The organism is Bacillus sp. SIMBA_026 (assembly GCF_046535335.1).
GTDB lineage: Bacteria > Bacillota > Bacilli > Bacillales > Bacillaceae > Bacillus > Bacillus velezensis.
Window position 1 is genome coordinate 1,092,908 of the sequence record NZ_JAWRWX010000001.1, and the last position, 115,343, is coordinate 1,208,250.

The 115,343-nt window shown below is 46.2% G+C and carries 103 protein-coding genes, 1 tRNA gene, 1 other RNA gene, 1 pseudogene and 1 riboswitch (2 of these 107 running past the window's edge); of the genes and pseudogenes, 34 read left to right on the forward strand and 72 right to left on the reverse strand.

The window, feature by feature from the left end; translation table 11 throughout:
* From SB847_RS05025 to SB847_RS05050, 6 genes are all read right to left on the reverse strand, one after another.
* On the reverse strand, positions 1-6,538 hold the 5' portion of the coding sequence (locus SB847_RS05025; protein WP_410561927.1) for an amino acid adenylation domain-containing protein. Its footprint begins 1,112 nt before the window's first position; only the first 6,538 of its 7,650 coding nucleotides appear in the window; it begins with the start codon at positions 6,536-6,538; its stop codon lies beyond the left edge, outside the window.
* Between the two features lie 15 nt (positions 6,539-6,553).
* Positions 6,554-14,251 (reverse strand): amino acid adenylation domain-containing protein, encoded by a 7,698-nt coding sequence (locus SB847_RS05030; RefSeq protein ID WP_410577424.1) that lies wholly within the window; start codon positions 14,249-14,251, stop codon positions 6,554-6,556.
* A 25-nt stretch (positions 14,252-14,276) separates the two neighbouring features.
* On the reverse strand, positions 14,277-21,935 hold the full coding sequence (locus tag SB847_RS05035; RefSeq protein WP_410577426.1) for an amino acid adenylation domain-containing protein: 7,659 nt from the start codon (positions 21,933-21,935) through the stop codon (positions 14,277-14,279).
* A 480-nt stretch (positions 21,936-22,415) separates the two neighbouring features.
* Positions 22,416-23,891: a D-alanyl-D-alanine carboxypeptidase/D-alanyl-D-alanine endopeptidase gene (dacB, locus tag SB847_RS05040; RefSeq protein ID WP_410561919.1), complete on the reverse strand. Its 1,476-nt coding sequence runs from the start codon at positions 23,889-23,891 to the stop codon at positions 22,416-22,418.
* Positions 23,892-23,908: 17 nt separating this feature from the next.
* Positions 23,909-24,877 carry an aldose 1-epimerase gene (locus SB847_RS05045; protein WP_410561916.1) on the reverse strand — a complete coding sequence of 323 codons (969 nt, stop codon included), beginning with the start codon at positions 24,875-24,877 and terminating at the stop codon, positions 23,909-23,911.
* Positions 24,878-24,992: 115 nt separating this feature from the next.
* A complete protein-coding gene (locus tag SB847_RS05050) occupies positions 24,993-26,381 on the reverse strand; it encodes an MATE family efflux transporter (protein WP_410561913.1) in 1,389 nt (462 codons plus the stop codon).
* A 228-nt stretch (positions 26,382-26,609) separates the two neighbouring features.
* On the opposite strand from SB847_RS05050, the gene SB847_RS05055 reads away from it, so the two are divergent.
* Positions 26,610-27,152 carry an IseA DL-endopeptidase inhibitor family protein gene (locus tag SB847_RS05055; protein ID WP_410561911.1) on the forward strand — a complete coding sequence of 181 codons (543 nt, stop codon included), beginning with the start codon at positions 26,610-26,612 and terminating at the stop codon, positions 27,150-27,152.
* Positions 27,153-27,299: 147 nt separating this feature from the next.
* Here SB847_RS05055 and SB847_RS05060 read toward each other — a convergent pair.
* The 3 genes from SB847_RS05060 to SB847_RS05070 form a co-directional block, all read right to left on the reverse strand.
* Positions 27,300-27,372 (reverse strand) — tRNA-Arg (locus SB847_RS05060).
* A gap of 42 nt (positions 27,373-27,414) precedes the next feature.
* Positions 27,415-27,960 carry a site-specific integrase gene (locus tag SB847_RS05065; RefSeq protein ID WP_003153850.1) on the reverse strand — a complete coding sequence of 182 codons (546 nt, stop codon included), beginning with the start codon at positions 27,958-27,960 and terminating at the stop codon, positions 27,415-27,417.
* A 314-nt stretch (positions 27,961-28,274) separates the two neighbouring features.
* Positions 28,275-28,505, reverse strand: a complete 231-nt coding sequence (locus tag SB847_RS05070; RefSeq protein ID WP_003153848.1) for an excisionase family DNA-binding protein — start codon at positions 28,503-28,505, stop codon at positions 28,275-28,277.
* A gap of 243 nt (positions 28,506-28,748) precedes the next feature.
* Between SB847_RS05070 and ggt the strand changes: the two genes are divergently transcribed.
* A complete protein-coding gene (ggt, locus tag SB847_RS05075; RefSeq protein ID WP_326156394.1) occupies positions 28,749-30,515 on the forward strand; it encodes a gamma-glutamyltransferase in 1,767 nt (588 codons plus the stop codon).
* Between the two features lie 46 nt (positions 30,516-30,561).
* Here ggt and SB847_RS05080 read toward each other — a convergent pair whose 3' ends face one another.
* The 4 genes and pseudogenes from SB847_RS05080 to SB847_RS05095 form a co-directional block, all read right to left on the reverse strand.
* Entirely contained in the window at positions 30,562-31,737 is a 1,176-nt protein-coding gene (locus SB847_RS05080; protein ID WP_044802248.1) for an MFS transporter, read from the reverse strand.
* A 143-nt stretch (positions 31,738-31,880) separates the two neighbouring features.
* Positions 31,881-32,183: an ArsR/SmtB family transcription factor gene (locus tag SB847_RS05085; protein ID WP_410561905.1), complete on the reverse strand. Its 303-nt coding sequence runs from the start codon at positions 32,181-32,183 to the stop codon at positions 31,881-31,883.
* A 46-nt stretch (positions 32,184-32,229) separates the two neighbouring features.
* Positions 32,230-32,460, reverse strand: a pseudogene (locus SB847_RS05090) (His/Gly/Thr/Pro-type tRNA ligase C-terminal domain-containing protein); the annotation flags it as partial.
* A 51-nt stretch (positions 32,461-32,511) separates the two neighbouring features.
* On the reverse strand, positions 32,512-33,378 hold the full coding sequence (locus tag SB847_RS05095; RefSeq protein ID WP_410577428.1) for a LysR family transcriptional regulator: 867 nt from the start codon (positions 33,376-33,378) through the stop codon (positions 32,512-32,514).
* A 118-nt stretch (positions 33,379-33,496) separates the two neighbouring features.
* Between SB847_RS05095 and SB847_RS05100 the strand changes: the two genes are divergently transcribed.
* Positions 33,497-34,477, forward strand: a complete 981-nt coding sequence (locus tag SB847_RS05100) for a zinc-binding dehydrogenase (RefSeq protein ID WP_032873479.1) — start codon at positions 33,497-33,499, stop codon at positions 34,475-34,477.
* A gap of 332 nt (positions 34,478-34,809) precedes the next feature.
* Here SB847_RS05100 and gltD read toward each other — a convergent pair whose 3' ends face one another.
* Together gltD and gltB are read right to left on the reverse strand one after the other, a co-directional pair.
* Complete coding sequence (gltD, locus tag SB847_RS05105; RefSeq protein WP_003153838.1) at positions 34,810-36,291, reverse strand: glutamate synthase small subunit; 1,482 nt, start codon at positions 36,289-36,291, stop codon at positions 34,810-34,812.
* Positions 36,292-36,307: 16 nt separating this feature from the next.
* A complete protein-coding gene (gene gltB / locus SB847_RS05110; protein ID WP_410577431.1) occupies positions 36,308-40,867 on the reverse strand; it encodes a glutamate synthase large subunit in 4,560 nt (1,519 codons plus the stop codon).
* A gap of 145 nt (positions 40,868-41,012) precedes the next feature.
* Here gltB and gltC point away from each other — a divergent pair, with 145 nt between their 5' ends.
* Positions 41,013-41,915, forward strand: a complete 903-nt coding sequence (gltC, locus tag SB847_RS05115; RefSeq protein ID WP_003153836.1) for a glutamate biosynthesis transcriptional regulator GltC — start codon at positions 41,013-41,015, stop codon at positions 41,913-41,915.
* A gap of 60 nt (positions 41,916-41,975) precedes the next feature.
* Here the strand turns inward: gltC and proB are convergent, their stop codons facing one another.
* The 4 genes from proB to SB847_RS05135 form a co-directional block, all read right to left on the reverse strand.
* Positions 41,976-43,094 carry a glutamate 5-kinase gene (proB, locus tag SB847_RS05120; RefSeq protein ID WP_007611899.1) on the reverse strand — a complete coding sequence of 373 codons (1,119 nt, stop codon included), beginning with the start codon at positions 43,092-43,094 and terminating at the stop codon, positions 41,976-41,978.
* A gap of 24 nt (positions 43,095-43,118) precedes the next feature.
* The gene (proC, locus tag SB847_RS05125) at positions 43,119-43,967 is read right to left on the reverse strand and encodes a pyrroline-5-carboxylate reductase (RefSeq protein ID WP_014418088.1); all 849 of its coding nucleotides are present in this window, start codon (positions 43,965-43,967) and stop codon (positions 43,119-43,121) included.
* A 185-nt stretch (positions 43,968-44,152) separates the two neighbouring features.
* Positions 44,153-44,521 carry a replication termination protein gene (rtp, locus tag SB847_RS05130; protein ID WP_003153833.1) on the reverse strand — a complete coding sequence of 123 codons (369 nt, stop codon included), beginning with the start codon at positions 44,519-44,521 and terminating at the stop codon, positions 44,153-44,155.
* A gap of 285 nt (positions 44,522-44,806) precedes the next feature.
* Complete coding sequence (locus tag SB847_RS05135; protein WP_007407344.1) at positions 44,807-45,523, reverse strand: 3-ketoacyl-ACP reductase; 717 nt, start codon at positions 45,521-45,523, stop codon at positions 44,807-44,809.
* Positions 45,524-45,652: 129 nt separating this feature from the next.
* Here SB847_RS05135 and SB847_RS05140 point away from each other — a divergent pair, with 129 nt between their 5' ends.
* Together SB847_RS05140 and SB847_RS05145 are read left to right on the forward strand one after the other, a co-directional pair.
* Positions 45,653-45,958 (forward strand): DUF948 domain-containing protein, encoded by a 306-nt coding sequence (locus SB847_RS05140; RefSeq protein WP_105937637.1) that lies wholly within the window; start codon positions 45,653-45,655, stop codon positions 45,956-45,958.
* 65 nt (positions 45,959-46,023) lie between these two features.
* Positions 46,024-46,785, forward strand: a complete 762-nt coding sequence (locus tag SB847_RS05145) for a hypothetical protein (protein ID WP_410561884.1) — start codon at positions 46,024-46,026, stop codon at positions 46,783-46,785.
* Between the two features lie 31 nt (positions 46,786-46,816).
* On the opposite strand, the gene SB847_RS05150 is transcribed toward SB847_RS05145, so the two are convergent.
* The 3 genes from SB847_RS05150 to SB847_RS05160 are packed head-to-tail and all read right to left on the reverse strand — an operon-like array spanning position 46,817 to position 50,473.
* A complete protein-coding gene (locus SB847_RS05150) occupies positions 46,817-48,064 on the reverse strand; it encodes an RbtT/DalT/CsbX family MFS transporter (RefSeq protein WP_410561882.1) in 1,248 nt (415 codons plus the stop codon).
* A 47-nt stretch (positions 48,065-48,111) separates the two neighbouring features.
* A complete protein-coding gene (locus tag SB847_RS05155) occupies positions 48,112-49,578 on the reverse strand; it encodes an FGGY-family carbohydrate kinase (RefSeq protein ID WP_410561879.1) in 1,467 nt (488 codons plus the stop codon).
* Entirely contained in the window at positions 49,571-50,473 is a 903-nt protein-coding gene (locus SB847_RS05160) for an NAD(P)-dependent oxidoreductase (RefSeq protein WP_410577433.1), read from the reverse strand. The genes SB847_RS05155 and SB847_RS05160 overlap by 8 nt, the downstream gene beginning before the upstream one ends.
* A 121-nt stretch (positions 50,474-50,594) precedes the next feature.
* Positions 50,595-50,687, reverse strand: a riboswitch (SAM riboswitch).
* A gap of 147 nt (positions 50,688-50,834) precedes the next feature.
* Between SB847_RS05160 and SB847_RS05165 the strand changes: the two genes are divergently transcribed.
* Entirely contained in the window at positions 50,835-52,898 is a 2,064-nt protein-coding gene (locus SB847_RS05165) for a molybdopterin oxidoreductase family protein (RefSeq protein WP_410561873.1), read from the forward strand.
* 132 nt (positions 52,899-53,030) lie between these two features.
* Positions 53,031-53,258, forward strand: a complete 228-nt coding sequence (locus SB847_RS05170) for a hypothetical protein (protein ID WP_410577435.1) — start codon at positions 53,031-53,033, stop codon at positions 53,256-53,258.
* A 43-nt stretch (positions 53,259-53,301) separates the two neighbouring features.
* On the opposite strand, the gene SB847_RS05175 is transcribed toward SB847_RS05170, so the two are convergent.
* Complete coding sequence (locus SB847_RS05175; RefSeq protein ID WP_410561871.1) at positions 53,302-53,526, reverse strand: hypothetical protein; 225 nt, start codon at positions 53,524-53,526, stop codon at positions 53,302-53,304.
* A gap of 199 nt (positions 53,527-53,725) precedes the next feature.
* Between SB847_RS05175 and SB847_RS05180 the strand changes: the two genes are divergently transcribed.
* The gene (locus SB847_RS05180; RefSeq protein WP_032873455.1) at positions 53,726-54,304 is read left to right on the forward strand and encodes a MarR family winged helix-turn-helix transcriptional regulator; all 579 of its coding nucleotides are present in this window, start codon (positions 53,726-53,728) and stop codon (positions 54,302-54,304) included.
* Complete coding sequence (locus SB847_RS05185) at positions 54,297-54,578, forward strand: hypothetical protein (protein WP_032873454.1); 282 nt, start codon at positions 54,297-54,299, stop codon at positions 54,576-54,578. The genes SB847_RS05180 and SB847_RS05185 overlap by 8 nt, the downstream gene beginning before the upstream one ends.
* A 38-nt stretch (positions 54,579-54,616) precedes the next feature.
* Here SB847_RS05185 and SB847_RS05190 read toward each other — a convergent pair whose 3' ends face one another.
* The 6 genes from SB847_RS05190 to SB847_RS05215 form a co-directional block, all read right to left on the reverse strand.
* Positions 54,617-55,081, reverse strand: a complete 465-nt coding sequence (locus tag SB847_RS05190) for an SMI1/KNR4 family protein (RefSeq protein WP_039251204.1) — start codon at positions 55,079-55,081, stop codon at positions 54,617-54,619.
* Positions 55,082-55,094: 13 nt separating this feature from the next.
* The gene (locus SB847_RS05195; RefSeq protein ID WP_410561866.1) at positions 55,095-56,894 is read right to left on the reverse strand and encodes a T7SS effector LXG polymorphic toxin; all 1,800 of its coding nucleotides are present in this window, start codon (positions 56,892-56,894) and stop codon (positions 55,095-55,097) included.
* Positions 56,895-57,223: 329 nt separating this feature from the next.
* Positions 57,224-57,556 carry a chaperone CsaA gene (csaA, locus tag SB847_RS05200; protein ID WP_007611940.1) on the reverse strand — a complete coding sequence of 111 codons (333 nt, stop codon included), beginning with the start codon at positions 57,554-57,556 and terminating at the stop codon, positions 57,224-57,226.
* A gap of 68 nt (positions 57,557-57,624) precedes the next feature.
* Positions 57,625-58,335, reverse strand: a complete 711-nt coding sequence (locus SB847_RS05205; protein ID WP_038458401.1) for an AraC family transcriptional regulator — start codon at positions 58,333-58,335, stop codon at positions 57,625-57,627.
* A 51-nt stretch (positions 58,336-58,386) separates the two neighbouring features.
* Positions 58,387-58,953, reverse strand: a complete 567-nt coding sequence (locus SB847_RS05210) for a TetR/AcrR family transcriptional regulator (protein WP_410561861.1) — start codon at positions 58,951-58,953, stop codon at positions 58,387-58,389.
* A complete protein-coding gene (locus SB847_RS05215) occupies positions 58,953-59,672 on the reverse strand; it encodes an MBL fold metallo-hydrolase (RefSeq protein ID WP_032873441.1) in 720 nt (239 codons plus the stop codon). The genes SB847_RS05210 and SB847_RS05215 overlap by 1 nt, the downstream gene beginning before the upstream one ends.
* Positions 59,673-59,896: 224 nt before the next feature.
* On the opposite strand from SB847_RS05215, the gene SB847_RS05220 reads away from it, so the two are divergent.
* Complete coding sequence (locus tag SB847_RS05220; protein ID WP_032866232.1) at positions 59,897-60,418, forward strand: CcdC protein domain-containing protein; 522 nt, start codon at positions 59,897-59,899, stop codon at positions 60,416-60,418.
* Positions 60,419-60,446: 28 nt separating this feature from the next.
* Here SB847_RS05220 and czrA read toward each other — a convergent pair whose 3' ends face one another.
* Positions 60,447-60,779, reverse strand: coding sequence for a Zn(II)-responsive metalloregulatory transcriptional repressor CzrA (gene czrA / locus SB847_RS05225; RefSeq protein WP_007407993.1), 333 nt, complete (start codon positions 60,777-60,779; stop codon positions 60,447-60,449).
* Between the two features lie 191 nt (positions 60,780-60,970).
* Here czrA and SB847_RS05230 point away from each other — a divergent pair, with 191 nt between their 5' ends.
* Positions 60,971-61,636 carry a lysozyme family protein gene (locus SB847_RS05230; protein ID WP_003153802.1) on the forward strand — a complete coding sequence of 222 codons (666 nt, stop codon included), beginning with the start codon at positions 60,971-60,973 and terminating at the stop codon, positions 61,634-61,636.
* Between the two features lie 67 nt (positions 61,637-61,703).
* Here the strand turns inward: SB847_RS05230 and SB847_RS05235 are convergent, their stop codons facing one another.
* Both SB847_RS05235 and SB847_RS05240 read right to left on the reverse strand, forming a co-directional pair.
* Positions 61,704-62,240, reverse strand: coding sequence for a DUF420 domain-containing protein (locus SB847_RS05235; RefSeq protein WP_003153801.1), 537 nt, complete (start codon positions 62,238-62,240; stop codon positions 61,704-61,706).
* Positions 62,241-62,384: 144 nt separating this feature from the next.
* Positions 62,385-63,167: a VLRF1 family aeRF1-type release factor gene (locus SB847_RS05240; RefSeq protein WP_007611947.1), complete on the reverse strand. Its 783-nt coding sequence runs from the start codon at positions 63,165-63,167 to the stop codon at positions 62,385-62,387.
* A gap of 187 nt (positions 63,168-63,354) precedes the next feature.
* On the opposite strand from SB847_RS05240, the gene SB847_RS05245 reads away from it, so the two are divergent.
* Positions 63,355-63,858, forward strand: coding sequence for a GNAT family protein (locus tag SB847_RS05245; RefSeq protein WP_007611949.1), 504 nt, complete (start codon positions 63,355-63,357; stop codon positions 63,856-63,858).
* A 64-nt stretch (positions 63,859-63,922) separates the two neighbouring features.
* Positions 63,923-64,900, forward strand: a complete 978-nt coding sequence (locus SB847_RS05250) for a S66 family peptidase (protein ID WP_044802229.1) — start codon at positions 63,923-63,925, stop codon at positions 64,898-64,900.
* Positions 64,901-64,931: 31 nt separating this feature from the next.
* Here the strand turns inward: SB847_RS05250 and SB847_RS05255 are convergent, their stop codons facing one another.
* The 7 genes from SB847_RS05255 to gerPC all read right to left on the reverse strand — a co-directional run bounded on the left by SB847_RS05255 (position 64,932) and on the right by gerPC (position 70,605).
* Positions 64,932-65,324 (reverse strand): hypothetical protein, encoded by a 393-nt coding sequence (locus tag SB847_RS05255; RefSeq protein ID WP_044802228.1) that lies wholly within the window; start codon positions 65,322-65,324, stop codon positions 64,932-64,934.
* A gap of 162 nt (positions 65,325-65,486) precedes the next feature.
* Positions 65,487-66,356: a 3D domain-containing protein gene (locus tag SB847_RS05260; RefSeq protein WP_007407985.1), complete on the reverse strand. Its 870-nt coding sequence runs from the start codon at positions 66,354-66,356 to the stop codon at positions 65,487-65,489.
* Positions 66,357-66,591: 235 nt separating this feature from the next.
* A complete protein-coding gene (recQ, locus tag SB847_RS05265) occupies positions 66,592-68,370 on the reverse strand; it encodes a DNA helicase RecQ (protein ID WP_003153793.1) in 1,779 nt (592 codons plus the stop codon).
* 107 nt (positions 68,371-68,477) lie between these two features.
* A non-coding RNA gene (gene ssrS, locus SB847_RS05270) (6S RNA) lies at positions 68,478-68,663 on the reverse strand.
* A gap of 215 nt (positions 68,664-68,878) precedes the next feature.
* Positions 68,879-69,505, reverse strand: a complete 627-nt coding sequence (locus SB847_RS05275) for an FMN-dependent NADH-azoreductase (protein WP_285979358.1) — start codon at positions 69,503-69,505, stop codon at positions 68,879-68,881.
* A 144-nt stretch (positions 69,506-69,649) separates the two neighbouring features.
* Complete coding sequence (locus tag SB847_RS05280; protein ID WP_015417624.1) at positions 69,650-70,141, reverse strand: TraR/DksA family transcriptional regulator; 492 nt, start codon at positions 70,139-70,141, stop codon at positions 69,650-69,652.
* A gap of 83 nt (positions 70,142-70,224) precedes the next feature.
* Positions 70,225-70,605 (reverse strand): spore germination protein GerPC, encoded by a 381-nt coding sequence (gene gerPC / locus SB847_RS05285; RefSeq protein ID WP_105937626.1) that lies wholly within the window; start codon positions 70,603-70,605, stop codon positions 70,225-70,227.
* Positions 70,606-70,697: 92 nt separating this feature from the next.
* Here gerPC and SB847_RS05290 point away from each other — a divergent pair, with 92 nt between their 5' ends.
* Positions 70,698-70,931, forward strand: a complete 234-nt coding sequence (locus SB847_RS05290; protein ID WP_014418113.1) for a hypothetical protein — start codon at positions 70,698-70,700, stop codon at positions 70,929-70,931.
* Here SB847_RS05290 and SB847_RS05295 read toward each other — a convergent pair.
* Positions 70,918-71,400 (reverse strand): Hsp20/alpha crystallin family protein, encoded by a 483-nt coding sequence (locus tag SB847_RS05295; RefSeq protein WP_003153787.1) that lies wholly within the window; start codon positions 71,398-71,400, stop codon positions 70,918-70,920. The genes SB847_RS05290 and SB847_RS05295 overlap by 14 nt on opposite strands.
* A gap of 70 nt (positions 71,401-71,470) precedes the next feature.
* Between SB847_RS05295 and SB847_RS05300 the strand changes: the two genes are divergently transcribed.
* On the forward strand, positions 71,471-71,743 hold the full coding sequence (locus tag SB847_RS05300; protein ID WP_014418114.1) for a hypothetical protein: 273 nt from the start codon (positions 71,471-71,473) through the stop codon (positions 71,741-71,743).
* Complete coding sequence (locus tag SB847_RS05305) at positions 71,740-71,973, forward strand: hypothetical protein (RefSeq protein ID WP_003153785.1); 234 nt, start codon at positions 71,740-71,742, stop codon at positions 71,971-71,973. The genes SB847_RS05300 and SB847_RS05305 overlap by 4 nt, the downstream gene beginning before the upstream one ends.
* A gap of 44 nt (positions 71,974-72,017) precedes the next feature.
* On the opposite strand, the gene SB847_RS05310 is transcribed toward SB847_RS05305, so the two are convergent.
* From SB847_RS05310 to SB847_RS05320, 3 genes are all read right to left on the reverse strand, one after another.
* Positions 72,018-72,362 (reverse strand): PH domain-containing protein, encoded by a 345-nt coding sequence (locus tag SB847_RS05310; protein ID WP_003153783.1) that lies wholly within the window; start codon positions 72,360-72,362, stop codon positions 72,018-72,020.
* Positions 72,363-72,654: 292 nt separating this feature from the next.
* A complete protein-coding gene (locus tag SB847_RS05315; protein WP_003153781.1) occupies positions 72,655-72,795 on the reverse strand; it encodes a DUF4025 domain-containing protein in 141 nt (46 codons plus the stop codon).
* A gap of 65 nt (positions 72,796-72,860) precedes the next feature.
* A complete protein-coding gene (locus tag SB847_RS05320; RefSeq protein WP_044802223.1) occupies positions 72,861-73,064 on the reverse strand; it encodes a DUF6501 family protein in 204 nt (67 codons plus the stop codon).
* A gap of 183 nt (positions 73,065-73,247) precedes the next feature.
* On the opposite strand from SB847_RS05320, the gene SB847_RS05325 reads away from it, so the two are divergent.
* The 3 genes from SB847_RS05325 to SB847_RS05335 all read left to right on the forward strand — a co-directional run bounded on the left by SB847_RS05325 (position 73,248) and on the right by SB847_RS05335 (position 77,557).
* Entirely contained in the window at positions 73,248-74,735 is a 1,488-nt protein-coding gene (locus SB847_RS05325) for an aldehyde dehydrogenase family protein (protein ID WP_007611960.1), read from the forward strand.
* Between the two features lie 96 nt (positions 74,736-74,831).
* The gene (locus SB847_RS05330; RefSeq protein WP_410561843.1) at positions 74,832-76,715 is read left to right on the forward strand and encodes a terpene cyclase/mutase family protein; all 1,884 of its coding nucleotides are present in this window, start codon (positions 74,832-74,834) and stop codon (positions 76,713-76,715) included.
* Positions 76,712-77,557, forward strand: a complete 846-nt coding sequence (locus SB847_RS05335) for a superoxide dismutase (protein ID WP_038458432.1) — start codon at positions 76,712-76,714, stop codon at positions 77,555-77,557. The genes SB847_RS05330 and SB847_RS05335 overlap by 4 nt, the downstream gene beginning before the upstream one ends.
* Positions 77,558-77,596: 39 nt before the next feature.
* On the opposite strand, the gene SB847_RS05340 is transcribed toward SB847_RS05335, so the two are convergent.
* Positions 77,597-78,934: a sodium-dependent transporter gene (locus SB847_RS05340; protein WP_105937624.1), complete on the reverse strand. Its 1,338-nt coding sequence runs from the start codon at positions 78,932-78,934 to the stop codon at positions 77,597-77,599.
* A gap of 203 nt (positions 78,935-79,137) precedes the next feature.
* Here SB847_RS05340 and SB847_RS05345 point away from each other — a divergent pair, with 203 nt between their 5' ends.
* Positions 79,138-80,109 (forward strand): bile acid:sodium symporter family transporter, encoded by a 972-nt coding sequence (locus SB847_RS05345; protein WP_410561838.1) that lies wholly within the window; start codon positions 79,138-79,140, stop codon positions 80,107-80,109.
* Positions 80,110-80,139: 30 nt separating this feature from the next.
* Here the strand turns inward: SB847_RS05345 and SB847_RS05350 are convergent, their stop codons facing one another.
* The 9 genes from SB847_RS05350 to cdaS all read right to left on the reverse strand — a co-directional run bounded on the left by SB847_RS05350 (position 80,140) and on the right by cdaS (position 92,363).
* The gene (locus SB847_RS05350) at positions 80,140-80,886 is read right to left on the reverse strand and encodes an MBL fold metallo-hydrolase (protein WP_032873416.1); all 747 of its coding nucleotides are present in this window, start codon (positions 80,884-80,886) and stop codon (positions 80,140-80,142) included.
* A 73-nt stretch (positions 80,887-80,959) separates the two neighbouring features.
* Positions 80,960-82,207, reverse strand: a complete 1,248-nt coding sequence (gene odhB / locus SB847_RS05355; protein ID WP_038458441.1) for a 2-oxoglutarate dehydrogenase complex dihydrolipoyllysine-residue succinyltransferase — start codon at positions 82,205-82,207, stop codon at positions 80,960-80,962.
* Positions 82,208-82,222: 15 nt separating this feature from the next.
* The gene (sucA, locus tag SB847_RS05360) at positions 82,223-85,057 is read right to left on the reverse strand and encodes a 2-oxoglutarate dehydrogenase E1 component (protein ID WP_410561834.1); all 2,835 of its coding nucleotides are present in this window, start codon (positions 85,055-85,057) and stop codon (positions 82,223-82,225) included.
* A gap of 227 nt (positions 85,058-85,284) precedes the next feature.
* Positions 85,285-87,201, reverse strand: coding sequence for a vWA domain-containing protein (locus SB847_RS05365; RefSeq protein ID WP_410561832.1), 1,917 nt, complete (start codon positions 87,199-87,201; stop codon positions 85,285-85,287).
* A gap of 10 nt (positions 87,202-87,211) precedes the next feature.
* Positions 87,212-88,102 carry an AAA family ATPase gene (locus SB847_RS05370; RefSeq protein WP_003153758.1) on the reverse strand — a complete coding sequence of 297 codons (891 nt, stop codon included), beginning with the start codon at positions 88,100-88,102 and terminating at the stop codon, positions 87,212-87,214.
* Between the two features lie 77 nt (positions 88,103-88,179).
* The gene (locus SB847_RS05375) at positions 88,180-88,770 is read right to left on the reverse strand and encodes a superoxide dismutase family protein (RefSeq protein WP_105937622.1); all 591 of its coding nucleotides are present in this window, start codon (positions 88,768-88,770) and stop codon (positions 88,180-88,182) included.
* An 82-nt stretch (positions 88,771-88,852) separates the two neighbouring features.
* The gene (locus SB847_RS05380) at positions 88,853-90,088 is read right to left on the reverse strand and encodes a C40 family peptidase (protein ID WP_410561829.1); all 1,236 of its coding nucleotides are present in this window, start codon (positions 90,086-90,088) and stop codon (positions 88,853-88,855) included.
* A gap of 318 nt (positions 90,089-90,406) precedes the next feature.
* Positions 90,407-91,618: a macrolide family glycosyltransferase gene (locus tag SB847_RS05385; protein ID WP_410561826.1), complete on the reverse strand. Its 1,212-nt coding sequence runs from the start codon at positions 91,616-91,618 to the stop codon at positions 90,407-90,409.
* A gap of 118 nt (positions 91,619-91,736) precedes the next feature.
* The gene (gene cdaS, locus SB847_RS05390) at positions 91,737-92,363 is read right to left on the reverse strand and encodes a sporulation-specific diadenylate cyclase CdaS (protein ID WP_014418125.1); all 627 of its coding nucleotides are present in this window, start codon (positions 92,361-92,363) and stop codon (positions 91,737-91,739) included.
* Between the two features lie 277 nt (positions 92,364-92,640).
* Between cdaS and SB847_RS05395 the strand changes: the two genes are divergently transcribed.
* Both SB847_RS05395 and SB847_RS05400 read left to right on the forward strand, forming a co-directional pair.
* Entirely contained in the window at positions 92,641-94,002 is a 1,362-nt protein-coding gene (locus SB847_RS05395) for an MATE family efflux transporter (protein ID WP_410561822.1), read from the forward strand.
* Between the two features lie 13 nt (positions 94,003-94,015).
* Positions 94,016-94,864, forward strand: a complete 849-nt coding sequence (locus SB847_RS05400) for an STAS domain-containing protein (protein ID WP_007611979.1) — start codon at positions 94,016-94,018, stop codon at positions 94,862-94,864.
* 27 nt (positions 94,865-94,891) lie between these two features.
* Here the strand turns inward: SB847_RS05400 and bshB2 are convergent, their stop codons facing one another.
* The 4 genes from bshB2 to rarD all read right to left on the reverse strand — a co-directional run bounded on the left by bshB2 (position 94,892) and on the right by rarD (position 97,164).
* Positions 94,892-95,557 (reverse strand): bacillithiol biosynthesis deacetylase BshB2, encoded by a 666-nt coding sequence (gene bshB2, locus SB847_RS05405; RefSeq protein WP_007407961.1) that lies wholly within the window; start codon positions 95,555-95,557, stop codon positions 94,892-94,894.
* A 17-nt stretch (positions 95,558-95,574) separates the two neighbouring features.
* Complete coding sequence (locus SB847_RS05410; RefSeq protein WP_007611980.1) at positions 95,575-95,925, reverse strand: YojF family protein; 351 nt, start codon at positions 95,923-95,925, stop codon at positions 95,575-95,577.
* On the reverse strand, positions 95,922-96,200 hold the full coding sequence (locus tag SB847_RS05415; protein ID WP_007611981.1) for a hypothetical protein: 279 nt from the start codon (positions 96,198-96,200) through the stop codon (positions 95,922-95,924). Before SB847_RS05415 ends, SB847_RS05410 begins: the two co-directional genes overlap by 4 nt.
* A gap of 67 nt (positions 96,201-96,267) precedes the next feature.
* Positions 96,268-97,164: an EamA family transporter RarD gene (gene rarD / locus SB847_RS05420; protein WP_410577437.1), complete on the reverse strand. Its 897-nt coding sequence runs from the start codon at positions 97,162-97,164 to the stop codon at positions 96,268-96,270.
* Between the two features lie 97 nt (positions 97,165-97,261).
* On the opposite strand from rarD, the gene SB847_RS05425 reads away from it, so the two are divergent.
* Complete coding sequence (locus tag SB847_RS05425; protein ID WP_012117757.1) at positions 97,262-97,726, forward strand: hypothetical protein; 465 nt, start codon at positions 97,262-97,264, stop codon at positions 97,724-97,726.
* A gap of 34 nt (positions 97,727-97,760) precedes the next feature.
* Here the strand turns inward: SB847_RS05425 and SB847_RS05430 are convergent, their stop codons facing one another.
* Entirely contained in the window at positions 97,761-98,000 is a 240-nt protein-coding gene (locus SB847_RS05430; protein ID WP_003153736.1) for a hypothetical protein, read from the reverse strand.
* A gap of 201 nt (positions 98,001-98,201) precedes the next feature.
* Between SB847_RS05430 and SB847_RS05435 the strand changes: the two genes are divergently transcribed.
* Both SB847_RS05435 and SB847_RS05440 read left to right on the forward strand, forming a co-directional pair.
* Positions 98,202-98,591 (forward strand): tautomerase family protein, encoded by a 390-nt coding sequence (locus tag SB847_RS05435; RefSeq protein ID WP_003153733.1) that lies wholly within the window; start codon positions 98,202-98,204, stop codon positions 98,589-98,591.
* Positions 98,592-98,643: 52 nt separating this feature from the next.
* Positions 98,644-99,012, forward strand: coding sequence for a hypothetical protein (locus SB847_RS05440; protein ID WP_174737578.1), 369 nt, complete (start codon positions 98,644-98,646; stop codon positions 99,010-99,012).
* Positions 99,013-99,051: 39 nt separating this feature from the next.
* Here the strand turns inward: SB847_RS05440 and yodB are convergent, their stop codons facing one another.
* Positions 99,052-99,393 (reverse strand): transcriptional regulator YodB, encoded by a 342-nt coding sequence (gene yodB / locus SB847_RS05445; protein WP_012117759.1) that lies wholly within the window; start codon positions 99,391-99,393, stop codon positions 99,052-99,054.
* 129 nt (positions 99,394-99,522) lie between these two features.
* Here yodB and SB847_RS05450 point away from each other — a divergent pair, with 129 nt between their 5' ends.
* Positions 99,523-100,131 carry a nitroreductase family protein gene (locus SB847_RS05450; protein WP_003153727.1) on the forward strand — a complete coding sequence of 203 codons (609 nt, stop codon included), beginning with the start codon at positions 99,523-99,525 and terminating at the stop codon, positions 100,129-100,131.
* Between the two features lie 43 nt (positions 100,132-100,174).
* Here SB847_RS05450 and SB847_RS05455 read toward each other — a convergent pair whose 3' ends face one another.
* Positions 100,175-100,777: an alpha/beta hydrolase gene (locus SB847_RS05455; RefSeq protein ID WP_410570367.1), complete on the reverse strand. Its 603-nt coding sequence runs from the start codon at positions 100,775-100,777 to the stop codon at positions 100,175-100,177.
* 2 nt (positions 100,778-100,779) lie between these two features.
* Complete coding sequence (locus tag SB847_RS05460; RefSeq protein WP_410577440.1) at positions 100,780-101,703, reverse strand: ring-cleaving dioxygenase; 924 nt, start codon at positions 101,701-101,703, stop codon at positions 100,780-100,782.
* A 185-nt stretch (positions 101,704-101,888) separates the two neighbouring features.
* Between SB847_RS05460 and SB847_RS05465 the strand changes: the two genes are divergently transcribed.
* Together SB847_RS05465 and SB847_RS05470 are read left to right on the forward strand one after the other, a co-directional pair.
* Positions 101,889-102,089, forward strand: a complete 201-nt coding sequence (locus SB847_RS05465) for a DUF3311 domain-containing protein (RefSeq protein ID WP_007612000.1) — start codon at positions 101,889-101,891, stop codon at positions 102,087-102,089.
* Positions 102,089-103,579, forward strand: coding sequence for a sodium:solute symporter family protein (locus SB847_RS05470; protein WP_007612001.1), 1,491 nt, complete (start codon positions 102,089-102,091; stop codon positions 103,577-103,579). Before SB847_RS05465 ends, SB847_RS05470 begins: the two co-directional genes overlap by 1 nt.
* Before the next feature lie 34 nt (positions 103,580-103,613).
* Here the strand turns inward: SB847_RS05470 and SB847_RS05475 are convergent, their stop codons facing one another.
* Both SB847_RS05475 and bglA read right to left on the reverse strand, forming a co-directional pair.
* Complete coding sequence (locus SB847_RS05475) at positions 103,614-105,089, reverse strand: glycoside hydrolase family 30 protein (RefSeq protein WP_410577442.1); 1,476 nt, start codon at positions 105,087-105,089, stop codon at positions 103,614-103,616.
* Between the two features lie 147 nt (positions 105,090-105,236).
* On the reverse strand, positions 105,237-106,679 hold the full coding sequence (gene bglA / locus SB847_RS05480; RefSeq protein ID WP_410577444.1) for a 6-phospho-beta-glucosidase BglA: 1,443 nt from the start codon (positions 106,677-106,679) through the stop codon (positions 105,237-105,239).
* A 236-nt stretch (positions 106,680-106,915) separates the two neighbouring features.
* Between bglA and SB847_RS05485 the strand changes: the two genes are divergently transcribed.
* Positions 106,916-107,641 carry a GntR family transcriptional regulator gene (locus tag SB847_RS05485; RefSeq protein WP_088461005.1) on the forward strand — a complete coding sequence of 242 codons (726 nt, stop codon included), beginning with the start codon at positions 106,916-106,918 and terminating at the stop codon, positions 107,639-107,641.
* Positions 107,642-107,701: 60 nt separating this feature from the next.
* Here the strand turns inward: SB847_RS05485 and ctpA are convergent, their stop codons facing one another.
* On the reverse strand, positions 107,702-109,105 hold the full coding sequence (gene ctpA, locus SB847_RS05490) for a carboxy-terminal processing protease CtpA (RefSeq protein WP_410577447.1): 1,404 nt from the start codon (positions 109,103-109,105) through the stop codon (positions 107,702-107,704).
* 146 nt (positions 109,106-109,251) lie between these two features.
* On the opposite strand from ctpA, the gene SB847_RS05495 reads away from it, so the two are divergent.
* The gene (locus tag SB847_RS05495; RefSeq protein WP_007407947.1) at positions 109,252-109,953 is read left to right on the forward strand and encodes a class I SAM-dependent methyltransferase; all 702 of its coding nucleotides are present in this window, start codon (positions 109,252-109,254) and stop codon (positions 109,951-109,953) included.
* A 92-nt stretch (positions 109,954-110,045) separates the two neighbouring features.
* Entirely contained in the window at positions 110,046-110,297 is a 252-nt protein-coding gene (locus SB847_RS05500) for a hypothetical protein (RefSeq protein WP_007612011.1), read from the forward strand.
* A 43-nt stretch (positions 110,298-110,340) separates the two neighbouring features.
* Here SB847_RS05500 and SB847_RS05505 read toward each other — a convergent pair whose 3' ends face one another.
* Positions 110,341-111,159 (reverse strand): M15 family metallopeptidase, encoded by an 819-nt coding sequence (locus SB847_RS05505; RefSeq protein WP_007407945.1) that lies wholly within the window; start codon positions 111,157-111,159, stop codon positions 110,341-110,343.
* 83 nt (positions 111,160-111,242) lie between these two features.
* Positions 111,243-111,941, reverse strand: a complete 699-nt coding sequence (gene deoD, locus SB847_RS05510; protein ID WP_003153702.1) for a purine-nucleoside phosphorylase — start codon at positions 111,939-111,941, stop codon at positions 111,243-111,245.
* A 136-nt stretch (positions 111,942-112,077) separates the two neighbouring features.
* Here deoD and SB847_RS05515 point away from each other — a divergent pair, with 136 nt between their 5' ends.
* Complete coding sequence (locus tag SB847_RS05515) at positions 112,078-112,203, forward strand: hypothetical protein (RefSeq protein ID WP_003153701.1); 126 nt, start codon at positions 112,078-112,080, stop codon at positions 112,201-112,203.
* 54 nt (positions 112,204-112,257) lie between these two features.
* Here SB847_RS05515 and SB847_RS05520 read toward each other — a convergent pair whose 3' ends face one another.
* The 3 genes from SB847_RS05520 to SB847_RS05530 all read right to left on the reverse strand — a co-directional run bounded on the left by SB847_RS05520 (position 112,258) and on the right by SB847_RS05530 (position 113,496).
* On the reverse strand, positions 112,258-112,578 hold the full coding sequence (locus SB847_RS05520; RefSeq protein ID WP_003153700.1) for a YodL domain-containing protein: 321 nt from the start codon (positions 112,576-112,578) through the stop codon (positions 112,258-112,260).
* A 59-nt stretch (positions 112,579-112,637) separates the two neighbouring features.
* Positions 112,638-113,249 carry a phosphatase PAP2 family protein gene (locus SB847_RS05525; RefSeq protein WP_410577448.1) on the reverse strand — a complete coding sequence of 204 codons (612 nt, stop codon included), beginning with the start codon at positions 113,247-113,249 and terminating at the stop codon, positions 112,638-112,640.
* Positions 113,250-113,322: 73 nt separating this feature from the next.
* Complete coding sequence (locus tag SB847_RS05530) at positions 113,323-113,496, reverse strand: YozD family protein (RefSeq protein WP_003153696.1); 174 nt, start codon at positions 113,494-113,496, stop codon at positions 113,323-113,325.
* A 117-nt stretch (positions 113,497-113,613) separates the two neighbouring features.
* Here SB847_RS05530 and SB847_RS05535 point away from each other — a divergent pair, with 117 nt between their 5' ends.
* Positions 113,614-113,757, forward strand: coding sequence for a hypothetical protein (locus tag SB847_RS05535; RefSeq protein ID WP_012117771.1), 144 nt, complete (start codon positions 113,614-113,616; stop codon positions 113,755-113,757).
* Here the strand turns inward: SB847_RS05535 and SB847_RS05540 are convergent.
* The 3 genes from SB847_RS05540 to SB847_RS05550 all read right to left on the reverse strand — a co-directional run.
* The gene (locus tag SB847_RS05540; RefSeq protein ID WP_003153690.1) at positions 113,754-114,434 is read right to left on the reverse strand and encodes a hypothetical protein; all 681 of its coding nucleotides are present in this window, start codon (positions 114,432-114,434) and stop codon (positions 113,754-113,756) included. The two genes, SB847_RS05535 and SB847_RS05540, sit on opposite strands and share 4 nt — an antisense overlap.
* A 227-nt stretch (positions 114,435-114,661) precedes the next feature.
* Positions 114,662-114,880, reverse strand: coding sequence for a VOC family protein (locus tag SB847_RS05545; RefSeq protein WP_410561797.1), 219 nt, complete (start codon positions 114,878-114,880; stop codon positions 114,662-114,664).
* Positions 114,881-115,191: 311 nt separating this feature from the next.
* On the reverse strand, positions 115,192-115,343 hold the 3' portion of the coding sequence (locus tag SB847_RS05550) for a YozE family protein (RefSeq protein WP_007407941.1). Its footprint extends 73 nt past the window's final position; only the last 152 of its 225 coding nucleotides appear in the window; its start codon lies off the right edge, out of view; the stop codon is at positions 115,192-115,194.

Below are 115,343 nucleotides of genomic sequence, written 5' to 3' on the forward strand. Positions count from 1 at the left end.
CTTCAGTTTCTATTTCTCTTTCCCAAGTATCTGTCCCAGACAGATCCCAAATGTCCAAGCTGTACAGTTCAGCTTTTTGAATACCGTGATTGATTTGTCTGAAACTTTCGTTTTCTGCACTGACAGTGATCCGGAGTGCATCATGATGAATGACAAGATGCTCCAAGGCTTCTTTGAGCGGCTGTTTATGCAATGCGTCAGAGCTGAACATCATGACGGACTGATTGAAATGATTTCTGTTTTCCATCCGCTGTGATAAAAACCAGTGCTGAACGGGTGTCCAAGGTATGTCTCCTTCCACCGGCCGCTGATCGATGACTCTTTCCGCTTTCCGGATAAGAGGCGCGAGTTCCTTAATGGACGGGTGCCGGAATAAGTCACTTGCCGTCATTTTCCACCCATAGCGTCCGAGCCGTGCGGAAACTTGCAGCGCTTTGATTGAATCGCCGCCCAGCTCAAAAAATGAGTCCTCAATCCCGACTTGTTTTGTGCCGAGCACTTCCTGCCAGATCACGGAAAGCTGTTCTTCAAGCTCATTGCGGGGAGCTGTGTACGCGGTTTGAAGCGCGAGCTCCGGTTCGGGCAGATTTTTCCGATCCAATTTCCCGTTCGGCGTAAGCGGCAGCTTCTCAAGTTCCATCATATAGGCCGGAACCATGTAATTCGGCAGTTGCTTAGACAGTGAAGAACGCACTTTTTCTGTATCCATGTCCGCCTGCAGACTCATATATGCGATCAGTTCTTTATTGCCGGACTGCCCGGTTCTGACTGACACGGCAGCTTCTTTCACGCCGTCCAGGCTCCTCAGTGCGGCTTCAATCTCTCCCAGCTCGACCCGATAACCGCGGATTTTCACTTGATCATCCATCCGCCCGGCATATTCGATCGTTCCGTCCGGCAGCCAGCGGGCTAAATCTCCGGTGCGGTACATCCGTTCCCCTGGAACAAAAGGATTGGGGACGAATTTTTCTTCCGTCAGCTCAGGGCGGCCGAAGTATCCTCTTGCCACACCGTCTCCTCCAGTGCATAATTCGCCGTTGACGCCGATCGGCTGCGGTGTTCCCCTGCTGTTTATGATATATGCGGTTGAATTTCCGACAGGGCGGCCGATCGGGATTGAATGATCGTATGATTGTTCAATCAAAAAGCAAGTCGAGAACGTCGTGTTTTCAGTCGGTCCGTATCCATTCCATACTGAGAGATGCGGCAGCGCATTCCGAACCCGGTTTACATGGCTCGGGGACAGTGCTTCCCCGCCGATAATCAATCGGGATAATCCGGAAAACACGTGTTCATTTTGTTCTGATAAATGGTTGAACAGAGACGATGTCAGCCACAGTGTCGTAATGCCGTTTTGCTGTATAAATGTTTCCAGAACATCAGAGTCGAGATAGGTTTCCTGGTCACTTACATATAAAGAAGCGCCGTTTAAAAGCGGACCGAATATTTCAAATGTCGTAACGTCAAATCCTAATGATGAAGTAAACAACAGTCTATCTTCCGGCGTAAAATCAATATAATTGCTGTTTTTCACAAGGCGGATCACGCTTCGCTGTTCAATCATGACGCCTTTTGGCGCACCTGTTGACCCGGACGTATAAATCATGTAGGCCAACGATTCAGGTCCGCCGAGCGGCTCGGGATTTTCCGAACTCAAATCGGCCTTTGTTTGAATATCCTCTATGAATAAACGTTTTCCTGAAAGCGGCAGACCGTCAAGTTTATCAGATTGGAGAAGAATATCAGCTTTACAGTCTTTAAGCATCCATTCAGCCCGTTCCCGCGGCACATCGTCACCGATAGGCAAGTAGGCGCCCCCCGCTTTTAATATTCCGAGGATTCCGGAAGCAAGCTCTGTTGTGCGGCCGGTTAATAAGGCGACAACGCTTTCCGGACCGACGCCATTTGATCGGAGAGCCGCCGCTATTCTGTTAGCCCGTTCGTTCAGCTCACGGTATGTCAAAATTTGTCCATCATAAACAACTGCCCGGGCATCGGGAGTTTCTTTTGCCTGCCGCTCAAATAAACGGCTGATGGTTTCGTGTCTTGGGTAATCGCTTTTCGTCTGATTAAACTGATAAATGACGCGATTTGTTTCAGCATTATCCAGTACGTGAATGTCACCAAGCGGTATCGCTTGGTTTTCAATTACTTTTGTAAGAATACGGGTAAAATAAGAAAGCCATTTTTCAATTGTCTGTTTTTGATAGATATCTGTATTGAATTCAAAATCAAAGCTGATGGAACCGTCAGACCCTTCTGACGCGTAAAGCGTGGCATCAAACTTTGCGGTTTTATGACTTGTATCCGCAGCTTGAGCCAAATGCAGCTTATTTAACACCAGGGATTCACGCTCCATATTTTGAAGCACAAACATCACGTCAAACAGCGGATTGCGGCTTGTGTCCCGCTGCACGCCGAGCCGTTCCACAAGCTCCTCAAACGGATAGTCCTGATGCTCATACGCCTCAAGCGCCGCCTGTCGGACTTCCGCCAAGTAATCGGTAAACCGTTTGTCTCCTTTCGGCTCCGTTCTGATGGCCAGCGTGTTGACGAACATGCCGAGAATCGGTTCAAGGTCTTTGTGCGGACGCCCGGCAATCGGTGAGCCGACGATGATGTCTTCCTGCCCGCTTAATCTCGCGAGTAACGTATTGTACGCGGCGAGAAGCACCATATACAAAGTGGAGCCGTGATCCCGAGCGATGCGGTGAAGGCCGGATGCCGTTTCAGCGTCAAGCGTGCACGATACGCTGCCGCCCGCAAAGCTTCTGACAGCCGGACGGGGCTTGTCAGCCGGAAGCTCAAGCACCGGGAGCTCTCCTTCTAGCCGCTTCAGCCAATACGCTTCCTGTTTCTGGTACCCTTCTTTCTCCTGAAACGACCGCTGCCAGACGGCATAGTCTTTATATTGAAGGCGCATCGGCGCAAGCGAACGGCCTGCGTACAGCTCGCCGAATTCTTTTATCAAGGTGTTGACGGACACACCGTCAGAAATAATATGATGCATATCCGTTAATAAAAGATGGTGTTCGTCTGATTCTTTTACGAGAGCCGCACGGAAGAGCGGCGCTTCCTCCAGACAAAACGGCCGGACGAATGCGTCAGCTGACTCGGCCTCATCCAGCTGAAACGGTACGCTGTCATGGATGCGCTGCACCGGTTCGCCGTCAGGCCCCGTTTCAAAGGACGTTCTGAGCGACTCATGCCGCTCCACAAGCTGCCGGAACGTCTCCTCCAGCCGGCTGCGGTCAAGCGGGCCCGTCAGTTCCAGCACAGCCGGCATATTGTAGCCGACACCGCCGTCTTCAAGCTGCTGGAGCACATACATCCGTTTCTGCGCCGAAGACACCGGGTAGGTGTCCTGTTTTTGCGCAGGCTGAATCGCTTCATACGGGCTCTCTTCCAAGTCCTGAATGACCGAAGCGAGCTCTTCCACCGTCGGCCGGGCGAAGATGTCCTGTAACGGCACCTGAACACCGAACTCTTTGGCAATGCGGGAGACGAGAGCCGTCGCTTTTAACGAATGGCCGCCCCGCTCAAAAAAGTGATCCCGGATGCCGACGGGGCCGTTTTTCAGCACCTCTTCCCAAAGGGCGCAAAGCTTCATTTCCGTGACGTTCCGCGGGGCGGTGTACGCCCGTCTGTCTGCCGCTCCGCCGGGAGCCGGCAGCGCGCGGCGGTCAAGCTTTCCGCTCGGCGTGACCGGCCACTCGGTCATCTCTATAAACTGAGCCGGCATCATGTAAGCCGGAAGGCGTGTCGCAAGCTCCGCCCGCACGTCATCGCTTTCCCGTCCTTCGATATAGGCGTAAAGCGCGGTTTCGCCGTGTTCGGTCCGGGCGGTGACCGCCGCCTCACGAATGCCGTCGATGCGCCGGATCGCCGCTTCGATTTCCCCCGGTTCAATCCGGTAGCCGCGGACTTTCACCTGTCCGTCTGAACGGCCGAGCCATTCGACAAGGCCGTCTTCTGTCCAGCGTGCGATATCGCCTGTCTGATACATGCGTTCTCCCGGATAAAACGGATCATTGAGAAAGCGCTCCTCCGTCAGCTCAGGCCGGTTCAGATAGCCCCGGGCCACGCCGGTCCCCGCGATGTACAGCTCTCCTGCCACGCCCGCAGGCTGAATGGTTCCTCCGCTATCTAATACATACAGACGGGCACCCGGAACGGGTTTTCCGATCGGAAGCCTTGTCCGTCCGCTGTCCCGTTTTCGGTCACAGACGTAAAACGCCGCATCAACCGTCGCTTCTGTCGGTCCATAGCCGTGAATAAGCATGGTCTCCGGCAACAGATCGGCAAACCGGGCAGCCGTAAGCGGGGAAAGAGCTTCGCCTCCGGCAAACACGCGTGTCAGTGTTCTGCCGAGGCGTGTTCTTGTTTCCTCAGGCTCCGTTTCCAGCGCGTCTAAAAAGCTGTTGACCATTGCCGGAATAAAATGCGCGGTCGTCACCTTTTCTGAGGCAAACGCTTCTATCATCCGCACAGGATCTTTCTCCCAGCCGTCCGGAAGCAGATACACGGAGGCGCCGGACATCGTCCACCAAAACAATTGCCAGATAGAGGCGTCGAATGAAAAGGATGATTTCAGCACGATAACATCCTCTTCCGTTAACGGAAACTGCCGTTGCATCCCTGATAAAAAGGCGGCGGCCTGACGGTGTTCAACAGCTACTCCCTTCGGTGTTCCCGTCGAACCGGACGTATAAATGATATAAGCGAGCGAATCGCTATCTGCTTCTTTAGAGACAGCCCCTGTCTCCGTCTCGCCTGTCAGAGCGGAAAGAGACACTTCTAGCGTTTCTCCGGGAAAACCGGAAACGGATAATCCCGGCTGTGCAAGCAGGAGACAAGCGCCGCAGTCGTCGAGCATATAGCGCAGCCTGTCCTCAGGATAGTCAGGGTCAAGCGGCACGTAGGCGCCGCCCGCTTTTAACACGGCAAGCACTGAAACCACCATCTCCGGCGAGCGTTCAGCGAGTACGCCGACCATGCTTTCTTTGCGGATGCCTTTTTGGCGGAGCCGAACGGCGAGCCTGTCCGTGTACTGGTCGAGCTCAGCGTACGTCAGCATGCCGCCCGGAAAACGGAGCGCCGGACGATGCGGCGAAAGCGCGGCGCGGCGGGCAAACAGTCCGTGAAGCGTCGGAGCCGGCGGTTCAACCGTTTCTGTACGGTTAAACGCATCCAGCATATTTCTGGCTTCACACGCATCAAGCAATGCGATCTTGGAGGCGCTCATTTCAGGGTCGGAAATGACTGACTCCATCATATGCCGTAAAAATGTTTCAATATTCTTCATAAAAACACGATCGTATATACCGGTATCAAAGTTTAAGCGGATATAAAGAGAATTTCCCGGAATCACCTTTATGCTGCATCCGTAGTTTGTGACTTCCTCCATCGCGAAATCCTCTACCGCAAAATCAAATGAACCGGCCTGACTCACATTTTCAATTTCACGCTGGGCCGGCACATTTTCAAACACGATAATGTGGTCAAACAGCGCTTGCTTCAAAGGGCTTTGCGCCTGAATGTCATACAGCGGATAATAGCTGTACGCTTCTGCTTGCAGCGTCTCCTGCTGCAAATGCCTGACGAGCTCCAGAAAAGAAAATGAACCGCTTTTCACCCGCACGGGAATCGTATTGATAAACAGTCCTACCATTTTTTCCACGCCTGCGAGATCCGACGGCCGGCCGGAAACGACAGAACCGAAAACGGCGTCATCACAGCGGCTGACACGCTGCAGCAACATGCCCCACAGTGCCTGGAACACTGTATTCAGCGTTGCTCCCGCCCTTGCCGCAATGTTCTTCAGCCCATTTGTCTGCTCTTCCGAAATGGTGAAAACCGCCTGCTCAAGTTCGCCATTTGGTTCCGCGGATTTTTTCGGAAGAGACGCCGATTGCTCAAGATCGGCAAGTCTCATATTCCAAAAAATCTCGGCTTCTTTACGATCCTGCTTCATGAGCCATTTAATATACTTTCCATATGGCTGAACAGGCTCGAGAGACGGGAGCCGTCCGTCTCCGAGAGATTGATAGATCATCAGAAATTCCTTCATGACAATTCCGAAGCACCAGCCGTCCATGACGATATGATGATGGCTCCATATACAAACATAGCGTTCAGGCGCTTTTTTCAAAATGGAGACTCTCATGAGAGGGTCTGATTGCAAATCAAAGCCTTTATCTTTATCTTCTTTTCTGAACCGGTCGGCATATTTGTCTTGTGCCTTCTCGTCCAAATGAGAAATATCATGAAACTGAACGCGGCTTGGTCTGTTTTTCAACACGACTTGGCGGGGCTTCGCCACATTCTTATGAATAAATGTCGTACGGAAAATATCGTATCGTTCAAAAACAGCATCTATACTTTTTTGGAATCGTTCCCGGTCAAGCTGTCCGTTGATCGTAAACACCGCTTGTTCGAAGTAGGCTCTTGAGTCATGATCCAACAGAGAATGAAAAAGCATGCCCTCCTGCATAAAAGATAAAGGATATATATCTTGTATTTCCGGTTGCTGCCCCATTGCGCCACTCCTTTTCTATAGTTTGTTGACGGCTCCCATAATGTCACTCAGATCTTCCAGCGTTAACTCCTCGTCACTGAAATCAGCGGCGCTCCATTCACGCTCCTCTTTGCCTGTGCAATGCGTGATGATCTGCTTGAGAAAGGCATGAAAATGTCCCGTCAAAACTTCAATCGTTTCTTTTTGATACTGAAAACGGTTGTACACGACATGCATGCTGAGACATTCCGACGATACGGAGCCGCTGATATCAAGTGTGTACGGACGTTCCCAGTCCGGGCTGACTTCATTTCCCGCTTTTACGGGAGAAACACCGAAGCCGCTGGAACGGATTTCCCGGTCGAACTGCCCCAGATAGTTAAAACTGATTTCAGGAGCATCAGATTCAGTCTCTTCCCAGAGTTTGCTTATATACTTCAGCACCCCGTATCCCGCTCCTTTATGCGGAATGCGGCGCATCATGTCTTTTGTCCGCTTAATGTGATAGCCGAGCTGCTCGCCGTCATCAGTCTGATCTTGAAAACTTGCGTCAACCAATACCGGATAAATTGACGTAAACCAGCCGATGGTTCTGCTGATATCAAGATGCTCCAGATGCTCTTCCCTTCCGTGGCCTTCCATGCTGATTTTGAATGTCTCGTTTCCGGTCCATCTGTTCAGCGCAAGGCTTAACGCGGCAAGCAATAATTCAGCCGTCTCTGTTGTGTATGCTCTGTTCGCTTCCGTTAACAGCTGCTCAGTCTCCTGTTTTGTCAATGTAACGGTCATCACATCTGTATCTTTCAGAAGATTGGAAGAGATGCGGGCATCTTTCGGAAGCGGTTTGACCGCCGCTTTTTCTCTTTCGGACCAGTAGTCTGCTTCCTGTAACAGCCGGCGGCTTTTTGCATAATCAGAGATTTGCTTCGCGTAAGTCTGATAGGAATCGGTTTTTGCCGGAAGCGCGGTTTCTTTTCCTTCGAGCGCCTGCCTGTAGCATGCGGTGAAATCTTCAAATAAAATCCGCCATGACACCCCGTCAATGACAAGGTGATGAATGGAAAGCAGCAGATGATCGCCATCATTAGCGTGAAATAATCCGACAGCTACGAGCGGACCCGTCTCCAGCCGAATGGAAGTTTGAATAAGGGCGGCCGCCTGTTCAATTGCGGCGTGCTCCTCTTGTAATGACCCTTTCCCTCTCACGTCATGCGTTTCAAACGTAAAGAGTTCTTCTTCAGAAAGGTTTTCCGCTCTGTTGTATTGAGTCACCGATCCGTTTTGCGTGCCGCATACGATCCGTAATGCGTCATGATGAACCGCGAGCTGTGCCAGCGCTTTTCTCATAGCAGATTCATTGATTCTGTCCGCACTGCGGAGCATAACCGACTGATTAAAATGATCATGCGGCAATGATTGCGACAAGAACCAGTGCTGGATCGGCGTCAGCGGCACGTCTCCCGTGACGGGAGCCTGATCAATCACGCGGCGGACTTTCCGGAGCCGCATCGATACTTCTCCCAGTGTCTGATGCTCGAACAGCTCGCGAACGGTCGTTTCATAGCCCTGCTGTTTCAGCCTCGCACATACTTGCAGCGCTTTAATCGAATCCCCGCCGAGATGGAAGAAATGAGCATTGGGACCGAGACCTTCAACACCTAAGAGTTCTTCCCAGATGTCAGCCATCATTTCTTCAGTTTCATTTCTCAGGCTGATATCATCTCCAAGGCTATCATTTAATTCAGGCTGCGGGAGCGCCTTCTCGTCCAGCTTCCCATTCGCCGTCAAAGGCAGTTCATCAAGCTCTATCAAGCGGGCGGGAATCATATATTCCGGCAGAAAAGCTCTGAGAGAGGCCTGAATCTCTGCTTCTTTTATCTTTTCGTTTCCGTGTAAGACCGCGTATGCGTAAATGGAGTGCTGACCATGCTGATCAGCACGTGTGATCACGGCGGCCTCTTTCACGGAGGAAAGCTCTTGCAGCGCTGATTTAATTTCTCCCAGCTCAATTCTGTGGCCTCTGACTTTTACTTGCGCATCTTTACGCCCGACATATTCCAGCTCGCCAGTTGAGAGCCTTTTGGCGATATCGCCCGTCCGGTAGAGCCGCATGCCGGAAACATGCGGATTCGTGATGAAACGGGAGGCGGTTAAATCATCCCTGTTTACATATCCCCTCGCGACGCCTTCCCCGCCGATATAAAGCTCACCGGGAATTCCGATCGGCTGCGGATTCATATAGATATCCATGACAAAAGCATGGAGGGTTTCCAGCGGTCTGCCGATATTGCTTTTGTTTCTCTCAATATCATCCATATTCAGTTTTTTGCATGTGACGTGAACCGTGGTTTCCGTAATACCGTACATATTAACAAGCTCCGTCTCCGGGTACTTCTCTTTCCAGCTTTTCAGCATGCCGGGCTGAAGCGCTTCTCCGCCGAAAATGACATATCGAAGCTGTAGCTTGTCCGTATGCCCGGCCTCTTCATGAATGAGTCCGGAAAAAGCCGTCGGCGTTTGGTTCAGCACCGTTACGCCTTCACTTTGCAGCAGCTGCCGGTACAAATGCGGATCACGGGCAGTTTCTTTCGGTACGATAACTACCTTTCCGCCGTATAAGAGCGCGCCGAATATTTCCCATACAGAAAAATCAAAGCAATAGGAGTGGAACAGCGTCCAGACGTCTCCAGAGCCGAAATCAAACGGCAGTCCTTTATGTGTGATAAGGCTGATGACATTGCGGTGTTCCGTCATAACGCCTTTCGGTTTTCCTGTTGTGCCCGATGTGTAAATCACGTAAGCCGGCTGTTCAGGCGTTATCATTTCTTTCGTTCTGTCTGCTGAAACGGATTCAGGCTTATCGATGTATAAAACCGGCAGCCCGTCCATTCCGGATATCCCAAGACCCGATTGCGTTAACAGAACACGCGCGCCGCTGTCAGTCAGCATAAATGAAATCCGCTCGTCAGGATAGTCAGGATCGATCGGCAGATAAGCTCCTCCCGCTTTTAAAATACCGAGAATCCCAATCAGCATATCCGGAGATCGTTCGGTCATAATTCCGACAATCTGTCCGGAGCGGATGCCGTTTTCCGACAGCATATCGGCGATTCGATCCGCCTTTTCATTGAGCTCGCGGTAGGTGAGACGCTCATCAGACATGACGGCTGCAATTTGATCCGGCATTTTTTCCGCCTGTGCTTCAAATAAACTGACGATCGTTTCATGCCTCGGATACTCCGCCGTTTGATTTCCCGCTTGAAGAAGCATCTGCCGCTCGTTTATGCCCAGCAAATAAATGTCAGACAGCTTCCGCTCATCATCCGATGCGATTTGTCCTAAAAGCTCTTTAAAATGACCGGCCCACCGTTCGATCGTATCCTTTTCAAACAAGGCGGTACTGTATTCAAAATGAAAATCCAGTGAGCCATCCGGCCGTTCCTCGGCATGAAGCGTCAAGTCGAATTTTGAAATGTCATGCTTCACTGCATGTGAAGAAACGGATAAGCCCGGAAGGTTTACTTCGAAATCATCACTGTTTTGCAAAACGAGCATGGCATCAAACAGCGGATTGCGATTGACTTCCCGGTGTGTATCAAGCTTTTGGGCAAGTTCTTCAAACGGGAAGTCCTGATGTTCGGCCGCGCCGAGGGCGAGCATTTTCACCTCTTCTAAATAAGCGCGGAATGTCTTATCCCCTTTCGGCCTGCTTCTCATTGCCACGGTATTTACAAACATGCCGATGACCCCGTCAAGCTCAGCGCGGCTTCTGCCGGCCGCAGGTGAACCGACGACAATGTCTTCCTGCCCGCTCAATTTAGAAAGGAACAAGGAGTAGCTTGCCAAAAGAATCATATACAGCGTCGAACCTGTCTCATCCATGAGCCGGCGCAAATTCTCCGCCGTTTCCTTTTGAAGGCGCGTTCGAACCGCGGACCCGCTGAAATCAGGAAGCTGCGGGCGCTTTTTATCGAGCGGCAGATCGAGTACGGGAATGTTTTCCCCGATCGTCTCCAGCCAATAACGCTCATGTCTTTTGAATTCTTCAGCAGCAAACCGCTCATGCTGCCAGACGGAAAAATCTTTGTACTGGAGTTTTAACGGCTGCAACGCCTTTCCTCTGTATAAATCCGTCAATTCTTGAATCAGAACGCTCATTGACACACCGTCTGCGATAAGATGATGCATATCAAGCAGCAGAAAATGACGCTCTTCAGTGACTTTGGCTAAAGTCACTCTCAAAATCGGCGCTTTTTCCACGTCAAACGGTTTGACGAAAGTTTCCATCACCTCTTGAAGAAGGTTCCCGGATGGCATGTGAATCTCTGTGAGGTCAAGATCGACATGTGAATGTATGTGCTGCATCGGCTCCCCGTTTCGTAAAACAAATGAAGTGCGTAACGCTTCATGCCTTTGTAACAGCGCTGAAAAGGCTTCGTGCAGCCGATCCCGGTTGAGTCTGCCGCTCAGTTCCAGACAAGCGGGCATATGATAGCCCGTACTGTCCGCTGCAAGCTGATGAAGGGCATAGAGCCTTTTTTGCGCAAAAGATAGCGGGTACAAGTCCTTTGCCACAGCAGGGGTGATTTCTGCATATTCTCCTCTTTTCCTCTGTTCAAGGAAGCGGGCCATGCTCTCGATGGTCGGATGTTCAAAAACATGGCGGACGGCAAGTTCAATTTGGAGCCGTTTATGTATGTTTGAAACAAGCGACGCGGCTTTCAGCGACTGTCCGCCGATTTGGAAGAAATCATCTCTCATACTGATGTGTTCCCGTTTCAGCACTTCTTGCCAAATAGACAGCAGCTCGGTCTCAAGCATTGTGCGCGGAGCTTGATAATCACCGGTTCTCTCAGCTTCTTTCGGCTCAGGAAGTGCGGCCCGATCAAGTTTTCCGCTCACAGACAGCGGCATTTCCGTCAATTTCGTAAAGCTTCCCGGTATCATATAAGCAGGTAATCTCCCGGCCAATTCGGCATGAGGGTCAAATGTCACACCCGCGTTTTGCAGTACGACATAAGCTGCAAGCTCCTGTTCCCCGTCCGCCGTTTTGCGCACGGTGACTGCCGCCTCTTTTACCCCGGACAGACTTCTGAGTGCCGTTTCGATTTCTCCTAATTCAATTCTGTAACCTCTTACCTTGACCTGATCGTCAAAGCGTCCCATATATTCAATCGTTCCATCCGGTAAAAATCGGGCTGCATCTCCCGTTCTGTACAGCCGTTCACCTTCACGAAACGGATGAGGGGTAAAGACTTTGTCTGTCAGCTCTTTTTGCTGGAAATATCCGTCCGCCAGACCTTTTCCGGAAATACACAGTTCACCGACGGCTCCGACCGGCTGCAGCCGATCTCCGTGCATCATATAGACAGAAGTGTTGGCAATCGGGCGCCCGATCGTAATCCGGCTGCTTTTTTGCAGGTTGCGCAGAATCGTCGTGGCCACACTGTTTTCCGTCGGGCCGTATTCATTCAGCAGCTCGGCATTCGGGCATATGTTGCGGCTCGCTTCCACGATATCAGGAGTGGCCGCTTCCCCGGCAAATGTCACCGCCCGAAGCGTCTGCGCATCCTTTTTCGTCAGCGAATCAAGCAGAACGCGATACAGAGACGGAACGATCAGAAGATGGCTCACTCCGTGGCGGGTGATTTTCTGTTTTATTGAAAGGACGTCTTTCGCATCATCTTCATCAGTTAACAGTACACAGGCGCCCGACAGAAGCGGAGTGAACAGACTCGTTAATGACCCGTCAAATACGTATGAAAAAAGATGAAGCGCTACGTCCCCTTCTGTCATCCCGTATTCTTCACGCCGCCATTGCAATGTATTGCTGATCGCTTTGTGTTGTACAAGCACCCCTTTCGGCCGGCCTGTCGTTCCGGAGGTGTAAATGACATACGCCCAATTTCCGCTGTCAGATACCGGCGGAAGCGGTGCAGTCTGCTGGGAAACCGTTTCCTCCATGATGACGACACTGCCCTTGAAATCCGGCGGAATGAGGGGGAGCAGGTCTTTTTCAGTCACGAGCAGTGAGGCTTCACTGTCTCTCAGTAAAAATGAAATCCGTTCAGGCGGAAATTCCGCATCAATCGGCATATAGGCGCTGCCCGACTTCCAAATTCCGAGCAGAGCGGCAACCGTACTCATTGATCGGCGCAGCATAACAGCGGTGATCTGATCGGGGCGTGCGCCTTTTTCCCTTAACGCATGTGCAAGCTGATTCGCCCGCTGATTTAATTTCTTGTAGCTCCAGCTTACCCCGTTATATCTCAACGCCTCTTGGTCAGGCGTTTTTGCCGCCTGTTCTTCAAACAGCCCATGAACGGTTGTCTCAGGGTACGGACGGTTCGTTTCGTTAAACGAATGAATCAGGGCTTCTTCCTCCGGAGGCACGAGACTGATGCTTGATAAAAGCCTGTCCGGATCTTCCGTTACACAGGAGATGACCTCCAGAATATGCCCTTTGATCCGTTTCATGTCTTCCCGATCGTAGATGCCCGCATTGTAGCTGAATTTCACATAAAACTCTTCTCCCGGAACGATGACGACGTTAAGATCGTAATTGGTTTCCTCCGCCATCGAAAAGTTTTCAAGTGAGAGCGCACTGCTTTCCGTTTGCTGCCAGCCGTTTACCGCAGCCTGCATCTGAACCGGATAATTCTCAAAAACCAGGATGTGATTCAAGAGATCTTTTTGCAGGCCGCTCTCGTTTTGAATGTCATACAGCGGATAATAGCTGTGCTCTTCCGCAGCGAGTGACTCTTTTTGCACCTTTTTGAGAAGAGAAGAAAAAGTCATATCACCAGCCGCGCGCACCCTTACCGGTACGGTATTGATAAACAGTCCGGCCATGGATTCAATGCCGCTGATAGCAGACGGCCTGCCGGAAACAACCGAACCGAAGACCGCATCTTCAGTGCCGTTGTAACGATGGAGAAGCAGCCCCCAAATGCCCGTAAATAAAGTATTCAGCGTGACCCCGGTGCTTCGGGCAATGTCTGTCAGTTTTTGCACGGTTTCAGACTCAAGGGAAAATTGAAAATGCTCAGATGCATAACCGTTTTGCGCCGGCTTATTCTTCGTTTGCGGAACGGAAACGACTTCTCCGTAATCTTCCAAGCAGCGCGACCAGAACGCTGACGTTTCTTCTTTATTCCGGCTTCGGAGCCATTTGATATAAGAGCTGTACGGAGCCGGACTGCCGAGGTTTACAGGCCGCCCGTTCCGGATCGCATAATACATGCTGAAGAAATCTTTCAGCACAATGCCCAAGCTCCAGCCGTCCATCATAATGTGATGGTGAGTCCAAACGCACGTATGGCGGTTTTCTCCCGTTTGAAAAAGAGTCAGGCGCATTAAGGGGCCTTTTTGCAGATCAAACCCCTTATGCCGGTCGGTTTCCTTGAATTCCTCAATGATGCTTTGCTGCCGTTCTTCCGAATAGTCTGAAATGTTCTCAGTCTGTACGGCTGTGTCACGGCGTGAAAGGACAACCTGCTGCGGACCTTCAAGGTCAGGCACTTCTTTTATGAAAATCGTTCTGAAAATATCATAGCGGCTGACAAGCATATCCAGACTTTTTTGGAATGTATCAATGCATAAATCCCCGCTGACTGTAAACGAAATCTGCTCGACATATGCGTTTGATCCGGAATCCAGAAGCGAATGAAACAGCATGCCTTCCTGCATATATGATAAAGGGTAAATATCTTGAATTTCTGTCGCTTGTGTCACGAATGCCACACACCTTTTTATGAAATTAAAGTCCTTTTACGAGATCTTCAATGCTTGATAGTGCTTGAGCGGTCAATTCTGTATGGCTGTAATCCGTTAATGTTTTTTCCCGCTCTTTCTTGCCGGAACAGTGGGCGATGATGTCCTCGAGGTGAGTATGGAAACAATTCATGAAGAACTCGACTGCCCCCGGTGCAAATACATCTGTATAAACGGCTTTTACCTCCAGTTGCCCGGCCGCCACCATCGCGTTAATATCCAGATCAAACTCGCGGATGCGCCCGGCCGCTATATCATGCTGCGGCTTGAACGGAGACATCTTCAGCGTTCCTCCAAGACCGTCAAACGCACCGAGATAGTTAAAGCTTATTTCTGGGTCTTTATAAAGAATGTTTCGCGAATATCTCAGCAGCCCGTAGCCGGTTCCGTGGTGAGGAACCCGTCGCATCATGTCTTTTACCGTCTTTATGCGGTGAGCGGTTTTTTCGCCTGAGCCGCCCGGCACTCTCATATCCAAAAGCACCGGGTAAACAGATGTAAACCATCCTGCCGTTCTTGACATATCAATGTCAGGTATATGCCCCTGGCGACCGTGCCCCTCAGTGCTGATAAGCATCTGTTCAGAACCCGTCCACTCATGAAGCGCCATTCCAAGCGCCGTTAAAAGCAATTCATGAACATCCGTTCCGTATGCCTGCTGTGTTTCCAACAGCAGCTGTTTCGTGACTTCGCTGCTTAATATCCACGATGCAGTGCGCGCGTTTTCCTGCAATCGTCCGGCGTTTTCATCAGTTATTTTCGGAAGCGGCGCTGTTTCACTAGACATCACGCTGTCCCAGTATGCGGCTTCCTCCAGCAATGCTTTGCTTTTGGCAATGTCAAAAAGTTCTTCGGCATACTTTATATAAGAATCGCTTTTCGGCGGCAGGTCGATTTGTTTGCCGTCCAATGCCTGCTGATAAGCTGTCTGCAGATCTTCAAGCAATATCCTCCATGACACGCCGTCCACGATAAGGTGATGAATCGTTATAAGCAGATGGTCGGCTTCCTTCTGCCTGAACACTCCGAGATGAAGCAGAGGCCCCTGATCAAGACGCATAGCCTGCTGTATTTCTTTTTCCTCAGCGGCTATCCGTTTTTCGGGCTGCGTTTCTTCTGAAATATCTATGACGTTAAGCGTAAAGATTTCTTCATACTGCTTTGTGATTCCGCGATTATATTGAACCGTTTCCCCATGCTCATTTTCAGTGAAGGTCATTCGCAGCGCATCATGATGTTCTGTCAGCGCGCAAACCGCCTGATACAGCGCATCTATTTCGAGGCTGTCTTCACTGCACAGCATGACCGCTTGGTTATAATGAAGCTCAAACGCACCCGGCTCCTCAAAAAATCTCTGCTGGATCGGTGTCAGCGGAGCGCTTCCTTCTATCGGCCCCTGATCAGCCATTGCAACAGCCGGCGTGAGGTGCTTCGCGAGTTCTGCAATCGTCGGGAACTGAAACAAATCGCGGATCGACATGTTCCAGCCTTCTCCGGCGAGTCGGGCTGACACTTGAAGCGCCTTAATGGAATCTCCCCCAAGCTCAAAGAAAGAGTGATGAATTCCCGCTTTCTGAACATGAAGCACATCTTCCCAAATCCGGCATAACATCTCCTGTTTTTCATCGCCGGGCGCGACAAATGCCTGTGATGAATGTATCTCTTCTGCCGGCAGTGCCGATTTATCAAGTTTGCCGTTCAGTGTCAGGGGCATGCTGTCTAAACCGATAATATGAGACGGCATCATATAAGCCGGGAGCTCCTGCATAAGAGACTGGCGGAGTGATGAAATATCGGCCTCTTTAGGAACGATGTATGCCGCTAATCGGGCTTGTCCTTCAGCATCTTTCATCACGGTAACAGCCGCTTCTTTGACTTGATCGTGTTTCAAAAGCACACTTTCTATTTCTCCCGTCTCAATTCTGTATCCTCTGATCTTCACCTGCTTATCGATCCGCCCTTTAAAACGAAGAGTTCCATCCGGAAGCCAGCAAGCCTGATCTCCGGTTCTGTAAAGCGTTTCTCCCGTTTGTAACGGGTCACTGAATGCGCCCTCTGTCAGCTCAGGCTGTCCCCAATATCCTTTGGCGACGCCGGCGCCCCCGATATACAGCTCTCCGAAAACGCCGATCGGCTGGACCTGTTTGTCTTTGTTTAAGACGTACATTTGCACATTCGGAAGCGGAACACCGATCGGCACATCATCTTCCCGCGGCTCTTCGCTCATTTTAGCTTCATAATACGAAGAATCAATTGTCGCTTCTGTTACACCGTAGCTGTTAATGATCCGCATTTCTTTTCCGAAGCGTTCTTGAAGCGTATAAAAATCCTGCGACTTGATCATATCTGAACCCAGTACAAGTATTTTTACACTTTGCAGCGCGAGGTTCCGGCGATATATATATTCCATAAACGGAACAATCAGCGCGGGTGTCGACTCCATAAACGTGATACGGTGCTGATCAATGAGCTGATAAAGCTGTTGTGGCTCAAGCCGGACGTCATCCGGACAAATGACAAGCGTTCCCCCGTTTAGCAGGGCGCGTGCAAGATCCCCTGAAAATACATCAAATGAGAAACTCGCCATCTGCAGCACTCTGACTGGTTTACGATCAAGCTCATAAATTTTCCGCCATGCAAGTGCTGCATGCGTAAAGCTGCGATTTCTGACTTCGACTCCCTTCGGCGTTCCCGTTGTTCCCGAAGTATATATGATATATGCAGTATCATCCGGAGACGCTGCCGGCTGAATATTCTTTGCACAAATATCGTATTGATCTTCATGATCGAGCTGAATGAGAAATAAATTGTTATCCGTCAGCTGTGAAGCAAGTTCTTTGTATTCTGACTGCACCATCAAGACGGATGCCGCGCTGTCTTTTAATAAATAGCGAATCCGTTCCTCAGGATAATGGGAGTCAACCGGTATATACGCCCCTCCCGATTTCATGACCGCAAGAACACTGACGATCGCTTCAATTGAACGGTTTGCCAATATAGCTGCTCTTTTTCCCGGACCGAATCCATTTTTGTGTAATGTTCGCGCAAGCCGATTTGCCCGCTCGTTAAGCTGCGAATAGCTGATCTGTTGTGTTCCTTCAATAACAGCGGTCTGATGAGGCGTTTCTTCTGCTTTCTCTTCAAACAACTGGTGAAACAGTTTGTGTTTTTCCATGAATTCGGTTTGTGTGTTATTAAACTCAATCAGTAACTTTTGTTTTTCTTCTTCATTCAAAATGTCAGTTTTCGATAGTGTGACTTCCGGTTCGGCGGCAACATGGCGCAAGAGATTCAGTAAGTGGCCCATCCAGCGTTCAATCGTTTCTTTCTTAAAAAGCTCGGTGCTGAATTCCATTTCAAAGCGGATGTTTCCATCGGATTCAGCCGCTGATAAGGTCAGGTCAAAACTTGATACATCATGTTCGGTATGCTCTGATCGTGACGCCTTCAGACCGGTCAGATTTATCTCCTCTCGCTCCATATTCTGAAGAATAAACATCGCATCAAACAGCGGATTTCGGCTCATGTCCCGTTGCACCCCGAGCTGTTCCACCAGCTCTTCAAACGGGTAGTCCTGATGCTCATACGCTTCAAGCGCCGCCTGGCGGACTTCCGCCAAGTAATCGGTGAACCGTTTGTCTCCTTTCGGCTCCGTTCTGACGGCCAGCGTGTTGACGAACATGCCGAGAATCGGTTCAAGGTCTTTGTGCGGACGCCCGGCAATCGGCGAACCGACGATGATGTCTTCCTGCCCGCTCAATTTCGCGAGTAACGTATTGTACGCGGCGAGAAGCACCATATACAAAGTGGAGCCGTGATCCCGGGCGATGCGGTGAAGGCCGGATGCCGTTTCAGCGTCAAGCGTGCACGATACGCTGCCGCCCGCAAAGCTTCTGACAGCCGGACGGGGCTTGTCAGCCGGAAGCTCAAGCACCGGAAGCTCTCCTTCTAGCCGCTTCAGCCAATAGGCTTCCTGTTTCTGGTACCCTTCTTTCTCCTGAAACGACCGCTGCCAGACGGCATAGTCTTTATATTGAAGGCGCATCGGCGCAAGCGAACGGCCTGCGTACAGCTCGCCGAATTCTTTTATCAAGGTGTTGACGGACACACCGTCAGAAATAATATGATGCATATCCGTTAATAAAAGATGGTGTTCGTCTGATTCTTTTACGAGGGCCGCGCGGAAGAGCGGCGCTTCTTCCAGACAAAACGGCCGGACGAATGCGTCAGCTGACTCGGCCTCATCCAGCTGAAACGGTACGCTGTCATGGATGCGCTGCACCGGTTCGCCGTCAGGCCCCGTTTCAAAGGACGTTCTGAGCGACTCATGCCGCTCCACAAGCTGCCGGAACGTCTCCTCCAGCCGGACACGGTCAAGCGGGCCCGTCAGTTCCAGCACAGCCGGCATATTGTAGCCGACACCGCCATCTTCAAGCTGTTGGAGCACATACATCCGTTTCTGCGCCGAAGACACCGGGTAGGTGTCCTGTTTTTTCGCAGGCTGAATCGCTTCATACGGGCTCTCTTCCAAGTCCTGAATAACCGAAGCGAGTTCTTCCACCGTCGGCCGGGCGAAGATGTCCTGTAACGGCACCTGAACACCGAACTCTTTGGCAATGCGGGAGACGAGAGCCGTCGCTTTTAACGAATGGCCGCCCCGCTCAAAAAAGTGATCCCGGATGCCGACGGGGCCGTTTTTCAGCACCTCTTCCCAAAGGGCGCAAAGCTTCATTTCCGTGACGTTCCGCGGGGCGGTGTACGCCCGTCTGTCTGCCGCTCCGCCGGGAGCCGGCAGCGCGCGGCGGTCAAGCTTTCCGCTCGGCGTGACCGGCCACTCGGTCATCTCTATAAACTGAGCCGGCATCATGTAAGCCGGAAGGCGTGTCGCAAGCTCCGCCCGCACGTCATCGCTTTCCCGTCCTTCGATATAGGCGTAAAGCGCGGTTTCGCCGTGTTCGGTCCGGGCAGTGACCGCCGCCTCACGAATGCCATCGATACGCCGGATCGCCGCTTCGATTTCTCCCGGTTCAATCCGGTAGCCGCGGACTTTCACTTGTCCGTCTGAACGGCCGAGCCATTCAACAAGGCCGTCTTCTGTCCAGCGTGCGATATCGCCCGTCTGATACATGCGTTCTCCCGGGTAAAACGGATCATCGAGAAAACGCTCCTCCGTCAGCTCAGGCCGGTTCAGATAGCCCCGGGCCACCCCTGTCCCCGCGATGTACAGCTCTCCTGCCACGCCCGCAGGCTGGATGGTTCCTCCGCTATCTAATACATACAGACGGGCACCCGGAACGGGTGTACCAATCGGAAGCCGCGTCCGTCCGCTGTCCCGTTTTCGGTCACAGACGTAAAACGCCGCATCAACCGTCGCTTCTGTCGGCCCGTAGCCGTGAATAAGCATGGTCTCCGGCAATAGATCGGCAAACCGGGCAGCCGTAAGCGGTGAAAGAGCTTCGCCTCCGGCAAACACGCGTGTCAGTGTTCTGCCGAGGCGTGTTCTTGTTTCCGCAGGCTCCGTTTCCAGCGCGTCTAAAAAGCTGTTGACCATCGCCGGAATAAAATGCGCGGTCGTCACCTTTTCGGAGGCAAACGCTTCAATCATCCGCACAGGATCTTTCTCCCATCCGGCAGGAAGCAGATACACGGAGGCGCCTGACATTGTCCACCAAAACAATTGCCAGATAGAGGCGTCGAATGAAAAGGATGATTTCAGCACGATAACATCCTCTTCCGTTAACGGAAACTGCCCTTGCATCCCTGATAAAAAGGCGGCGGCCTGACGGTGTTCAACAGCCACTCCCTTCGGTGTTCCCGTCGAACCGGACGTATAAATGATATAAGCGAGCGAATCAGCATCCGCTTCTTCAGAGACAGCCCCTGTCTCCGCCTCACTTGTCAGAGAAGAAAGAGACGCTTCTAGCGTTTCTCCGGAAAAACCGGGAACGGATAATCCCGGCTGTGCAAGCAGGAGACAAGCGCCGCAGTCGTCGAGCATATAGCGTAGCCTGTCCTCAGGATAGTCAGGGTCAAGCGGCACGTAGGCGCCGCCCGCTTTTAACACGGCAAGCACTGAAACCACCATCTCCGGCGAGCGTTCAGCGAGTACGCCGACCATGCTTTCTTTGCGGATGCCTTTTTGGCGGAGCCGAACGGCGAGCCTGTCCGTGTACTGATCAAGCTCGGCGTACGTCAGCATACCGCTCGGAAAACGGAGCGCCGGACGATGGGGCGAAAGCGCGGCGCGGCGGGTAAACAGCCCGTGAAGCGTCGGGGCCGGCGGTTCAGCCGTTTCTGTACGGTTAAACGCAGTTAACACCCGTTTCTTTTCTTTTTCATCCGCCATATCAATATGCCGAATCAGCCGGTTTGGATTTCTAACGGCATTTTCAACGATCGTCAGCAAATGAGTTTGAATTCGTTTAATCGATGTTTTAGTAAATAAAGCGGATTGATAATCAAAATTCAGCTCAATCAATCCCGTATCTGTCCGTTCCTTAATTAAAATGGACAGCTCATTTGCCGTATGCCCGCTGAAAAACATCGCCGTTTCATAATCGAAACCTTCTGCCTGACGCCACGCGAGAGGCTGGTATTGCATCGAAATTCCGATGATATTTTGCAGGTCGTGATGAATCTGCCTTAATTCATTGACAAAAAGATTGTAAGGATATTTCTGGTGCCGCATAACAGACAGCTGCTCTTTTCCTACGCTGCGGACAAAGGACAGGAACTCCGCATCAGGATCTGCCGTCATTCTGATCGGCAGTGTGCTGACGAACATGCCGAGCATATCCTTTTCGAGCCTGGAGCCCCGGTTTCCGTAATAAGTGCCGATGGCAATATCCTTTTTAGCCGTCAGACGGCTGATGCATATGTATAACGAAGCCATAAACAGTGAGATGATGCTGACATTATGATCTTTGCAAAAACGCCGGATTGATTGTTCTAAGGAGTGAGAAAGAGTGATTGTATCTCTGGAAGCCGCAGTGCTTTGTCTAAGATGAGAGGTTCGTTCCGCCAGTGAAAGGTGTTCCGGAACGGTTCGGTATGTTTCAGTCCAAAATGAACGGTCTTTTTGAAAACGGGAAGACTGTAAGTATTGCTGTTCTTTTTCCATGTAGCTGAGATAGGAAGGCCTGTGATGTTCAGCTAAATCCCCGCCCCGCATGATCTTTTGGTAGATATCAATGAGCTGGTTGCCGAGCAGGTTGAGCGAGATGCCGTCCATGATAATATGGTGAAATTTTGAATAAAGCCAAACTTCTTCGTCTGACATGACAAGAAGAGTAAATTGATACAGAGGTGAATGAAACAGCTTGAACGGAACACGGGTCTGCGTGTCAATCCATGCGTCCCGCTCTGCCTGATCAGTATGAGTAAAATCAACAGTCTCTAGAGAAATCGGCCGATGCCCCGCAAGATACAGCTGGGGTTCTGATCCGTCCCCTTCTGTCAGTTGAAACCTGAGCGAATCATTTTGCGAGATAGAAAAATCTAAAGCATGGCGCAGTACGTCAAAATCGATATTCCCCCTGAATTTGACGCACGCCGCGAGATTGCAGATACTTGTGCCCGGCTCGAGCAGCTCTGTAAACCAGACTCTTCTTTGGGCGTGAGTTAAAGAATAAACAGTGTTCTTCAATGGAATCCCTCCATTTCAATTTAAGAGGATAAGAAAGTGAAATAATTACAACTAAAATTCGACAGCATATGACTAAATCATCCATATAAGCATTATTTTAAAACATATTTTAGAAATCACAATAAAAAATTAAATTTTCTCTAACATTTTTTAGAATATAGTATATATTCCTCACTTCATTTATTCATTTCTATAATCTTTATACCATGTAAAACGGTATGTATGCACACTGTAAACTGGTTCTTAAACACTATAATAAGGAATAAAATGTATAATTAATTGCGCTTTTAAAAAGGTTTTGCCTCCTGAAAAGAAGTTTTACGTTAAAAAATGAAAAATCGGTGAACAAGTAAGAAAGTAGCATGTAAAAAAAAGGAAGTATATTACCGATATTACTTTTTGAAAAGATTGATTCATAATCGCAATATAATGTTTTACAGACATCAAAAAAAGCCGAATCCTCTAAGGATCCGGCCCTTCTTATTGATTTGCCAGCACGACTGCGATTTTGTCTTCAATTTCTTTTCCGTCATCTTCGTCAAGCAGCCCGTTTTGAAGCACGGAAAAAATAAGCGTATCTCCTGTTTTTGTGTCTGCATAGCCGGCAATCGAACTGACTGATGTTAGTGACCCGGTTTTCGCTTTAATTTTGCCCTCCGCCGGGGTGCCCTTCAGCCGATTCCGGAGGGTTCCTCCCGTCATTCTGTCACTTGCGCCCGCGACAGGGAGCGACCGAAGGAAAGACGGGTACCACTTTTCTTTCTGAACCGCATACAAAAGCTCTCCGATTTGGCCGGCGGATACGCCGTTAATATGAGAAACGCCGGATCCGTCTCTTGCAATCAATTCATCCGGATTCAGCCCGAACGATTTGAGCTCCGATTTCATCACGTCCAAGCCCTTTTCCCAGCTGCCCTCCCCTTTTTTCACTTTTCCCATTTCCTTGATCAGAATTTCAGCGTGCCCGTTGTTGCTCAGTTTCATAAATGGGATCAATAATTCTGAAAGAGGCATGGATGTCCGTGATGTGACAAGCTGGGTGCGGTGCGGCATTCGCCCTGTTCTGATTTTCCCTTTTACAGTTATACCCTGTTTAGTAAGCGCTTGTTTCCATAAATCTAAAGCATAGGACGACGGATCCCACACCGCCGCCCATTCTCTTGCCTGTGCCGAGCCGGCAGGTATAGTTCCCTTTATCGTAATCACATTGCCACCGTGCTCCCGTTCAACCGTCAATTCTTTCTTTTCATCAGAAGCGACGGTTTTCACTTCATTTTTCACACAAACGACGTCCGTATGGGGAGAAATCGAAATGCGCGGCTTTTTACCGGGCTGTTTTGCCGGGCTGATTTCCGCAATCACCGTTCCGGTATCATAATCCTCATTTGGGGAAGCGGTAAGAGCTGATACTTGCGCGCCATAATATTGGCCTTCATCGCTCCACGGAAGATCAACTGAATACCTGGTATCGTCATACCACGAGTCATCCCCGACCAGATCTCCTTTAATGACATGGATGCCTCTGGCTTTGACCTGTTTAGCCATCTTCTCAAAATCAGAAGCCAATAGGGTCGGATCGCCTTTTCCCCTGAGATAAAGGTTTCCGCGCAGCTGTTTTCCTTTTACGGCGCCGTCTGCCCGTACTTCTGTCTTAAAGGTGTAATCTTCTCCGAGAACGGAAAGCGCCGCAGATGCCGTCAGCAGCTTCATCAGTGATGCAGGCCTCAGCCGCATATCTTCCCGGCTGCCGAACAGCACCTCCCCTGTTTTTGCTGACCGGATACTGACGCCCGCTGAAGCCCCCTTTAAAGCAGGTTCTTCATCCAGAATGTGTTCCAGCTCTTTTTGCAAAGTATTTTTTTGTTCAGCCGCCTTAGCCGCATCATCAATATAAGGAACTGCGGCAATGATCAAAAGCAGAATCACCGCGCTCAAGCGTTTCACATATGTTTTCAATGTTATCCGCCTCTTTCCTATTCTTCGTCATGCAAAATGGTGATCCTGGATGACGCAGCCGCTTCTTCGCCCGGTTTCAGAATCTGAAGCCCTGTCAGTGATGCAGGCTGATTCAAATTAAATGCATCTGTAACGGAAGTATAAGGCTCAAGACTGACAAACCCCTGCTTTCCGTCACCGTTATATACCACCCAATGCTTGAAAGACATGTCTGCCTGATACAAAACGGATAATTTATCATCCGGATGATAAATAACAGCTTCGTTATTGCCGCCATTCCGTCCGGAAGAAAGAAAAACATCGTCAAACTGTTTATTTTTCAAAGACATCCCCTGACGGAACGCTTCTTTATCAGGCACATCCAATAAACGGCCCGTCGGCACGAAACGTTCATTTAATTCCCACATGCGGTCAGCCGTCAAAAATAGACGAGATCGCTTTTCATTGAAAACAAAAGTTGAATGATAGCCGAGCCCCCAAGGAAAAGCCTCCGTTCCCTTGTTGATTATCAGCGCCCGCTGCGTAAACACATTGTCTTTTAATGTATAGGTCATCCGGACAATGACATCGTGCGGAAATTGTTTATGAACACGGGGAATCTTTGAAAGATCAATTTCTGTTTCGACTGTCATTCCATCCCCCTCTTCTTTCGCTGCCGCCGCTTTCCAATGCTGATTGTGAAGAAAGCCGTGAATATGATTATGTTTATCCTCTTCGTTTATCTCGAATTGATACGCGCGGCCGTCAAAACGAAACGTCCCATCCGTAATCCGGTTCGGCGGGAATAAAACGGGAATGCCGTACAGCATCGGTTTTGCGCGGAATTGCTCCGCAGTTTCCGGTTCTCTCAGAAGCCGCATACCGGTTCTTTTATCCCGAAGCGATATGACATTTGATCCCCACTCCGGCACAATGATGCATTCAGCCTGATCAGTCTCCGCTTTAATGGCTGAAACCCCTAAATAAGTCGTATGTTCAATCGTCATAAGCACCTGCCCTTTCCTTGTTTTCTAGCATGTATAGGAATTCCATTTTCTAAACTCATTTTCCTTCTCTAAAAAAAACATCGCCCGTATGAACTGAGCGATGTGCGGTAAAACCTTATTGAATCAGCCGGGTAATCTGTTTTTTCTTCCATACAAATCGGTAATATCCGTATTGCAGCAGCAGGCTGACGACAAAAGCCGCCGGATAACCGACCCAAATGCCGAGAATGCCGAGATTCGTATAATGAGAAAGAATAAAGGCCACAGGCACTTCAATTCCCCAAATCGCAAAAATACTGATAATCGTCGGCCATAACACCGTACCGCTCGCCCGCATTGTCGCTGAAACGATCTGAGCGTGACCGAAAATCAAATAGCTCCAAAGGGTAATCATAATCAGATTGCGGGCAATGTGGAGTGTATCCTGATCGGTTAAAAACAAAGCCAGTATCTGCCGGGAGAAGGTATAAATCAGCACAATCAAAACCCCGCCGATCAAATAATTCAGGCCGATGCCGACTTTGATGACCTGCTTCAGCCGGCCGAATTGATTAGCTCCTATGGATTGGGCGGCAAAAATTGAAACGGCGATACCGAGGCTTACCGCCGGCATCTGCACATAACTCGCCACTTGGTTGACAACCCCGTAAGCAGCCGTCGCGTTTGATCCGTAATGATTGACAAATGAAATGACCGCAATTTCAGAAAGTGACACGAGAATCATATTGATGCTCGACGGAATACCGAGACGGAGTAAAAGCGCAAGCAGCTTTTTGTCCATTTTAAGAGAACGGAGCGCAGTCCGGTCAAATGCCAATGGATGTTTCCTTTTCCGCAAATAAACCATGAGTACGATAAAGGTCACGATGTTTGAAATCACGGTTGCATACGCCGAACCGTAAATGCCGAACTTCGGAAGTCCGAAAAGCCCGAGAATCAATAAGGGCAAGAGCCCAATGTTTATGACTGTACTGACGATTAACGTATAAAACGGAGTCTTTGAATCTCCCGTTCCGCGTAAAAATGTCGTATACGCAAAATATAAAAACATCAGCGGCATTGCACAAAACAAAATGCGCGCATATCGGACACTGACATCTAATACGTTTTCCGGCGTTCCCATGAGCTGCAGAATATCAAGCGTAAACACACTGCCGACAACTGCCAGGACAACACCAAGCATAAAAGTAAAAGTCAGTGTAGTGCCGACAATCGCCTTCATCCTCTCTTCGTTTTTCGCGCCGTAAGCCTGCCCGATCAGAATGGAACTTCCCGAACCGATTCCGATCGTAAAGGAGATCAGCAGAAAAAACAGCGGAAAAAAAGACGATACGGCGGCAAGCGCATCTACCCCGAGCCACCTTCCGACAAATACCATTCCGACCAATTGGCCGACAGATTGCAATACATTGCTTAAAAGCAGCGGCACTAAAAACAGTGACATCGATCGCCAGACAGACTGGCCGCGGCCTTCCGCTGTTTCTAAATGATCTTGTACTTCCATATGTAGGACTCCTTTTTTGATTTTCTTCCATTTTATTATTCAGCAGACAGCTTGTAAAAACCTTTTGTTCAATGAAACTCTTTATCTTTTTCTCACGTCTTACATGGAAATAAACCATAAAAATAAAAAGTCCGGAAAATATTTCTGAAAAGGTATTGTAATCTCACCGTAATTATTGTAACATTTGTAACATAAGAGAAAGAGATTGATTGAAGGAGAGATTATATCATGAAAAAATGGCTATTATTCCTCACTACTATTACATTGATTCTGTCATTGGGCACTGCGGCGACCGCAAAAACTTCACCTAATGACCTTACACAAAAACAAGCACTTCAGCTGGCCCTGTCAGCGAGAGAACATTTCTGGAACACAATGAGCGGCGGTTCGCTTAAATCAAAAGCAAATTGCACATCTGAACCGTTTGAATATCAAAATCTGCAATATGTATTTATGTGCAAAGACCTCGGAACAAAAGCGAAAGCCGTAAAATATCTGACACCCGCTTTTACAAAGCAAGCGATTGACAAAGGGCTCAAAGATTACCACTTCACTGTAAAAGACGGCAAATTGGCTGTTCCGGTCGGCGACGGAGATAACCTCCTGAATTGGAAAAAAGCAAAAATGACTCTTCTTTCCAAAAAAGGAAGCGCTCAAACATACCGCTTCACTGTACCGACTCTTGACGGTTCTCCGTCAGCAAAACGTGATGTAACATTCGTAAAAGAAAACAACGCTTGGAAAGTCAATCAATTTGATGCTGTCATATAAGAAAAAGCCCGCTTGCTTACAGCGGGCTTTTTTCACATCTCATTTCCACTAGGTTCTCACAAAATATTCAACTCAAAACCCCCTTGTATAACAAGGGGGTTTTGGTTTTACCGACATTATTAATCTGCACCTATCTTATGCCGAAAACGCTCTAGGAGAGATTCGAACTCCCGACCTGCAGTTTAGGAAACTGCTGCACTATCCGCTGTGCTACTAGAGCCTGCTTCTATTATAGTAACGCTGGCGGCCGTTTTTTTCAAGTCTACAGCCCTCCGAACACTTTATAGGCGGCTCTCGTCGTATCTTCATCTATTCCGATATAACGCATTGTAATAGACGGAGAAGAATGATTCAAAATCCTCTGCAGTTCAGCAATGTCTTTTGTCCTCTGATAAAAATGATACCCGAACGTCTTTCTAAGCGTATGCGTCCCGATTTCCTCTAACCCGCAAGCGGCAGCCGCTTCCTTTAATATTCTGTATGCTTGAATCCGGGATATGGGCTTATTCGTACGTTTCGATTTAAACAAATAGTCATCTTCTTTCATGTCTTTTGTATAAGCGTATATGTCGGCCTTTAAAGACTCCAGTATCAGAATTTTTCTTTTCTTTCTCGTTTTGCTTTCGGTTGCCCACACATGGTCTTTGTTCCTTACATCCCTCACGCGAAGCGGCAGAACATCAGAAATCCGCAGTGCGCTGTTCATGCCGAAAATAAATAAAAAATAATCACGATCACTTTTTTTCATTAAATACTGTTTGACTTCCTGGATCTTCTCCAAACTTCGGATCGGCTGTACGATATGCATCAAAAAACCCCTTATAATTGGTAAAGTAACATATTGAGCATTATGTTACTATTATAGCTGAAACCCGTTGAATGATAAAGGGTAAAGAGTCTTATGTAACATAATATACATAGTGTTACATAAGGTGAATCAGATACACAGTTTCAACAAATTCCTCAAAAACATCGTTTTCAGACCGATGACAAGCTTTTAAACAAATTTATACTTAAGGTATTAAAAAATGAAAACAACGGCCTTAAAATGAAATCTGAGCATCCGTTTTTTTGTGAGTAACCGGAAAACTGCAAAAAAAAGACACAATATGAAATTGTGTCCTAATCTTCATCTTTTACATCAATGTCCTCAGGAAGCGGCTCATTTAAAAACTCTTGAATCATTTCCTTATATTTTTCCAGCTGCTCGAGATGGGTTTGAAATTGTTCCTTGTTGATTAAATATTGCTGTCCGTCATGGACGGCCCTTATTTTATTCGTCAAAACAAGATTGTGCACATATTCTTCAGGAAGACTGGTAAACTCAGCTGTCTCTTTGATCGTTAAATACATGGCTCACGTTCCTTTCATATGTCATGTGAGTGAATTCTGTTTTGTTTATTGTAGCTTATTTTTTGTCTTTATGCTTGTTTCACAGCTTTTTCAGTCCGGTTTCCCATTTAGCCTATTTGCGACTGATTACATTCACACAGAAACCCCAACTTTTTGCACACCGGACTATTCCGTTTGTCACTTGTGAAAACAGCACATTTTACTTACTCTATAATTGTAAGCGGAAAACAAAGGAGGCAGACTATGAAAAAGAAAAAGTTTATGAATCTCTGTTTTATCGTTCTGCTCAGTACTTTGCTCGCGGCCGGAAGCATCCCTTATCACGCTCAGGCTAAGAAACACCCGTTTTCCTATGACGACTACAAACAGGTAGATGTCGGCAAAGACGGCATGGTTGCCACCGCCCATCCTCTCGCTTCACAAATCGGTGCCGACGTGCTGAAAAAAGGCGGCAATGCAGTTGACGCCGCGGTTGCCATTCAATTCGCATTAAACGTAACTGAACCTATGATGTCGGGAATCGGCGGCGGCGGATTTATGATGGTTTATGACGCGAAGACGAAAGACACCACCATTATCGACAGCCGGGAACGCGCACCGGCAGGCGCAACACCGGATATGTTCCTTGACGAAAACGGCAAAGCCATTCCTTTCTCCGAACGCGTTACGAAAGGGACTGCAGTCGGTGTTCCGGGAACATTAAAAGGACTAGAAAAAGCGCTCGACAAATGGGGCACACGCTCCATGAAACAACTCATCACCCCTTCCATTAAACTTGCCTCAAAAGGCTTTCCGATCGATTCGGTTTTAGCTGATGCCATCTCAGATTATAAAGACAAATTATCACACACTGCTGCAAAAGACGTGTTTCTTCCGGACGGAGAACCTCTGAAAGAAGGAGACACACTCATCCAAAAAGACTTAGCCAAAACATTTACAGCTATTAAGTACAAAGGCACAAAAGCATTCTATGACGGTGCATTCTCCAAAAAGCTAGCGGAAACAGTGCAGGAATTCGGCGGCTCAATGACAGAAAAAGACATTAAAAACTTCAATGTGACGATTGACGAACCGATCTGGGGAGATTACCAGGGCTATCATATCGCAACTGCTCCTCCTCCAAGCTCGGGCGGTGTTTTCCTGTTGCAAATGCTGAACCTCTTGGATGATTTTAAGCTTTCTCAATATGATATCCGTTCTTGGCAAAAATATCAGCTTCTCGCAGAAACGATGCATTTGGCTTATGCTGACCGCGCCGCATTTGCCGGGGACCCAGAATTCGTCAACGTCCCTCTCAAAGGTCTCTTGAATCCAGATTATATCAATGCCCGCAGACAGCTGATAGATATTGATAAAGTCAATAAAAAACCGAAAGCCGGCGATCCTTGGGCCTATCAGGAAGGTTCTGCAAACTATAAACAAGCGGAGCAGCCGACTGACAAACAAGAAGGCCAAACGACTCACTTCACGGTAACTGATCGCTTCGGCAATGTCGTATCATATACGACAACAATTGAACAGCTGTTCGGTTCCGGCATTATGGTTCCCGGATACGGCGTTGTGTTGAATAATGAGTTAACAGACTTCGATGCGGTGCCTGGCGGCGCAAATGAAGTGCAGCCGAATAAACGTCCGCTCAGCAGCATGACTCCGACTATTTTATTCAAAAATAACGAACCCGTCCTGACTGTCGGCTCCCCCGGCGGAGCAACGATTATTTCTTCCGTCCTGCAAACGATCCTGAACAAAGTTGAGTATGGCATGGATCTGAAAGCGGCGGTCGAAGAGCCGAGAATTTACACAAACAGCATGACATCCTATCGATATGAAAAAGGAGTGCCGGAAGATGCCCGCACAAAACTGAACGAAATGGGGCATAAATTCGGCAGCAGCCCGGTTGATATCGGTAATGTGCAAAGCATCCTGATCGACCGTGAAAACGGCACCTTCACCGGAGTCGCCGACTCAAGCCGAAACGGAGCCGCAATCGGCGTAAACTTGAAAAAATAACTAGACAAAAAGCCTCGTTTCTCAAGCTGAGAAACGGGGCTTTTGTTTATTCTGCACTGTATTCAGTTGAGGTTTTTTCAGACGTTAATGACGCAAGCGAAAGCACGCCGCACATCGCGATGACAACACCCGCTGATCCGATCCATGTCACTGACGCAAGAGACAGATGAGTGACAACAATGCCCCCGATGCCCGCCCCGGCCGCCATAGCCAGCTGCATCACAGACTGGTTGAGGCCGAGTAATACACCCGATGATTCAGGCTCCATCGTTGCCAAATGATACTGCTGAGCAGGTCCTGATGACCAGGCGGCGAAGGACCAAAATATAAGCACTGCCGCCGCTCCGAAAGCAGAATGTGTCACAAACGGCAATAACATGAGCATGATAGCATGAAGCGCCATTCCGCCGGTTAATGTCATACGCGCCCCCCATTTGTCTGCGCTGAAACCGCCTGCTTTAGAACCGGCAAGACTTGCAACACCGAAAATAAGCAGCAATGTACTCAGTATTCCGCTGCCGATATGAGTGACGTTCAGTAAATACGGAGAAAGGTACGTATACGCAACCGAATAGCCTCCGAGCCAAAAAAACGTAATGGCCAGCCCGACAGCCACCTTTCGTTTCTTCAAAAGAGAAAATTGCTGAATGAGCGGCACCGGTTTATCTCCTTTTATCTCAGGCAACGCGAAACGTATAATAAGCATGGCAATGATTCCAATTGCCGCAATTCCGGCGAAAACCACTTTCCAGCCGAAAGCTTCAGACACGGTTCTTCCGATCGGAACACCGATAATGAGCGCCGCCGTAAACCCCATAATGACGGTTGCGAGAGAACTTGCCTGTTTTCCCGGGGGAGCGATTTTTGCTGCGATCGTAAGCGCGGTGACCACCACGGTTCCTGCTCCAAGCGCCATAATCACCCGTGCTCCCGCAAATAAGCCGAATCCCTGCACAAGGAAAGAAATGATATTCCCGATAACAAACAGCCCCAGAGCATAGATCATGAGCTTCCTTCTGTCCAGTTTTGCTGTAAGGGCCATCATGACAGGCGTTCCGATTGCATAAACAAGCGAAAAAATCGTAATCAGCTGCCCTGCCGCTGCCACAGTAACTCCCAAGGAACCTGCAATTTTATCAAGCATCCCTGATATCACATATTCAGACGTCCCCACTAAAAAACTGATAATTGCCAAAATGTAAATCTTCCAGGTATTTTGCACCTGACACACTCCTTCATTGATGATTTATATAAAGATATATTGTGATATATCGATATAAAGAGTTGAACAAAAAGAAACAAATCGCAATATGTCGATGTGTAGTCGGAAAAAGAAACTGAATCCCTCTTCTAAAGGATTCAGCCCTACATTTCGCGCTGAAAATAATTGGCCATCGCCTTTATCGCGTCTTCATCTCTTTTATAATAGGTGTATTTGCCAATCCGTTTTGTTTGGATAAGGCCCGCCCGCTGAAGGATGGAAAGATATTGAGAAGCCGTTGACTGTGTCATCTGAAGCTTATCGGTGATCTGGCTGACACACACTCCGATCTCATTCATATCAATGCCATCATGCGGTGCGAAGTGACGGTCCGGCTCTTTCAGCCATTGTAAAATCTCAAGCCGTGACTCATTAGACAACGCTTTAAAAACATCAATAGGTTTCATACGCTTTATTATATCGTGATTTTACGATATGTCAATGTTGTTTTTATTAAATCTCTATTTTTTGTTTTGCCTCTCTTATGATCCGGGAAATAAAATCACTCACATTCTCTTCAAATGTGTCTTCCCGACCGTATTGCCGTACATGTACAGATTGATGGCGGCACTCTTGATCCCCCACAACCGCAATATACGGTATTTTTTTCATTTGTGCTTCTCTGATTTTATAGCCGAGTTTTTCATCGCGCTGATCGAGCTCAGCCCGGATACCCGCTTTCTTTTAAGAAAAACCAGAACGAAAAAAATTGGCGTACACAGCTGTCCTGTTTTCTCATCTTCCGTTCGGTAATGCTTTTAATCTATTCAGCAGTTCTTCAAACGCCGATGTCAAAAATAAATCACTCCGGTAGATGAATGATATATTCATATCCCGAAACTGTTCAGGAAGCTCATGAAGAAAAAGATTTTTCCTGTTTTGAAAATAACGGACGGCTGATGCAGGCAGAAAGGAAACCCCCATCCCCGCCTGCACCGCCCCAATAATGGCTTCCAACGTACCGAATTCAATGATTTTATGTGCGGGCACTGCCTCTTCTTTCAGTATGTTTTTTATTTTGCGGCGGTGCGAACAGCCCGCGGCAAAATACAGAATCGGATCTCGCAACAAGTCTTGCAAACTGCCTTTCCGCTTATTTGAAACCAAGACCAATTCTTCTTGAAATACAGCGACTTGCTCAAGATCTTCGTATTCTACCGGACCATAAACAAAAGCGCCGTCCAGCTCATAATGTAAGACGCGCTGCACTAAGGTATGTGTATCACCGGTTGACAGAGACAGCTGTACTTTCGGGTAACGGCTGCAATACTCCGTGAAAAATTGAGGGAGATGGACGGCTGCCGCCGTTTCAAGAGAACCGATTCGAAGCGGGCCGTTCGGATCGCCTGCCTCTTGCGCCGTTTTTTGCGCCTCATGCAGCAATTGAAGGATTCTGTCTGCGTCTTTCAATAAGTTTTCACCTGCAGGCGTCAGCGTCATCCCCCGATTTGTGCGGTAAAAAAGCTGTGTTTGCAATTGCCGTTCCAGCTGCTGAATCCGGTTTGTCACATTTGATTGAACATAATGCAGGCTTTCTGCCGCCTTTGAAATACTTCCTTTGCGGGCGACAGCCTGAAAAATCTTTAAGTCTCCGCTTTCCATGTAAGGGCACCTTCTTGCTATGATTTTTATTGATAGCCGGCTATCAATTTTCATTTATTTACTGCAGCTGATACAGCCTGTAAAATCTTTCTCATCAATCATAAAGGAGAGAAGAATAATGAATGCCCTTATCATACACGAAAATGGCTTTGATTTCAGGCAGGCACCTGACAAAAGGCCAGGAAACGGTGAAGTAAAAATAAAGCTGAAAACAGCCGGATTAAACCATCGTGATTTGTTTTTAATGAAAAACCACGAAACCGGAAACCATGAATTTACTCTCGGTTCAGACGGCGCGGGGATCGTAACCGAAATAGGACACGGCGTCCGGTCTCATTTACTGCATGCAGAAGTCATCATCAACCCGGTGCTGAATTGGAAGACTGTTGAGGACGTACCAGCCGTCCCTGATATTTTAGGCGGTCCGAGCGACGGAACATTTTCACCTTATGTCATCGTTCCTGCGGAAAACGCCGTTTTAAAACCCGAACACCTGACTTGGGAGGAAGCGGGCGTGCTGCCGTTATCAGCATTAACCGCTTATCGCGCCTTATTTACAAAAGGACAATTAAAAAAAGGCGAACACCTTATCCTTCCGGGCATCGGAAGCGGCGTGGCAACTTACGCCTTATTAATGGCAAAAGCTATCGGAGCGACAGTCAGCGTCACCTCCCGCAGTGAAAACAAAAAACAAACCGCACTGTCATACGGTGCAGACCGGGCGATTGACAGCTACGGTGATTGGAATGAGGCACTGAATGGCGAAAAAGCAGATATCATACTTGACGGTGTAGGCCCCGCCTTGTTTCAACACTATCTTGACATTATTAAACCGAATGGCCGGATCGTAACATTCGGCGCCAGTTCAGGCGATCAGCTCGGATTTCCTATTCGCTCGCTGTTTTTTCCGCAGATTCATATTCTCGGTACATCAATGGGAAGCAATGAGGAATTTGCGGATATGCTGGAATTGATAAACCGCTGCGGCATCCGTCCCATTATCGACCGCATGTACCCTCTCAGTGAAGCAGCTGCCGCTTTTAACAGAATGCGGGAAGGACGGCAGTTCGGCAATATCGGCTTTCGTATAGATGTCTAAAAAAGGAGGAGCGGACCCGTCCGTTCCCTTATTTGTTTATAAGCGCTTCTGCTTGAAATTCAATATGTTTTTCTTTATCAATTAAAATCTGCCCACAAATCGACTGCAGACACACAGAGCCCGTCACGTTTTTGAAGGCGTCTTAATAAACGGCTCAAGGCTTGCAAATCGTCTCAGTCTGCGGAAGAAAACAATCTCTCCACTCTGTAAAACAAAAATCCATATGTTATCTTCCACGTTACCCTTATATGACCAATAAAGGAAGAAGGAGGTTTCATTTCAATACGAAAAACCGGCTGATCCCAGCCGGTTTTATAAATAAACCCCTTTATTTACGGTAAAACAGTGCTCCCCATTAAATAACTGTCGACTTCGCGCGCTGCTTCCCGGCCTTCATTAATCGCCCATACAATCAGGCTTTGGCCCCTTCTCGCATCCCCTGCGGCGAAAACACCGTCAACATTCGTTTTATAATCCCCATATGCCGCCTGAATTTTATGATTTGCCGAATCGACACCGAACTGTTTCAATAATGGCTGTTCTGTCCCTTCAAAACCGATGGCGATGAACACCAGCTGAGCAGGCCATACTTTTTCTGTCCCGGGCAGTTCATGAAATTCATACTTTCCGAATTCGTTTCTGACTTTTTCCATTTGAATGGTGTGAATCTCTTGTAAGCGGCCCTGCTTATCGGCCACCATTTTTGTCGTCTGAATTGAATATTCTCTCGGGTCTTTGCCGAACTTTGCCTGCGCTTCTTCATAGGCGTATTCAAGGGTAAAGACGTGCGGCTGTTCAGGCCACATATTGTCGTTCGTGCGCGTCTGAGGAAGTTTAGGATGTTTCCCGAACTGGTGCACACTGCGCGCTTTTTGGCGCAGCGCGGTTGCCACGCAGTCAGCTCCTGTGTCTCCTCCGCCGATCACGATGACGTCTTTCCCTTTAGCGTCTATAAATTGTTTGTCTTTGAAGTTGGAATCTAAATAGCTTTTTGTCGCCAGTGTTAAATAGTCCATCGCATAATGGACGCCTTTTGCTTCCCGGCCTTCAATCAGCAGATTGCGCTGCTTTTGGGCGCCTGTGCACAAAATGACGGCATCAAATTGTTCTTTCAGCTCATCAGCTGTTATGTCAACGCCGATTTCGGTATTTGTTACAAAATCTATACCTTCCTGCGTCAAAAGCTTAATACGGCGTTCGACGACATTTTTCTCAAGCTTCATGCTCGGAATGCCGTACATCAGCAGGCCGCCGGCTCTGTCGGCACGCTCATAGACTGTTACGGAATGACCGGCTTGATTCAGCTGATCAGCGCTTGCCAGACCTGCCGGGCCTGAACCGACGACAGCGACTTTTTTACCTGTGCGTTTCGCGGGAATTCTCGGCTGAATCCATCCGTTCTCAAAACCTTTGTCAATGATCGTCCGCTCGATGTTTTTAATTGAAACAGCCGGATCTGAAATAGCCAGCGTACAAGATCCTTCACAAGGAGCGGGACAGACCCGCCCTGTGAATTCAGGAAAGTTATTCGTTTTCAGAAGACGCTCCAAGGCTTCTTTCCAGCGCCCCCGATAGACGAGGTCATTCCACTCCGGTATCAGATTATAAATCGGGCAGCCGGACGTAAAACCGTTGATATCAGCGCCGATTTGACAAAACGGTGTGCCGCAATCCATACACCGCGCCCCCTGCCGCTTTGACGCTTCATCTGAAAATGGAGCCGAATACTCTTTCCAATCCTTCAAGCGAGTGAGAGGGTCCCGCTCAGCCGGTTTTTCTCGTTTTTCTTCCATGAATCCAGTTGGTTTCCCCATGTTCCTCTCCCCTTTCTTACTGTACTACCGCTTGTTTATGATCTTTGGCAGGCGTTTGGAGGACCTTTGTATTGGCTTCAAAAGCATACATAATTGCGTCTTCTTCTGATAAACCCGCCGCTTTTTGTTCTTCGATGCTGAGGAGCATTTGTTTATAGTTTTTCGGAATGACTTTGATAAAGGTTTCTGCGGCTTTTTCCCAATTGTCCAGGAGATCTGCGGCTTTTTTGCTGTTTGTCAGCGCTGCATGCCGTTTGACCATTTCTTGTACTTCTTTGATCTCCGCCTCATCCGTCAGCTTTTCAAATGAAATCATTTCCATATTGCATTTGCGTTTAAATGCTTTGGCATCATCACTCAGGACGTATGCGATACCGCCTGACATTCCCGCCCCGAAGTTTTTGCCGACTTCGCCGAGGACGACAACCCGGCCGCCTGTCATGTATTCACAGCCGTGGTCTCCGATACCTTCTACAACGACATTGACTCCGCTGTTACGGACTGCAAAACGTTCACCGGCGCGCCCGTTAATGTACGCTTCCCCGCTTGTTGCTCCGTAAAATGCGACGTTCCCGATAATAACGTTATCGTGTGTTTCACAATTGAAGGCATCAGGCGCCTTCACGATGATTTTTCCGCCTGAAAGCCCTTTGCCTACGTAGTCATTTGAATCCCCGTTCAAATGAAGCGTCATCCCCTTAGGAACAAATGCTCCGAAACTCTGTCCGGCTGATCCGGTAAAATGAAGTCTGATCGTATCATCCGGCAGGCCTTCCGCTCCGTAGCGTTTGGAAATTTCACTTCCCGTCACGGTTCCGGCTACGCGATTTGTATTATTAATCTTGATTTCAGCTTCCGCTTCCTGACCGGCTTCAATTGCAGCCTGCACCGCCGGAAGAATAACCGTCATATCAAGCGACTCGTCGATTTTATGGTTTTGCGCCGTACGGAAAGTGCGTACGCCTTCAGGCTGGTACAGCAGTGTGGATAAATCAAGCTGGCCCGCTTTCCAATGCGCTTTCGCACGTTCACTGACATGAAGAACGTCTGTCCGTCCGATCATTTCATCAAGCGTCTTAAAGCCTAACTCTGCCATATATTCACGCACTTCTTCTGCGACAAACAGCATGTAATTTACGATATGGTCAGGGTCGCCCATGAATTTTTTGCGGAGCTCCGGGTTTTGCGTCGCGACACCTACAGGACATGTATCTAAATGGCAGGCGCGCATCATGACGCAGCCGAGAACGACAAGCGGCGCTGTAGCAAAGCCGAATTCCTCCGCACCGAGCAAGGCGGCCATCACGACATCTCGGCCTGTCATCAGCTTACCGTCCGTTTCCAATACCACGCGATCCCGTAAACCGTTCAGCATCAGCGTTTGGTGAGCTTCTGCAAGACCAAGCTCCCACGGAAGACCCGTATGTTTAATACTTGTTTTCGGCGACGCGCCCGTTCCGCCATCGTAGCCGCTGATGACGATGACATCTGCAGTGCCTTTTGCCACACCGGCCGCAATCGTGCCGACACCGGCTTTTGATACGAGCTTGACGCTGATTCGCGCGCTTCGATTTGCATTTTTCAAATCATGAATCAGCTGCGCCAAGTCTTCAATTGAATAAATATCATGGTGAGGAGGCGGTGAGATCAGCCCTACACCTGGTGTAGAACCGCGGACATCCGCGACCCAAGGATATACTTTGTTGCCCGGAAGCTGACCGCCTTCTCCCGGCTTCGCCCCTTGCGCCATTTTGATCTGCAATTCATCCGCATTGACGAGATAATGGCTCTTTACGCCGAAACGGCCGGAAGCAATCTGTTTAATCGCACTTCTTCTGTCGTCGCCATTTTCATCCGGAACGAAACGTTTCGGGTCCTCGCCGCCTTCTCCGCTGTTGCTTTTTCCGCCAAGCCTGTTCATCGCTATCGCTAAAGCCTCATGGGCTTCCTTGCTTAATGAACCGAATGACATCGCTCCTGTCTTAAAACGTTTCACGATGGACGCAGCGGATTCAACTTCCTCTAATTTTAAAGGCTTGCGGTCTTCTTTGAAGGCGAACAGATTGCGTAAAAATCCGATTCGTTCTTCATCCGCTGCATGAGAATACTGCTTAAACAAGCTGTAATCATTCTTGCGGCACGCCCATTGCAGGGTATGGATGGTTTTCGGATTGAAAGCGTGGTGCTCTCCCCCGTTCCGCCATTGGAATTCACTTCCCGGATCAAGAGTTTGGCTGTAATCATCCTTGTACGCCGCTTGATGGCGCTGTTTCGCTTCTTGCGCAATCGTTTCGATATCGATTCCGCCAAGCTGAGATGCAGTACCGGTAAAGTATTTGGCGATAACGTCTTCACCGATGCCGACCGCTTCAAAAATTTGGGCGCCCCTGTAACTTTGCACAGTTGAAATCCCCATTTTTGACATCACTTTCACGACGCCTTCTGTTACGCTCTTTCCGTATTTACTGACAGCTTCTTCATACGGAATATCAAGCCGGCCTTCATCGATTTCCTGCTTATACGTAGCGTAAGTCAAATACGGATTGACAGCATCGGCACCATACCCGATGAGAGCCGCAAAGTGATGAACTTCACGCGCTTCCCCGGATTCAACGATAATGCTTGCTTTTGTTCGCAGGCCTTGGCGGATCAAATGCTGATGCAGCGCACTGACGGCCAAAAGCGGCGGAATCGGCGTCAATTCCTTACTCATTGCCCTGTCAGATAAAATTAACAGAGATACGCCTTCCTTGATCGCTTTTTCCGCCTGCTGAAACAAATCCTTCAGGCCTTTTTCTAGGTCATCGGAAAACAGCGCGCGGATGTTCTGGCTCTTAATGTCAGGGTGCACAAGTGTTTTCAGCGCATAAAACTGTTCGTTTGATAATACAGGAGTATACAGTTTAATGCGGCGGGCATTTCTTTCACTTGGATGCAGCAGATCGCCTTCGGCTCCGAGCCATGTCACCGTGGAGGTCACAAGCTGCTCGCGGATCGCGTCAATCGGCGGGTTTGTGACTTGAGCAAACAGCTGTTTAAAGTAATGAAACAGTGATTGGGCGCGATCGGATAAAACGGCGAGCGGCGAATCATTTCCCATAGAGCCGAGCGGGTCCTTGCCTTCTTTAATAACAGGAATTAAATACTTCTGGATATCTTCATACGTATAGCCAAACGCTTTTTGACGGACGAGAAGATCATCGAATCGTTCCTCTTCCCGGATTTCCGGGTCAGGATTCACTTGAACCAATTCTTCTTCAAGCCATTTTTGATATGGGAATTCATTGGCGATTTCTGTTTTTACTTCTTCATCTGAAATAATCCGGCCTTCCTCTAAGTCAATGAGCAGCATTTTTCCGGGCTCCAGACGTTTTTTATGAAGAATGTTCTCCTGCTCAACTTCAATAACGCCAACCTCGGATGAGAAAATAATATGGTCATCTTTTGTCACATAGTAACGTGCCGGACGCAGGCCGTTACGGTCAAGGATGGCGCCGATTTGTTTTCCGTCCGTAAACGAAATGGCGGTCGGCCCGTCCCACGGCTCCATTAAAGAGCTGTGATATTCATAAAAAGCCCGTTTCGCTTTAGACATGTGAGTGTTTTCCGTCCATGGTTCCGGAATCAGCATCATTGCCGTATGTGCCGGTTTCCGCCCCGCCATCACGAAAAATTCAAACGCATTATCAAGAATGGATGAGTCACTGCCCTCAGCATTTAAAATCGGCAGCACTTTGTGAAGATCGTCTCCGAAGCTTTCTGAAACAAACTGCTGCTCCCTCGCTCTCATCCAATTGATGTTGCCCCGGAGCGTATTGATTTCTCCGTTATGAATCAGATAGCGGTTCGGATGGGCACGTTCCCAAGTAGGAAAGGTATTTGTGCTGAATCTTGAATGCACGAGTGAAAATGCAGATACGAAGGTTTCATCCTGCAAATCCAAATAAAAATCGTCAACCTGCTCAGGCGTTAACAACCCTTTATAAACAATAGTCTGGCTTGACAAGCTTGCGAAGTAAAAATCAAGCTGTTCTTGAACGCCCCAATTTTCCGCCTGCTTCCGGATGACATACAGTTTGCGTTCAAAAGCAAGGCTGTCTTTCAAATCGTTTGCGGCGCCGATGAATACTTGACGCACATACGGGCAAGTGCTTTGTGCCACTGTTCCGATTTTTCCGACATTTACAGGGACGGTTCTCCAGCCGAGAACGATCTGTCCTTCCTGCTCAATGAATGCATTCACCTGTTTTTCGATCTTTTTTCTTTCCTCTTCATTTTGCGAGAAAAAGACCATTCCTACCCCGTAACGGCCTTTTTCCGGCAGTCTCATTTCTCCGCACTCTTTCTTAAAAAAAGCATCAGGGATCTGAACCATCAGGCCGGCGCCGTCACCCGTATTCGGATCACTGCCCTGTCCTCCTCTGTGATCCAGCTGGCAAAGCATCTTCAGTCCTTTTTTGACAATGTCATGTGAAGGTTTCCCTTTTAAATGGGCATACAAGCCGATTCCGCATGCATCGTGCTCAAATTCCGGACGGTAGAGACCTTGTGCTTTCGGCATTTGATTGTAAGTCATAATTCCTCTCCCCCGATCAGTTTCCGTTAATTACCGGTCATAAAATCTGACAACTTTAAATTAATTGTAAGTTTTCAAAACAATATAAACAATATATAATTTAGATCAAATACATCTCAAAATGAGATAGATAGGTGTGAACGCAATGGAATTACGCCAGCTTCGGTATTTTATGGAGGTAGCAGAACGGGAACATGTGTCAGAAGCGGCTGATCATCTGCATGTCGCACAATCCGCCATCAGCAGGCAGATTGCAAATCTTGAAGAAGAGCTGAAAGTCACTTTATTTGAACGGGAAGGCAGAAATATTAAATTAACGCCGATCGGCAAACAATTTTTAGAACATGTTAAAACGGCGATGAAAGCAATTGATTACGCGAAGGAACAAATTGATGAATATCTTGATCCGAATCGCGGAACCGTCAAAATAGGATTTCCGACGAGCCTTGCAAGCCAGCTTTTGCCGACGGTGATTTCGGCATTTAAAGAGGAATACCCGAACGTTGAGTTTTTGCTCCGCCAAGGATCTTATAAGTTTTTAATCGAAGCCGTAAGAAACAGGGATATAGATGCGGCGCTGCTCGGCCCCGTTCCGACGGAATTTCCCGACATAACAGGCAATATCTTATTCACAGAAAAGATTTACGCGCTTGTTCCGCTGCACCATCCGCTTGCTAAACAGAAAAATATCCATTTAATTGATCTGCGCGGCGACCAATTTGTTTTATTTCCTGAAGGATTTATTCTCCGCAATATGGCAATTGACGCTTGCAGACAGGCCGGCTTTGCGCCGCTTGTATCGACGGAAGGCGAGGATTTAGATGCCATTAAAGGATTAGTCTCCGCGGGGATGGGAGTTACTTTATTACCTGAAAGCACCTTTGCGGAAACCACACCCCGGTTCACGGTCAAAATTCCGATTGAATTTCCTCAAGTGAAGCGTACCGTAGGCATTATTAAACCAAAAGGAAGGGAACTGGCTCCGTCTGCAAATGATTTCTATCATTTTGTCATTCAATTTTTCTCCAAACTTGAACAATATCAATAAAAAACAAACCCGAGCTTCAAAACGAAGCCTCGGGCTTTTTCATATTTTTATAAATCTTTCTCAGCCGATAGGGATGGATAGTTCAACGTGGCAGACAAACGCTTCCGGATCAATGACTGATTGATCGGTCTGTTTGGGCGGTGTTTCTTTAAAAGTCTTCAGCTGGGCTGAGGAATAGTTGACGATGCCGAGTCCGAGCTCTTCTCCCTGCTGATCAAGCAGCCTGACAACCGCTCCGCTGCTGAATCTGCCCTTAATCTGCTCGATGTCCTGCGGTGACAGCTCCATATTTCCGTTCGCGACATCGCGGCTGCTTTCTTTTTCCATCACAATTTCGCCTTCGGGGCCGGAATTAAATGCAAGCCATTGTTCTTTGTGGTTTAACGGCAGGGTTCCTTCCGCTTCAAAATAAGTTCCTTCAGCCGCCTCATCTACCGCTTGAAGCAGAATGTCCGGAATGTTGGCTTGCCCGAGAAAGCCTTTAATACCGGAGGCCATCACAATTTTAAAAGCATCCAGTTTCGAACGCATTCCGCCGGTTCCCATTTCACTCCCGGCATCTCCCGCGCTTGCTTCTATTTCCGGAGTGATGTCACTTACATGTCTGATTCTTTTCGCTTTCGGGTTGCTGCGCGGATTATCATCATATAAACCGTCAATGTCTGATAAAATCACAAGCATGTCGGCATCAATTAAACCTGCCACCTTCGCTGCGAGTGTATCGTTATCTCCGAATTTCAGCCGATTGACTGTGACCGTGTCATTTTCATTAATAATCGGAATAATGCCCCGTTCCAAAAGGACGTTCATCGTATTGCGCACATTATGGTAGCGGTATTCATCGGAAAAGTCGCTTCTTGTAATTAAAATTTGTGATGCGACATAACCGTGCGCTAAAAACAGCTTTGAATAAGCCTCCATTAATAATCCCTGCCCGATGGAAGCGGAAGCCTGTTTTTCAGGGAGGCTTTCCGGTTTCTGAATAAATCCGAGCTTCCGATAACCTGCCGCCACTGCGCCGGAAGATACTAAAATCACTTCATAGCCGCTGTCTTTCAGCTGTGCGATTTGATCCACCAATGCTTCCAGCTTTCTTCTGCTGATTTCCCCGTGCAGGCTCGTCAGTGAGCTGCTGCCGATTTTCACCGCGACTCTTTTGATCTTCGTCCGAGACGTCACTGTATCACTCCTGTTTTTTAACGATTATAGTGCTGCCGTTTTTTCAATTGTTTTGCTGATCTCAATAGAACGTTCGGTCGCGTGTTTAATGGCTTTGGCAATGGCTTCTCCGCCGCCTTCTGACCTGAGCGCATCGAGGCCGGCTTCCGTCGTGCCGTTTGGAGAGGTGATGTTTTCCCGAAGCACATCCGGTTTTTCACCCGTTTCCATCAGCATTTTAGCTGCGCCCAATAACGTTTGCGCGCCGATTTTGCGGGACAGCCGTTTGTCTAAGCCGGCTTCTTCACCTGCTTTTTCAATAAACTCCATTAAATAATAAAAGTACGCCGGTCCGCTGCCTGCGATGCCGGTGAAAATGTCCATCTGATCTTCCTTGATCACGTATACTTCCCCGAGGCATTCCAAAAGGGATACCGCGGTTTTTGCTGAACCGTAAGAGACATGGTCTCCGAAAGCCGCAGCTGTTGCCGATTCGCCGATCATGCTGGATGTGTTCGGCATCACTCTTACAACAGGCTGACGATCATGTAATGATTGTTGTATAAATGAGGTTGTTATGCCTGCCAGAACAGACAGGATAATTTGATGAGGTTGAATACGCCGTTTCAGCGTAGCCAGAGCGATTTCGGCATCCTTCGGCTTCATGGCTAAAATAAAGACATCAATATCTTCGGTTTTCATGCTGTCAAAAGCAATGCCCTGAATTCCGTATTGATGTTCCAATTCAGCAAGTCGCTCTGTATTGCGGCGGTTTGTCACGCAGATGTTTTGGTTGGGAATTTTTTTTGCGCGGACCATGCCTGATATCATTCCTTCAGCCATTGATCCTGCTCCGATAAAAGCAACTTTCTTTTGATCTAAGATCGGTAACATCTCCCTTGTTCGTATTTTGTTCGTATTTTTCACACGTTTTTTATGTTACCACTTCAAGAGTCGATGTCAAGTTTGAAGGTTCTATTGATATGTATTGTTCCGAGCCTGCTATTATGTATAATGAATCACAGAACATACCTTACAAACCTTTTGAGCCCGGGAGGCCGGGTGCGTTCCGGCCGGATTTAAAAATTATCTGAAATGGCTTTTTCAATCAGCTTTTTGCAGCGGTCAAGCTCTGTCTTCAGCTGTTTTTTGTAAAGCTTCGCAGCTTCATAGTCTTTAAATTGATAGAGAACGACTTCCTGGAGTTTGGCTCCCTCTTTTTTCACTTTTACTTGCTTTAAAATCCCGTCATCCAAAAGTTCGTGAAGCGAACGGTATACCTCGGTATGATTCGGCTTAAAACCGATGGGTTTAAATTCCGAGCGGAGCACCTCGAGAAGCTTCAGTCCGTAAAGCCGTTCCTGCTCTGTCATTGTAATCATGTAAAGCTTTAAAAAAGCTCTTTGTTTCACTAAAAAACCGGTTGAACTTCTTTTTTCTTCTTTCAATACGTGCACACCCTTCCTTCTAACAAATTATTCCATGTACTAAATATTCTCTTTATATCCCGTTTTCCCTTTTATCGTTCGGACAGTTTGGTTTGTATAGATTTGTTTTTTGGAGGCGGGGAAAAATAACCTTAATGAACATTTGGTACATAGTTTATTTAGTTTAATTATAGCTGATATCTGTTTCTTTTTCACTCTTTTTTCTGTAAAAACGGATTTTTATGCCTATTTATTCGGGTTTGCGGATACAAAAAAGACCCGTCGTGAAGACAGGTCCCCTCTTGTTTAAGGATTCGTTGACCACAAACCGGCAGTTTTGATGAAAATGCGCGGATGTAATTTCAATTGAGCAACCATATATTCTGCAAGATCCTCAGGCTGCATGACTTTTTCCGGATTGCCGTCTGTCAGATTTAATTCAATAGACATGTCGCTGGCAACCGTGCTCGGAGTCATTGCGCTGACACGGATGTTGTGTTTTCTGACTTCCTGCATGAGAGATTCAGTCAGACCGAGAACGGCAAATTTAGAAGCGCTGTACGCACTTGTCGCCGCGGCGCCTCTTTGGCCCGCCGTAGAAGAAATATTAATGATATCTCCTGATTTTCTCTCAATCATTTCAGGAAGAACGGCGCGTGTCACGTGGTATACACCCATTACATTAACTTGTATGATGTCTTCCCACTCTTCAGGCGTAAGATCCAAAAATCCGCCGAATTTGCTGATTCCGGCATTGTTAATCAAGATGTCAATCTCACCGAGTTCTTCTTTAATAGAGGAGACGGCTTGTTCAACCTCTTTTTGGTTTTTTACATCGGCAGCAGCGAATGATGCCTTTACACCAAGGGCTTTCACTTCTTCCGCAACCTTTTCGACATTTGCTTCTGTGCGGCCGATTAAACCGATATTGACTCCTTCTTTGGCTAAAGCGATAGCGGCGGCGCGGCCGATTCCTCTGCCCGCACCCGTGATAAGAGCCGTTTTGTTTTGTAAGCTTTCCACGTCTTTCACCCTTTCTGAATGTCCTTATGTACGATTTCACATTATAAGCAGAAAAAAAACAATTAGCAAATAAAATGATTCAACACGATCCGTAAAGGGTATCAACTGAAAAAAAGGAGTGAAAAGCAGATGATCATCATTTTGTATATCAGTGCTGCCGTTGCGGCTGCCGCATTAATTTATGCAGCCGTATCCGCGGTGCGTTTTAAAAGAAACACAGCGCCTGATATAAAGAAGATTAACGCCGCGACAGCGTCCATGCAGACGTCCGTTGATGAAATCAAAACAGAAACCGTTCTGTTATCGCAAAAGCAAAAAGAACTGCAGGAAGATTTTCTCACTAAAAAAACAGCCGTGCAAACGACGGCGGCCGAAGTTAAAGGAACGCCTCACGTCCTGAAGATGCTCTGGAACGCCGGTAAAAGTGATGTATGAGCCTGCATGTCATCCGACGTTTTTGATGACACTAAGAGAAACTGGCGGATTCAAGGAGGCATAACATGATTTGCGATCGTGAGCGGCTTGCGCATTTTTTGCAGCAGCTTAAAGCACTATCATATTCGGGAGGGTTTACAAAATCGGATTTGCTGACTCCGGCTTTCCATTTAGCCAAGGACGGAGATCTGGATTTGTATTATTCGCCTCATAATGAATATATTAACCCTCATGCAGTCGTTGCCATTTCCGGAATCACACCCGGTTTTTTTCAAATGCAGCTGGCTTACAAAAAAGCGGCACAGCTTTTAAAAGATGGCGAAACGCTTGAAACGATAGCGTATGAAACAAAAAAAGCGGCCGGACTTTCCGGTTCAATGAGACAGAACATCATTGAAATGCTTAATGAATGCGGTCTGCCGGCCGCGCTTCACGTTGAGGATTCATCCCGGTTATTTGATTCAAAACGAGAGCTTCTTCATACAACGTCCGTTATCAAACACCCTGTTTTTTATAAACAGAAAAACTATACGGGACATCGGCCGGCAATCAGCAGGTCAGCTCTTCTCAGCCGTTACGCGCTGAAATGTTTTCCGGATGAAATAGAAATGATGGAAAAGGACATCCTGCTTATCCCTCTCGGCAAAGCAGCAGAATCAGCCTGCCGCATGCTGAAGAAGAACGGCAGAATGGGTCATGCGTTCATTCTGGAAGGCTTCCCGCATCCGTCCGGAGCAAACGGACATCGTTTCAAACAATTTCACGAAAACAAACAATCGTTACGTGAACAAATTCAGCGCTTTGCCGGGTTTCTTCAGCAGCTGTAAAAAAACGCCCCGAATTTTCGGGGCGCTGCTGTTAAGAAGCGTATTCAGGCAATGCTTTATTGTGTTTTGCCGTTTTCTCTTCAGGCATTTTGATTTGATTTGTCAAGATTGCACTTACGAAATAGAGCGCTGCGAAAATCCATACAACGCCTTGTGCGCCGACAAGCCCGATGAACGCCCAGGCAAGCGCGGGGCCGACAAATGCCGACAGGCCCGCAGCCAGATTTAACACAGACATGGCAGCACCTTTATCGCTGCCGGCCGCCGTCGGCACGATAGCCCCGATCGGAACGAACCCGGCGAGGAGCCCTCCCCATATAAAACCGACAATGCTGACGAAAAGCAAGTTCCCATGTGATACAACAGGAGCATAATATAATAAAAGAGTAAAAATGCCGCAGCCTACTCCTCCGAACCACATGACAGTCTTTTTCCAGCCGAAGGCATCACCGACTGCGCCGAAGATTAAGTTAAAAACGATATTTCCGAGAAAGATCGTTCCCCAAATTTGAAGCCATACATTTGTAGAAATGCCGTGCTGCGCCATATGCATCGGAAGAAATACCGGAAATCCGTATGTACCAATGCTGTTAATGATCCGAATGATCCCCCCAGAGAGCACGCGCGGATTTTCAGCAAGGATGGTGATTCCCTTCATTAATTCCTGCGCTTTTTCCCGCTTATCTGCCTTTTTCTTTTCAAAGCGGTCCCTGTTTAAAATCAAAGCAAAAAACGCGCCGAGGCAGACCCAGAAAATTGAACTCCACAGTGTATTCAAATAGCCGAAGGATTTGATGGCCCAGCTTGAATACCAAGCACCGAATACAAACATCCCGCAGCAATATGCAATCCAGAACCAGCCGACCGCCGTACTGAGCCTGTTTTTCGGCGACCGGTAAATCACCCATGTCAAAAATGAATAGGCAAACAGCGGATAACCCAGCCCTTTAATAAAATACGTGACATACATCACCGGCAAATTAAGATTTTCAAATCCGTATGCGATAAACGCGGCTGTTCCGATAACGTAAAACAACAGCCCCATAAACATCGTCCGCTTTGCGCCGAAGGCTTCGAGGCAGACCCCTGAAAACCAAGACGCCACAGCGAGAGAAATACCGTAAACCGTAAACAGGGATGCTGATTGCTGTACCGTCAAGCCGTTTTCAACTAAAAACGGGCTGAGCCAGCTTTGTTCAAGGCCGTCTCCCATCATAAACAGCACGACCCCTAAAAATCCCCAGGCGAGCTGTTTCGGAATTCCTATTTTATTAAGCATTTTTGTTCCTCCTCAGCAATCCTTCATGTTGTCATCTCATCCCCAAGTCAGGCTTTCACCGCCGGCTGAAAATGAGTAAATAATTTTTGCGTATGTTTCCATTCTTCATATAGGAAGAGATCCGTCTGATCCGCTTCCGGCTCAATTACCTTTGTGCGGCTCGAAAGCTCTGCTTTCACACCGAGAGCTTCGTTGCAAATCATCGCCGCTCCCATTGCGGATGCCTGGCTGAACCCCTCTCTCTTATAGATTTTCTTTTGGAGAAGGTTAGCAAGAAACTGCGTCAAAGCATCACTTTGGAAACCGCCGCCGCACACCTTCACATAATCTTGTAAAAAAGAAGCCACCTCTGTTAACGCCTCATAGTTCCATTTGATTGAAAAAGCGATTTCCAGCAGTGCGGCTTTGACAAAATGGGCTCTGCTTAAGTTTTGAGACAGCGGAGCGTCAAAAATAAATCCGCCTTTTGTCAGTGCGTTTTTCTCTGGCGATAAATAGGAGCCTAACGCAGAAATACAAGCATGATCATGTTTCGGCAGACTTGCGATTTCCCGTTCCATGACGCCGTAGGATTCATTCGGATAAAAAATGGATTTTAATTTTTGATAATTGAGTCCTGTTACACCCGGATTCGTTTCAAGGAGCCATTGACCTTCTTCTGTATGGCAATTCAGCCATGCATTCTTTAAACTTTCGGTTCCGGTCTCAGCTGTTATCTTTATAATCGGCGTCGTCGTGCCGGATACGATGACGATATCTCCCGGCTTTGCATCTGCACTTTTGATGGCAAGCTGTGTGTCTCCCCCGCCTGCAATCACAGGCACTCTTTCAGAAAGACCGAGAACCGCCGCTTTCTTAAACGTTAACATTCCGACAACCGTCCCAGATCGGACGAGTGAAGGAAGAATGGCAGAAGGCACACCGAAGATGTTGCATAATGTCTCTGACCACGCCTTTTTCCTTACGTCAAACAGCAGTGTTTCAGCAGCCTGTGACGGTTCATAGCTTAAAATACCGCTCAGCTCAAATGTCACCCAGTCACTGATGCTTGTAATGTACTTCACTTCTTTCCATAAAGACGGCTGTCTAGTTTTTAATCCGACAAGTTTCATGGCGGAAAATAAAGCGCTCGGAAGACGTCCGGTTTGCTGATGCACTTCTTCTTTTGCCTCAATCCCGTCTTCCCATTCACGCCCTCTGTTATCAATGTTGGGCAGACCGAGAAATGCCTTTTTATCTTTATTGATCAGAACAATTCCCTGCCTCTGGCTTGTTGAGGTGATTCCGATTAATGTAATATGAGGGCTTTTGCCAATAACCTTCCTTGCCATAGCGCTGATTTGCTTCCATAACTCTTCCGGTGAGAAATATCGTCCGTCCGGATAAAGCGGATCCGTCACATATTCAATGTCTTCCCTTTCAAGCGCGGTCACTTCGCCGCCGGCAGTCACGACCGCGACTCGCGCATTCCCCGTCCCGATGTCAAATACAAGGTAGCCTTTTTGTTCATCCATTACAGCCTCCTCCTTCCGGTTCAAGTTCTCTTTTGTTATAAAGTTCACGTATTGAGCAGGTTTGATCTTGTTTCCATTTGAAAAGCGCTTCATTTAAAATCTTCACATGATGATCTTCCACTTCAAATGTTGCGCCCGCTAAATGGGGAGTCGCTAACACATTCGGCAAAGAGATCAATTCATAATCAGAAGATTCAGGCGGTTCGTGATAAAACACGTCAAGGATCGCTCCCTTAATCCGCCGTTCTTTCAGCACCCGCAGCAGCTCTTCCCTGTCTGTAACCGCCGCTCTTGACGTATTGACAAAAACAGCTTCCTGTTTCATCAATTGAAAGTGCCGGGCGCCGATAAGGCCGATGGTTTCTTCTGTGCGCGGCAAGTGAACGGAAACAATATCACTTTCAGAAAATACCCGTTCAATCGTCGTTTTTTCATACTCCCGGTTTTCATGACGGACAAATGGGTCATAGTAAAGCACCTTGCAGTCAAAAGCGGCCAATAGCCGGGCGATTCTCTGTCCGACAGCTCCGAAACCGATAAGGCCGACTGTTTTCCCCGTCAGCTCATTTCCTCTGAATTTGACGTAAGCCTGCAAATAATCACCGTTCCACTTCCCATCCTTCAGCCACTGATGGGAAGAATACGTATGACGCAAAAATGAAATCACATTTCCGATAAAAGCGGAATCGGGCAATATGTCAATAACACGCTCAGACACCTCATCAAGTTCAGTAATAAGCCCCGACGCGTTTGTCTCTTGAATCATTCGGATTAATTCATCTTCCCGATAGTCCCGGCCGTGCTTCTTCCACGGCCGGTGCACAGTCCGGCCGAACAGCTCAGTCAGCTCCTTCAGCCCCTCGTCGTGATATGGCGCGGTAATTAAAACCGTCATGGTGCAAAACATCCTTTTCACATAAATTTTTTCATAAAAAAATCTCTTTCCCCAAAGAAGGAAAGAGATTCATATACCGTCTTTATGCGCTTGAAGCGCACAAATATGTATAGATCATTCTTTCCTATCTTTCAAGCATACGCTTGCTGGAATTGGCACAATAAATGTTGCCGAGGTTTCATAGGGCCAGTCCCTCCACCTCTCTGGATAGAAAATAAAATGATGAAATTGTCAGGCTGTTTAAAAGAATAAACTCATCATAGAAAAGTCTTTCCGTGATGTCAACACTTTTTTTCTGAATTGACGTTCGATTTTGAAATGTTATAATGCTTACAATATAAACAAAGAGGAGAAATGGGCTATGAATTCTGCTGCAACACAGCCGAACGGGGTCTTTAAGTCGGTATGCTCACTAGACTGTCCCGACCAATGCGGCTTGCTTGTGACAAAAAAAGACGGAAAAATCGTTAACATTCAGGGAGACCCCGATCACCCGGTCACATCAGGGAATATTTGCAACAAAGTCAGACACATGGCTGAGCGTATTTATGATGAGAAGCGCGTAACCGTTCCGTTAAAACGGATCGGTAAAAAAGGTGAAGCCGCGTTTGCGCCTATTTCCTGGGAGGAAGCGATCAATACGATCAGTGCGCGCTGGAAAGAGCTTATTGCCGAAGAAGGAGCGGAAAGCATTCTTCCGTACAGCTTTTACGGCAATATGGGAAAACTAGCGGCAGAGGGAATGGACCGCCGTTTTTTCCATCGTCTCGGAGCGAGTCATCTCGAACGGACGATTTGCAGCAAAGCCGGTTCTGAAGGCTATAACTATACAATGGGTGAAGGAGCGGGTACTGATCCGGAGGAGACCATACATGCAAAGCTCTTTATTTTTTGGGGAATCAATGCCGTCAGCACGAATATGCACCAAGTCATGATTGCTCAAAAAGCCCGGAAAAAAGGAGCTAAAATTGTCGTTATCGATGTACATAAGAACCAAACCGGCCGGCTTGCCGATTGGTTTATTCCCATTCGCCCCGGAACAGATGCCGCACTCGCCCTCGGTATCATGCATGTCTTATTCGACGAGAACCTTCACGATGAAGCATTTCTCACAGAATACACCGAAGGCAGTGACGAATTAAAAATGCATGTCAAACACTATGATCCGGAAACGGTTTCTGCTATTACAGGCGTTAAAGCCGACGATATCAGACGCCTTGCGAGAATGTACGGGGAAACCTCCCCTTCCCTTATAAGGATCGGAAACGGCATTCAGCACCATGACAATGGCGGAATGATCGTCCGCACAGTTGCCTGTCTACCGGCTGTTACAGGACAGTGGCTCAACACCGGTGGAGGCGCGATCAAGCACAACAGCGCGGTATTAAACTATAACAGACAAGCGCTCCAGCGGCCTGATCTGCTTTACGGCAAAAAGCCACGATCATTTAATATGAACAGGCTCGGAAGCGTTCTGTTAGAAGCAAAACCGCCCGTGCGCTCCCTGTTTATTTACGGTACGAATCCCGCGGTGGTTGCGCCGGAAGCGAATAAAGTCAGAAAAGGCCTGCTGCGTGAGGATTTATTTACAGTCGTTCACGATCTGTTTTTAACGGAAACTGCCAAATATGCGGATATCGTGCTCCCTGCTGCATCCGCTTTTGAAAACACGGATTTTTACACGTCTTACTGGCATCATTTTATTCAGCTGCAAAAACCGGTGATCGAACCCTACGGGGACAGCAAATCGAATACGGAAGTGTTCCGTTTGCTTGCCGGAGCAATGGGATTTACCGAGCAGGAGCTTCAGGATTCCGATGAAGAATTGATCAGACAGGCGCTGGACTTTCCCGACAATCCGTATATCGAGGATATTGATTACGAAGCGCTCTCACGCCATTCCTTCATGAAAGCCAAACGGAAAAAACCGCTTTTTCCGGGAAAGCTCAAGACACCAAGCGGAAGAATTGAATTATATTCGGAAAAGATGAAACAGGACGGTTATCCCGCGCTGCCGACACATATCCCTCTTGAGAGCGATGACGATTTTCCGCTTTTATTTGTCCCGGGACCGAATCATAATTTTTTAAATTCGACATTTTCGAATAATGAAAAACACGTAAAACTGGAAAAAGCGCCAAAGCTTTTTATTCATACAGAGGATGCTGTACGCCGGAACATCGAAGACGGGGAAACCGTTAGAGTTTGGAATCACCGCGGCGAGTGTGAATTAACAGCTTCGGTCGGCGAACAGGTGCTTCCCGGCGTTGCAGTCAGCCAAGGTCTTTGGGCCGATATGGATGATAAAAAACAGCTCGTCAATTCGCTCACGCCCGATCGGCTGGCGGATATGGGCGGAGGCGCTGTTTTCTTCTCCGGAAAGGTGCAGGTGGAAAAGCTCAGCAATCAAAACCGTCCGCAATAAACGCCCGGCGTTTTGCTGAAGGCTGAATCCTTCGGCCGGCTTCACCATATAAAAAATGATAACGTTTATTGGAGGTTTGGATATATTACCGGCATTGGAATCGCTTTAGCCGGATATTTCATCGGAGACGGATTGCAAAACTTTAAATCACCTGATCCTCATGAACACACTGACCACATTCTCATTAAAGAAAAAGATTTGCACTTCTATATTGGTTATTATTTAGGAGTTACGAAGGAAGAAGCAAAACAAATCGTGCCCGACACCTCTGACATTCCGCATATCACGAGAAACGGAAAGCGGTATGTGCAGAAGACGGCATTAAGAGAATGGCTGACTTCCATGCTGGAAACAGAATAACAGCTGCTATGAAAAGCGGGAAGAGCTTTTCTCTTCCCGTTCATTAAGATTTGCCGCCCTGCCTCTCTTCAATCCCAAACATACGACAGATATCGTTCTTACTTAACGAAACATCCCCTTCTTTTGATTTCAAATAAAACCCTTTCATATATAACCGTATGACTTCCTCATATGTAAGCTCATGACGAAGGAGCGCCATTAAACGCCCGTCTTTTTCATCTTGTTTATTGAACCATTCATACTGTTCTGACCAGTTCACTTTCTGCATGTCAAACACCTTCCCACTTTAGATTAATGCCCTTTTCGCATTTATTATACTTATTTCCCCTTCTGTAAACACTCCGACTGCCTGTGGCATTTTTGAAAACAGCTGCACCCGCTGCTATTAGTCACCATATTGACTTATTTTCCATTTCGATGTATATTGTAATTGTCAACATGGTGACTATTTAGATAGGAGATAACTTATGGATATTAAATTATTAATGAAGGAACTGCATGTTATGCAGCAAAGTTACGCATCATTATTTTCGGTTGTCAATAAAGTGCAGGCTCGGGGGGACGAATACTTAGAAATGCTGACTTCCCGACAGCACATGACTCTTATTGCTATTGCCCATTTACCGACGGAAGATACCACACTTATGAATATCGCTAAAAAGCTGGGCACAACAAAACAAACCGCTAACAAATTAATTTCAAGCCTCGCGAAAAAAGGATATGTTCACACTGTGCCAAGCAAACTGGATAAACGTGCAATCAATATTGAGATTACCCCTGAAGGAAAAAAAGCGTTAATTTCCTGTTCAGAAAAATCCACCTATTTTTTAGCGGATATGTTTCATGACTTCACAACTGATGAAATTGAAACATTCTGGAGGCTATTGCAAAAACTTTATCGTTTTGATGGTGAAGAACAGGATGGTTTTGAAGAAAAAGTACATTTGAAAGTTGAAGATCAGGCACAATTCATCTCAGATGACTATGAAGAAAAAATCATGGCTGAATTTTCAAAACGGCGATATGGGAGTGCAGACGATGAATAATATGCTTTATCGAAAAGTAAAAGAAACAGAGGATACGATAAAGGAAAAATGCTATGAGCTGAAAGATAAAATTGATCAATTTATTTCTCATGCTAAATATAAATTTCATCGCAAACGCAAACTGGACCGAGCCGGCAATTATATATCAATTGCCATTGGACTCTTTATCCTAACTGCCTCATGGCTGACCGCAACACAATGGCTGCTTTGGATAGGCGCGGCGAGTATTTTGAGTAATGCCTGTTTGCTCATTATAAAGCCTGTTAAAAATTGAAAACCTAAAAAAAGCTCTCTAAAAGAGAGCTTTCTTTATTAATCGTCCCAGTCTTCATCTTCTTCCCAGTTTTCTTTCATCTCATGAAGTCTTTCATAAAAGAACTTTATAAAATGGGCAGAATTAAGTTCTTTATAGCCACCGAATTCACTCCAAATAACAACTGGACATTCTCCTTCACTGTTGATTTTATTGGTATCTAAACAATACCCAAAAAAATCAACATGTTCTATGACTACTAAGCCACTTGGCAATCCCCTATATTCATGATATTCCCTGGTTGTTTCAACAACTGAAGCACCGCCAAAATCATAGCCTAATAAATCGATTCCATAAACCCCGCCAGAACCATAGTTTCTAAGAAACCATTTGTAGCTATCTGGCAGCGTAACCTGAAGATCTTGCTCAATTTTTAAAATTTTATCTTCTCCAATCCCACCCGTAAAATCTTTTTCTTTTGCATTATCAGCTATGAATTCTTTTACTTTTAAATAGAAATCCATGGTTTATAACCCCTTATTCTTTCTCATATTGTTTTGCTCTCCACTTCCAATACCTTGTCTTAAAGTTATTGTACTGTTTCTCCAGGTAAACATCATTCCGGAAGCTTTCTCCATTACCTTTAAGGCCATGTATTACGTCGCTATACTTTGTATGTAAACTATTAGGTATCTCAAGCAACGGTCCACTTTCTTCTTGTATGAGGTGATGTAAGTTAATCTGTGTTCCGTCTTTAGCATAAGGAGACTTACCATCTTTCATTAATTCCAGGTTGGTTTTTCCTTTTGGAGTATTTTGATTAATATCAATGTCCTTTAAGGTATAGACTCTACGGCTTACATCTCTAATTTGTCCTTTAACTTTTACTTTGCCGTCTATTTCAACAGCACCATACTTTTCTTTATTTAACCAAGGAAGGTTTATTTCTTGACCAGTAAACGGCTTTCTCGTTCCATCCGGGATTTTCTTTGCATTGGTCAAAAGTTTATTTTTAAGGTTTTGGCTGTCAACCACATTGTATGGTACGTCACCCGACAGAGCAAGCTTATACTTAGGATTATACGGAAGCAAATCTGGAAGTTTAACGTCTTTAATTTTCTTCCCTGCCTGTCCTGCCTTGTTTATGACCTTCCCCGCCGCATCAGCTTTGTTAACGGCTCCTGCACCTTTCGTTCCGACGACAGCCACAGCTGCTGAACCGACCGCATATGTCACCCATCTTGATCTGGAATACGCATCTCCATTTACCATATCTTTTTGATACGATACCTCAATAGCTGTTGAAATGGCATTATACGTATTAATTGGATGAGCAACTGCCCCTATGATACCTTCAACAACTTCATCAGGCTTACTGATCAGCTGCCATAAACCGGTTACCGTGTCTTTCCCGACATCATATAAACCAACGCCGGCTCCTTTTAAAATATCCCAAGTCACTTCTCCGGCTTCTTCCAGCTGTTTTGCTTGTTCAAGCTGGATCACATATTGCTGCTGGGAAGGTTCAAGATTCTCGTAACCGATCTTCTTGGCAATCTCCAAGTATTCATCAGGATCAGTTACTCCATCAGCGAGCTTTTTTTTCAGATCCTTGATTTCCCGCTCTTTTGCTTCTTCCTTCTTAAACGTTAAATATGTGTCTGAGTGTCTTGCAATCTCGCCTTTTTTCTTATGCATGTCACTTTCTCTGTATGCCTTGGCGTTATAGTGAAGCGGAGTAGCGTTTTTCCCTTTTCCCGTAGCGTTTTGGAGCTGTTGAAAATCTGCCTGAATGAAATGTTCATTTGCCTCGGTTTCTGCGTATTCTTTCGTTAGATCGTGATCAAGCTTTCCGAGCTTATGTATGGTATCGTTCCTTTTTTTATATGCTGACTCAAGCTTTTGATCAACATCTTCTGTCGAGAAAACTTCTAGATGAATAATATCTCTGATTTCATCAAGGATACCTTTCATTTCATTGCGCTGCTCCTGCATGATAGCTTGTGATTGATTCTTCGCATGAATCAGCTCGTGTTCTAAAAAGGACTCTTCCACAAACGAATCGGCTAATCCGGCATCAGCTACTTTTCCTGAAATACTGTTAAGAAACGCAATCTTCATATCGATCAGATTAAGCCAGCTGTCTGTAACACCAGCGTGGTCTTGAAAAAAGGCTTTGATATTGTCTGCGCCTTTGCCTGAAAACTCACTGTCGTCTAAGTCAGCCATTCCCTGAAACGCTTTTCTGAGATTGATAAATTGTTCTCTAATCTGGCCGTATTGTTTTGCCCGCTTTTCTGCGGCTGAAATGAACGAGGCTGCTTCAAATACTTTCATTTACGTCTCCTTTCCGCTTCTTTCTCCCTAAATTTTACCACGGGATATAAGGTTAGATGAATCTCTTGCATTTGTCGAACTGCTTTATTCAAGATCATAAAATTTCAAATGAAACCTTACACGAAAGATCGGGGATCGGCAAAACAAAGCCAGATATAACATATATTAAAAAATCTCTTGCATTTCCGCACACGCCATGCTATATTGATATAGCGATGAGCTGAATTGTGTAAGCCGATGCACATGCCCTTGCGGCACACACGAATGTGGCGTGTGGTGTATCGCCTCAATACGCAAAAGACGTTTGCTTCTGCAAACGTCTTTTTTTATTATCCGATTTTCGTTCCGTTCGGTACTGTCTGCTCTGGCGTAAGCAGGACAACGTCTCCTTTTTCCGGGATGCCGCCGAGTACGAGAACTTCTGACTTAAATCCGGCGATCCGCCGCGGCGGAAAGTTGACAATAGCGGTAACCTGTCTGCCCGTCAGATCACCCGGTTCGTACCGTTTTGTAATCTGGGCGCTTGATTGTTTCATGCCGATCTCTTCGCCGAAATCTATTGTCATCTTAATGGCCGGCACCTTTGCTTCCGGGAATACTTCCGCTTTTACGACCGTTCCTATTCTAAGATCAAGCTTAATAAAATCTTCGATGACTGCCATATCAAAAACTCCTTTTTTACAATCATGATACCAAAAAAAGAAGCAGTTTATTTAACCGATTTTCAGAATTATTTATCAGATTGAAAGGTGTTTCGGAAGACGCGCGGCGTTATTCCCTTATGTCTGACAAACCATCTGGTAAAGGAAGACAAATTTTGAAAGCCGACCTCCTGGCTGATGTCTGTCAGCCGGCATTTTGTTTCAATAAGCATTTGTTCCGCTTTCTTCATACGGAGCTCAGCAATATAAGCTTGCGGGCTTTTCCCCGTCTGCTTTTTAAACCAGTCGGAATAATACGCCGGGTGGTAATGTTCCATTGCGGCAAGCTCTTTAATTGTAAAAGTCTTTGATAGATTTCGGCGGATATACGCAATTGAATTATTCGTACGGTTTTCTTGTATCTTTTCAGCAATATATTCTGCAAGCAGACTCAATGAATGAGCCGACTGCTGCTTTGTCTCTTCTGTCAGCAGAAACCGAATCGATGTCCAAAAGGGATCAAGCTTATTCAGAATGCCTGGGTCAAAGGAACTTTTGAAAAAGTATGCCGGTATGTCGAGAACGAGACATTCATTTCGCTCCAAAGAACGGAACCGATGTTCATGCCCGGGCGGAATATACAGCATTTGATCAGGTTTTAATCTGATTTTACGTCTTTCTGTCTCCAGGTCCAGCTGTCCTTCGAGCGGAAAGAGCATTTGGCAGTATGTGTGTGCATGAGAATCAAAAATATGTGAATAGGTGCGCCGCTCACAAATGATATGTTGTAATGAATCCATTTGTCCCTCCTTTTTACATGATGCGTCTTTTATTTAGTTTACATAATAATATTATCGTCCCCTATTCTGCAAACCTCTTAGGAAAGCAACAACTGCAAACTTCCGGCTTTCCTTAATTGATTCGGTTAATTCAAATGCACTCTGTTTTCTCAACACGGCAAAGCCGTGAAGAAGGCTCCTCAGTCCTCTCGCAGCATGAATCGCAGTGTCAGACTGTGCATAACCGTTAGCTGTCAGCTGCCTGACAACAAGCTCTACAAGCAGGCTTGACAGATTCTCAATCCGGCCGTCTTTTATCTTTTGAAATGTTGCGTCATATAATCCGGGATTGGCTTCGGCGAAATTGATATAGGCATCGGCAAAACTGAGCAAAGCCGTTTCGCCCGTCAGTCCTTCTGCAGAGGCCGCCATTCTTTCATATAACATAGTTAAACCGGAGACAGCCAGCTCTGTTTTAATTCCTTGAAGGCCATTGACAAAATTGTAAAGGGAAGGCGGTTTTACGTTTAAGGACTTTGCAACAGCCGCAAGCGTCACTTCGTTCAGCCCTTTTTCGTCAGCGATGCCTGCTGCGGCTCTCAATATCATGTCAAGGCTCATTCCGACTCTCGGTGACATTATGATCGGCCTCCCGGCAGGCTTCGTTCGGCTTCCTCAGCAGCTTCAGCCATCATTTCAACGGGATTGCAGAGAACATTTCCATGTCCGGCGGCCAGACTGCTTGGTTGATGAGCGATAAGCGTTCTTGCTGTTTTTACAGCTTCTTCTTTATTCCACGTAGCAAAAGCCGGAAACGGAAATTTCCATTTCAGCTTCCCTGAAACAGCAAGGCCGCCCCGTACTTGAAAGGCATCTCCGACGATCAGCATATCATTTCTCATATCTTTAAAAGCGAGGCTTCCCGGCGTATGACCGGGAGCGGGAATGACAAGTAAAGATCCGATCCGCTCGCCGCCTTTCAGCAGGCGATCAGGTTCGGTCTGAACATTTTTCGGCACTCCCCCCTTTATCGGCGTTTGTGCTTCATGCTCAAATAATGAAGTGTCACCTTTCAGCAAGAAAGAATCCCGCTCAGAAATACAGACGGAAGCATCCGGAAATTCCGCAGCTAATGAGTCAAGCGAACCGATGTGATCCCCGTGCGCGTGGGTGAGTAATATGTCATTCAGCGGCTTCCCAAGCTGCCGCAATGCTTGTTTGATTCCTTTATGACTGTTAGGCAGTCCGGCGTCAATCAGGGTTACTCCTTCTTCTTCTTCAACCAAATAACAATTCACCGGGAAAAGCGCTGGAAAAAAAGTCAGCTGCCAAACACTTCCGTATTGTAAGATTCTCATCAACATCCTCCTAAAACTAATATCATTAGTTTTATTATAACTAACACCGTTAGTTTTTCAAGAGTTTTATGTTTAAATCCTGAAAAAGGCGCGGGCGATTCACTTATGCCAAAAAAAGAAACGTGCATAATGTGATAAAAGATGCTTTCAGCCTGCGAATAAATCAGACTACTAAAACCAGCCGGATAAGCATACACTACTCAACGGAGGGGGAGTTCCACACCATGCATATCACACTTCAAAGCATCTGCCCTGTCTTAATGATTGCCTTTTTTCTGTATAAAAAGGTGAAACGGTCCGTCGGCTTTCAGCCTTTGAAACCCCGCTGGCTTTATACAAGAATGATTTTGTTTTCATTGCTGGCCGCAGCTCTGGCGTTTTTCAGCATCACACACCCGGCTTTATACGGCCATCTTATATTCGGCACTTTTTGCGGCTGGCTTCTGGTCCTGTTTGCTAAACGGAACATTTCTTTTGAAGAACGCCGCGGAAAAATATATTTTCGCACTCACCTGTGGATTGAACTTATTCTATTAACGTTATTCCTATCGAGATTTGTTTATCGCGTTATTGAGATTTACCGGGTCACAGCGGACTTTACCCATCCGGAGGCATACAGCCAAACGGTCGGCGCCGATCCGCTGACCATCAGTATCTTTTATTTCATCGCAGTTTATTACAGCGGCTTCTCTTTTTATGTTTTAAAAACGAGCAGAGACCAAACCAATAACAGTCAGTACGGCTGACATCCCTGTCTCAAAAGCAGGGATGTTTTTAATCGTGCCGCGTATGGTGAATCATTTGCTGAAGCACATCTAACACATGTTCATCCTCAGGAGAATAATAGATGGATGTTCCTTCTCTGCGTGATTTGACGAGGCGCAGATTTTTAAGAAAACGCAGCTGATGAGAAACGGTAGACTGCAGCAAATTCAGCTTTTCTGCGATATCATTTACCGCGTGCTCACCCTGTGACAGCAAATGGAGAATTCTGATTCTGGTCGGATCAGACAGCGCCTTAAAAGTCTGGGCAACCAAAAATAAAGTTTCCTCATCTAAATCGACAGCGGGGTCATTTGTGTTTCCGGATTCGTGAAATTCAGTCATATACCTCACCCTTCTTTTCTCAAGTAGCCCAATTATACCAAATGTCAATGGATGCAGATACATCCTGCGCCTGACAAAAGAACCGTTATTTTAAATTTATGTTTCAAATACGGGTTTCCGCTTGGTTTCGCGCATTCATCTGTGTCATAATGAAAAAGTCATAATGCTCCTGAAATTGAGGGTGAAACACAGTGGAGAAAAAGAAAAAAGGCTGTTTCGCTGCCGCGGGTCTTATGATGATATGTGTTTTTGTCATGGTTTCCTTCTTCCTCATTCTGTTATTTTCAAATAATGAATGGCTCAAAAGTCTTCCGTTTGATGTCAAGCCAATCGTGCTTGAACGGCTGACAGATTACAAACCGCTTGTTGAAGACGAGCTGGATGAAAAAGGACTCACCAAATATACATCGCTTGTACTCGGCATGATATATCAGGAGTCAAAAGGAAGAGGAAATGATCCCATGCAGTCTTCAGAATCTCTGGGTTTAAAGCGAAATGAGATTAAAAACCCTCAAACCAGTATCAAACAGGGAATCAAACAATTCACTCTCATGTACCAAACAGGCAAGAAAAAAGGCGTAGACTTGGATACGATTATACAAAGCTACAACATGGGAGCCGGCTATATTGATTTTGTGGCTGAACATGGAGGATCACATACTGAGGAACTGGCAAAACAATACTCCGAGCAGCAGGTCAAAAAGAATCCGAAACTTTACACTTGCGGAGGGAACAAAGACAATTTCCGTTATCCCTACTGCTATGGTGATTACACGTACGCAGAAAAAGTAAAAGCAAAAACAAAAACCGTTGAACAATCCTTAAATGTAACAACACTTGAAACGCTTGAAGAGTAAAAGGCGCCCTGTATGAGGCGCCTTTTTTCAATCAACAGAAAAAAAGCCGCGCAGAGCACGGCTTTTTTTAATAATACGGCGATATCATTAAGTATACAATGACACCCGTCAGACTGACATACAGCCAGAGCGGCATCGTCCATCTCGCGATTTTTTTGTGGCGTTCCACTTGCATGCTGAATCCTCTGATCAGCGTAAACAGCGCAAGCGGCACGATAACGGCGGAAAGACAGATGTGCGTAATTAAAATAAAGAAATAAATCCCCCGAATGATGCCGTGGCCGCCGAATAAAGTATTCTCAGCTATCGAGTGGTACACGACATAGCAGATCAAAAACAGCAGAGTCGTCGTAAACGCCGCCAAAATAAAGCGTTTATGCGCTTGAATATTTTTTTGCTTAATCATAAAGAGCGCTGCCAGCAAAAAGATAAAAGTAAAGCTGTTAAAAATGGCATTTAACATCGGCAGAATATGAATATTGGCAATGCTGACCTGTCCCGATTTCGGCATAAAAAACAGCACCGCAATTAACCCGTTGATCAGAACGGTCAATGTCAGCACGATACCGGTATAACTTTTAGGTTTGTTTTCTGTCTGATTCATCTTATGACCTCTCTCAATTTTACTGACTATCCAAATGGTATGAGAATTCAGCTTTGATGTCAACGGTTTCGCCCGCTTCGTCAGAAATTAGACAAACTTAAGGCCTAAAAAGACCGGGTGTTTGAGACCCGGCCTTTCGTCATATTATGCTTCCTTCAACAGTTCTTCTATCACCTTATGTTCGTTTTCATTCAACAGATTTTTTGGAATGATCCGATCAATCGGTTTATTCATGTGCTGATCGAGAATATCGGCTGTTTCTTTGTCCCCTGCGATTACGAGACGCTCCCATTGGTGTGAAGCGGCCTTCTGATCAAGGTTCGAAGCCAATCGTTTATACAGCCTGTTTTGGTTTTCTTCGACGTGGGCTTTGGCGGCGTCCTCGTCCATTGATGCGGAGTTTCCGCTTACATCCTGCGGTTTCCACGATTCATTGATGACGTCGTATTGATAATGCTCCACCCCTTCAATTTTTCCGAGTACGGTTTCTATGATCTTCACTTCATTCTGCTGGGTGAGAATAAAAGCCGTGCTCGGAAATTGTTCACGGAGAAGTTCTAATTGATCAAGGACAGCCGTTTCTTCCCAATAAAATCGTGTTTCGACAGGCACCTGCAATTCAATCGTCTCCCAGATACCGCCTTCTCCCGATGCAAAAAACACGAGACTACGCGGCATCTCTTTACCAAGCCCATCGATATATTGATAGACACGTTCCATGATGCGGACGAGAGATTTTTCTTCTTCCGGATCACTTACAGACAGATACTCTTTTAATCTCCGAAAACCGGTTTTCAAGGCGATTTTCCACTCTCCCCCCTGCTGATCCGGATTTCTCATATCCGTATTTACATATAAGGAAAGCATTTTATCAGGAGATTCCGTCATTACGTACTTCAATTTGCCGATGAGTGAGTCAATTGCCATTATAGATTCCTCCTTTTTCCGCTGCTCACTGTTCCTTTCCCTATCCGCACCGCCTTAAAAACGTTAATCCACATATAAACGCAGACTTTTCTAAAAAAGTTTTTGCAAAACCTATTTACAAACCAAGACATCATTTACTACAATGGATACTTGTGTTTGACTAAGACTTTTACGCTGTGAAAGGAGTATGATTTTGTTTACTGCAGAAGAAAGAGATCAGAAAGAGCTGGAAAAAGAGCTTCATAAACTTGAATTTCAGATTTTCAGAATGCGGGAAAATCTGATAGATGTATCAAAAGACGCGCGAGTGCTTGGTATTGATCAATCGAACAATGACGATTGGATCATTGTTTCCTCGATTGATGATGGCCAAACATGTAAGATTATGCTGACTGATTGTGAGTCAGCCTACCGGGGAAGAGGCTGTTTTTCACTGATCGCCTCTTATTATGACAATGCCATTCATATCGGGGACATTAAAGGCCCGCCGAACCACGGCTACGGCTCGATCTGCATGAAATTTTTAAAACATATCGCCAGAGAGCAGAATATCCCGAAAGTGACGGGCGACATCGCTAAGCGTGATTGGGATCATGTCGACAGACTCATTCATTTTTATGAAAAGCATCACTTTGATGTCTGGATTGACAATGATACGCAATCAGGCGGCATTAAATGGGTCGACCTGTAAAAAATGATAGATAAACCCTCGTTAATATGGTGTAATAGATTAAACCATTTAAGGAGGGTTTTTTTTGTATCCGGAAAAATTGAAAAAAGGTGACGGCATTCGTATTGTGTCTCCGGCCACAAGCATGTCCGTTATGTCAGATGAAAATATAAATGCCGCGAAGACAAAATTGGAGGAGCTGGGCTTTTGTGTCTCTTTTTCAGAGAATGCGAAAGAAATAAATGAATTTGATTCATCATCCATTGAATCGCGTGTACGGGATCTGCACGAGGCTTTCGCTGATCCTGACATCAAAGCGATTTTGACGACACTCGGCGGGTTCCAATCAAATCAGCTGCTCCGCTATCTTGATTATGAAAACATCAAGCGGCATCCGAAAATCCTTTGCGGCTATTCAGATATTACCGCTCTCGGCCATGCCATATATCAAAAAACCGGCCTTATTACATATTCCGGTCCCCATTTTTCTTCATTTGCCATGAAAAAAGGGCTGGACTATACGATTAACTCTTTCTTGGCCTGCTGTGCTTCTGACAACCCGTATGAGGTAAAGCCTTCATCCGAGTGGAGTGATGATAAATGGTATTTGAACCAGGAGGACAGACGTTTTTATCGGAATCCGGGACCGCTCGTTATTCAACCCGGATATGCGGAAGGAACACTGATCGGAGGAAATCTATGCACGCTGAATCTTCTGCAGGGCACCGAATACTTTCCGGAGATGGAACAAGTGATTCTGTTTATAGAAGATGATCATATGTCGGACATTCATATGTTTGACCGGGATTTGCAGTCACTCATCCATCTTCCCGCTTTTTCAGCCGTGAAGGGAATTGTCATCGGACGTTTCCAGCATGCTTCAAATGTGTCTGAGGAGGCTCTGCGTGCCGTCATCCGTACAAAAGAAGAACTGTCATCCATGCCTGTTATCGCAAATGCTGATTTCGGCCATACCTCCCCTTTGATGACATTCCCGATCGGAGGAACATGCAGGATAGAAGCCGGCTCAGAAGGCGGACGGATATGGATCGATCGGCATTAATACATAAAGACGGGAAAACCGCCCCGTCTTTTTATTTTGACGCCTTATGCCGCGGCGTGCGCGGAGCGATCATAATTCGTCCGCCAGCCGCTGCCGTCACCCATACGGAAGCTCCTTTATAAAAACGGCTGATTTCTTCATTATATACGGCGTGTGTCAGTTCACGTTTATCATGCGTTCCGTCTTGGTTTTTTACGTTTAAAATAAGCACAAGCTCGTGCCTGCCATTCTTCATCACGCCAGTACGTCTCACCTTTTCAATAACGGCCGGCCTTCCTCTCCCTCTGTCAAGCGCCTGAAACAGCCTGACAGCAGGCATAGACAGTCCGATAACGAGCACAATGGCGAAAGCGGTGCATATACCTGCTTGAAACACCGGTGATTCTGTGAAGGCATTCCATAAACATATAAATTCCGGCTCCATCAGTTTCATACACCCCTTCAGATTCCGTTTTCACATCCATTCCTTATTATATTAGAGAAACGCTTTTTCTTTTTCCGCATATAACGATTATATACAGTCAAAAAAGGGAAGAAAAAAAGAACACAAAGCATTTCGCCTTGTGTTCTTCATCTCTATATGAAACTAGTCTAATACTTTAACATTTACTGTTCTGACGCCCCAGTTGTTAGCGTCACTTTTCTTTGCAACAAATACGTCAATTTTATTTCCTTTAATTGCGCCGCCTGTATCTGCTGCTGTTGCCACTCCGTAACCTTCAACATAAACCTTAGAGCCAAGCGGAATGACACTAGGGTCTACCGCGATGACTTTTGCATCAGGGTTTTTGTTTAAGTCAACACCGGTTGCCGTTACACCGGAAATGCCGCCGTCGTTAGCAGAGTAAGCAGTTGCAGTCATTGTCAGCTGCTTTTTAGGCTCTTGTTGGTTTGTATTTGATTGAACAGGCTGCTGTTTTGCTTCGACAGCCTTCGCTTCTTGTTTAGGTTGTTGTTCTTGAACAGGTTCTTGTTTAGGCTGCTCGTTTTTGACCGCTTCTTGTTTCGGCTGTTCTGTCTCGGCAGCTGGTTTTTGTTCAGTTTGCGGCTGGCTGGCTTCTTGAGCCGGCTGTGCAGCCTGAGCCTGACCTTTCACATTTAACGTTGTGCCTGCGTAAATTATATCTGATTGCAAGTTATTCAAGCTTTTCAGATTGCCGACTGATGTTCCGAATTTCTGAGCAATTTTCCAGAGGCTGTCGCCCTGCTTCACTGTGTACTGCCCAGATGTGGTTGTTTCTACTGAAGAAATAGTCAGTTTCTCTCCTTCAATGATTAAATCAGAAGATAACTGATTCCATTCTTTTAAGTCCTTTAGGTTCACTCCGTTTTTTTGCGAGATCCCCCAGAGCGTGTCACCCTTTTGCACCGTGATTTCTTTAGCAGAAGCGTGAGCTCCAAATGCAGTTGTTGAAATTGCTGCAACTGCGACAAAGGACATAATCGTCTTCTTCATAAGTAAATCCTCCCTTGTTAGCTTTTTATTGGCGGCTAACAGGTGATATCGTAACATATGAAAATGTCAGTTCAATAACAAAACGATTTGAATTAGATTACAGTTCCTTTACATGAAACATTTCTCTCGCTTGGTAAGTCTTGCTGAAACCTTGATACAGCAAGGGTTTTCAAGCCTCTGATTTTTCCGGCGCCAATGAAAAACACAATGTGCAAATTTCTAAAAAAACTTTTTTTCACTCTGTTTCTCTTACATAATTTCGGATTTCTTCTAAAAAAACCGCTCCGTATTTCAATCTTTTTTGTTCCCCGACCCCTTTTACGGAAAGAAGATCCTGATCCGTTTTCGGAAGTTTCGCCGACATTTCTTTTAACGTCTGATCTGAGAACACGACAAATGGAGGCACACCCTGTTCAGCTGCAATCTCTTTGCGGAGACGCCGGAGAAGCTCAAATAATTCATCATTTTCGGTAACGGCGGCGGCCTGTAAGGCTTCTTTTCTCGCGACTGCGCTTTTTCCAAGCAGAACGTCCCTGCCTTTTTGGGTGACCATAAGCGTCGGAAATGTGCCGTCCGCCATTCTGATATATTCATCTGAAATAAGGAATTCGATAAAATCACTGATTTCCGCTGCGGATTGATGCTTCATAATGCCGTAAGTGGACAGGCTGCTGAAGCCGTTTTCCAGCACTTTTTTATTTTTTGACCCGCTAAGCACCTGCGCCACCATCGTTTTTCCGAAGCGCTCATTCATTCTGATGATGCATGATAATACCATCTGCGCTTCTTTTGTGACGTCATGGGCGGTCCTTGTATCAGTGCAATTGCCGCATGCTTCGCAAGCTTCCGCCTCATTCTCACCGAAATACTTCAGAATAAACCGCTGCAGGCAATCTTCCGTATGACAGTAATCCACCATCTGTCTCAGTTTTTTGAGATCCTGCTTTTGTTTTTCTTCTCCGGCGGCCGATTGGTCTATTAAAAAACGCTGCACCATAATATCCTGCGGCGAAAACAAGAGCACACACTCGCTGTTAAGACCATCGCGCCCGGCCCGCCCGGCTTCCTGGTAATAGCTCTCCATATCTTTCGGAATCTGCGCGTGTAAAACGAATCTGATGTTGCTCTTATCGATTCCCATTCCGAAAGCGGACGTAGCTACCATCACTTGTATCTGATCGTTAAGAAACCGCTCCTGCTGGTCTTTTCTGTCATCATCCGCCAATCCGCCGTGATAACGGCCGGCATTGATGCCGCTGCGTTTTAATTTCTCATATAAACGGTCGGTTTCTTTTCTTGTCGCTGTATATATAATGCCGGCTTCGTGTTTATTTTTTTCCAGATACCGCTCGATAAACCGGTCTTTGTTTTCGCCCTTTACTACTTTAAACGTTAAATTCTCTCTGGCAAAACCGGTATATACAGTTTGTTCTTTCTTAATATGAAGCTGCTTGCAGATGTCATCATGAACCTCAGGCGTAGCCGTCGCCGTTAATGCGATGATGACGGGCGGTTCTTTTAATTCATTAAAAAGGATTTCGATATTCCGGTAACTCGGCCTGAAATCATGTCCCCATTGCGATATACAGTGAGCTTCGTCAATGGCGACAAGAGGAACCGTAATATTCTGCAGGATGTGAATGAATTCAGAAGAAGTCAAACGCTCCGGTGTGATGTAAAAGAGCCGGTAAGCCCCTTGTTTCAAACCGGTCAGGCGCTCATGAATGTCACGGCTTGTCTGGGTGCTGTTAATATAAGCTGCCGCGATACCCGCTTCTTCAAGCGCGTCGACTTGGTCTTTCATTAAGGAAATAAGAGGGGAAATAACGATTGTGGTTCCTTCAAACAGCAGTGCGGGAATCTGATAGCAGATTGATTTTCCGCCCCCCGTCGGCATAATGCAGACCGTGTTTTTTCTCTCCTCTGCAACTGATTGTATCGCCTGCTTTTGGCCCGCGCGAAGACTGTCGTAGCCAAAATAATGCGCCAGAAGGGATTGGGCTTTATCCAGCATATGTTGTAAAACCTCACTTTGTCTTTGATTCTTTCATTTTATCATACTGATAAAGTACACTGCTCAAGGGCAATGCAAAATAAAAAGCCATCTCCGCAAGGGAAATGGCTTTCGCTACGTATGCCGTACGCAAGTAAGAAAGTTTTAAACCACCACTCCTCAAAGTGGGTGTTTGCAGAAGCGTTCCTGTCGTCCTCTGCAATGGAGGCATGACATTCCGGCTTCGATATAAAACTCCCTATTACAGCTTAAAGGTTAAAACTTAATTAACAATACGAACAATGTAGCTTCTCTTATATCCTACACCATCAGTCGTATTTTGGCAAGAGGGTTAATTCTTTTACAGAAAACCTTTTTTCTTTGTGAAAAATGCTTTATTCTACATAAAAATTGTTTTTTCGACAAAATATCAATATATCAATATAAGATCAGATCGAAAGCTGCCGCCAGTTTCTTCTATAATAGAAAAAACTCTCACACCCTGTATGGGCGCAAGAGTTAATGGAAATTAGAATTTTGCAGCCAGATTTTTCGCTTCTTGCAGTCCTTTTTCAATGATCGCTTGAGCGTTATCCGGTGCAGCATTATGGCCTTCAACGACAACAGTGTGAAGATCTTGGACACCCCAGAAACCGAGAACGGTTTTCATGAAGTTTAATGACATTTCAAGAGATGCCATCGGTCCTTCAGAATATACGCCGCCGCGTGCGTTTAAGAGCGCTACTTTTTTATCTCCCATCAGACCTTTTGGTCCTTCAGGCGTGTATGTGAAAGTAACTCCTGCGCGAGACAGGTAATCAACATAAGTATGAAGCACAGCAGGCACTGTGAAGTTCCAAAGCGGGAATGCAAACACGACTTTGTCAGCTTTGACAAATTGATTTAAGTAAATGTCAGCAGTTGACGCTTGTTTTTTCTCTTCGTCTGTCATTTCAATTCCTTTTGAAGCTTTGAATGTTCCGTTAATCATATCTCTTCCGAGGTAAGGAAGGTTTTCTTTATGAAGATCAAGTTCGATCACTTCATCATTCGGATTGTTTTCTTTATAAGCAGCCAGAAACGCTTCGTATAATTTTACGGATACGCCTTCTTCAGCCGTACGATCACTTGATTTTACAAATAATACTTGAGACATTCTAAATTCCTCCCGGTAATCTTTTAATATTTACTTACAAATAGTATGTTACTTTCTTTTTTATATAAAGTCAATGATTTTATTTCGATTTTGAGATTTTTTATGGAATAAAAAAACAGGTACATATGAATGTACCTGCTGCTATTATTGTGAATCCTGCTCGCGATCCAGGATTTCGTAAGTTTGTGAGCTTTTTTGATCAACGGTTTCTTTATTTGAGAGGTCTTTCACCTGCTCGTGAAATTCCCTTTCATATGACGGAGCGTCTGTTTTCACATCCCCTTCTGTTTCTCGCTGCGCTTCGACGGTCATTCTGGCGTACGGCACGGCTTCAAGTCTTTCATAAGGAATTTCTTTTCCCGTTTTCTCGCAAATCCCGTATGTTCCTTTTTCCATTCGTTCAAGCGCGGCATTCACCTCATCTAAAAGATTCTGATCGACACCGTCCAGCGTCTGATTCGTGACCCTGTCCAAATAAATGCTTCCGTGATCAGCTAAGTGATTATCTACTCCGTTAGACAGTTCTCCTGTGTCTTCGCTCATTGAATGATTTTCTTTTGATTCTCCCTGAAGACTTTCCTTTAAATCGATTAATTTATGATAAAGGCTGTCCTGCTGTTCTTTTGATAATGACATATTCATCATCTCCTTTTTCGTCTGTATTCTTCGCTGCATCTGTTAATACATACCCTCGAAAAAGGAGGATGAAACAATGGAGGTCAATGCTTTCTCCCCCTGATGGTGACATTGGGTGTCTGCTGCTTTGTCTGTCTTTTTTCTTTCGCAGCATCATTTTGCCGGTTGTCCCCAAATTCTTCAGCGCAGGCTTGTTTAAGCCTGTGCGCCGGTGTATGGTAAGTGGCGCCGATATTCAGCATACCGCTCAGCTCTTCTATACTCAGCTTTTCAAAATCAATATTGTATTCAACCTTGTCCACTTTGACGTGCTCAATATGGACATATGTTTTTTCCCCTTCAACCGTTTGCGGCTCAAAATGACACTTATCCTGAAGCTCATCAAGCTGTTGTTCCACTTTCTTAAGCCGGTCTAATTCTTCTTCACACACTTTTTTGAAAATCTCTTTCATTATTTTTTTCAAAGAAAATCACTTCTTTCCCCGTCACTCTTGGAAAGTTCTATGCGTCCCGCATTGCGAATATATAAACATGATATACAAAAAGGAGGCGAATCATGATGTTTTTTCCATCCGTTATCAACTTTGAGTATATAAAAATGAACGGAATCAGCGGCGGAGCAGCTTTTAACACCGGCTCTTCCGTTATGGTGAGAAACACAGCAGCCAATAAAAGAAATGAAGGGTACGGTGAACAAAACGGTGATTGCACCGTTGTCGTCATCCCTATCATGAGTATCGATGATTCAGATCTGATAGATGGCACAGCGAACAAGATCAGCCTTCGATAATGATCTGGCTTGCATCCCCCAGATGTTTAGCAATCGATATATATAAAATCCCGTCTTTGAATACCGCCTGCATTCCCTTCGTTCCCTGAGCGGAATGCGGAAGGTCGAGTTTTTTTTCAAAATCGCCGTATTTTCCGGTCTTCTGTTTAAAATCCTGTTCATTAAAAAAGGATTTTCTCGTGCCTTTTACGACGATATATTCTCCGTAGGACAGCAGCTGAACATCTTGTTTCCGGTAGCCGGGCAGATACAGTAAAAATTGGAGCTCATCATGGGTTTCCACAATATCTATAAGAGGAAAAGCATCCTCATTTCTTCTCATTTGCCCATCTCCCTGTTGAAAGGGAAAATGAGAATGGCCGTTTTGAAATGATTTCAGTTGTTCATCATCAAAAACGTTTTTCCAAAAGTCGCCGCCGGACATGTTTTGCGCCATTTCCATCCACTGCTTCATCTTATCGAAATCCATTTTTATCGCCCCCTGTCTAAGCATACGGTCATAACAGCCGGCATACACCTGTATTAAAGGAGGTTTGCCTGTGGTTCAACCAACTCCATATATCAATATTAATATTTTCATGTTGAAAATTAATTCCTTTGAAAATGCTTCAGCGGTGAATGTCGGACAAAATTTACTGGCGGAATGGCAGAATTCTGATAAAAAGAATCAGGGATACGGACAGAACTTCGGAGATGCAAGCGGCTTCATCGGCACGAACGGCAAAGTGGATGACCGGGATCAAATTGATTCTCCATCTGCCTTTGAGTCTGCATGCGATAAAATCCCTGCCGGAAAAGGAGGCCCATTATGATGTTTTCGCCGGTTTTGGTAAATGTAGGAGGCTTTAAAGTAAATGCAGTCGACCGCGGTTCTTCGATTACGATCGGCCCGTATCAGCAAATCGATTATTTTTTATCCAATAAGATCAACTACGGATTCGGTGAAGAAAATGGTGATTTGGCGCCGATTTATATCCCCATCAGTTCTATTGCTGATCCGGATCTCATTGATTCGAACTCCGGAAAAACGAGCATTATATAATAAAAAGGCCATCCGCATGCATTCGGATGGCTTTTATGTGATATTTAACTGCATAAGTATTTTGTTAAGATGGCTTGAACCTCAGTCAAGTCCGTTTCTTTTGCAAATTCCAATTCGAAAGTTTTTCCCCTTGTCATTAATACAAGCCCGGTATCGGGATCAAACATCCCCGCTTCTTGAATGGCGAAGCTTTCAATTGTTTTATATGGAAGAAATACGCGCACTTTCTTTTTGGAGAACATTTTATTATCAAAGAAAATCACTCGTTTATTCGTAAAGCATATTTGGTCAACCCGCAGTTTATAAATCGTTTCGATCCGTTCTCCCTCAACGAGCAAAGCCTCCAGCTTTTTTGTGTCGGTTGATCTGCTGACAGAAAAAATTCCCAATGAAGAACCCCACTTTCTGCTTCTATACTATTGTTTTATTACAATCATAAAAAAATAAGTTCTTTATCCCTATATAAGAATACGACATAGACGGCATTTAAACCATTACGAACAGATTACATTTTTAGAACGTTCATCAAAAAAGCCCTTCGCGAAAGGTGCCGCTGTTATGAAGTAGTACGGTTCAGCGAAAGAAAAGGTTTCAAGAAAACGGTATTTTTTTCGAAAAGTCAGTTTTTTATTTCCGCCATAAAAAACCGCGGCTTCTTCAATGCCGCGGTTTAACAAAACATCAACGATCCGTATCTTCAATTGTTCCTTCTTTATAGGTATCTGAAATTTGTTCCATCGTCGTGTCGGTGCCTTCTTCAGGTTGCACTTGCTGAAGCTGATCTGATGTTTTATTTTGTTTGTCTTGCTCTGTTTTTTTCATTTTGCAGCCACCCTTTATATGTAGTCTTTTTTAGTATGGCTCAGGCAAAATAAATTCATTCAGCTTTAAACTTCTTCAAAATACTCTTTGTAGAAGCCTCCGACTTTGTTTGTATTGTCTACAACAAAAATGAATTCTTCTGTTTCATTTTTGACTTCATACTCTTTACCCGGCGTCAGCACATTTTTGACAATGTATTTTTTCGCATCTGTATGTACGCATTTGACCTTTTTGGCGCTTTCTTTTGTCTGCCAATTATTATGAATCATTTATAAAACTCCTTTTCTTAATCGATAAACTTATTGTAGCCGTTTTTTCTTGTGAATTGCAATAACGGTTATCGATTGATTTTACCGGAGATGTTATTATAAAATGACTGTATGCGCTTACTTCGCGCGGACATCAAGATGCTCAAAACAGACCATAAAAAAATTTCGGGAGGTTTGTTACGAATGAGTTCTTTAACGATGCAGATCACAAAAAGGCTGGAAACATTTTTACAGGGTACGAAGAAACTTTATATTGACGGAAAATTTGTTCCGAGCGCTTCAGGATCAACATTTGTCACACCGAATCCGGCAACCGGAGAAACGCTGATGACGCTTTACGAGGCACAGTCAGAAGACATTGACAGTGCAGTGAAAGCGGCACGCAAAGCCTTTGATCACGGCGAATGGCGCACTATGCCGGCCGCTTCCAGAAGCAGGCTGATGTATAAGCTTGCCGATTTAATGGAAGAGCACAAAACGGAACTCGCGCAGCTTGAAACACTTGATAACGGAAAACCGATTAATGAAACGACGAATGGGGATATCCCGCTCGCAATTGAGCATATGCGTTATTATGCCGGGTGGTCTACAAAGATAACCGGACAAACGATTCCGGTCGCCGGCTCATATTTTAATTACACCCGCCATGAGCCTGTCGGCGTCGTGGGGCAGATCATCCCTTGGAACTTCCCGCTCCTTATGGCGATGTGGAAAATGGGCGCCGCCCTTGCCACAGGCTGCACAATCGTTTTGAAACCGGCGGAACAGACACCGCTGACCGCCCTCTATTTAGCGGAGTTAATAGATCAGGCGGGCTTCCCTGACGGCGTCATCAATATTGTCCCAGGGTTCGGCGAGACGGCCGGAGAAGCGCTGACCAACCATGACGATGTCGATAAACTCGCTTTTACCGGTTCTACAGAAATCGGCAAAAAAATCATGGAAAAAGCCGCAAAAAAAATTAAACGCGTGACACTGGAGCTTGGCGGAAAGTCACCTAACATCATTTTGCCTGACGCCAATTTGAAGAAAGCCATTCCCGGCGCTTTAAACGGGGTCATGTTTAATCAGGGGCAGGTATGCTGCGCAGGCTCCCGTGTCTTCATTCACAAAGACAAATATGATGAGGTCGTCAGCGAAATGGTTTCATATGCGAAATCGCTTCAGCAAGGCGCCGGCCTTCACCAAGATACACAAATCGGCCCGCTCGTCAGTCAAGAACAGCATGAGCGCGTGCTTTCATATATTGAAAAAGGAAAAGCGGAAGGAGCCAAAGCTGTCGCGGGCGGCAGCTGCCCGTTTGAAGAAGGGTATTTTGTCTCCCCGACTGTATTTGCGGATGTGGATGACAGCATGACCATCGCAAAAGAAGAAATTTTCGGCCCTGTTTTAGCCGCCATTCCGTATGATACGGTAGATGAAGTCATTGAGCGGGCGAACCGCTCGGAATACGGCCTTGCAGCCGGACTTTGGACTGAGAATGTGAAAAACGCCCATTACATTGCTGACCGTCTCCAAGCCGGCACCATTTGGGTCAACTGCTACAATGTTTTCGATGCGGCATCTCCTTTCGGCGGCTATAAGCAATCCGGCCTCGGGCGGGAAATGGGCTCTTACGCGCTGAATAATTATACAGAAGTGAAAAGCGTCTGGATCAATCTGGAAGATTAAATCAAACAAGAAACTGCTGCCTGTCAGCAGTTTCTTTCTTTTGTCATGCCGCCTTTTACATATGAATATATATGCTTCTGAAGGAGTTGAGCGAGTGTGAGCACAATTCATGAAAACGTCAGAAGCCGCCAAAAGAAAACCATCTCCCTATTAAGAGAAACGCAAAATGCGGACGGCTCATGGTCATTTTGTTTTGAAGGACCGATTTTGACAAACGCCTTTCTGATCCTCCTCCTCACTTCTCTTGGAGACAATGATAAAGAACTGATCGCTGAGCTTGCAGAAGGTATTCGCGCTAAACAGCGCCCGGACGGAACTTTTGCCAACTATCCTGATGACCGGAAAGGAAATGTGACCGCCACTGTACAGGGCTATGCCGGCTTGCTGGCTTCCGGTTTATATAGCCGTTCTGAGGCGCATATGATTCAGGCCGAACGCTTTATCATCTCAAATGGCGGCTTGCGCAACGTACACTTTATGACAAAGTGGATGCTTGCGGCAAACGGCCTTTATCCATGGCCCGCGCTGCATCTGCCATTATCTTTCTTAGTCATTCCCCCATCCTTCCCGCTGCATTTTTACCAGTTCAGTACATACGCCCGTATTCATTTTGTACCGATGGCCGTGACGCTTAACAAAAGATTTTCGCTGAAAAATCCCAATGTTCCGTCTCTCGCGCATTTAGATCGGCATATGACTAAAAATCCGTTTACATGGCTTCGTTCCGATCAGGATGAGAACAGAGACCTCTCTTCTCTTTTCGCGCACTGGAAGCGGCTTTTGCAGATTCCTGCCGCTTTTCACCAGCTCGGTCTGCGTACGGCCAAAACGTATATGCTTGACCGGATTGAGGAAGACGGCACATTATACAGCTATGCGAGCGCCACTATTTTTATGGTGTACGGCCTGCTCGCTCTCGGTGTATCGCGCCACTCCCCTGTTATCAGAAAAGCACTTGCCGGCACGAAAGCTTTGCTCACGTCTTGCGGCGATATACCGTACCTGGAAAATTCAACGTCGACCGTTTGGGATACGGCGCTTCTCAACTATGCCCTTATGAAAAGCGGCATCTCAGATAACGATCAGATGATAACCAGCGCCGCCCGGTTTCTGCGTGAACGGCAGCAGACGAAAGTCGCTGATTGGGCCGTTCACAACCCGCATGCTGAACCGGGAGGATGGGGTTTTTCAAACATTAATACAAATAATCCTGATTGTGATGACACAGCCGCAGTGCTCAAAGCCATTCCGCGAAAACTTTATCCCGCCTCATGGGAACGCGGACTGAGCTGGCTTTTGTCCATGCAAAACAGTGACGGCGGCTTCTCTGCTTTTGAGAAAAATGTCAATCATCCGCTGGTCCGCCTGCTGCCGCTGGAATCGGCTGAGGAAGCTGCCATCGATCCTTCAACAAGCGACTTAACCGGACGGGTGCTGCACTGTTTAGGAGAAGCGGGGCTTTCTTCTGATCACCCTCAGATTGAAAAAGCCGTCCAATGGCTGATCCGCCATCAAGAAGAGGACGGATCGTGGTACGGCAGATGGGGTGTCTGCTATATTTACGGCACATGGGCGGCGCTGACAGGGATGAAGGCTTGCGGCGTGAGCCAAAACCACCCGGCCGTAAAAAAAGCGATCCGCTGGCTGAAGTCCATTCAAAACGAGGACGGAAGCTGGGGGGAATCCTGTAAAAGCGCAGAAGTCAAAACTTATGTTCCGCTTTCTTACGGGACGCTTGTACAGACGGCTTGGGCGGCCGAAGCTTTGCTGCAATACGAAAAAACTCATCATCAAGCCGTCACAAAAGGCATATCTTTTCTTATTGAAAACCGGCATTACGAAGGCGCCGCTTTCAGCTATCCGACCGGAATCGGCCTGCCGAAGCAGTTTTACATCAGGTATCACAGCTACCCGTATGTGTTTTCTTTGCTTGCGCTCAGCACTTTTATGAAAGTGAGTGAAAAGGAGGAAGAAAAATGAAACGGCACGCTTATCAAACCGAGATGCTGAATTGGTGTGAAACCTTGAAGGAACAAGTCATTCAGCAAGGTCGGTTCGATCGCTTCGCGGCACAAATCGACCGGATTTTTCACACCCTTCAGGATGATGGATTAACGGAGGCGGAATGGTACGAACAGGCATCGGCACTTTACCGGGACATTACTGAACCCGAAGAGCCGGATGAGCGCAGAGCTTATGTGCCGATCGGCAAGCATGTCCTCCCTAAACTGCCTTACAGTTATTCCGCACTGGAACCGTATATTTCAAGAGAGATTATGAAACTCCACCACACCAAACACCATCAGAGCTATGTTGACGGTCTGAATAAAGCAGAACTGGAGCTCAAAAAAGCGAGACAGACGAAACAGTACGACTTAGTGGCGCATTGGGAGCGGCAATTGGCGTTTCACGGCGCGGGCCATTATTTGCACAGTATTTTCTGGTTTTCTATGAATCCAAACGGAAAAAGACGGCCGACGGGTACGCTCTTTCAAATGATTGATGTGTCATTCGGAAGCTATTCCGCTTTTAAAGAGCAATTTTCTCAAGCGGCGAAAAAAGTCGAAGGAGTCGGCTGGGCTATCCTAGTCTGGGCGCCGCGCGCCGGGCGGCTGGAGATTTTGGCCGCTGAGAAGCATCAGCTCTACAGCCAGTGGGACGTCATTCCTTTGCTTCCGCTGGATGTGTGGGAACACGCTTATTATTTACAATATAAAAACGACCGCGCGGCTTACGTGGATCAATGGTGGAATGTCGTTGATTGGCGGGAGGCGGAGAAACGGTTCGAACAAGCGCACCGCGTGATATGGCCGCTTTATTAAAAAAGCCCCCGTCTTGAACGGGGGCCTGCTTCTTTTGGCTTAAAAAATACCAAGCACGTGCAGAAAAACGATAATAATGGCTACAGGAGCCAGATAACGGATTAATAGGAGCCAGACTGCAAACCATTTTCGTTTTATACCGGAACCGCTTTTCAGTTCGTCAAACAGCATCTGTTTCGGAATTTTCAGCGGTACGAAAACGGCAATTAAAAGCGCGCCCAGCGGCATTAAGACATTGCTGACCAGAAAATCCGCAGCGTCAAAAATACTGCGGTGAAAAATAGAAACATCACTCAAAATTCCGTACGACAGCGCCGAAGGGACCCCGACAATAAATATAGCAAATCCCCCTATCCATGCATACCGCTTCCGTTTTGCCGAATCGCCTTTTGACAAAACAGCAACTAAAATTTCAAGCATTGAAAAAGCCGATGTCAGCGTCGCAAATAAAAACAGCAGCAAAAAGGCGAGTAAAAACACGATGCCCAACGGCATTTGGTTAAAGACGGTCGGCAGCACGTTAAATAAAAGCTGCGGGCCTTGATCCGGCTTGAGGCCGAATGCAAACACCGCCGGAAAAATCGCCACTCCCGCCATCACGGCAACAAGGACATTTAATACCGTCACCGACACGGCGGATTGAACAATATTTTCTTCTTTTTCTAAATATGCGCTGTATGTAACCATTACAGACACTCCGACGCTTAACGAGAAAAATGATTGTCCCATCGCATATAAAATGGTATTGGCATCCATCGCGCCAAAATCAGGCATGAAGAAGAATTTTAATCCCTTCGCTGCATCATGCAGCGTAACGGAGCGGATCATTAAGAGAATAAACAGAATAAACAGAGCCGGCATCAGCACCTGGCTTACCTTTTCGATTCCGCTGCTCACCCCTTTTGCCACAACTAAAATCGTCAGCACGATAAACAGCAGCTGGCCGAAAACGGCTGCATAAGGATTTGAAATGGTGTCGATAAATAACGTATCAAATCCCGAAGAAAGCGATAAGCCGCCTGTAAAGCCTTTTATAATGTAGATTAATATCCATCCCCCCACTACGCTGTAGAAGGATAATAGAATAAAACACGTAATGATTCCGAGATATCCGATCCAGTGCCACTTTTTCCCCGGCGCGAGCGCCTTATAGGATTCAACGGCGTTTTTTTGTGTTTTTCTGCCGATAATAAATTCAGCAAGTAAAAGCGGCAGTCCGATTAAAACAGTAAATAAAATAAAAACAAGCAGAAAAGCGCCGCCTCCGCTGGTTCCCGCTACGTAAGGGAACTTCCATATTGCGCCGAGCCCGATTGCAGAGCCGGCCGTAGCTAAAATAAATCCCAGCTTAGATGACCATTGATTAGCTTCTTTCACTTCAGCACTCCCAATTCATTTCAGTATAAAAATCAATTGTAAGAATATATGTCTGAATAGTCAAGAAGATGTTAGTTTACATAATAATTTTATTGAAAACTTATATTTAATATTGAATTATTCAGAAGATTATTTATAATGGAATACAGAAAAGTCAGTCATATTTTCTGACTGATTGATTGAATGTAAAAGGAGCTGTGTTTATGGAATGGCTGAAAAAAATAAGCGGGTTTGCAGGCCAAACCTTTGGCTTGTGGGTTATCGTCTTTGCCGGTTTAGGATTCGCCTACCCTGATTTGTTTTCTTGGATCAGTTCTTATATGACGATTTTCCTTGGTATTATTATGTTTGGGATGGGGCTAACTCTTCAAGCAGACGATTTTAAAGAATTAATCAGAAAGCCTTGGCATGTCGTGATCGGAGTCGCTTGCCAGTTTACGATTATGCCGCTTACGGCTTTCTGTTTATCAATCGGGCTCCGCCTCCCCGCAGAAATCGCCGCGGGCGTCATTCTGGTCGGATGCTGTCCGGGCGGTACGGCATCAAACGTCATGACGTTTTTGGCGAAAGGCAATACTGCGCTTTCTGTTGCGGTCACCACGATCTCAACATTGCTTGCTCCTATTGTAACGCCGGCACTTATTATGCTGTTTGCGAAAGAGTGGCTCCCCGTTTCTTTCGGTTCACTGTTTGTTTCCATAATGCAAGCCGTGCTTTTGCCGATCGTTCTCGGGGTGGTTGTGAAGCTGTTCTTCAAAAAACAGGTCGGACAAGCCGTGCACGCGCTTCCTCTCGTGTCGGTAATCGGCATCGTAGCGATTGTATCCTCTGTCGTCAGCGTAAATCGTGAGCATCTGCTTCAATCAGGACTGCTGATTGTGTCTGTCGTCATCTTACATAACGGAATCGGATATTTGTTAGGATTCCTGACTGCAAAGCTGTTCAAAATGGATTATGCTTCACAAAAAGCGATTGCGATCGAAGTCGGAATGCAAAACTCCGGACTGGGTGCAGCGCTTGCGACAGCGCATTTCTCCCCTTTGTCAGCCGTGCCGAGCGCAATTTTCAGCATATGGCACAATCTGTCGGGGTCTGTTCTTGCCACCTACTGGTCTAAGAAAAAAGAGAAAAACAGCACCGAAGAAGAAGAAACGGCAAAGATTCCGTTTTCATAACTGAACAAGGATAGGATAGGCTGGCCGCTCCTATCCTTTTTTATTCTGCAGATCACGAAACAGACGCAAAAGCGCTTTTTTTACATCCCCCTGAAATAGACCTCCATGATAACAAATCAATTGGCGGATATCGTAATCGAGCAGCCGCCGCACAGAACGGACCGCATCATCCATATGTAACGTATAGCTAGGATTAGCAAGGTTCAGCTTTCCGTCTTCAATGACGACCGCATCACCTGTGACCATAGTTTTTTCGGCAGGCAGATAAAGACTGATATGGCCGGGTGTATGACCCGGTGTGGCTACAACGCGAATGCCTCCGCACCAAGGCAGCAGCTCGCCGTCAGTAACTGTCCGGTGAACTGGAGCCGATTCGACTGATTGAAGCGAGCGGATGAACTGTTTTGCATAAGGCTTTGCATCCTCTGGCAATGAACAAAACGTTGATTCAGCCTGCTCAAGCCGTAAAGATTTTTTAGAGCCGTCAATATACGGCGCTTCACGCTCATGTACTGTCACGCTGATATCCGGATGCAAACGGTGTAATGCAGCGAGTGAGCCGATATGGTCTATGTCGTGATGCGTTACAATGATTTTTGTCAATGAATGAAGCGACATACCATGCCGGGCAGCAGCGTGTTGAAGATGGTTTGTAAAACCGGGATATCCGCAGTCTATTAATATCGTGTCATGTTCGTCTTGCAGAAGAACCGGAGTGATAGAATGCAATTCTTCATTATATTCAAATTCGATCTCAAGCGGATAACAGCTTTTCATATACATTCTCCCCTTCTCTCAATAAAAAAAGTACACTGCTTGTAAGGGCAGTGTACTTTTTGTCTGTCTCAAATTATCCTTCCAGCAACAGCTGTTCCGGATCTTCAAGCAGGTTTTTAATGGTGACAAGGAATCCGACCGCTTCTTTACCATCTACAATTCTGTGATCGTATGATAAAGCGATGTACATCATCGGACGGTTTTCAGAGCGCTCCGCATCAATCGCTACTGGGCGCAGCTGAATTTTGTGCATACCTAAGATCCCAACCTGAGGGCTGTTTAGGATTGGTGTTGACATAAGCGATCCGAATGTACCTCCGTTTGTGATCGTGAAGGAGCCTCCTTGCAGCTCACCTAATGTTAATTTATTGTTTCGCGCTTTTTTCGCAAGTTCGCCGATCTCTCTTTCAATGCCGGCAAACGTCAGGCGGTCAGCGTCACGCACGACTGGGACGACAAGCCCTTCTTCAGCCGCGACAGCGATACCGATGTCATAGAATTTTTTCACGATCAGCTCATCGCCTTGAATTTCAGCGTTAAGGAGCGGGAATTTTTTCAATGCAGCCACGACGGCTTTTGTAAAGAACGACATGAAACCGAGTTTTACATCGTTTTGCTCAAGGAATTGGTCTTTACGGCGTTTTCTTAGATTCATAACGGCCGTCATGTCAACTTCGTTAAATGTAGTCAGCATCGCAGAAGTCTGCTGCACTTCAACCAATCGTTTCGCGATCGTCTGTCTGCGGCGGGACATTTTTTGCACTTCGACAGGTTTGTCAAAGCTTTGCTGTGTTTTTTGAGCCTGCTGTTTCGGCTGTGCCGCAGGTTTTGAAGCCGGTTTTTCATAAGCTTCCACATCTTGTTTGCGCACGCGGCCGAGCGGGTCTCCCGTCGGAATTTGTGATAGATCAATTCCTTTTTCCCTTGCCAGCTTGCGTGCAGCCGGAGACGCTACCGTTCTGGCTTTCGCTTCTGATTGTGCTTCCTGGCTGACTTCTTGTGCAGCAGGTTCAGCTTTTGCTTCCTCTTTCGTTTGTTCATTGGCTGGAGCACTTTCTGAAGGGGCGGGTGCAGAACTTTCGCCAGCGCCTTCTGTAATGGTACCGATAATTTCTCCTACTTGGACGGTATCACCCGAATCTTTCAATACCTCTTTTAGAACACCCGATTCTTCTGCTGTCAATTCAACATTTACTTTGTCCGTCTCCAGTTCAAGCAAGTACTCACCCTGTTCTACATAATCACCGGGCTGCTTTAACCATTGGGCTATCGTTCCTTCTGAGATTGATTCTGCTAATTCAGGTACCTTAATTTCCGCCATTTTTTCATTTCCCCCTTAGTTTTTGCGAGTCAAGCTATCAGATACAATGCGTTCCTGTTCTTTTTTGTGGACTGTCGGATCTCCTTCTGCGGGACTGGATCGTCTTCTTCGGCCGATGTATTGGACATTTACTCCTTTTGGCGCGATTTCCGTCAGATACGGGCAGATATAACTCCATGCCCCCATGTTCTGCGGCTCTTCCTGAACCCAAACGATCTCTTGCAGGTTCGGCAGTTTGGCGAAAAGCTCCTTCGTATCTTTTGCCGGGAACGGATACAGCTGTTCGATTCTGGCAATATGAAGCCAATCCTTATCGCCTTCCATTTTGTTGAAGTGATCGCTGATATCAATTGACACTTTTCCGCTTGATAATACGACGCGAGTCACTTTTTCGTAAGCATGGGAAAGACCGGACTGCTCATAGACAGGCTTGAATCGGCTTTCGCTCAGTTCCTGCACTTCAGATACCGTATTCGGGTTGCGCAGCAGGCTCTTCGGCGTCATGATCACAAGCGGGCGGATTTCCTCACGAAGCAGCATTTTCGCTTGTCTTCTTAAAATGTGGAAATACTGAGCCGCACTTGTCAGGTTGGCCACCGTCCAGTTGTTTTCCGCCGCCAGCTGCAGGAACCGCTCGACGCGGCCGCTGGAGTGTTCAGGACCCTGCCCTTCGTAACCGTGAGGCAGCAGCATGACCAGTCCTGATTTTTGTCCCCATTTTGCCCGTCCTGCAGATATGAATTGATCAAAATAGACTTGAGCCGCATTGGCAAAGTCCCCGTACTGCGCCTCCCACATCACAAGCGTTTCAGGCGAATACACGTTGTATCCATATTCAAAGCCGAGAACCGATCCTTCAGAGAGCGGGCTGTTATGCACCGTAAATGAAGCAGCGCAGTCGTCTAAATGATGGAGGGCAACAAATTCTTCTCCTGTTTCGCTGTCATGCAGCACAAGGTTTCTTTGAGCGAACGTTCCGCGCTCTGAATCCTGTCCGGTCAGCCGAATCGGCGTGCCGTCTTTCAAAATGGAAGCAAACGCAAGCGATTCAGCCAATGACCATTCAACTTTACGGTCATCATCAAACGCTTTTGCACGTCTTTCCAGGATTCTTTTCAGCTTGCCGAACACGTTAAAAGATTCCGGCCAGTTGATAAGTTCGCCGTTCAGCTTGCGGAGAACATCAAAGTCAATGGCTGTGTCAACGTCTGGAAAACCGTTGGACACCGGTTCCGGCAATTCAATTTCCCGTACGGCGTCTTCTTTTTTGGCGGGCACCTTTTTATAGGCGTCTTCAATTCGTTTTGTCACTGCCGTTTCGATGTTTTGCGCTTTTTCCTCGCTGATCAGACCTTCACTTACGAGTTTTTCCGCAAAGATCCGCTTGACAGTCGGGTGTTTTCTGACGGCGTCATACAGCATCGGCTGTGTCGTTGACGGCTCATCCATTTCATTGTGGCCGTACCGTCTGTACCCGATTAAATCGATTAAGAAATCTTTATTGAACCGCTTCCGGTATTCAACCGCAAATTTAACGGCTGACAGGCATGCTTCCGGATCATCCGCGTTGACGTGAACGATCGGAATTTCATAGCCCTTCGCCAAATCACTGGCATATTTCGTGGATCGTGATTCATCGCTTTCAGTTGTAAAGCCGATCATATTATTGGCGATGATATGAATGGCCCCGCCGACCTGATAGCCTTTCAGAGAGCTTAAGTTCAGCGTCTCGGCGACAATGCCTTCTCCCGGAAACGCTGCGTCACCGTGAATTAAAATGGCGAGCGATTTTGTTTCGTCTTGAACCGGGTACCCCTTTTGCGTTCTTGTTTCCTGTGCCGCCCGCGTGCTTCCTTCAACAATCGGATTGATAAATTCCAAGTGGCTCGGGTTATTTGCAAGCGTAATCCGCGCACTTTTGGTTTCAGCATCCTGAAGCTGTCTGTCTGCACCGAGGTGGTATTTTACATCGCCCGTCCAGCCGTAGCTGATGCCGGTCGACCCTTCAGACGGCACAAGGTCTTTATTCGGCGCGTGCTGGAATTCCGAGAAAATAATCTCATACGGTTTGCCGAGCACATGCGCAAGCACATTTAAACGGCCTCTGTGCGCCATCCCGATATTGACATTGGTTGTGCCCGCTTTCACAGACTGGGCGATAATGTCGTCAAGAACCGGCACAAGCGCGTCTAACCCCTCAATTGAGAAACGCTTCTGACCGACGAATGTCCGGTGTAAAAATTGTTCAAATCCTTCTACTTCCGTCAGTCTTTCTAAAACGGCTGACAGTTTTTCCGGTGAATTTTTCCGGAACAGTTCTCCGGATTCGACCATTTTTGTAATCCATGCGCGCTCTTCGAAATCATGCACATGGTCAAACTCGAAGGAGATGGTTCTTTTATAGGTATTGCGTAAATGCTGGATGGCTTCTAAGCCGTTTGTTATATTGGCAGGTGCGTCTTTACAGATGACAGACGCGGGTATTGCTTTTATTTCTTCTTCTGTAAGCCCATACTCGGATAACGGAAAGAGCTCGCTCTTTTTCGGATCCTTTCTGAGCGGATTGACGGAAGCGTTCAGATGGCCATAGGTTCGAATATCTTCTGCAAGTTTAACTGCTGCTGCGATCTTTTGAATCAGATCTGCGGTGATGCGTCCCTGTTCCTTTGTTCCCGATGCCTCTTTTATTTGGCTTGGCGGAGCGCCGAGTTCGTCAAACATGTCTTTCAGATCCGGATCAATGCTGTCTGGATCTTCAGCATATTGGTCGTACAGCTCCAGTGCATAGCCGAGGTTCGGTCCGTAAAAATCTTCCCAATTCATTCTTTGTTTCATATTATTTTGAAACATTTGAATATTACCCCCAACCTAGATAATCAAGTGATCAATTCACTATCTTGAAATAACTTTTGAACGCTGTGCCCAAAATTATGTAATAAAAACGCTTCCAAGGATATTTTACCACTGATTGCGTTTGGATTCTACCTTGATTGTTCACAAAATAGTAAAAAAAACAGATCCATACCGAAAAAATTAAATCATTTTAAAATAAAAAGCGAAAAAGCATAGGAAAAAACCTATCCTATGCTTTTATGAAGCAGTTTTTTCAAGAGCGGATACAGCACATCGGGCAGCTGATCGACATCCGGAACAAAAATACTGTACTTTCCGTACATATCCTGAATGGTTTTCATCTGTGATTCTTCTATCGCAGTATTGGACAGAAAAACATTTATGACTTCTATCCCTTTTTTTCTCGCTTCGATGACAGCCTCGCTCGTATCGACGATGCCGTTTTGTTCGTATCCGAATGCTGCCGGCTCTCCGTCTGAAAACACGATTAAAAATTTTTGCGCCTCACTCCGCCGCATCAGCTGTTTCGTCATTTGTCTGATGGCGTATCCGTCTCTGTTATCTTCTTCAGGCGCAAGCTGCATGATCAGCGGACCCGCCGCCTGCAGCAGCGACTCTTCAAACGGAATGACGGTATTGAAGAAATTCGGCTGGCTCGTTTCGGTCGCTTCGTTCGTATCCTCCCAAAACCCGACGATCTGGTGCGGTACGGACACGGATTTCAAGGCTTCATGAAAAAGAACGATCCCTCTTTTTGTTTCATCCATTTTGTCGAACATGCTGGCCGAACAATCGACAAGCAATGTAAAAACGGCGTCAATGTCTGAAGACGGGTCCTGCTTTTTATAGAAAAGGCGCGGGTTCCGCTCCGTAAAATAGCGGATCAGTTTGCGATTCAGCCGGCCTGCGTGAAGGTCGGTCCGCGGGAGCGTTTTTTTGTGCTCAAGTGTTTTTTGTATCATCTGCTTCAGGCGTTTTTGATATGATTCTATCGTTTTTGCCTGTTCTTTATAAGACTGCTCCTCTTCAGGAGACGCTTTATGAGGCGTTTGATAAACCGGGAAGGCAAATTTGTTTTCTTTTCCGTCAGCCAGCCCCGCGCCCTCATGTTGATCCTGAATGGATTCAAGCGCTTCCAGTTTGGAGTAATCCTCTCTTTTCGTCTGACGTGCGGAACCTTGAACGGAGCCGAGCGCCTGGTCACCGTCATCGCCTTCTCTGGCCGCGTCTTTCCCAAGATCTGATTTCGCGCCGTGCTCAATATCAAATTGAAGGAAACTTTTTGCCGGCGCTTCGGTTTCCCGGTGCCACGTATTCATTTTCTCTTCAAGGATTTCTTCATCTCCGTCGGAAGACTCAGGGAGCGTGAGATCGTCACTTAACGAAGGCGCTTTTTTTACGCTTTCGAATAAAGGCTCTTCAGCCGCTTTTTCGTAATCAAGTTCCGGCAGAAAAAAGTACGTGTTCAGCATATCTTTCTCAAGCACTTCATCAAGGCCTTCCATGAGGTCTTCCGTTATTCTTGCAATCTGTTCCGTAGAATCCGCTTCATACACCCGGATGAGCTGACGTTCAATATACGGTATCATCATATCAATATGTTCATGCATGGAAGGAATGCCTTCAAGCGGAGACTCAGCCGTCAGCTTGACAAACATCGCGCAATACAAAGCGTCGGTGAAAATGCTCCGTTCTAAATTCAATGTCAGCTGCGTCGTGAAATATTTCCTGTACATCTCCCTCCGCTTCTGAAAAACACGTTTCGTTCCCGGCCGTTCTTTTTTGATCAGCTCTTCAATTCTGATATCCTCAAGCAGCATAAACAGCTGCTTGGCAAAGCTTTGGTGGGTGAAGTGCCGGTGAACGTCATTTAAAAACCCCGCAAATTCCCGAAATGAGCTGCTGCGTGTTCCGACAGCGCGCAAATAGACATCGCTTTTCAGGCCGGCTTCCATATCCCCGGCTGATCGGTCTTTCCAAAAGTGGCTCATGTAAATTTTCTTTTCAAAGGGATTGTAGTAAGACTGCACGCCGTATTCCACTTCAACTTCACTGCTTCTGGTCAGTGTTTTGGCCAGATCAGTCAGCATCATGAACAAAAACGAATCAATCGTGCTGTCGTTAAATTTGATAAACTTCATTGTATATCCCTCATTCGAACAGCGTTTCTGCAATATTTCTGACAGCGGCTTTTTCCCTGTCGTCGTCAAGTTTTTCCACGATGCCTCTTTCAATCGCCCGTTTCGGCGGGATGTACGCAGCCAAGTCGCACGTATCAATGAGAGCCCTGATGGACGCCGCTTCTTCTGACACTTGTCCGTTATGCGCTTGTGCGATTAAATCAGAAGACAGCGTCATAAAACGCTCAATTAATTTCTCATCTTTTAAGACAGACTGAGAGGTCAGCACCTGTTTCAGAAGGCTTCCTTTAATATACGGAACATCAATGATGACAAAACGGTTTTTAAGGGCTTCGTTCAGCGGAACGGTGCCGACGTAGCCTTCATTAATCGCGGCGATAACACCGAATCCTTCGCTTGCCTTAATCACTTCTCCTGTAAAGGGATTTGTCATCATTTTTCTGTAATCAAGCACGCCGTTTAGAATCGGAAGGGTTTCAGGCTTTGCCATATTGATTTCGTCAATGTATAAAAAATGTCCTTCGTTCATTGCGGTTGTTACAGGTCCGGGAACGAATTCAATTGTCGCCTGTCCCTGTTCATTTTCAATCGTTTTATAGCCGACAAGCGCTTCTGCATCGAGATCTACGGAGCAGTTGACGCTGTGCATCGGTTTATGAAAATAGTTCGAAAGCGTTTCCGCCAATTTTGTTTTTCCTGAACCCGTCGGTCCTTTTAATAAGATATTTTTTCCCATTGTCAAAGCGATGACGGCATCGAATACAATCGCTTTATCTTCGGCTTCATAGCCTGATGATCCGATTAAATCCCGGAATTCTTGGGAAACGGGATGATTTTGATAAGCCTGCAGTTTGTTTTGTATATCTTCCGGAAGTGATAGGTGCTGTAATTCTGAAGTCATAGGTGATGTTTCCTTTCCATTTGTATTCCATAACCGAGTATACTAAAAAAGCCCTTGTATACTCAATACAAAAGGGCTCATTCCCTGCGGGCGCTTTTTGTCAGAGGAGCGCAGGCGAGTCTGGCTCCGGAATTTCCGCTCGGGTTTGTCAAATAATCGTCCGTATGTTCATGAATGACGAACGCACTTCCGTCCCGGTCAAGCAGGCTGAGTCTGCTCCCTTCTTTTAATGAAGTTTGCGGCGCGTTCATAATGACATCCACTTTACCGTCAGCCCCCACTTCAAGATTTGGGAGATCCCCGGCGTGATGACCCATCGGATTGTTGAAGCCGTGTTCTTTGTTCAAAGGGTTGAACGGTCCCCCGGCTGATTCGAAATCAGGTGCCTGACAAGTCCCTTTTTCATAAATATGAAATCCGAGAGAAGTGCCGGGCGGCAGATGCCCCGCTGATATATGAATGTCTGACCCTTCATCATCAGATTCCCTCACTTCGATATATCCGATCGTTTTTCCGTTTTGATTGATGAGTCCGGCATGCTCACGGTATGCAGATGCTTCCAATGCGCGGCTTTCCCCCTGTTTTTTGGGCGGAACAGGAGCGGGTCTCCCCCCGCAGCCGCAAAGCGTAATTGATGCGAGCATGAGAAAAAGCAAGAGACGATTCATGCTTCCTCCCCCTTATTTTTTTACCCATCAGTCTTGTCAAAACGTGAAAATGGTAAACAAAAAAAGCCCCGAAAGGCTTTTTTTAAAAATAACTGCGCGCTCCTAAATACGCTTTTTTCCAATATGGATTGCTTAAGTTTGAAATTTCAACCCCGGAGGAGCTTGCGTGAATAAAATCTCCTCCGCCTAAATACATTCCCATATGAGAAGGACCCGCTTTATATGTTGTAAAGAAGACAAAGTCGCCTGCTGACGGCTGGCTGATATGTTTCATCGTATTCCAATATCCGGCCGTGCTCAGACGGGAAACAGAGCTTACCTTATTTAAAAGGTAATAGATGTAACCGCTGCAATCGAAGCCCGCAGGCGTATTGCCTCCCCAGCGGTAAGGAACGCCGACATGTTTTTTCGCCTCGCCTATCATTCTGTCAATCTTTGACCCTGTCACCGGAGGTTCAGGAGTATTCGGCTTGTTTGGCTTTGCCGGTTTGTTATCCGGCTGCCGCACAGGATCTTCTGTTTTTCCCGTTCCGTTAATCACCAGAACCTGTCCGATTTGAAGCACATCAGTTGTCAATTTATTTTTTTCTCTGATGAGCTGAGCGGTGATGCCGAACCGATTAGCAATTTTCCAGAGGGAATCGCCTGCTTTTACTTTGTAAGTGGATGGCTTCTCAGAAGGGTTTGAATGAGATGGCGGTGTTTTGCCGCTGTTTCCGTTATGTGAAGAACCTTTAATCTTTAACACTTGATTCGGATACAGCATGTCTGATGTTAATTGATTCAGCTTTTTCAGTTCGGCGATGGTGATGCCGGTTTGATTGGCAATTTTCCACAGCGAGTCACCCGGCTTCACAGTGTAAGTCCCTGATGCGCCTTTATCAGGCTTTGTCTGTCTGCCGCCTCCGTCCGTGCCGCCGGCAGACCCTTTAATTTTCAGTTTTTGGCCCGGATAGATGACATCTGAACTCAAACGGTTCAGGCTTCTCAGCTCAGAAACGCTCATTTTGTATTTTTTTGCGATCACCCATAATGAGTCTCCGTATGTAACTGTGTAAGCACCCGTGCTTCGTTTTCCCTTTTGTCCGGTTTTGCCGCTGCCGTCAGGAATGTGCAGCCGCTGTCCTGGGTGGAGTATCGTTGATTTCAGTTTGTTTTCCGCCTGCAGGGCTGAAATACTTGTATGATATTGCCGGGAAAGCTTCCAAAGAGAGTCGCCGCTTTTTACTTGAATGGTTTTTGCTTCAGCGGGATGCACGGCGAAGGTTGAAGTCATTACAGCAGATACAGCCAGACCGGCTGCGATTTTTTTCTTCATATAACGAAAAACCTCCTATTTATCATTGCTGAAAGGGACGTTCCTTTTCTTTGGACGCCGCCTGTTATGCAGGATTCATTCAGAAGTCGACATTAATTCCGATTCATTTGGCCTTAGATCATCACCAATGCCACACATTTTACATAAATTGAGAACATTTCACAAAAGACTTTGGAATCATTTTCATAACATGGCTTTTTTCCGCGACATTCCACCTTTCTTGTCTGTTTTTCATACAATTCTCTTTACGGCATGAAAAATCCTCCCGAAAAACAATCAAAAAAAGCCCGCTTCCTTTAGGAAGCGGGTGACGGCTGATTACAGAACCCGGGTCTCGGCAGTTTTCATGTCTTCTGCTATCAATTCCGCTGCACGCTGTGCTCCGCCGGCCGCTTTCAGGGATTCTCCGATTTCAGAAGCTTTTGTCCGATATTCAGGATTTTCGCTCAATTCTTTTATTGCTTCAGTGAGCAGTTCCGCTGTTACATCTTCTTTTTTAAACATCTTGCCCGCGCCCGTGTTTTCCACTTGGCTTCCGACGGCGAACTGATCTGCGCCCATCGGAATGACGATCATCGGGGTTTTGTAGTAAAGCCCTTCGCTCGTACTGTTCATTCCGCCGTGAGTGATAAATAAGTCCGCTCTCTTCAGGATCTCAAGCTGCGGAACATAAGGCCTGACAATGACATTCTCAGGAATTTCATCAAGCTCCGCCGGATCAAGATGTTTGCCGATTGACATGACGGCTTTTCCGTTAAAGTTTCTGACCGCTTTTAAGCATTTATTAAACAATTCCTTCTGATTGTTAAAAATCGTGCCCATGGAAATAAACAGGACGTTTTCTCCTTCAAGCTGTTCAAACGGGAAATCTTGAGCCGCCGCCCTTTCGGTAATGGACGGGCCGACAAAGAGATAAGAATCGCCAAACTCTTCTTCTTTCGGCTGAAACGCTCTTGAAGTAAATACGATGGTTTTTCTGCCGTCATTTGAGAAAATATCATACGACGTTTTAATGTCTGCGCTGAATTCTTCATTGAGCCGGCTGACCGCTTCGGTATAAGCCGGATAATGAGATGATTCCTCTGAAACAAGGTTTGTATTTGAAAACACTTCTTTAATAAATGCTTCATTCATTGCAAATGTCGTACAAAGTGAATATGCCGGCAGTTTCAGCTGGTTTCTCACGAGCCTTCCTGCCAGAAAATGATGATCATACAGGATGTAGTCGTAGGATTCATCTTTTACTTCTTCAAGAATACGGAGTGCGGCTTTTTTGGAAGTCTCAATCATTAATAGCAAAAACTCGGTAGCGTCCCGCTGTTCATCACCCGTTGCGTTTTTTCCGAATTCATCTTTTCGGAAATCTTCATATTCACGGAATTCCGCTCCGCTTGACGCGATTTTGTTCTCATATTCCTTCACGCCGTAATATACGACATGTTCCCCTTTTGCCTTCAGTTCTTTTACGACGCCTAAAGACGGATTGATATGGCCTTCTCCCGGAAAGCCGATCATCAATACATTTGCCATCTTTCCACTCCCTATTCTTTTAAATTTTATGTATATTTAAACGATAACACCAATACAGAAAAAGGTAAAGATGTTCACCTTATTAATATTAAATGGGTACAATATTCCCATTTTCTTATTATTTCGTATGAAGCGCCCGCGGAGAAACAAGCGGATACAGTCCGCCGTCTTTAGCAAAGGACATTTTTCCCGTTTCTTCTGAAACAACGAGCACGAGTGCATCAGTCACGGCCGAAAGTCCCATCGCGGCCCTGTGGCGCGTCCCGTATTTGAGATCGACATGTTTTGTTGTGAGCGGAAGCACATTGGCTGCTGATACAACCCGATTTTCTCTGACCAATACGGCTCCGTCGTGAAGCGGATTGCCGGGATAAAAAATACTCTCAATTAAAGCCGCACTGATCTCGGCATGCAGGCTGGTCCCTTTTTGTATTATTCCGTCCAGCGGATCTGCACGTTCGATCACAATCAGCGCTCCGTGCTTTTCTTCCGCCAGATGCTGCACGGCCCTCGCCAGCTCTGTATAGGAAGGCGTAAAATGTTCGATATATGTCTGCAGGTAAAACGACGAAGCGACAGCCTGCATTTCCTGAAACGTATGTCCCAGTTCATCTAATTCGCAAAGAAGGCATTGGTCTTTTTCATCCAATGTCCGCAGTATCATTCCGGCATCCTCCGTAATTTGTTTCAAATACGTTTGAACGGCAGCGGTAAACGCGCTTTCCGTCATTTGAGTGTGGCGCATGTCACATCAGCTCCTTTCCCTTATTTTCTGCATCGCGCGCATGGATATGCGCCGCTGTGTGCACCATAATCATGAAAGGAGGCGCACATCATATGGAATTCGCACGGCTGATGCAATATATCTGCACCTTTTCAGGGGTCATTTCACTTTCATTCATTTATGCCAAGATGTTTAAAAAGCCGAAACCGGATAAAAAAGAGTAGGCCGGCTTTCATTGCTTTTTATACATAAAATGTTATAATTTCTCTCGTTAAAATAAAGAAACGGGGAACCTAACTTGAGAGAAACGAACACGATCGGCCAAAAGGTCAGACAGCTGTTACATATCTTCATTCCGATTTTAATCACACAGGCGGGCCTTTCCCTGATCACCTTTTTGGATACGGTGATGTCAGGGAAAGTCAGCGCCGCCGATTTAGCCGGGGTTGCAATCGGTTCAAGCCTGTGGACGCCGGTTTATACGGGCCTTGCAGGAATATTAATGGCCGTTACGCCCGTTGTTTCGCAGCTGTTTGGAGCCGGCAGACAAAAGGAAGTGCCGTTTTCCGTCATCCAGGCCGTTTATGTAGCGGCCGTTCTCAGTGCGGCGGTTATCCTGATCGGCTTTTTCACCGTTGATATGATCTTGGGACATTTGGGGCTGGAACCTCGTGTCCGGACGATCGCCAAACACTTTTTAGGCTTTTTATCCCTCGGTATTTTTCCTTTGTTTGTGTACACCGTTTTGCGCTCGTTTATTGATGCACTCGGCAAAACGCGAGTCACAATGCTTATTACGCTTTGCTCATTGCCTATTAATTTTGCTTTAAATTATGTATTTATTTTCGGGAAATTCAACATGCCGGCATTGGGCGGAGTCGGTGCGGGGCTCGCTTCCGCCCTGACTTACTGGTGTATTTGCGCCATCAGCTTTTGTATCGTCTGCAGATTTGAGCCGTTTGCCGGGTACTCTGTATTTCGGAAACTGTACCGTTTTTCTCCGTCTGAATGCAGAAAGCTTTTGAAAATCGGTTTGCCTATCGGTTTTGCCGTATTTTTTGAAACGAGCATTTTTGCGGCTGTCACACTGCTTATGAGCCATTTTCAGACGGTGACGATTGCAGCCCACCAAGCGGCAATGAATTTTGCTTCCCTCTTGTATATGCTGCCGCTCAGCGTATCCATGGCCATGACCATTTTGGTCGGCTTTGAAGCAGGCGCAAATCGCTATAGAGATGCCCGCTCATACAGCTATATCGGGATCGTGATGGCGCTTAGTTTTTCTTTATGCACGGCGGCTTTCATTTTACTGTTCAGACCGCAAATCGCCGGAATGTATACATCAGATCCGGCGGTGCTCATGTTGACGCAGCACTTTTTAATCTATGCGCTGTTTTTCCAGCTTTCTGATGCCGTAGCAGCTCCGATACAAGGCGCTCTGAGAGGATATAAGGATGTCAACTATACACTCGGCGCGGCTTTTGTGTCGTATTGGATTATCGGGCTTCCGGTCGGTTACGCAGTCGGCACTTATACGGGCCTCGGGGCATACGGCTACTGGATCGGGTTAATTGCAGGACTTGCCGCAGGAGCTGTCGGTTTATTCTTCAGACTGATGAAGCTGCAAACGCGTTATGTGAAAAAAATGATGATTTCATAAAGGAGGAGCAGCAATGCCAAAACATAAACTGCTGTACGATTATTTAACTGAACGGGCGGAGGACATCAGTCAGACATGGTTTGATACCCTTCATGATACGGATCCTGATTCTGTTTATGCTTCTACTGACCCGGCTGTACTCACGAATCTGAAAAAACAAAATCTGGCGTTTAATTATCAGCTCAACCGGATTTTTTCTGAAGAGAAGGAAGTATATACAGCGGCATTGGAAAAGTGGGCGTTTGAAGCCGCACGGGATGAAGAACATTTAAAAACGCCCATCCATTATATTATTCGCGAGTTTATCAGAGTTCGTGATTTGTATGTCGGCCATGTCAAGCAGTTTACCAGACTTCATTCAGACACCTTGACAGAAGAAGATGCCGAAGATATATTCCATACGCTGATTAAATCGTTTGATGTGGTGATTCATATTTTCATAGAGGAAATGTATAAAAACACAAACATTCAGCTTGAAGCGCAAAAAGAATTGATCACCGAGCTGAGCTCGCCGGTAATTGTGCTTTTTGACAATGTCGGACTGCTGCCGCTGATCGGGGATATTGACACGGCAAGAGCCAAAATGATTTTGGAGAATACGCTGCACCAGTGTTCAGAGAAGCGCATCACGCAGCTGTACATTGATTTATCGGGCGTAGCCATGATCGATACGATGGTTGCCCAACAGCTTTTCACCTTAATTGAATCACTCGGAATGCTCGGCGTGAAAGCGACATTATCCGGAATCCGTCCTGAAATCGCCCAAACCGCGGTGCAGCTCGGACTGAGTTTTTCAAATTTATCAATACGGTCTTCGCTTGCGGAAGCGATCGCCTCCGATCTGACACAAAAAAAGGGATAAGGCATTTCAGCCTTATCCCTTTTTTTATCAGTCTTTCCACGGATATGTCCAATACACTTCTTCTTCAAACCATGTCTGAAGAACCGGCTCGTTATTTTTTATTTTTTCTTCCAGCTCTCTCAGCATGCCTTCCGTTTGGGTGCGGTGCGCTTTTAATGCATTCATTTTAATATCGGCAACCTCTTTAATATCAAGAATAACATCAGGCTTGCCGACGGCTTCCTCCCTGTTGCGGGTGATTGCCATGCAAAGCGTGCGCGGGCGGTCCTCTTTTTTCTTTCTGTAAAGCGCTCTGATAACCGCTTCGCCGCATGCATCATGATCCGGATGGACGCCGTGCTCCGGATAGAATGTAACAATCAGACTCGGTTTTACATCGTCGATAATCTCTTCCATCATATCCGCGAGCCACTCGTCATCTTCAAATTCAAGTGTTTTATCACGAAGCCCGAGCATTCTCAGGTCAGTAACGTCCATTGCTTTGCATGCGTCGATCAGCTCTTGTTTTCTTAACAGCGGCAGTGTTTCACGGTTCGCGAAAAAAGGATCTCCCATGTTCCGGCCCATTTCGCCAAGCGTTGCGCATGCATACGTAACGGGAATATCTTTTTGTCTGTGTAAAGCAATCAGCCCTGCCACTCCGTATGATTCATCATCAGGGTGAGGCAGGATGACGAGTACATGTTCTTTCATGATTTTCACCCTTTTCTTTAAACTGTAAACGGCTTTTCGCTGATTTGAAGCGAAATCGCCAATTTTCCGCCCGGCAGATGCCCTGCCATTAACAGACGGTCTTCGTCATCTACTGTATACTCAGTCAAACCTTCTGCGTAAATCCAGCCCTCTTCTGTTTTCAAACCGACGCGGTACGGGCCGTTTCCTTTGATTTTCGCCTGATGGTACGTAACTTTTGCATTGCGTATATAGGCTACAACCGTCATGTTTTTCTCATTCAGATGCGCTGAATAAGAACCGGTCGTTGTTTCCAAATGGATATATACAGGACGATCGGCATATCGCTCTAAAGAAGTTTGCACATCTTCTTTTATGATCGCTTTCATAGCTGCTCCCCTCTTTCTTCTTTTAAAAATTGCAAACGCTTCGTATGTAGTTCAACCAATTCATATTTCTCAATCGGCCGCAGCCGGGAATCTACAATTCGCTGCACCGCCAGAGCAAACTTTTCCTCGGGTGTCTTCCGGAGCCTCGGATGTGTTCTTTGATCAAGCAGTTCAAGATCAATTGCCTTCTCCGCTTCTTCAAGAGTTGAAGCCGGGAGAGTGCGGTTATTCCACAGTGCCTGATAGGCTTTTGCTATGTCTTTATCAGTGCCCATTGTACAGCTCCTTTACATACTCGTAATGATTATACATAATTTAAGCTATCGCTGGAAAGCGAAAGGCTTAGCGGCTTTTTATCGGCCGCTTCCATTTTATCTGTGAAAAGGTAAACAAAAGCAATGCTGCCCATATACAAATGAAGGTAAACGCTTTTTGCCCGGAAAACGGTTCATGATACACAAATATGCCGAGCATAAGGGTAATGGTCGGCGCTATATATTGCAAAATGCCGACTTGATACAGCGGCAGACGCTTTGCCCCCTCTGCAAACAGCAACAGCGGCAGGGCCGTAAATACGCCTGCGAAAAATAGGAGCGCCCATGTTCCTGCCCCCAAGGACCCGGAAGTGCTCCCGTCAGCTGTATATCCTAAATAAATAAGTGCAGCCGGGGTAATCAAAAGCGTCTCCAGCGTCAGTCCCATCGTGCTGGACATGCGGGTTCTTTTTTTGCATAAGCCGTACAGGCCGAAGCTGAATGCAAGCAGCAATGCGATATAAGGAACCGCGCCATATTGAAACGCAGATATGATCACGGCCGCCCCGGCAATAGAAACGGCTGCTGTTTGCATCTTGTTAAGCTTTTCTTTTAAGAATAGGATGCCCAAAAGAACGGAAACGAGCGGATTAATGTAATACCCGAGACTTGCTTCAAGCAAAAAGCCGTGATTGACGGCCCATATGTACACAAACCAATTAACGGAAATTAAAATGGAAGCGAAAAAAAGTGCCAGCAGGCCCCCTTCCGATTTCAAAAGACGCAGTTCACGCCATCCGGTTTTCCACTTCTTAAGCACAGTTAAAAGCACACACATGAAAACAAATGACCATAAAATCCGGTGAGCTAAAATGTCCAATGCGGGTATTTGTTCAAGAAGTTTCCAATAGACCGGAAACAGCCCCCACATGGCGAAAGAACAAGCGGTATAAATGATTCCTTTTCTTGCGTTATTCCCTTGCACGGCCTTCCCCTACCTTTCTGTAAACAGATTATATTATATCACGGGAAGCTTCCGGCGGGCATATACTATGTTGTCCGTTAAGAAAGGGTGAGATGCCGTGTTTGATTGGAACAAATATTTTCCCTTCCAAAATCAGTTCTCTAAAGAAACGTTTAAAAATGCTGATCCGAAAGATGTCGAGACATATGTCAACCGAGTGATGGAAAGCGTATTCGGCGCCGGTTATGCCGGACAGTTCCCTTTTCGCGATCCCATGTCCAAAAATGCCGAGCCGGTCGAAGCGGAACCGCCCAAGCCGGAAATTGACCTTTTTGAAACATCCGATCATGTTTTTGCGAAAATTCCCGCCGAACAAGAAGAACTCGACCGTATCAGGATTAAGCATACGTCACACAGCCTCGTTGTAGAGAACAGCAGTCTGGGAGAAGGAAAAAAAGAAATCGTCCTTCCGAGCCTCGTCAAACGAAAAGGAACAAAAGCAGTCTATAAAGACGGGATGATTGAAGTTATGTTTTCAAAACAGGAAGACTACAATCTATCGGAAGTGGAGATTTTAAGATAAAAAAACGGCCCGCGCGATGCAGGCCGTTTTTTCTTTAATAAAATGGCGGATAACCGCCGGCTCCCGGCCCGAAACCGCCGTATGGGACGCCTCCGTATCCGTAACCGGCGAACCCGTACGGATAGCGGGGTCTTGTAAAACCTGTGGCAATCACGCCTCCGAGAAGACCGCCTAAAAATCCGCCGAATAGAGGAGCGCCGAACAAAAAAGGACTTCTCGCCGGAAATCCGGCAGGACCGAAATTCCCGCGATACAATGCATGACGAGGGTACATGTTTTTCCTCCTTTATGTCTGCCTATTCTTAAGCGTATTCATAAAATGAGGAAATTGATTGGGCGATTGTAACAACATGTGCCTCTCTGTGATATTGCATTAATGTATAAATATTTTGGTTATAATTTGATTACATTTTGATTAATTGTTATACTTTTTACAAGTTGCGACATGATATAAAACCATCAGGGGGAATAAAATATGCCATTACTTCGTTTTGACGTTATTGAAGGCCGGGATGACGCAGCATTAAAAAAATTACTGGATACCGCCCATTACGCCATGGTTAAAGCTTTTGACGTCCCTGTAACGGACCGTTATCAGATCGTTCACCAGCATCGGCCTCATGAGCTTATCATTGAAGATACCGGGCTCGGTTTCAAAAGAAGCAAAGATCTTGTCATCATCAGCATTGTCAGCAAAGCGCGCACCGAACATCAAAAAGAAACGTTATATCAACTGATGGCTGATCAGCTTAAAACAGAATGCGGCATATCACCCGAGGACGTCATGATTTCCATTACAGAAAACGGGAACGCCGATTGGAGCTTCGGGCTTGGTGAGGCTCAGTTTTTAACCGGGAAACTGTAAAAGGCCTCCCCGCTTGTTCTGAATGATTGCAAACTGAATAAAAGAGGGATGTATGTTGGTTAGTGAGTTGTACCCTTGTTTGATATGCGGATTTAAAGGATTAGAGACAAGTCCCGTTTATAACGGCGAATATCAAAAAACATTTGATATTTGCCCCTGCTGCGGGTTTGAATTCGGTTACAGCGAAGACCATGACGTAAGCCTAGGGTTTATTGTAACGCCTGATCATTTAATTGAAGCAGCATTTCAGTTATACCGGAAACAGTGGATTGAGGGAGGAATGAAACTATTTTCTCCAAATGATGTCCCGGCGGAATGTAAAAATGATTATTTCCTTACATTTGATGCTTTATTAAAGCAATTAAAAGGCTTGAATCTCAATCTGAACAATTTTGATATTAATGGTTTTTATAACGAGTAAACATTATCATTAAGAAAAGGCTGCCTTGGGCAGCCTTTGTTATTCATCACATGTGTCGTTGGCAGATCCCCCGGGCTCGCAAAAACTGTCTGCCCATTTTTGCATTTCCTGAAAAACGGCTTGCAGGGCCAAGCCTTTATCAGTCAGTTTATAAATGACTTTGACAGGTGTTTCAGGCAGCACCTGACGCTCGACGATTTCATTTTGTTCCAGCTCTTTGAGCCGCTCCGCGAGCATTTTTTGGCTGATTGTCGGTATCGTTTCGGTCATATCTTTAAATCGTTTCGGCCCGTCCATCAGTACATGGATAATGAGGCCGTTCCAGCGCTTTCCCAAAAGGGAAAAAGCGGATTCCATTTTAGGACACATTGTATATCCCACGTGAGTTCATCCCTTCATCTATGAATTGACAAGTTTTTTGTGATCCATTAAAATTAGTTTTCGAGTTACATTTAGTAAGCTTCTAACTTTTCTATTATGATAACACGTTTATCCGAAGGAGGAAACATGATGACATCCGTATTAGACGTTTTAAAAGAACGCGCATCTGTTAAAGAATACGATAAAGACGCGGTCATTACAAAAGAGGAGTTAACAGAACTCCTTGAAATCACAACGCAAGCGCCTTCCGCCTGGAACCTTCAGCATTGGCATTTTCAAGTCTTTCACAGTGATGAAGCAAAAGCTGCCCTGCTTCCGGTTGCTTTTAATCAAAAACAGATTATTGATTCATCAGCAGTTATTGCCGTATTAGGCGACTTAAAAGCAAATGAAAATGGTGAAGACGTTTATGCTGAACTGGCTGAGCAAGGCAATATCACAGAAGAGATTAAACAAACGCTTTTAGGCCAGATTAACGGTGCATACCAAAATGATCAGTTTGCCCGTGATTCAGCATTTTTAAACGCTTCTTTAGCAGCGATGCAGCTGATGCTTGCCGCTAAAGCAAAAGGCTACGACACTTGCGCGATCGGCGGATTCAATAAAGAGCAATTCGTTAAAGAATTCGACGTGAGCGAGCGTTTCGTGCCCGTCATGCTGATTTCAATCGGTAAAGCCGTTAAGCCGGCGCATAAAAGCAACCGGCTGCCTGTATCTAAAGTGTCAACTTGGCTGTAAGATGAAAGAAACCCTTAGTCCGCTTAAGCAGACTAAGGGTTTTTTATAGGAATCGCTCACTGTACCAGGTTCGTGCCTGCTCTGCTTCCTGCTGTGTGAGCTGGTGACCGCCCTCCTGCCATTCAAGAGCAACGGATGCATGAGCAGCTGTCAGATACTGATAAAGCTCCTCCGATTCTTCTTTTGTACATAGGGGATCGCGTTTTCCCGCACCGATAAACACAGGCAGACCTTCCATATCAGGCAGCTTCACTCCGCGTATCGGCACCATCGGATGATGCAGAACCGCTCCTTTCAGTACATCTTTATAATGAAACAAAAGACTTGCTGCAATATTGGCGCCGTTTGAATAGCCGGCAGCAATCACGTTTTCTCTGCTGAATCCGTACATTTGCGCCGCTTCATCAATAAAATTCTTTAATTCTTCCGTCCGTTCAATTAAATCTTTCTCGTCAAATACGCCTTCTTTCAGCCGCTTAAAAAAACGGGGCATGCCGTTTTCCGACACTGATCCTCTGACCCCGAGCAGACTTGCTTTCGGATCGATAAAACGTCCGAGCGACAGAAGATCATGTTCATTTCCTCCCGTTCCGTGCAAAAGCAGCAGAACATTTTCTGACGTTCCCTGTTCAAACACATGTTTCATCATCATTCTCCTTTCTCCACTTTGGGCAGAACAGCTGTAATCTGGCTGCGATGCTCTTCCAGCCATTCCGGAAGCTTCAGCTCTGTTCCGAGATTTTCAAAGGATTCATCCGTCATAAAGCCCGGTTCATCGGTTGCCATTTCAAATAAAATGCCGCCGCTTTCCCTGAAATAGATTGATGTAAAGTAAGACCTGTCAAGAATGTCAGATGAAGCAAGATGAGAATCAGCAAGAATATCCTTCCATTCCGCCTGCTCTTTTTCGCTAGTGCGGAAAGCGACATGATGAACTGTCCCGTAACCGCCGGTACCTGTTTCTTTCGGCGCAAGGTCAACATCTATAATATGTCCGATCCGCGCCTCCGATTGCAGCCTGACAATCTGATGTTCTTCTCCTGTCTTTGAATAACCGAAGCGTTCTATGAGAAATTGAATGGTTGCTTCAGGACGGTACGAGTACAGAAGAACACCTCTCATGCCTGTGATCGCTTCTTTTTCGGTAATGCCCGGAGGCGTCCATTCACTCTGTCCGCTTCTTTCATCTTCCATTATGGCAAGCGGCAGGTCTTCTGTATCATTAAAGAGAAGCACTTGTTCAGACAGCATGATCTGTTCTTTTACAGACAAGCCGTTTTCTTCAAGCCGGCGCTTCCAAAACGCGAGTGCTCCTTTCGGCACGGAGAAATAAATTCTTCCGGCCTGCCCTTTTCCCACGGTTCCCGGGCGGCTTCCCTGAAAAGGAAAAAATGTAATAATCGTGCCCGGCTCTCCGTTTTGGTTGCCGAAATAAAAGTGATAAGTGGCCGGGTCGTCAAAATTAACGGTTTTTTTAACGAGCCGCAAACCCAGCACTTCAGTATAAAACCGTAGATTTTCAGCAGGATCTTTTGCAAATGCGGTAACATGGTGCAATCCTTGTGTATCCAACGTATTCACTCCTAAATATCTTGATTTCGAGATATTAACTATTCTAATTTAATATGAATGAAGATGCAACTAAAGTGTTTCAGTTAAAAAAGTAATAGAATTCTTTTTTTTCTGAAAAATATCTTGTGATCTTATCTGACACCTGCTATGATAAGGAGCATTATCAAGTTTCAGGAGGAAAGTAAATGGTCAGAAAAGCACTAATTTTCGTTCTCATCTTAATCCCTTTCAGCCAGCTGGCCCTGCTGTCAGCCGCTAATCGGGTTCATCCGATCATTATCGGGCTGCCTTTTTTTCATTTCTGGCTGCTTTTATGGATCGCAGTCACTCCATTATGTTCGTTTCTTATTTATAGGCTGCAGAAGAAACAAGGAGGACTGGACTGATGCCCGCAAATATAACAGCATTGATCATTACAGCCATCATCGTTTTAACCGTTGTCTGCATCGGCTTTATAGCCGGGAGAGACAAATCATCACGCACTTCTGTTGAGGAATGGTCTGTCGGCGGCAGACGGTTCGGGGGGCTCCTCGTCTGGTTTTTAGTCGGCGCGGATCTTTATACGGCTTATACGTTTTTAGGCTTAACAAGCACAGCCTACACAGGGGGAAGCGTTGCTTTTTTTGCAATCCCGTATTCTGTTTTGGCGTATTTTATCGCCTATTTCTTTCTGCCGAAGCTGTGGAAAGTGGCAAAAATACACAAATTAACGACACTTGCCGATTATGCCCGTGAGCGTTTTGACAGTAAACTTTTGGCCAGTCTTGTCGCCATTGTCGGCGTTCTTATGCTCATTCCTTATATTTGTCTCCAGCTGAGCGGAATTCAAGATACGCTTCAGGTGGCCGGAACGGGTGTCATTAATGTCAATATGGTCGTCATCATCTCTTTTATTCTTGTAGCGCTGTATACTTTTTTCAGCGGAATTAAAGGGCCGACGTTTACGGCGATTATTAAAGACATTCTCGTGTGGGTGATTATGCTGTTTATGGTCGTCTCACTCCCGCTGATCCATTTTCACGGCTGGACGCCGATGATTCACACTTTGGCTGAAAAAGCGCCGCAAATGCTGACGATCCCGGACTCGGGGCCGAAAGGAATTCCTTGGTTTATCACAGCTTCCATCGTATCTGCGCTGGCGCTCTTTATGTGGGCGCATGCGGCAACCGGCGTATTTACGGCAAAAAGCGCAGATGCCGTCCGCAAAAACAGCATGTTTCTGCCGCTTTATAATATTGTTTTGATTCTTGTTATTTTTCTCGGCTTTATCGCGTTTCTTGTCCTGCCGGAGGATACCAATCCGCGGCTCGCTTTATTGAAGCTGATTCAAACGTCTTACGGCGGAGTCGCGCAGGGCTTTGCTTACTCCACGATTGCCCTTGCGTCATTGATTCCCTGCTCTATCATGGCCATCGGAGCATCAAACTTATTTGCGAATAACTTATATCGGGATTTGATTCACCCGAATGTGTCACCAAGCAAGCTGACAATGATCACCCGTTCAATGGTATTTGTCGTCATCGGGCTCGCGCTTTTATTCGGCATGCTGTTCCCGACTGCGCTCGTTACCCTTCAGCTTCTCGGTGTTTCCGGCATGGTTCAGATCTTTCCGGCTATCGCCGTCAGTCTGTTTTGGAAGAATCAAACGAAAGAAGCGACAATTATCGGTCTTCTCGTCGGTCTTATCGTGACATTCACGGTAAATATCACCCAATCCGCCCACGGTATATATGAAGGCTTTTGGGGTTTGACCGCTAACATGGCAGCCGTTATTATCCTTAACCCGTTTTTTGTAAAAAAAGCGGCTTCAAACGCCGTCAAAGACGGTTTATTCAATAAAGCGCCTTCTGATCAACTGAACCAAAAAGGCGCTTAACAGAAAGAAGCCGGCACGTAAATGTGCCGGTTTTTTACTTTTTCCACTTCCATTTGTAGGTAGCCACAGTTTTAGCCGGGATGACAGCTTCAAACTGCCGATTTTCTGAAACGACATGGAATTTTTGATCGGCGGATGTCTGGTTGATTACGACTGTCACAATGGATTGATCAGGATTAAGGAACGATACATTCGAGACTGTGTTTTTGGAGCCGTAATTACTTTCTATCCGCTTTGCTCCCCGGTCGATAAATTTTGAAAAGTTGCCTGTCATATGAAAGATCGGGATATTCCAATAGCGGTCAGGGTTTTTAGCATCCTGAATAAACAGCGTCGGGTCTGGGGTGCCTATCCAATGATGCGTCTTGATTTGACTGTCGAGCATCGTCACCCACGCATTGTAGCTCGACGCGCCATTGCGGAAATACTGTGCGATCCGGTCCGCCCCTGCCGTCCCCCAGACAGACCGCTCCGTTAAGTGAATAGATTGATCAGGATATCTCTTTCCGATCTCCGACATGACGGAAAGGTCACCGTCATAATCGTGAAAAGCGATGCCGTCTGCCGCCCGGTTTCCTTTTTTATCATCTAAAATCGGCGGAATATAGTTCCACGCCCCGCTCGCATTGTGATCATAAATCCAAATTTTCGTGTCAATTACGTGTTTTTTCATTTCTTTTTTTAAGGCCAGTGCCAGTTTGCGCTGCTGAGACGGCGGCATATACATGCTCGGATAGTCGATTTCCAGCAAAGGTTCATTTTGAAGGGTCATGGCATAAATCGGAATTCCTTGCTTTTCGTACGCCTCAATAAATTTGCGGAAGTAAACGGCCAGTTCGCCGATATATTTATCTTTCAGCTTTCCCCGCTTGAGATTTTCATTCGTTTTCATCCAAGCCGGCGGACTCCACGGCGAGGCAATGATTTTCAGTTCCGGATTTATCGCCAGCGCTTCCTTGATGGTTGCTGTAATGTGTAAATCAATATCCTTTTGGATCGAGAAATGACGGAGCTTAGGATCTGTTTGGCCTTCAGGCATATCATCATACGTATAAAATTCCTGTGCCGTAAAATCAGATGTCCCGATTGTTATGCGCATAACGTCCATTCCGATACCATCTTTGGGATCAACCAGTTTTTTCAGCACTTCTTTTCTTTTTGCGGGTGTCATTTTTGATAAGTTATGGATTGTGGATTCTTCCAGGGACGATCCTATGCCTAACACACTTTGATAGCGGCGCGACGGATCAATATACACAGCGGCGGAGTCAGAAGCCTTCTTTTTTGTCAATGTAAGCGGTGTTTGTTCGTCTAAGGCGTATTTCACTTCCAGCGGCCCGTCATACCACGTACGGGAAGCCGGATCTTTTTCAGAACTGAACCACACCCTTACTTTGTTTTTGTCTGAAGCCTTCCGATCAGCCGCATACACTTCGGTCATGCTGCTTGATATGAAAAAGAAAAACATAAGAAAAACCAGCGTCATGTGCAGACCTTTTTTAAAAAACATGAGCCACCATCCCTTTCCTTATTTTTATAAGCGATCCTAAATGAAAAGCCGGACAGTCACCTCCTTCCCGCTTGAATGAATACGCTTTCAAAATTACTGATAAAAAGCCGGCTTCACACAACGGTGAAGCCTTCCCTTTTTACACCTTTAGGATACATATGAGCCGTTTGTTTCAATCACTTTTTTATACCATTCAAATGAGTCTTTCTTAAGCCGCCTCATTGAACCGTTGCCTTCATTATCCCGATCAACATAAATCATGCCGTAGCGTTTTTTCATTTCTCCGGTTGTAAATGACACGATATCAATAATTCCCCATGGTGTATAGCCCATTACATCCACACCATCATATGTGATTGCTTTTTTCAAAGCTTTTATATGTGACGATAAATATTCAATTCTTGAAGCGTCATGAATTGAACCGTCCTCTTCTAATGTGTCAATGGCGCCGAATCCGTTTTCCACGATAAATAATGGAATCTGGTAGCGGTCGTATAAGCGGTTTAATGTGTACCGTAAACCGGTCGGGTCAATCGCCCAGCCCCAATCACTCGCTGTAATATAAGGATTTTCCACGCCGTTTGGCAATCCTCCGTTCACGACATCCCCGGTATTATCGTTTGATACATCACTTTTTACGGTTGTAGACATGTAATAGCTGAATCCGAGGTAGTCCACCCGGCCGTTTTTCAAAATCTCTTCATCACCGTCTTCAAAGTGTATCTGATAGCCTTCTCTTTCAAATTCTTTTAACGCATAGCTTGGATAATATCCGCGAACCTGCACGTCCGGGAAGAAAAAACGCTGTCTCATCGTTTCTTCAGCCAGCATCACATCATCGGGGTGAGATGAGTACGGGTAAATCGGAACATGTGATACCATCGCGCCGATCCTGAACTCGGGATTGATTTCTCTTCCCTTCGAAACAGCCAATGCGCTTGCCAGCAGTTCGTGATGGCCGGCCTGATACATGACTTCTTTTGCGTTTTCGTTTTCTTTGACGGCGACGCCCGAGTTCGTCCATAAAAAGATCGGATTATTCACATCCATCTTATTATTGATTTCGTTAAACGTCATCCAATACTTCACCTTATGTTTATAGCGTTCAAAACACACTTCAGCGAATTTCACAAAAAATCCGACTGTTTTTCTGTTTCTGAAACCGCCGTATTCCCTCGCCAAATGCAGCGGCATCTCAAAATGTGACAGCGTGATTACCGGTTCAATCCCATGTTTCAGCAATTCATCAAACACCCGGTCGTAAAAAACCAATCCTTCCTCATTGGGCTCCGCTTCATCACCTTTAGGAAAAATTCTGCTCCAGCCGATGGACGTTCTTAAACATTTCAGACCCAGCTCGCTGAATAATGCGATGTCCTCTTTATAACGATGATAAAAATCGATCGCTTCATGATTCGGATAAAATTCCCGCTCTTCAATTGTATCTGTTATTTTCCGGGGCACACCATGCGCGCCTGCCGTCATGACGTCCACTACACTCGGCCCCTTGCCGCCTTTATTCCATCCCCCTTCAAATTGGTGGGCGGCGAGAGCGCCTCCCCATAAAAAATCTTTTGGCAATGTCCCCATCGTTTATATCCTCCTTTATTTGACTGCCGCTTGCATGCCGAATAAATGCACTACAGCCGCTTCGATAGTGTAGAAGAATTCCTGCCTTTATTTTCATATTATACATTTACATTATAATTGTACCGGTATAATTTATCAATACATAAACAATTATAGTTACTTTACGAAATGGCTTTTAAAAACGATTATGCTATAATTCTGAAAGAAGCGGGACAATAAATGAATGAGGAATGTATATGTTAAAATACCAGCAAATCGCGATAGATATTGAAAAATACATAGAAGAACATCAGCTGCAGCAAGGGGATAAACTGCCTGTGCTGCAAACCTTAATGACCCGGTTTAACGTGAGCAAAAGCACGATCACCAAGTCCTTAGATTTATTAGAAAAAAAGGGGATTGTGTTTCAAGTGAGGGGAAGCGGCATTTTTGTCAGACGGAATAAAAGAAAAGGGTATATCAGTCTGCTTTCTAATCAGGGATTTAAAGAATCACTTGAAGATTTTAATGTCACTTCCAAATTATTAGCGCTGGAAGTGAGAAAACCCACGCCTGAGGCTGCCCAAAATCTGAATATGCCGACTGACGGCGACGTGTATTATGTCAAGCGAATCCGATATATTGACGGGCTGACATTGTGTATCGAAGAGTCATTTTACAACAAATCGATTATTACGTATTTGAATAAAGAGATCGTGGCAGAATCAATATTTGATTATATTAGAGAAGGTCTCGGGTTAAAGCGCGGTTTTTCAGATTTATATCTGTACGCGGGGATGTTAAATGAAGAAGAAGCGGAGTACTTAGGTCTGTTTACAGGAGCGCCTAAGCTTTGCGTTGAAACGATTTTTCATTTAACCAACGGCCAGCCGTTTGACTACTCAAAAGTCACCTATCACTATGAGCAATCACAGTTTTTCATTCAGGCGAACAGCCACCTTTTTGAACAGGAAACGACATAAGACGGGCTTTTCGCAAACAGAAAACACCCAATGCGCGAGCGGCGCATCGGGTGTTTTTTACTATTTCATATTCTTATTTAATGTTTCAACGGCTGTTTTCATTTGTGTATCGTTGTCTGCAAGCTGTTTTTGCAGATCCGTCATCAATTTTGCCGTTGTGTCTCCCGTTACAATGCCTGTTTGTTTCAGTTTCTCTTTTGCTTGGAATTGTTTAACGGCTTGTTCAAATGCTTTATCATACGTGCCGTTTACATTCACGCTGTACCCCAGCGCTTTCAGCATTTTTTGCGCATTGGTGACGGTGGTTCCGGAATCCCCGGATTTGTATGTTTTTTTCGCATCTAAATACGGCAGGTTCGCATATTCAGGAAGCTTAACCTGATATTGCGGTTTGATGCCTTTTTTATGAATCCACTCTCCGTCCGCTGTCAGCCATTTAGCGATTGTCAGTTTAACGGTAGAACCGTCGCTGTAATCTTTTGCCGTCTGCACGGTTCCTTTTCCAAACGTTTTCTCGCCGATCAGCGGAATGCCCGATGATTCATGCAGCGCAGCCGACATGATTTCCGCGGCGCTCGCGGTGCCGTCATTGACGAGGACGACTGTCGGTTTTGCCACTTTGCGCTCTTTCGTCGCTTTCATGACCTCTTTCGTGCCGTCTTTGTATTCGACCTGCATGATATTTTTCCCTTTATCGATAAACATGTTGCTCATTTTGATGGCTTCATCCATCAGTCCGCCCGGGTTGCCCCTTAAATCGAGAATGTATCCTTTCGCTCCTTGTTTTTCGAGGCTGTCAATGGCTGAATTCAGCTCTTTTGCCGTCGATTCGGAGAAGGATGTGATTTGAATTTCGCCGATGTCTCCTTTTTTCATTTCAGAGTACACCGTTTCAACCGGGATGGTGTCACGTTTGATCGACAGGTTCAGATCGCCGACACCCGCTCTGTGCAGCACAAGCTTGACGTTTGTTCCCTTTTTGCCGCGGATTAATGCGACGGCTTCGTTTACATTAAGGCCTTTAACGCTTTTGCCGTTGACCTTCAAGATCTGGTCATTCGGTTTAACCCCCGCTTTTTCCGCGGGTGACCCTTTAATCGGCGATACGATCAGGATGCTGCCGTCCTTTTCTTCCACTTGTGCGCCGATGCCTTCAAACGAAGCGGAAATTGTTTCTTCAAAAGACTTTCCTTCCTGCGGGTCCATATAAGAAGAATATGGATCATCCAGGGAACTGATCATGCCTTTTATCGCTCCGTCTACTAATTTGCTGTCATCTGTTTTTTGATAGTAATCACTTTTAATCTGCTCGTAGGCTTTATTGAATTTCTCAAATTTGCTGTTCGTCAAAGCAGCCGAGCCTTGTCCGAAAATGGTCGTATTGCCCGTGATAAACAGCGTAAGCGCCGAGGCTGCGACCGCAGTGATCAATATAATAAAAAACAGTTTAAATTGCCGCTTCAAGAAAACACCACCTTTTTATTCTTACATTATTATCATAGACGAACGCTCATTCGTCAACTTCAAACGTGAGGCGCCCTTCTTTCCCGTTTACCCAAACCTATGCTTTTCTCTCAACATATGCTGAGGAAAAAAGGAGGATTCGGCCTTTGAGCAAATATTTAGAAATGCTGTCCTTATTCGGAGTCGGAGGGGCTCACCCCGGCGGGCTCGCTTTTTCCAAAGCCGTTCTCACAAAAGCGGCTCCTCCTCCTGGCGAACCGATTCTTGACGCCGGCTGCGGAACGGGACAGACGGCCGCTTATCTCGGCCACCTGCTGTACCCCGTCACCTGTGTTGATAAGGATCCCCTTATGCTTGAAAAAGCAGCAAAACGATTTGCCGCTGAAGGCTTAACCATTCCGGGCTATTTGGCGGAGCTTGAGCGGCTTCCGTTTGCTGAAAATCAATTTTCCGCCGTTCTTTCCGAATCAGTTCTCACCTTTTCAAATCTTGATTCATCGCTGTCTGAAATCCTGCGGGTCCTTAAACCCGGGGGTATGCTGATCGGCATTGAAGCTGCTTTACAAAAGCCCATGCCGGAAAACGCCATCACGCAGATAAAAGACTTCTACGGTTTTACCGTATTGCAGGATGAAACGGCATGGAAACAGAGATTGCTTCAGCAAGGCTTTCAGAAAGCGGATTTCATTCCCGCTGTCTATGAAAACAACGCGCAGGAGCCGACTACAGAAATGGATTTATCGCCCGTTATTCAGCCGGTTCACTACGATACGCTGACGGCTCATTACGAGCTTATGCAGACGTACCGTGAATATATGGGACACTGCGCTTTTGTCGCTTACAAGTAAAACGGCGATTGTCCTCCTGTTTTCGTCCAACCTTTTTACCGCACTCTATCATAAGCTGACATAGAAAGATAGGTTGGATAGGAGGAGAAAAGATGCAAAACTATTATCATCTTTGCCGGCAGCACCAGGGAAAAGTAGCAAGAATTACAGAACGAAACGGCAGAGTCCACGTCGGAAGAATCGTACGGGTGACTAACAGCAAAGTGTATATCGCCCCTGTCGGCGGCCGTCACAGAGGATACGGGTTCGGCTATTGGGGAGGCTGGGGAGGCTGGGGAGCAGCCTACGGTATCGGCCTTGGTTTGATTACCGGATTTGCGCTTGGAGGTTTACTCTTCTGGTAATAAAGAAAGCCCGCTTTCTATTTTTCAAGCGGGCTTCTTCTTATTACACTTTCTTTACTTCATTAAAATATTCTTCAAGCGTTAATTGATGGTCATGGATGGCTTTTGCCGCTTTTTTGCCTACATAGCGTAAATGCCATGGTTCATACTCATACTTTGTGACATTTTCTTTGCCTTTAGGATAGCGGATGATAAAGCCGTATTCATACGCATGGTCTTTCACCCATTTGCCGTCTGCCGTGTTTCCGAACGCTTCATTCAGCTCATATCCGTTGCTTTTGCTGGAAATGTCCATTGCCAGCCCCGTCTGGTGTTCGCTTTGCCCTGGGTATGCGACGGCTTCTTTCGCCTTTTTTTCACCTTTCAGACTGACTTCATTATCGAAAATAACTTTCTGTCTGTCATAAGAGCGGTATCCCGAAACGGCAACCAGGTCATAACCTTCTTTTTTCCCTGCGCTGAATAGTTCCGCCAAAGCATCGGCGGCAGGTTTGCGGATATATCGTTTCTCGATTTTCTCAGTAAAAGAAAATTCGACTTTCGGGATCACGAGATCATTCGGTTTATAATCTCCCGGCAGCGTGTATGTCTTATTCACGAGCGCAAGGGTATTTGTCGGGTTTTGAATGGTCTCAAGCCCGTTCACTTCTTTAATATCATTAAAATATTTGCTCTCCAATACAAAATCGCTGTTTTCTGCCTTCGTTGTTTTTTTGCTTGATGTGTCATCTGATTGTTTTGTTTCAGCTGCTGTTTTTGTGTCCTTGTGGCTGTCGCCGCCTGAAATGCTGCAGCCGGTTCCCACGATTGCGGTTACGCTGAGAGCGGCAGCAAGCGAAAACCATTTAGTGGATTTCTTCATTTTACACTTACCTTTCTTTTTTTGAATCAGGGCGATGCATAAAGAAGAGGGCTGCTTTAATCAGCATAACCCTCATCTCAAGTTTACGATACAGTATGCAGCGCCAGTTTAATCATATCATGAAAAGTCGTTTGACGCTCTTCTGCCGTTGTTTCTTCTCCCGTTAATACATGATCGCTTACAGTCAGGATAGACAGCGCTTTTTTGCCGTATTTAGCGGCAAGCGTATATAAAGCAGTCGTTTCCATCTCTACGCCGAGAACGCCGTATCTGGCAAGCTTTTCGATTTGGGAGTCTTCATTGTAAAACTGATCGGCGGTGAATACGCTTCCGACCGCTACGGGAAGATTGTTTTTTTGCGCTTCCTGGTACGCTTTATGAAGCAGTTCGAAGTCTGCGCAAGGAGCATAATCTACACTGCCGAAGGCGACACGGTTCATCTGTGAATCCGTTGAAGACGTCATAGCCAAAATCACGTCACGCACCTTCACGTCATTACGGATGGCTCCGCATGAGCCGACTCTGATTAAGTTTTGAACATCATAGCTTTGAATCAGTTCATTCACATAAATAGAGATAGACGGAACACCCATGCCGGTGCCTTGGACTGATACTTTTTTGCCGTTATATGTACCCGTAAACCCGTACATTCCTCTGACTTCATTATAGCATTCCACATTTTCAAGATAAGTTTCCGCAATAAATTTCGCTCGGAGCGGATCTCCCGGCAAAAGCACTGTATCCGCAATTTGGCCTTTTTCTGCGTTTATATGTACACTCATTTCCTTTTCCTCCTGCCTATTCAAACTCCCACCCATTGTACACTGAATAACGGTAAGAGACAATCATCAGCATGATCAGGGCGATCTTGGGCAGAATATGCGGGATGACAAGCCTAAAGAAAAAGGAGTGAACATAATGGGCAAAAAACAGCGCAACCGGGTGACCGGCCAGAAAAAGAACAATCACGTGCCCGTTTCAGACGTCATTGCAGCTGATGAAGCGCATGGAAAAGAGCATTCCGCCGCTAAACGGAAGCCTTAACACTGTCTTTCCCAGACAATACGGAAGCCGGCTGAAGATTCAGCCGGCCCCGTCTTACCTTGGCTGGACGAGCAGCCGGTTAATTTTGCTCCATCCCGCAGGGTTAAGCCTGTAATAGGTCTTTCCTTTTCTTCCTTCGTCTATGAGTATGACATCTCCGGTCGCTATGAATCTGGCTTGATAGTCGTTTGGGACCGTATCAGGCACATTAAAAACAGAAAATGCCCTTTCCAGTGCGTCTTGATGATTGTCAGCGGCCAGCTCTGTCCGATAGACGACCCTGTATCCCTTTTTCTCGCCGTAGCGGGGTGTTTGAAAAATCGTCACATCATAGGCACAAGTCTTTTTTTTAAACACGGGCAGCGATAACAGCATCAAGATCCCTCCCTCTTATTTCTTAATAGTATTAGCGTTTTTTCTCATTTTTCCTGTCTCTATTTTTGTCGAAACGGATGATACTTTTCGTCAAAGAGCGCAAAAAGCGAAACGAGGCAAAGTCCGAGACTGAATCCGGCAAGGACATCCGTCGGAAAATGCGCGCCCAAATAAATTCTGCTGAATCCGATCAGAATGACGAGAACTCCGGTAAAGACGGTGACGGCCCTCTTTCTTTTCGTGAAAAACGGAACATGCTTGATCAAAAAGTAAGCGATGACGGGATACATCACTGCCGAATTCATGGAGTGGCCGCTCGGAAAACTGTATGAGGTTTCATGGACGAGCGGTTCAAAAGCGGGTCTGGCTCTTTCAATCAATTCTTTTATTTTTATGTTTACAATCCGTTCAATGAGAAAGAGAAGCGGCAAAAAAACAACATCCGGCGTTTTTTTGTACATATACAGAGCTGCGCCTGTCAAAAGAAGAAGCGGCAAAAGCACCGCGGTCGTGCCGAGCTCCGTTATCCATAACATCAATTCATTCAGCCAGACAGACCTGATCCTGACAGCCGCTTCTATCACACGCTCATCAAAAGCCCGGCCGGCTTCTATCCGGATCGCTGCTGCGAGCAGAATAAACAATGTGAAAAGACTTGCTGGCTTGTACAACGTTTTCCCCCCATGTTTCATTCTCCCGAGCTGATTGAAAAAACCGAAGCTTTTTCACTTCGGTTCCGCAGTTTCAGTCTTCATCAAGCTCTTCGTCTATCATACATTTTTCTAATAAATAATCAAAGGTGATGTCGGCTATTTCGAAGATTTCCTCTTCACTCGGTATGTACCCGCGCATAGCAAGCTGACTGTAAAAATAATCAGCTATTTCTTCTGTGTCAATCACAAGATCTATTTCTTTCATGCAAACACCGCCTCCTTTTTTATGTTTTATGAAAAAACCGTTCAAATTATACCCGAAAGTTCTAAACGTTTTGTCCGCTCATATACTTTTAAAAAACAAGCCCCGGAGGGAGAAAAGATGATGACGAAAATGATGGCTTTATTGGACGGAGATGGATTTGATATCGTATTGGAAAAAGTGCTGAAAGGAATGTCGTTTGTAATCTTTGCCGGCTGTCTGCCCTGGTTTTTATATGTCACCGTCCGTTTTTTTGCCGGCTAGCTGAAATGCTCCCGCAGGCTTTCCAGCACAAAATTCATCATATCTTTATATTCTTCGTCACCGAACAAATGATAAAGAATCTTATAATCGTTATAAATATCAAGCAGCTCATCTACAATCGATACCGCCAGCACATGCAGGGCATCGGGATCATCAGCATCGCCTTCAAACTGAAGAAGAGCAGACGCGACGGTATCCTCGCCGATCTCATGAGATGCTTCCCCAACATAGTGGACAAACAGCAGCTGATGCACAAACTGATCCATTTCATATTTTCTCAGAACCAGCGTGAGATCCTCTTCCTCCGTTTCAAGCCACTCTCCGTCTTTCAGCCGAGTCAGCTCATAAATAATATCCTCCCAGCCATCCTCTAAATATCTCCATATTTCAGTTCTGTGACCGATGACACGGAATAATTCCTTTCCGTAGTCCTTTACATATACGACGTCGCCGATCAGAAATTCATATTCAATATCCAATTTCTCCATATCGACGATCACGCCCTCATAATCTTTATAAAGCTGGATGGACGATTCAAAATAAAGCACTTCATTATGATTGACTTCGTAAAGATAATGTTTATCAATTTGATGAACCTTCGTAATGGTGCCGACGGTTCCGTACATCACGACGACCACGATGTCTCCCACTTGAAATTTCGGTTTATCTGGCTTCATGCTGTCTCCCCCTTGCCGCGGACTGTCATACGCTATCGTATGCCGGCCGCCATAATTTCGCATGGGCATGAAAACCACAGGAAATATCTATTTCTGCACCTGTTCAAAATGTCAAAAACCGCAATATGCTTGTGCGTTTTTTCACTTACCGTAACAGAAGCGTCTGATGACATTCCGCTCTCGATCGACTGAGCAGTAACAATACTGAGACAAAAAGCTTCTATTTTTTATGAGTTTTTGTATGATGCAAAGGTAAATACCCGGCCCGAAGGCATGTTGACAATATCACCGCCGTGATGTTCAAGATTTGCTGTGAAACACATCATCGAAGGTGTAGGGAGATCCAATTCCGGCTGCATATTTGCAATCGCTTGTGTTTCATGAACAACCAAACTCGTTTCGGCTTTCAATGAAGGCACAACTTCAATCCGCTTCAACCTTGTCACATAAAATCCCCTTTTCCGTCCAAACGTCAGTGCCTCATCAGTCTTACCTAATGGATCATTTGATTCCCCTCACTTCATTTAAATGTTTGATTATTTCTCCGTGAAAAGAGGCTCCTTACCCGGGACCCCGCCGGCAGCAGGCTGATCCGGTGAACTCTGCAGCTATACATTCTACTGTCTTATGATACGTGCCGTCAGGAAGATTTGTTTACGTGCTGATCAAAACGGACGGCGTTGCGGGATTTGATCATACGGCACATTATAAGCGAGTGATTTCAACAGAAAAAAACCGCACAATGTGCGGTTTTTCGTCAGGCGTGATGCACCTCGGTCTCATATTTTTCCCAAGCTTCATCAAATGTCGCCATCGTTTCTAAATAGTCGGCGCTCAGTTCTAAATAAGAACTGAGCTCGTGATAATCGCTTGACGTTTTCGGAAAGCCGTGATCTTCGTATGCCTGAT

Excerpts from the sequence above, each read along its gene's own strand:
- SB847_RS05045 (WP_410561916.1), bottom strand. The coding sequence starts at position 24,877 with ATGACGATTGAACATACGACTTATTTAGGGGTTTCAGCCATTAAAGCG.
- SB847_RS05050 (WP_410561913.1), bottom strand. The coding sequence starts at position 26,381 with ATGGAAGTACAAGATCATTTAGAAACAGCGGAAGGCCGCGGCCAGTCT.
- SB847_RS05055 (WP_410561911.1), top strand. The coding sequence starts at position 26,610 with ATGAAAAAATGGCTATTATTCCTCACTACTATTACATTGATTCTGTCA.
- SB847_RS05065 (WP_003153850.1), bottom strand. The coding sequence starts at position 27,960 with ATGCATATCGTACAGCCGATCCGAAGTTTGGAGAAGATCCAGGAAGTC.
- SB847_RS05070 (WP_003153848.1), bottom strand. The coding sequence starts at position 28,505 with ATGTATTTAACGATCAAAGAGACAGCTGAGTTTACCAGTCTTCCTGAA.
- ggt (WP_326156394.1), top strand. The coding sequence starts at position 28,749 with ATGAAAAAGAAAAAGTTTATGAATCTCTGTTTTATCGTTCTGCTCAGT.
- SB847_RS05085 (WP_410561905.1), bottom strand. The coding sequence starts at position 32,183 with ATGAAACCTATTGATGTTTTTAAAGCGTTGTCTAATGAGTCACGGCTT.
- SB847_RS05095 (WP_410577428.1), bottom strand. The coding sequence starts at position 33,378 with ATGGAAAGCGGAGACTTAAAGATTTTTCAGGCTGTCGCCCGCAAAGGA.
- SB847_RS05100 (WP_032873479.1), top strand. The coding sequence starts at position 33,497 with ATGAATGCCCTTATCATACACGAAAATGGCTTTGATTTCAGGCAGGCA.
- gltD (WP_003153838.1), bottom strand. The coding sequence starts at position 36,291 with ATGGGGAAACCAACTGGATTCATGGAAGAAAAACGAGAAAAACCGGCT.
- gltB (WP_410577431.1), bottom strand. The coding sequence starts at position 40,867 with ATGACTTACAATCAAATGCCGAAAGCACAAGGTCTCTACCGTCCGGAA.
- gltC (WP_003153836.1), top strand. The coding sequence starts at position 41,013 with ATGGAATTACGCCAGCTTCGGTATTTTATGGAGGTAGCAGAACGGGAA.
- proC (WP_014418088.1), bottom strand. The coding sequence starts at position 43,967 with ATGTTACCGATCTTAGATCAAAAGAAAGTTGCTTTTATCGGAGCAGGA.
- SB847_RS05140 (WP_105937637.1), top strand. The coding sequence starts at position 45,653 with ATGATCATCATTTTGTATATCAGTGCTGCCGTTGCGGCTGCCGCATTA.
- SB847_RS05145 (WP_410561884.1), top strand. The coding sequence starts at position 46,024 with ATGATTTGCGATCGTGAGCGGCTTGCGCATTTTTTGCAGCAGCTTAAA.
- SB847_RS05150 (WP_410561882.1), bottom strand. The coding sequence starts at position 48,064 with ATGCTTAATAAAATAGGAATTCCGAAACAGCTCGCCTGGGGATTTTTA.
- SB847_RS05155 (WP_410561879.1), bottom strand. The coding sequence starts at position 49,578 with ATGGATGAACAAAAAGGCTACCTTGTATTTGACATCGGGACGGGGAAT.
- SB847_RS05160 (WP_410577433.1), bottom strand. The coding sequence starts at position 50,473 with ATGACGGTTTTAATTACCGCGCCATATCACGACGAGGGGCTGAAGGAG.
- SB847_RS05165 (WP_410561873.1), top strand. The coding sequence starts at position 50,835 with ATGAATTCTGCTGCAACACAGCCGAACGGGGTCTTTAAGTCGGTATGC.
- SB847_RS05175 (WP_410561871.1), bottom strand. The coding sequence starts at position 53,526 with ATGCAGAAAGTGAACTGGTCAGAACAGTATGAATGGTTCAATAAACAA.
- SB847_RS05180 (WP_032873455.1), top strand. The coding sequence starts at position 53,726 with ATGGATATTAAATTATTAATGAAGGAACTGCATGTTATGCAGCAAAGT.
- SB847_RS05185 (WP_032873454.1), top strand. The coding sequence starts at position 54,297 with ATGAATAATATGCTTTATCGAAAAGTAAAAGAAACAGAGGATACGATA.
- SB847_RS05190 (WP_039251204.1), bottom strand. The coding sequence starts at position 55,081 with ATGGATTTCTATTTAAAAGTAAAAGAATTCATAGCTGATAATGCAAAA.
- SB847_RS05195 (WP_410561866.1), bottom strand. The coding sequence starts at position 56,894 with ATGAAAGTATTTGAAGCAGCCTCGTTCATTTCAGCCGCAGAAAAGCGG.
- csaA (WP_007611940.1), bottom strand. The coding sequence starts at position 57,556 with ATGGCAGTCATCGAAGATTTTATTAAGCTTGATCTTAGAATAGGAACG.
- SB847_RS05205 (WP_038458401.1), bottom strand. The coding sequence starts at position 58,335 with ATGGATTCATTACAACATATCATTTGTGAGCGGCGCACCTATTCACAT.
- SB847_RS05210 (WP_410561861.1), bottom strand. The coding sequence starts at position 58,953 with ATGTCACCGAGAGTCGGAATGAGCCTTGACATGATATTGAGAGCCGCA.
- SB847_RS05215 (WP_032873441.1), bottom strand. The coding sequence starts at position 59,672 with ATGAGAATCTTACAATACGGAAGTGTTTGGCAGCTGACTTTTTTTCCA.
- SB847_RS05220 (WP_032866232.1), top strand. The coding sequence starts at position 59,897 with ATGCATATCACACTTCAAAGCATCTGCCCTGTCTTAATGATTGCCTTT.
- czrA (WP_007407993.1), bottom strand. The coding sequence starts at position 60,779 with ATGACTGAATTTCACGAATCCGGAAACACAAATGACCCCGCTGTCGAT.
- SB847_RS05235 (WP_003153801.1), bottom strand. The coding sequence starts at position 62,240 with ATGAATCAGACAGAAAACAAACCTAAAAGTTATACCGGTATCGTGCTG.
- SB847_RS05240 (WP_007611947.1), bottom strand. The coding sequence starts at position 63,167 with ATGGCAATTGACTCACTCATCGGCAAATTGAAGTACGTAATGACGGAA.
- SB847_RS05245 (WP_007611949.1), top strand. The coding sequence starts at position 63,355 with ATGATTTTGTTTACTGCAGAAGAAAGAGATCAGAAAGAGCTGGAAAAA.
- SB847_RS05255 (WP_044802228.1), bottom strand. The coding sequence starts at position 65,324 with ATGGAGCCGGAATTTATATGTTTATGGAATGCCTTCACAGAATCACCG.
- SB847_RS05260 (WP_007407985.1), bottom strand. The coding sequence starts at position 66,356 with ATGAAGAAGACGATTATGTCCTTTGTCGCAGTTGCAGCAATTTCAACA.
- recQ (WP_003153793.1), bottom strand. The coding sequence starts at position 68,370 with ATGCTGGATAAAGCCCAATCCCTTCTGGCGCATTATTTTGGCTACGAC.
- SB847_RS05275 (WP_285979358.1), bottom strand. The coding sequence starts at position 69,505 with ATGTCTCAAGTATTATTTGTAAAATCAAGTGATCGTACGGCTGAAGAA.
- SB847_RS05280 (WP_015417624.1), bottom strand. The coding sequence starts at position 70,141 with ATGTCATTATCAAAAGAACAGCAGGACAGCCTTTATCATAAATTAATC.
- SB847_RS05290 (WP_014418113.1), top strand. The coding sequence starts at position 70,698 with ATGATGTTTTTTCCATCCGTTATCAACTTTGAGTATATAAAAATGAAC.
- SB847_RS05295 (WP_003153787.1), bottom strand. The coding sequence starts at position 71,400 with ATGGATTTCGATAAGATGAAGCAGTGGATGGAAATGGCGCAAAACATG.
- SB847_RS05305 (WP_003153785.1), top strand. The coding sequence starts at position 71,740 with ATGATGTTTTCGCCGGTTTTGGTAAATGTAGGAGGCTTTAAAGTAAAT.
- SB847_RS05315 (WP_003153781.1), bottom strand. The coding sequence starts at position 72,795 with ATGAAAAAAACAGAGCAAGACAAACAAAATAAAACATCAGATCAGCTT.
- SB847_RS05320 (WP_044802223.1), bottom strand. The coding sequence starts at position 73,064 with ATGATTCATAATAATTGGCAGACAAAAGAAAGCGCCAAAAAGGTCAAA.
- SB847_RS05325 (WP_007611960.1), top strand. The coding sequence starts at position 73,248 with ATGAGTTCTTTAACGATGCAGATCACAAAAAGGCTGGAAACATTTTTA.
- SB847_RS05335 (WP_038458432.1), top strand. The coding sequence starts at position 76,712 with ATGAAACGGCACGCTTATCAAACCGAGATGCTGAATTGGTGTGAAACC.
- SB847_RS05345 (WP_410561838.1), top strand. The coding sequence starts at position 79,138 with ATGGAATGGCTGAAAAAAATAAGCGGGTTTGCAGGCCAAACCTTTGGC.
- SB847_RS05350 (WP_032873416.1), bottom strand. The coding sequence starts at position 80,886 with ATGAAAAGCTGTTATCCGCTTGAGATCGAATTTGAATATAATGAAGAA.
- odhB (WP_038458441.1), bottom strand. The coding sequence starts at position 82,207 with ATGGCGGAAATTAAGGTACCTGAATTAGCAGAATCAATCTCAGAAGGA.
- sucA (WP_410561834.1), bottom strand. The coding sequence starts at position 85,057 with ATGTTTCAAAATAATATGAAACAAAGAATGAATTGGGAAGATTTTTAC.
- SB847_RS05365 (WP_410561832.1), bottom strand. The coding sequence starts at position 87,201 with ATGAAGTTTATCAAATTTAACGACAGCACGATTGATTCGTTTTTGTTC.
- SB847_RS05370 (WP_003153758.1), bottom strand. The coding sequence starts at position 88,102 with ATGACTTCAGAATTACAGCACCTATCACTTCCGGAAGATATACAAAAC.
- SB847_RS05375 (WP_105937622.1), bottom strand. The coding sequence starts at position 88,770 with ATGAATCGTCTCTTGCTTTTTCTCATGCTCGCATCAATTACGCTTTGC.
- SB847_RS05380 (WP_410561829.1), bottom strand. The coding sequence starts at position 90,088 with ATGAAGAAAAAAATCGCAGCCGGTCTGGCTGTATCTGCTGTAATGACT.
- SB847_RS05385 (WP_410561826.1), bottom strand. The coding sequence starts at position 91,618 with ATGGCAAATGTATTGATGATCGGCTTTCCGGGAGAAGGCCATATCAAT.
- cdaS (WP_014418125.1), bottom strand. The coding sequence starts at position 92,363 with ATGCGCCACACTCAAATGACGGAAAGCGCGTTTACCGCTGCCGTTCAA.
- SB847_RS05400 (WP_007611979.1), top strand. The coding sequence starts at position 94,016 with ATGCCAAAACATAAACTGCTGTACGATTATTTAACTGAACGGGCGGAG.
- bshB2 (WP_007407961.1), bottom strand. The coding sequence starts at position 95,557 with ATGAAAGAACATGTACTCGTCATCCTGCCTCACCCTGATGATGAATCA.
- SB847_RS05410 (WP_007611980.1), bottom strand. The coding sequence starts at position 95,925 with ATGAAAGCGATCATAAAAGAAGATGTGCAAACTTCTTTAGAGCGATAT.
- SB847_RS05415 (WP_007611981.1), bottom strand. The coding sequence starts at position 96,200 with ATGGGCACTGATAAAGACATAGCAAAAGCCTATCAGGCACTGTGGAAT.
- SB847_RS05430 (WP_003153736.1), bottom strand. The coding sequence starts at position 98,000 with ATGTACCCTCGTCATGCATTGTATCGCGGGAATTTCGGTCCTGCCGGA.
- SB847_RS05435 (WP_003153733.1), top strand. The coding sequence starts at position 98,202 with ATGCCATTACTTCGTTTTGACGTTATTGAAGGCCGGGATGACGCAGCA.
- SB847_RS05440 (WP_174737578.1), top strand. The coding sequence starts at position 98,644 with ATGTTGGTTAGTGAGTTGTACCCTTGTTTGATATGCGGATTTAAAGGA.
- SB847_RS05450 (WP_003153727.1), top strand. The coding sequence starts at position 99,523 with ATGACATCCGTATTAGACGTTTTAAAAGAACGCGCATCTGTTAAAGAA.
- SB847_RS05455 (WP_410570367.1), bottom strand. The coding sequence starts at position 100,777 with ATGAAACATGTGTTTGAACAGGGAACGTCAGAAAATGTTCTGCTGCTT.
- SB847_RS05465 (WP_007612000.1), top strand. The coding sequence starts at position 101,889 with ATGGTCAGAAAAGCACTAATTTTCGTTCTCATCTTAATCCCTTTCAGC.
- SB847_RS05470 (WP_007612001.1), top strand. The coding sequence starts at position 102,089 with ATGCCCGCAAATATAACAGCATTGATCATTACAGCCATCATCGTTTTA.
- SB847_RS05475 (WP_410577442.1), bottom strand. The coding sequence starts at position 105,089 with ATGTTTTTTAAAAAAGGTCTGCACATGACGCTGGTTTTTCTTATGTTT.
- bglA (WP_410577444.1), bottom strand. The coding sequence starts at position 106,679 with ATGGGGACATTGCCAAAAGATTTTTTATGGGGAGGCGCTCTCGCCGCC.
- SB847_RS05485 (WP_088461005.1), top strand. The coding sequence starts at position 106,916 with ATGTTAAAATACCAGCAAATCGCGATAGATATTGAAAAATACATAGAA.
- SB847_RS05500 (WP_007612011.1), top strand. The coding sequence starts at position 110,046 with ATGCAAAACTATTATCATCTTTGCCGGCAGCACCAGGGAAAAGTAGCA.
- SB847_RS05505 (WP_007407945.1), bottom strand. The coding sequence starts at position 111,159 with ATGAAGAAATCCACTAAATGGTTTTCGCTTGCTGCCGCTCTCAGCGTA.
- deoD (WP_003153702.1), bottom strand. The coding sequence starts at position 111,941 with ATGAGTGTACATATAAACGCAGAAAAAGGCCAAATTGCGGATACAGTG.
- SB847_RS05515 (WP_003153701.1), top strand. The coding sequence starts at position 112,078 with ATGGGCAAAAAACAGCGCAACCGGGTGACCGGCCAGAAAAAGAACAAT.
- SB847_RS05520 (WP_003153700.1), bottom strand. The coding sequence starts at position 112,578 with ATGCTGTTATCGCTGCCCGTGTTTAAAAAAAAGACTTGTGCCTATGAT.
- SB847_RS05530 (WP_003153696.1), bottom strand. The coding sequence starts at position 113,496 with ATGAAAGAAATAGATCTTGTGATTGACACAGAAGAAATAGCTGATTAT.
- SB847_RS05535 (WP_012117771.1), top strand. The coding sequence starts at position 113,614 with ATGATGACGAAAATGATGGCTTTATTGGACGGAGATGGATTTGATATC.
- SB847_RS05540 (WP_003153690.1), bottom strand. The coding sequence starts at position 114,434 with ATGAAGCCAGATAAACCGAAATTTCAAGTGGGAGACATCGTGGTCGTC.